At 43.7% G+C, this 115,343-nt stretch carries 95 protein-coding genes and 1 pseudogene (1 of these 96 running past the window's edge); 43 read left to right on the top strand and 53 right to left on the bottom strand.

The annotated features are described in order from the left end of the window. Positions 1 to 1,270: the 3' portion of a VWA domain-containing protein gene (locus tag AND4_RS00485; RefSeq protein WP_009840899.1), read on the top strand. It extends 647 nt beyond the left edge of the window; only the last 1,270 of its 1,917 coding nucleotides appear in the window; its start codon lies beyond the left edge, outside the window; the stop codon is at positions 1,268 to 1,270. A 4-nt stretch (positions 1,271 to 1,274) separates the two neighbouring features. Next, entirely contained in the window at positions 1,275 to 2,921 is a 1,647-nt protein-coding gene (locus tag AND4_RS00480; RefSeq protein WP_009840898.1) for a BatD family protein, read from the top strand. Between the two features lie 134 nt (positions 2,922 to 3,055). Here the strand turns inward: AND4_RS00480 and AND4_RS00475 are convergent, their stop codons facing one another. The 11 genes from AND4_RS00475 to AND4_RS00425 form a co-directional block, all read right to left on the bottom strand. Continuing rightward, the gene (locus AND4_RS00475; protein WP_009840897.1) at positions 3,056 to 5,122 is read right to left on the bottom strand and encodes a GGDEF domain-containing protein; all 2,067 of its coding nucleotides are present in this window, start codon (positions 5,120 to 5,122) and stop codon (positions 3,056 to 3,058) included. Between the two features lie 513 nt (positions 5,123 to 5,635). After that, a complete protein-coding gene (gene pstB / locus AND4_RS00470) occupies positions 5,636 to 6,385 on the bottom strand; it encodes a phosphate ABC transporter ATP-binding protein PstB (RefSeq protein WP_009840896.1) in 750 nt (249 codons plus the stop codon). A 60-nt stretch (positions 6,386 to 6,445) separates the two neighbouring features. Then, complete coding sequence (gene pstA, locus AND4_RS00465; protein WP_009840895.1) at positions 6,446 to 7,309, bottom strand: phosphate ABC transporter permease PstA; 864 nt, start codon at positions 7,307 to 7,309, stop codon at positions 6,446 to 6,448. 22 nt (positions 7,310 to 7,331) lie between these two features. Then, the gene (pstC, locus tag AND4_RS00460; protein ID WP_043991401.1) at positions 7,332 to 8,264 is read right to left on the bottom strand and encodes a phosphate ABC transporter permease subunit PstC; all 933 of its coding nucleotides are present in this window, start codon (positions 8,262 to 8,264) and stop codon (positions 7,332 to 7,334) included. Positions 8,265 to 8,362: 98 nt separating this feature from the next. Further along, complete coding sequence (locus AND4_RS00455; RefSeq protein WP_009840893.1) at positions 8,363 to 9,184, bottom strand: phosphate ABC transporter substrate-binding protein; 822 nt, start codon at positions 9,182 to 9,184, stop codon at positions 8,363 to 8,365. A gap of 439 nt (positions 9,185 to 9,623) precedes the next feature. Then, positions 9,624 to 10,196: a DUF1566 domain-containing protein gene (locus tag AND4_RS00450; RefSeq protein WP_009840892.1), complete on the bottom strand. Its 573-nt coding sequence runs from the start codon at positions 10,194 to 10,196 to the stop codon at positions 9,624 to 9,626. 1 nt (position 10,197) lies between these two features. Further along, positions 10,198 to 11,646, bottom strand: a complete 1,449-nt coding sequence (locus AND4_RS00445; RefSeq protein ID WP_009840891.1) for a DUF1566 domain-containing protein — start codon at positions 11,644 to 11,646, stop codon at positions 10,198 to 10,200. Between the two features lie 25 nt (positions 11,647 to 11,671). Next, entirely contained in the window at positions 11,672 to 13,924 is a 2,253-nt protein-coding gene (locus tag AND4_RS00440) for a proprotein convertase P-domain-containing protein (RefSeq protein ID WP_009840890.1), read from the bottom strand. A 9-nt stretch (positions 13,925 to 13,933) separates the two neighbouring features. Then, positions 13,934 to 16,075, bottom strand: a complete 2,142-nt coding sequence (locus AND4_RS00435) for a TonB-dependent hemoglobin/transferrin/lactoferrin family receptor (protein WP_009840889.1) — start codon at positions 16,073 to 16,075, stop codon at positions 13,934 to 13,936. After that, positions 16,076 to 18,088, bottom strand: a complete 2,013-nt coding sequence (locus tag AND4_RS00430) for a prolyl oligopeptidase family serine peptidase (protein WP_009840888.1) — start codon at positions 18,086 to 18,088, stop codon at positions 16,076 to 16,078. 241 nt (positions 18,089 to 18,329) lie between these two features. After that, complete coding sequence (locus AND4_RS00425) at positions 18,330 to 19,673, bottom strand: DEAD/DEAH box helicase (RefSeq protein ID WP_043991376.1); 1,344 nt, start codon at positions 19,671 to 19,673, stop codon at positions 18,330 to 18,332. 401 nt (positions 19,674 to 20,074) lie between these two features. Here AND4_RS00425 and AND4_RS00420 point away from each other — a divergent pair, with 401 nt between their 5' ends. Continuing rightward, complete coding sequence (locus AND4_RS00420; RefSeq protein WP_009840886.1) at positions 20,075 to 20,323, top strand: Lpp/OprI family alanine-zipper lipoprotein; 249 nt, start codon at positions 20,075 to 20,077, stop codon at positions 20,321 to 20,323. A gap of 303 nt (positions 20,324 to 20,626) precedes the next feature. Here AND4_RS00420 and AND4_RS00410 read toward each other — a convergent pair whose 3' ends face one another. From AND4_RS00410 to AND4_RS00390, 5 genes are all read right to left on the bottom strand, one after another. Then, on the bottom strand, positions 20,627 to 20,914 hold the full coding sequence (locus tag AND4_RS00410) for a hypothetical protein (RefSeq protein WP_009840885.1): 288 nt from the start codon (positions 20,912 to 20,914) through the stop codon (positions 20,627 to 20,629). 102 nt (positions 20,915 to 21,016) lie between these two features. Next, complete coding sequence (locus tag AND4_RS00405; RefSeq protein WP_009840884.1) at positions 21,017 to 21,943, bottom strand: L,D-transpeptidase family protein; 927 nt, start codon at positions 21,941 to 21,943, stop codon at positions 21,017 to 21,019. A 6-nt stretch (positions 21,944 to 21,949) separates the two neighbouring features. Next, positions 21,950 to 23,365 carry a deoxyribodipyrimidine photo-lyase gene (gene phrB / locus AND4_RS00400; protein WP_009840883.1) on the bottom strand — a complete coding sequence of 472 codons (1,416 nt, stop codon included), beginning with the start codon at positions 23,363 to 23,365 and terminating at the stop codon, positions 21,950 to 21,952. Between the two features lie 23 nt (positions 23,366 to 23,388). Continuing rightward, positions 23,389 to 24,192 (bottom strand): MerR family transcriptional regulator, encoded by an 804-nt coding sequence (locus AND4_RS00395; RefSeq protein WP_009840882.1) that lies wholly within the window; start codon positions 24,190 to 24,192, stop codon positions 23,389 to 23,391. Beyond that, positions 24,182 to 25,132 carry a DUF523 and DUF1722 domain-containing protein gene (locus tag AND4_RS00390; RefSeq protein ID WP_009840881.1) on the bottom strand — a complete coding sequence of 317 codons (951 nt, stop codon included), beginning with the start codon at positions 25,130 to 25,132 and terminating at the stop codon, positions 24,182 to 24,184. The genes AND4_RS00395 and AND4_RS00390 overlap by 11 nt, the downstream gene beginning before the upstream one ends. 399 nt (positions 25,133 to 25,531) lie before the next feature. Here AND4_RS00390 and deoD point away from each other — a divergent pair, with 399 nt between their 5' ends. From deoD to AND4_RS00370, 4 genes are all read left to right on the top strand, one after another. Then, a complete protein-coding gene (gene deoD / locus AND4_RS00385) occupies positions 25,532 to 26,242 on the top strand; it encodes a purine-nucleoside phosphorylase (protein ID WP_009840880.1) in 711 nt (236 codons plus the stop codon). A 68-nt stretch (positions 26,243 to 26,310) separates the two neighbouring features. Then, on the top strand, positions 26,311 to 27,780 hold the full coding sequence (locus AND4_RS00380) for a lactate dehydrogenase (protein WP_009840878.1): 1,470 nt from the start codon (positions 26,311 to 26,313) through the stop codon (positions 27,778 to 27,780). 287 nt (positions 27,781 to 28,067) lie between these two features. Further along, positions 28,068 to 28,445, top strand: a complete 378-nt coding sequence (locus tag AND4_RS00375) for a DUF3302 domain-containing protein (RefSeq protein ID WP_009840876.1) — start codon at positions 28,068 to 28,070, stop codon at positions 28,443 to 28,445. After that, positions 28,445 to 29,575: an HlyD family secretion protein gene (locus tag AND4_RS00370; protein ID WP_009840875.1), complete on the top strand. Its 1,131-nt coding sequence runs from the start codon at positions 28,445 to 28,447 to the stop codon at positions 29,573 to 29,575. The genes AND4_RS00375 and AND4_RS00370 overlap by 1 nt, the downstream gene beginning before the upstream one ends. A gap of 97 nt (positions 29,576 to 29,672) precedes the next feature. On the opposite strand, the gene AND4_RS00365 is transcribed toward AND4_RS00370, so the two are convergent. After that, a complete protein-coding gene (locus AND4_RS00365; RefSeq protein ID WP_009840874.1) occupies positions 29,673 to 30,854 on the bottom strand; it encodes an MFS transporter in 1,182 nt (393 codons plus the stop codon). 353 nt (positions 30,855 to 31,207) lie between these two features. Here AND4_RS00365 and AND4_RS00360 point away from each other — a divergent pair, with 353 nt between their 5' ends. Beyond that, positions 31,208 to 31,708, top strand: a complete 501-nt coding sequence (locus tag AND4_RS00360; protein WP_009840873.1) for a GNAT family N-acetyltransferase — start codon at positions 31,208 to 31,210, stop codon at positions 31,706 to 31,708. A gap of 93 nt (positions 31,709 to 31,801) precedes the next feature. Here the strand turns inward: AND4_RS00360 and AND4_RS00355 are convergent, their stop codons facing one another. Further along, the gene (locus AND4_RS00355; RefSeq protein WP_009840872.1) at positions 31,802 to 32,788 is read right to left on the bottom strand and encodes a phosphotransferase; all 987 of its coding nucleotides are present in this window, start codon (positions 32,786 to 32,788) and stop codon (positions 31,802 to 31,804) included. A gap of 215 nt (positions 32,789 to 33,003) precedes the next feature. Between AND4_RS00355 and AND4_RS00350 the strand changes: the two genes are divergently transcribed. After that, positions 33,004 to 33,750 carry a flagellar brake protein gene (locus AND4_RS00350; RefSeq protein ID WP_043991374.1) on the top strand — a complete coding sequence of 249 codons (747 nt, stop codon included), beginning with the start codon at positions 33,004 to 33,006 and terminating at the stop codon, positions 33,748 to 33,750. A gap of 128 nt (positions 33,751 to 33,878) precedes the next feature. On the opposite strand, the gene AND4_RS00345 is transcribed toward AND4_RS00350, so the two are convergent. The 3 genes from AND4_RS00345 to AND4_RS00335 form a co-directional block, all read right to left on the bottom strand. Then, positions 33,879 to 34,877: a porin gene (locus tag AND4_RS00345; RefSeq protein WP_009840870.1), complete on the bottom strand. Its 999-nt coding sequence runs from the start codon at positions 34,875 to 34,877 to the stop codon at positions 33,879 to 33,881. A gap of 437 nt (positions 34,878 to 35,314) precedes the next feature. Then, a complete protein-coding gene (locus AND4_RS00340) occupies positions 35,315 to 36,943 on the bottom strand; it encodes a methyl-accepting chemotaxis protein (protein ID WP_009840869.1) in 1,629 nt (542 codons plus the stop codon). A gap of 224 nt (positions 36,944 to 37,167) precedes the next feature. Beyond that, positions 37,168 to 39,525, bottom strand: coding sequence for an ATP-binding protein (locus AND4_RS00335; protein ID WP_009840868.1), 2,358 nt, complete (start codon positions 39,523 to 39,525; stop codon positions 37,168 to 37,170). A 198-nt stretch (positions 39,526 to 39,723) separates the two neighbouring features. On the opposite strand from AND4_RS00335, the gene AND4_RS00330 reads away from it, so the two are divergent. Together AND4_RS00330 and AND4_RS00325 are read left to right on the top strand one after the other, a co-directional pair. Then, complete coding sequence (locus AND4_RS00330; protein ID WP_009840867.1) at positions 39,724 to 40,221, top strand: hypothetical protein; 498 nt, start codon at positions 39,724 to 39,726, stop codon at positions 40,219 to 40,221. Between the two features lie 133 nt (positions 40,222 to 40,354). After that, positions 40,355 to 41,986, top strand: a complete 1,632-nt coding sequence (locus AND4_RS00325) for an ABC transporter ATP-binding protein (protein WP_009840866.1) — start codon at positions 40,355 to 40,357, stop codon at positions 41,984 to 41,986. A gap of 357 nt (positions 41,987 to 42,343) precedes the next feature. On the opposite strand, the gene AND4_RS00320 is transcribed toward AND4_RS00325, so the two are convergent. Continuing rightward, the gene (locus tag AND4_RS00320) at positions 42,344 to 43,243 is read right to left on the bottom strand and encodes a LysR family transcriptional regulator (RefSeq protein WP_009840865.1); all 900 of its coding nucleotides are present in this window, start codon (positions 43,241 to 43,243) and stop codon (positions 42,344 to 42,346) included. Between the two features lie 163 nt (positions 43,244 to 43,406). Here AND4_RS00320 and AND4_RS00315 point away from each other — a divergent pair, with 163 nt between their 5' ends. Beyond that, a complete protein-coding gene (locus AND4_RS00315; protein ID WP_009840864.1) occupies positions 43,407 to 45,098 on the top strand; it encodes an L-lactate permease in 1,692 nt (563 codons plus the stop codon). Between the two features lie 289 nt (positions 45,099 to 45,387). Further along, positions 45,388 to 46,527 carry an FMN-dependent L-lactate dehydrogenase LldD gene (gene lldD, locus AND4_RS00310; RefSeq protein ID WP_009840863.1) on the top strand — a complete coding sequence of 380 codons (1,140 nt, stop codon included), beginning with the start codon at positions 45,388 to 45,390 and terminating at the stop codon, positions 46,525 to 46,527. 76 nt (positions 46,528 to 46,603) lie between these two features. Here the strand turns inward: lldD and AND4_RS00305 are convergent, their stop codons facing one another. Continuing rightward, complete coding sequence (locus tag AND4_RS00305) at positions 46,604 to 46,951, bottom strand: helix-turn-helix transcriptional regulator (RefSeq protein ID WP_009840862.1); 348 nt, start codon at positions 46,949 to 46,951, stop codon at positions 46,604 to 46,606. A gap of 348 nt (positions 46,952 to 47,299) precedes the next feature. Here AND4_RS00305 and AND4_RS00300 point away from each other — a divergent pair, with 348 nt between their 5' ends. Beyond that, positions 47,300 to 48,397 carry a mechanosensitive ion channel family protein gene (locus tag AND4_RS00300; protein WP_009840861.1) on the top strand — a complete coding sequence of 366 codons (1,098 nt, stop codon included), beginning with the start codon at positions 47,300 to 47,302 and terminating at the stop codon, positions 48,395 to 48,397. Positions 48,398 to 48,496: 99 nt separating this feature from the next. On the opposite strand, the gene AND4_RS00295 is transcribed toward AND4_RS00300, so the two are convergent. Continuing rightward, positions 48,497 to 49,216, bottom strand: coding sequence for a carbonic anhydrase family protein (locus AND4_RS00295; RefSeq protein ID WP_009840860.1), 720 nt, complete (start codon positions 49,214 to 49,216; stop codon positions 48,497 to 48,499). 334 nt (positions 49,217 to 49,550) lie between these two features. Between AND4_RS00295 and AND4_RS00290 the strand changes: the two genes are divergently transcribed. Together AND4_RS00290 and AND4_RS00285 are read left to right on the top strand one after the other, a co-directional pair. Then, the gene (locus AND4_RS00290) at positions 49,551 to 50,597 is read left to right on the top strand and encodes an alcohol dehydrogenase catalytic domain-containing protein (RefSeq protein ID WP_009840859.1); all 1,047 of its coding nucleotides are present in this window, start codon (positions 49,551 to 49,553) and stop codon (positions 50,595 to 50,597) included. 21 nt (positions 50,598 to 50,618) lie between these two features. Further along, positions 50,619 to 51,833: an OFA family MFS transporter gene (locus AND4_RS00285; RefSeq protein ID WP_083796248.1), complete on the top strand. Its 1,215-nt coding sequence runs from the start codon at positions 50,619 to 50,621 to the stop codon at positions 51,831 to 51,833. A gap of 110 nt (positions 51,834 to 51,943) precedes the next feature. Here the strand turns inward: AND4_RS00285 and AND4_RS00280 are convergent, their stop codons facing one another. The 5 genes from AND4_RS00280 to AND4_RS00260 form a co-directional block, all read right to left on the bottom strand. After that, complete coding sequence (locus AND4_RS00280; RefSeq protein WP_009840857.1) at positions 51,944 to 54,061, bottom strand: hypothetical protein; 2,118 nt, start codon at positions 54,059 to 54,061, stop codon at positions 51,944 to 51,946. Then, positions 54,061 to 55,638 (bottom strand): hypothetical protein, encoded by a 1,578-nt coding sequence (locus tag AND4_RS00275; RefSeq protein WP_009840856.1) that lies wholly within the window; start codon positions 55,636 to 55,638, stop codon positions 54,061 to 54,063. Before AND4_RS00275 ends, AND4_RS00280 begins: the two co-directional genes overlap by 1 nt. Before the next feature lie 554 nt (positions 55,639 to 56,192). Then, entirely contained in the window at positions 56,193 to 57,941 is a 1,749-nt protein-coding gene (locus tag AND4_RS00270) for an EAL domain-containing protein (RefSeq protein WP_009840855.1), read from the bottom strand. A gap of 22 nt (positions 57,942 to 57,963) precedes the next feature. Beyond that, the gene (locus AND4_RS00265) at positions 57,964 to 61,479 is read right to left on the bottom strand and encodes an ATP-binding protein (RefSeq protein ID WP_009840854.1); all 3,516 of its coding nucleotides are present in this window, start codon (positions 61,477 to 61,479) and stop codon (positions 57,964 to 57,966) included. 666 nt (positions 61,480 to 62,145) lie between these two features. Further along, positions 62,146 to 62,628, bottom strand: coding sequence for a hypothetical protein (locus tag AND4_RS00260; protein ID WP_009840853.1), 483 nt, complete (start codon positions 62,626 to 62,628; stop codon positions 62,146 to 62,148). Positions 62,629 to 63,069: 441 nt separating this feature from the next. On the opposite strand from AND4_RS00260, the gene AND4_RS00255 reads away from it, so the two are divergent. The 6 genes from AND4_RS00255 to AND4_RS00230 all read left to right on the top strand — a co-directional run bounded on the left by AND4_RS00255 (position 63,070) and on the right by AND4_RS00230 (position 71,448). Further along, complete coding sequence (locus AND4_RS00255; protein WP_009840852.1) at positions 63,070 to 63,609, top strand: hypothetical protein; 540 nt, start codon at positions 63,070 to 63,072, stop codon at positions 63,607 to 63,609. A gap of 60 nt (positions 63,610 to 63,669) precedes the next feature. Then, positions 63,670 to 64,155, top strand: a complete 486-nt coding sequence (locus AND4_RS00250) for a hypothetical protein (protein ID WP_009840851.1) — start codon at positions 63,670 to 63,672, stop codon at positions 64,153 to 64,155. Continuing rightward, positions 64,152 to 66,785, top strand: a complete 2,634-nt coding sequence (locus AND4_RS00245) for a TcfC E-set like domain-containing protein (protein WP_009840850.1) — start codon at positions 64,152 to 64,154, stop codon at positions 66,783 to 66,785. Before AND4_RS00250 ends, AND4_RS00245 begins: the two co-directional genes overlap by 4 nt. Continuing rightward, positions 66,782 to 67,510, top strand: a complete 729-nt coding sequence (locus tag AND4_RS00240) for a hypothetical protein (protein WP_009840849.1) — start codon at positions 66,782 to 66,784, stop codon at positions 67,508 to 67,510. The genes AND4_RS00245 and AND4_RS00240 overlap by 4 nt, the downstream gene beginning before the upstream one ends. After that, positions 67,507 to 68,544, top strand: a complete 1,038-nt coding sequence (locus tag AND4_RS00235; RefSeq protein WP_009840848.1) for a hypothetical protein — start codon at positions 67,507 to 67,509, stop codon at positions 68,542 to 68,544. The genes AND4_RS00240 and AND4_RS00235 overlap by 4 nt, the downstream gene beginning before the upstream one ends. Positions 68,545 to 68,670: 126 nt before the next feature. After that, positions 68,671 to 71,448 carry a hypothetical protein gene (locus AND4_RS00230; RefSeq protein ID WP_009840847.1) on the top strand — a complete coding sequence of 926 codons (2,778 nt, stop codon included), beginning with the start codon at positions 68,671 to 68,673 and terminating at the stop codon, positions 71,446 to 71,448. 400 nt (positions 71,449 to 71,848) lie between these two features. Here AND4_RS00230 and AND4_RS00225 read toward each other — a convergent pair whose 3' ends face one another. The 7 genes from AND4_RS00225 to AND4_RS00195 all read right to left on the bottom strand — a co-directional run bounded on the left by AND4_RS00225 (position 71,849) and on the right by AND4_RS00195 (position 82,278). Beyond that, a complete protein-coding gene (locus AND4_RS00225) occupies positions 71,849 to 74,032 on the bottom strand; it encodes a hypothetical protein (protein ID WP_009840845.1) in 2,184 nt (727 codons plus the stop codon). Positions 74,033 to 74,039: 7 nt separating this feature from the next. Continuing rightward, a complete protein-coding gene (locus tag AND4_RS00220; RefSeq protein WP_009840844.1) occupies positions 74,040 to 74,477 on the bottom strand; it encodes a type III secretion system chaperone in 438 nt (145 codons plus the stop codon). Between the two features lie 444 nt (positions 74,478 to 74,921). Further along, the gene (tdh, locus tag AND4_RS00215) at positions 74,922 to 75,953 is read right to left on the bottom strand and encodes an L-threonine 3-dehydrogenase (protein ID WP_009840843.1); all 1,032 of its coding nucleotides are present in this window, start codon (positions 75,951 to 75,953) and stop codon (positions 74,922 to 74,924) included. Between the two features lie 207 nt (positions 75,954 to 76,160). Further along, positions 76,161 to 77,354 carry a glycine C-acetyltransferase gene (locus tag AND4_RS00210; RefSeq protein WP_009840842.1) on the bottom strand — a complete coding sequence of 398 codons (1,194 nt, stop codon included), beginning with the start codon at positions 77,352 to 77,354 and terminating at the stop codon, positions 76,161 to 76,163. Between the two features lie 210 nt (positions 77,355 to 77,564). Next, entirely contained in the window at positions 77,565 to 79,892 is a 2,328-nt protein-coding gene (locus tag AND4_RS00205) for an EAL domain-containing protein (protein WP_009840841.1), read from the bottom strand. Then, positions 79,889 to 80,818 (bottom strand): transporter substrate-binding domain-containing protein, encoded by a 930-nt coding sequence (locus AND4_RS00200; protein WP_009840840.1) that lies wholly within the window; start codon positions 80,816 to 80,818, stop codon positions 79,889 to 79,891. Before AND4_RS00200 ends, AND4_RS00205 begins: the two co-directional genes overlap by 4 nt. 59 nt (positions 80,819 to 80,877) lie before the next feature. Beyond that, positions 80,878 to 82,278, bottom strand: coding sequence for an aminotransferase class V-fold PLP-dependent enzyme (locus AND4_RS00195; protein ID WP_009840839.1), 1,401 nt, complete (start codon positions 82,276 to 82,278; stop codon positions 80,878 to 80,880). Between the two features lie 610 nt (positions 82,279 to 82,888). Here AND4_RS00195 and AND4_RS00190 point away from each other — a divergent pair. Next, positions 82,889 to 83,818, top strand: coding sequence for a LysR family transcriptional regulator (locus tag AND4_RS00190; RefSeq protein WP_009840838.1), 930 nt, complete (start codon positions 82,889 to 82,891; stop codon positions 83,816 to 83,818). Continuing rightward, positions 83,811 to 84,194 (top strand): VOC family protein, encoded by a 384-nt coding sequence (locus AND4_RS00185; protein ID WP_009840837.1) that lies wholly within the window; start codon positions 83,811 to 83,813, stop codon positions 84,192 to 84,194. The genes AND4_RS00190 and AND4_RS00185 overlap by 8 nt, the downstream gene beginning before the upstream one ends. A 147-nt stretch (positions 84,195 to 84,341) precedes the next feature. On the opposite strand, the gene AND4_RS00180 is transcribed toward AND4_RS00185, so the two are convergent. Both AND4_RS00180 and AND4_RS00175 read right to left on the bottom strand, forming a co-directional pair. Then, a complete protein-coding gene (locus AND4_RS00180) occupies positions 84,342 to 84,731 on the bottom strand; it encodes a cytochrome b562 (protein WP_009840836.1) in 390 nt (129 codons plus the stop codon). A 99-nt stretch (positions 84,732 to 84,830) separates the two neighbouring features. Continuing rightward, positions 84,831 to 85,583 (bottom strand): phosphatase, encoded by a 753-nt coding sequence (locus tag AND4_RS00175; RefSeq protein WP_009840835.1) that lies wholly within the window; start codon positions 85,581 to 85,583, stop codon positions 84,831 to 84,833. A gap of 318 nt (positions 85,584 to 85,901) precedes the next feature. Between AND4_RS00175 and AND4_RS00170 the strand changes: the two genes are divergently transcribed. Further along, on the top strand, positions 85,902 to 86,900 hold the full coding sequence (locus AND4_RS00170; RefSeq protein ID WP_043991399.1) for a serine protease: 999 nt from the start codon (positions 85,902 to 85,904) through the stop codon (positions 86,898 to 86,900). Between the two features lie 47 nt (positions 86,901 to 86,947). Here AND4_RS00170 and fliJ read toward each other — a convergent pair whose 3' ends face one another. Genes fliJ through AND4_RS00130 form a run of 8 tightly spaced genes read right to left on the bottom strand, consistent with a single transcriptional unit; the run spans position 86,948 to position 95,026 of the window. Continuing rightward, positions 86,948 to 87,388 carry a flagellar export protein FliJ gene (gene fliJ, locus AND4_RS00165; protein ID WP_009840833.1) on the bottom strand — a complete coding sequence of 147 codons (441 nt, stop codon included), beginning with the start codon at positions 87,386 to 87,388 and terminating at the stop codon, positions 86,948 to 86,950. Between the two features lie 23 nt (positions 87,389 to 87,411). Beyond that, positions 87,412 to 88,764: a flagellar protein export ATPase FliI gene (gene fliI, locus AND4_RS00160; protein ID WP_009840832.1), complete on the bottom strand. Its 1,353-nt coding sequence runs from the start codon at positions 88,762 to 88,764 to the stop codon at positions 87,412 to 87,414. Then, positions 88,757 to 89,512 (bottom strand): flagellar assembly protein FliH, encoded by a 756-nt coding sequence (fliH, locus tag AND4_RS00155; RefSeq protein WP_043991373.1) that lies wholly within the window; start codon positions 89,510 to 89,512, stop codon positions 88,757 to 88,759. The genes fliI and fliH overlap by 8 nt, the downstream gene beginning before the upstream one ends. Positions 89,513 to 89,516: 4 nt before the next feature. Continuing rightward, positions 89,517 to 90,536: a flagellar motor switch protein FliG gene (locus AND4_RS00150; RefSeq protein ID WP_009840830.1), complete on the bottom strand. Its 1,020-nt coding sequence runs from the start codon at positions 90,534 to 90,536 to the stop codon at positions 89,517 to 89,519. Next, the gene (gene fliF, locus AND4_RS00145; RefSeq protein ID WP_009840829.1) at positions 90,499 to 92,250 is read right to left on the bottom strand and encodes a flagellar basal-body MS-ring/collar protein FliF; all 1,752 of its coding nucleotides are present in this window, start codon (positions 92,248 to 92,250) and stop codon (positions 90,499 to 90,501) included. Before fliF ends, AND4_RS00150 begins: the two co-directional genes overlap by 38 nt. A gap of 3 nt (positions 92,251 to 92,253) precedes the next feature. After that, a complete protein-coding gene (gene fliE / locus AND4_RS00140; RefSeq protein ID WP_009840828.1) occupies positions 92,254 to 92,610 on the bottom strand; it encodes a flagellar hook-basal body complex protein FliE in 357 nt (118 codons plus the stop codon). Between the two features lie 14 nt (positions 92,611 to 92,624). After that, on the bottom strand, positions 92,625 to 93,956 hold the full coding sequence (locus AND4_RS00135) for a sigma-54 dependent transcriptional regulator (protein ID WP_043991398.1): 1,332 nt from the start codon (positions 93,954 to 93,956) through the stop codon (positions 92,625 to 92,627). After that, on the bottom strand, positions 93,956 to 95,026 hold the full coding sequence (locus tag AND4_RS00130; RefSeq protein WP_009840826.1) for an OmpA family protein: 1,071 nt from the start codon (positions 95,024 to 95,026) through the stop codon (positions 93,956 to 93,958). The genes AND4_RS00135 and AND4_RS00130 overlap by 1 nt, the downstream gene beginning before the upstream one ends. Before the next feature lie 387 nt (positions 95,027 to 95,413). Between AND4_RS00130 and AND4_RS00125 the strand changes: the two genes are divergently transcribed. From AND4_RS00125 to AND4_RS20370, 18 genes are all read left to right on the top strand, one after another. After that, entirely contained in the window at positions 95,414 to 96,232 is an 819-nt protein-coding gene (locus AND4_RS00125) for a flagellar motor switch protein FliM (RefSeq protein ID WP_009840825.1), read from the top strand. Beyond that, positions 96,229 to 96,597 (top strand): flagellar motor switch protein FliN, encoded by a 369-nt coding sequence (gene fliN / locus AND4_RS00120; RefSeq protein ID WP_009840824.1) that lies wholly within the window; start codon positions 96,229 to 96,231, stop codon positions 96,595 to 96,597. Before AND4_RS00125 ends, fliN begins: the two co-directional genes overlap by 4 nt. Before the next feature lie 18 nt (positions 96,598 to 96,615). Further along, positions 96,616 to 97,383, top strand: a complete 768-nt coding sequence (gene fliP, locus AND4_RS00115) for a flagellar type III secretion system pore protein FliP (RefSeq protein WP_009840823.1) — start codon at positions 96,616 to 96,618, stop codon at positions 97,381 to 97,383. An 11-nt stretch (positions 97,384 to 97,394) separates the two neighbouring features. Beyond that, a complete protein-coding gene (gene fliQ / locus AND4_RS00110; RefSeq protein ID WP_009840822.1) occupies positions 97,395 to 97,664 on the top strand; it encodes a flagellar biosynthesis protein FliQ in 270 nt (89 codons plus the stop codon). After that, positions 97,664 to 98,440, top strand: a complete 777-nt coding sequence (fliR, locus tag AND4_RS00105) for a flagellar biosynthetic protein FliR (RefSeq protein WP_009840821.1) — start codon at positions 97,664 to 97,666, stop codon at positions 98,438 to 98,440. The genes fliQ and fliR overlap by 1 nt, the downstream gene beginning before the upstream one ends. Then, positions 98,437 to 99,564, top strand: a complete 1,128-nt coding sequence (flhB, locus tag AND4_RS00100; RefSeq protein WP_009840820.1) for a flagellar biosynthesis protein FlhB — start codon at positions 98,437 to 98,439, stop codon at positions 99,562 to 99,564. Before fliR ends, flhB begins: the two co-directional genes overlap by 4 nt. A 31-nt stretch (positions 99,565 to 99,595) precedes the next feature. Then, entirely contained in the window at positions 99,596 to 101,686 is a 2,091-nt protein-coding gene (gene flhA, locus AND4_RS00095) for a flagellar biosynthesis protein FlhA (protein WP_009840819.1), read from the top strand. A gap of 19 nt (positions 101,687 to 101,705) precedes the next feature. Then, positions 101,706 to 102,476, top strand: a complete 771-nt coding sequence (locus tag AND4_RS00090; RefSeq protein ID WP_043991372.1) for an EAL domain-containing protein — start codon at positions 101,706 to 101,708, stop codon at positions 102,474 to 102,476. A 235-nt stretch (positions 102,477 to 102,711) separates the two neighbouring features. Then, positions 102,712 to 103,581 (top strand): lateral flagellin LafA, encoded by an 870-nt coding sequence (gene lafA, locus AND4_RS00085; RefSeq protein ID WP_009840816.1) that lies wholly within the window; start codon positions 102,712 to 102,714, stop codon positions 103,579 to 103,581. Between the two features lie 376 nt (positions 103,582 to 103,957). Next, a complete protein-coding gene (gene fliD / locus AND4_RS00080) occupies positions 103,958 to 105,295 on the top strand; it encodes a flagellar filament capping protein FliD (RefSeq protein ID WP_009840815.1) in 1,338 nt (445 codons plus the stop codon). 19 nt (positions 105,296 to 105,314) lie between these two features. Further along, positions 105,315 to 105,701 (top strand): flagellar export chaperone FliS, encoded by a 387-nt coding sequence (gene fliS, locus AND4_RS00075; RefSeq protein ID WP_009840814.1) that lies wholly within the window; start codon positions 105,315 to 105,317, stop codon positions 105,699 to 105,701. Further along, a complete protein-coding gene (locus AND4_RS00070) occupies positions 105,685 to 106,005 on the top strand; it encodes a hypothetical protein (protein ID WP_009840813.1) in 321 nt (106 codons plus the stop codon). Before fliS ends, AND4_RS00070 begins: the two co-directional genes overlap by 17 nt. Next, complete coding sequence (locus tag AND4_RS00065) at positions 106,002 to 107,081, top strand: flagellar hook-length control protein FliK (RefSeq protein WP_009840812.1); 1,080 nt, start codon at positions 106,002 to 106,004, stop codon at positions 107,079 to 107,081. Before AND4_RS00070 ends, AND4_RS00065 begins: the two co-directional genes overlap by 4 nt. A 22-nt stretch (positions 107,082 to 107,103) precedes the next feature. Beyond that, entirely contained in the window at positions 107,104 to 107,613 is a 510-nt protein-coding gene (locus AND4_RS00060; protein WP_009840811.1) for a flagellar basal body-associated FliL family protein, read from the top strand. Positions 107,614 to 107,625: 12 nt separating this feature from the next. Next, entirely contained in the window at positions 107,626 to 108,354 is a 729-nt protein-coding gene (locus AND4_RS00055) for a FliA/WhiG family RNA polymerase sigma factor (protein WP_009840810.1), read from the top strand. A 10-nt stretch (positions 108,355 to 108,364) separates the two neighbouring features. Further along, positions 108,365 to 109,222 (top strand): flagellar motor stator protein MotA, encoded by an 858-nt coding sequence (motA, locus tag AND4_RS00050; protein WP_009840809.1) that lies wholly within the window; start codon positions 108,365 to 108,367, stop codon positions 109,220 to 109,222. Next, positions 109,222 to 110,214, top strand: a complete 993-nt coding sequence (locus AND4_RS00045) for a flagellar motor protein MotB (protein ID WP_009840808.1) — start codon at positions 109,222 to 109,224, stop codon at positions 110,212 to 110,214. The genes motA and AND4_RS00045 overlap by 1 nt, the downstream gene beginning before the upstream one ends. Before the next feature lie 83 nt (positions 110,215 to 110,297). Further along, entirely contained in the window at positions 110,298 to 110,588 is a 291-nt protein-coding gene (locus tag AND4_RS20370) for a hypothetical protein (RefSeq protein ID WP_009840807.1), read from the top strand. A gap of 36 nt (positions 110,589 to 110,624) precedes the next feature. Here the strand turns inward: AND4_RS20370 and AND4_RS00035 are convergent, their stop codons facing one another. From AND4_RS00035 to AND4_RS00005, 7 genes and pseudogenes are all read right to left on the bottom strand, one after another. Beyond that, positions 110,625 to 111,002: a PH domain-containing protein gene (locus AND4_RS00035; RefSeq protein ID WP_009840806.1), complete on the bottom strand. Its 378-nt coding sequence runs from the start codon at positions 111,000 to 111,002 to the stop codon at positions 110,625 to 110,627. Between the two features lie 118 nt (positions 111,003 to 111,120). Continuing rightward, positions 111,121 to 111,336, bottom strand: a complete 216-nt coding sequence (locus tag AND4_RS00030; RefSeq protein ID WP_009840805.1) for a TIGR02450 family Trp-rich protein — start codon at positions 111,334 to 111,336, stop codon at positions 111,121 to 111,123. A gap of 41 nt (positions 111,337 to 111,377) precedes the next feature. After that, a complete protein-coding gene (locus AND4_RS00025; protein ID WP_009840804.1) occupies positions 111,378 to 111,821 on the bottom strand; it encodes a hypothetical protein in 444 nt (147 codons plus the stop codon). Positions 111,822 to 111,971: 150 nt separating this feature from the next. Continuing rightward, complete coding sequence (locus AND4_RS00020) at positions 111,972 to 112,424, bottom strand: hypothetical protein (RefSeq protein ID WP_009840803.1); 453 nt, start codon at positions 112,422 to 112,424, stop codon at positions 111,972 to 111,974. Positions 112,425 to 112,953: 529 nt separating this feature from the next. Next, positions 112,954 to 113,217, bottom strand: a complete 264-nt coding sequence (locus AND4_RS00015) for a DUF3012 domain-containing protein (RefSeq protein ID WP_009840802.1) — start codon at positions 113,215 to 113,217, stop codon at positions 112,954 to 112,956. Between the two features lie 162 nt (positions 113,218 to 113,379). Next, on the bottom strand, positions 113,380 to 114,399 hold the full coding sequence (gene fni / locus AND4_RS00010; protein ID WP_009840801.1) for a type 2 isopentenyl-diphosphate Delta-isomerase: 1,020 nt from the start codon (positions 114,397 to 114,399) through the stop codon (positions 113,380 to 113,382). 254 nt (positions 114,400 to 114,653) lie between these two features. Continuing rightward, positions 114,654 to 115,343: pseudogene (locus AND4_RS00005) on the bottom strand (NAD-binding protein); the annotation flags it as partial.

Here is a 115,343-nt window from a genome sequence, read left to right as displayed (position 1 = left end):
GCTTGCTATCGGCACATCGACAGGTGCGCCTATTGCCCTTCCTGATGGTTCTTTAATGAAGAGCCGACAAGGAAACACTGTGGTCGCGAAGACAAACCTAAACAACTTGCAGAGATTAGCCAAAGAGACCGGTGGCCTGTTTCTACCAATTCAGCATAATAGCCGTGATGTAGAGAGTATTGCCGCGTTTACTAATAATGCGGACAACAGCGCAACCACAAAGCAAAGTGAGGACGTCAAGACTGACTCTCGCTTGAACAATGGCTTCTGGTTGCTACCTTTACTCTTATTTCCCGCAGCTCTGCTCTTTCGTAGAGGGATGATTTGGCTGCTGGTGGCGACTGTATTACCAATGAGTTGGGCACCAAAGGCAGAAGCAAATGCATTTTTAAATCAGAACCAACGAGGCGAACAGCTTTATCAGCAAGGCGAATACGAAAAAGCACAAAATACCTTCAGCGACCAAAATTGGAAAGGGGCGGCCAGCTACCAAGCTGGGGATTATGAAAGCGCGATCGAAGCCTTTTCGAATAATCAAAGTCTTGATGGGCGTTACAACTTAGCCAATGCCCTCGCTCAAAATGGACAGCTTGAGGACGCAGCCAAGCTCTACAAAAAGCTTATAGATGAGAAGCCGGATTTTGAAGCTGCGAAAAAGAACCTGTCGGTTGTAGAGGAGAAACTGAAGCAACAGCAGCAACAGCAGCAACAGCAGCAACAGCAGCAACAGCAGCAACAGCAGCAACAGCAGCAACAGCAGCAACAGCAGCAACAGCAGCAACAGCAGCAACAGCAGCAACAGCAGCAACAGCAGCAACAGCAGCAACAGCAGCAACAGCAGCAACAGCAGCAACAGCAGCAACAGCAGCAACAGCAGCAACAGCAGCAACAGCAGCAACAGCAGCAACAGCAGCAACAGCAGCAACAGCAGCAACAGCAGCAACAAAAGTCTCAGGATGATGCTAAACAAGAGCAAGGACAGCAGTCACAAAACCAACAAGACGCTGAAAATAAAAAAGAAAGCCAGAAAGCTAAACAAAAAGGTAAGCAGCAAAGAACCGAAAAAGAAGCAGAAAACCAGAACAAGCACCAAGAAGCTAAGTCCGTGGAAGCACAGGCTCAAGCAGAGAAATCACCTAAAGATGATCCTGAATTCCGCCGCTTAGAAGCCGTGGAAAGTGCTCGTGACCCTAGTTTCTTAATTCGAGCTCAAATGCAGCTTCAAGCTCAACAAAAACAACGCCCACAACAATCTAATAAGGAGTGGTAAGTCCATGATGAAAAAAGGCGAAACACTGGTCTTTGTTCTGATGGCCAGCCTGCTCACTAGCTTTTCGGCTTTTGCACAAAGCCTTCAAGCCAGTGTAAACAAAACTCAGGTAGCGAAGAACGAAGTGATCACTTTGAGAATCATGGCAGATACCCAGCTAGACTCGGATGCGATTGATTTCGATGTATTACAGCAAGACTTCTTTTTAAGCCAGCCTCGTTACGGTCGTTCAAGCAATAATATTAATGGTCGCAAAAGCGTTCGAACTGAATGGAGTATCTCAATTGCCCCAATGGTGGAGGGCATCGTTACGATTCCAAGCTTTTCTGCCGATGGTATGAAAACCGAGCCAATCAAACTTCGTGTGACCAAAAACCAAGCGGAACCGAACTTAGACGATTTATTCGGCTTTGATATGAGTGTTAACGCTCATACCTTGTATCCCCAGCAGTCAACGACACTGCGCATGCAATTGGCGATCAAGTTCGATCCTCGCCGTTTGGACAATCCGCAAATCGTACCGCCACGGATTGAGGGAATGAAAATTGAACCCACAAGTAACATGAATCGGGTTCAGCGCGTCATTGATGGGCTTGAAGTCACAGTTGTGGAGCAAACTTTCAGCATCACAGCAGAAAAACCAGGTACTTTCACGTTAGTGGGCCCTCGATTAACAGGCTCATATATCTACGGTGATGGCCGAAACGGTGCCACCAAAGTCATGCCGATCAATACCAAGGCAAAGCAAATGCCTATCACCGTGAAAGAAATACCGGAAAACTTCAAAGGTAACTGGCTACCAGCATCTGAACTGGAAATGATACAAAGCTGGCAAGATGAGCAGGGTAATCCATTATCAGAGAATGCGGTCAACACAGTAAAGCAAGGGTCCTCAATTACACGTACGATCCGTATCCGAGCTCGCGGCACTCAGGCAGAATATTTACCCCGCATCGGTATCATTTACCCTAGCACGCTTCGCGTTTACCCAGAACAGCCGCAGTTTGAAAGCCCTCGTGATGACACCGTTATTATGACCGTTAAACAGGTATTAATACCGACGGAGGAAGGTGAGCTTACGCTTCCTGGTTATGACTTAAACTGGTGGGACAGTGAGCGTGACCAATCCAGAGAAGCGGCTATTAAGCCACTGAAACTGAATGTAGAAAAGAGCGATAGTGGCCTAATCACGCTACCAGAAAGCTCACTTCCAGCGCAACCAACGGCCACTTCATCGCCTGTCATTCAAAGTGGCGTGGATTCGATTTGGCAAACACTGACCATAGTGTTTGCCGCTCTGTGGCTTGCTTCTTCGGCGATAGCATTTGGGCTTTGGAAAAAACGCAGAAAACCAAAGACGCAAAACATCTTATCTTCGACGTATGGTGCATCATTACAAGATCTGGAAAACACCATCAAACAGGGTGATAACGCAAAGATTGAAAGAGCCGTTAACGACTACCTAAACACTCAACACTCTGGTCATGAGTCTGAAGCAGTAAGAGCAGTAAAAAAAGAACTGAATCTGATGAACCAATCTCGCTTTAGTGCAACCCAGCAAGAGTGGCAGGCAGATAATCTGATCGCAAAGATCAGAGCATTGAACAAAGAGAAAAAAAGTAAACCTATACACCAACTGGAAAATCTCTAAGTTCCCACTGAAATGCAAAAAGAATGATAGCAGCTCATAGCGAGCTGCTATTTTTATACTCACATAACCTTAAATGCGCGATTCTTCAAACCTAAAGGTCACTTGGGGGTACTTTTATAGTTCAGTGCAATGACTTAAGTTTCGATTTGGTCTGTCGCCGCTAATATTCGTACACAGTTACGCCCACTGTTTTTGGCTTGATAAAGTCCTTTATCCGCAAACTGATAAAGGTAATCAAAGTTGAAATCTTTCCCTCGAGCTTGGTAGTGAGAGTAGCCCACAGAAACCGTCAACAAGTCCCCTTCAGGATTGTGGCAATGCTTGATTCCCTCTTCTTCAATATCACGACGAATACACTCCGCTCTGTTTCCAGCCTCTTCTTGGTTTAAGCCTATCATCAGTAGAACAAACTCTTCCCCGCCGATGCGACAGAAAACTTCATCCTCCCCCTTGCTGTGGCGCTCAAGAATATTACCAATGCGTATCAACGCAATATCACCTTCCAAATGCCCATAATGATTGTTAAACAGGCCAAAATGATCAATATCGATAAGAATCAACCCGAAAGACATCCATGCATCATTTTCAAGATAACAGTACTTCTGCATGACATGCTCCAGCATACGTCGATTGCCCAAGCGCGTTAATGGGTCGAGCTTAGACAAAACCTCCAATTGTCGATTGGCTTCTTCCAGCTCCTTAGTTCGATTACTCACTTCAAACTCTAGATTTTCATTCAGCTTGCGGATAGCCTCTTCTGCTTGCGTCCGCTGTAATACTTCAGCAAGACTGGAAGCAAAGATTCGTATAACTTCACGCAGTTGAGACGTTAGAGGGGCACGCGTCAAAAGGTTATCGACAGAGATAAAGGCAATCGGGCCACTGCTGTTAGACGTCAGCACCGTCATTGCTGCCCAACCAAAGCCGGCAATTTTGCAGTCATGGTAGATAGGAACAGATTCCTCAAATGCCACTTCATTGGGCATCGAGCGGGCTAAATTAATGAGAGAGAAGTCCTGAGTTTTGCCAAAAAAGTACGATTCGTCAACAACGTTACCTTGAATGTCGGTTCCCCAAGTACCTTGCATGTAGGAACAATTCTCGTCGGTTAAGAACACCGCCATTCGGTCGATACCTAAGTTCTTAATCGCAAACGTGACAGCAGATTTGCACACATCACTCACAGTGGTACAACGCGATAGTTCTACTATGGTGGAGTGAAGCATACGCACATTTTGCTCTTGCCGTTTTCGGATAAAGATCTGTGAGAACAAGGAACCAAAGTATTCCAACATCTGTTTTTGGTAAGCAGTGATCGGCTTACGGTGAAGAAAGTTATCCAATGAGAACCAGCCAAAAGGTTCATTGCCATCACGCAAGATCAACATCGCATTCCACCCCTGGCCAACGACTTTCCCCGCAGTATAGATGGGGGCATCATCGATAATAACTAGGTTACGCTCCTGGCTCGAAAGCGCCGCGATATACTCTTCACTAAGTTGATGTAAATCGTACTGAGTATGAAACTCGTCAATCGTACTGCCCGACTCGCTGGTGCCATAGGTACCGCTGAAGCTACGCTTCTTCATATCAAGTAGCATCAAGATCGAACGATCAAACCCTAATCGTTCGCGTAATGCTTCCACTGCTTTTAAGTAAAGGCTCTTTAACGAATCAGGATTGGAAATCTCCAGTGCAACTTGCTGTACCAACTTCATGTTTTCGATAAATCGTTCACGCTGGTTTAGTTCATCAATATATTGAGCTTCACGTACATCACGATGCTTCATTTCGAGGGCGGCGTTTTTTTCTGCACGAATACACTGCCAACGAGCCGCCAACAGTTGCATCGCATCGTAGCTTTCTTCGTAAATGTTATGCGCAGAGCAAGCTTGAACGTTTTGGATAAGCAGGTAAACACGTTTAGTTGGTGTGTTGTCGAGCATCATGATGTAACTCTCACCTCCCAAATCTTGGGCATAATTCCAGTTACAAGTATTTATCACCAGAGGGATCAAGCCCTCCGAGGTATCAAACTGACTCGCCCACTTCCAAAACCTTTGAGGGTAATCATGAATAGGAAATAAATCACCGCGTGAAAATCTTACCGAGCTTGACGAGCGCGTTAGTGGATCATCAAAGATGGCCGCTGCATCTGGGGCAAATTTTTGGTCTAAGTGTGTGAATATAGCTTTCGCCAATAATCTATGGTCTCTCGCAGAAGAGACCGCCCTCGTAAAACTTTTTAAACTCACCAGCGCAACCTAATTGATTTTTTATTTTGCACAAAAACTACCCAAGCCAGCATATGCAATCAATGGAATCAAAGTTGAGCTGTTAAGTCTTTCGCAAAAAATATGCACTTAATTATATATTCGAGAGCCTTTAAACACTTTTAGACGGGGACTTTCATTAGAGTTACACATGGAAAAGTCGGTATAAAAAGGATTTATGATGAACATTAATAATGTCACGCCCAAGTAACAAAGAGGTCATTATTTCAGCAAGGATGACGTAATTTGGAAGACTAGGTGGCAATTTGAGGGTCGAGTTGGAGGCCAAATGGTTCCATATCAAAAATGGTTAGCGAAACATACAAACCAATCTCCAAACGAAAAAAGCCCCTCATCAAGAGGGGCAAGAGTACCATCGCTTATAGTTATTTGTTTACAGGCTAACCAACCCGTGAATAAAGTGGTAAATAAGCTGATTGATCAACCGAAGTCTCCGTTTACATAACCTTGTGTACGGTCGTCTTTAGGCGTATTAAAAATCACTTGTGTGTCATTGTGCTCAACCAGTTCCCCCATCAGGAAGAATGCCGTTCGGTCAGAGATACGACGTGCTTGCTGCATTGAGTGCGTTACAATCACGATAGTGTAATTCTTCTTCAGCTCTTCCATCAGTTCTTCAATTTTGTGCGTCGCAATTGGGTCGAGTGCAGAGGTTGGTTCATCCATCAAAATCACATCGGGTTCCATTGCAATTGTGCGTGCGATACAAAGGCGCTGCTGTTGACCACCCGAAAGACCAAATGCATGTGATTTAAGGCGATCTTTTACTTCATCCCAAAGTGCAGCACCACGAAGGGAACTCTCAACGACTTCATCAATGTGTTTCTTATCTTTGATGCCTTGAGCGCGCAGACCGTAAGCCACGTTCTCGTAAATGCTCATTGGGAATGGGTTTGGCTTCTGGAATACCATGCCCACTTTGATGCGAAGATCTGCAACGTCGATATTGCCGTAGATGTCTTCACCATCCATAGACAATTGACCGGTAATCTTAACGCCTTCGATAAGATCGTTCATGCGGTTCAAACAGCGTAGGAGCGTTGATTTACCGCAACCAGAAGGACCGATCAGTGCCGTCACTTGGCGAACAGGAATTGGCAGGTTGATCGATTTCAGTGCTTGGTTTTCACCGTAGAATAGGTCTAGGTTTTCAATATCAAACTTGTTCATTTTCTTAATCTCTTAAATCTTGAATTCGTGTCTTTTAACGTGCGTTCTTAATTCGTTTCGTTAGTAAGTTGCGGTGTTAAAACGTCGTGCAATCAGTTTTGTGAACATGTTGATCAATAGAACAACAACAATCAGAACTGTCGCGGTACCGTAAGCCTGATTCCATTCTTCAATGGTAAACAGTTCGGTAGTCAGTTTGTATAGGTGAACGGTTAATGTACGACCAGAATCCAATAGAGAATCTGGAATACGCGCAACCATACCTGCTGTCAGAAAAACGGGTGCTGACTCACCAATGACACGACCAATACTTAGGATGATCGAGGTTAAGATGCCTGGCATTGCACTCGGAAGTATCAAGCGCCAAATTGTGTAAATCTTAGATGCTCCTAGCCCATAGGAACCTTCACGGTAGGTTTGTGGTACTGCCATCAATGCTTCTTCAGTAGTGCGGATGATAACAGGCAGAATAAGAATACTAAGCGTCAGAGCACCCGATAGTATCGAGAAGCCAAGGCCAAGTATCGCCACAAAAAAAGTCATACCGAACAGACCGAAGATGATCGACGGAATGCCCGCCAAGGACTCTGTACAGAATCGGATGATTTTCACCAAACGACTGCCCACTTTCGCATATTCGGTCAAGTAGATCGCCGTCATGATACCGAGTGGTGCTGCCACTGCGATAGATGCGATAACCATGTAAACTGTCGCCACAATCATCGGGAAAATACCGTGCTCTTCGCCTGTGCGCGTGTAGTTATCAGTAATGAAGTTCCAATCTACGTGCTGTAGACCGTTTGATAGGATGTACCAGATAATCCAGAACAAGAAACCTACCGTTAATGCCGCCGAGAACCAGACTAATGCGTTAAAGACATTATCTTTAAATTGGCGTGCTTTTTTCAGTTTTGCGCGATCCATAATAGTCACCTTTAACGAGCGATTACTTCGCTTTTTCTCGGTTTAGATAAAGTAGCACAGCGTTCAACGACATGATGAAGACCAGAAGCACCACTCCAGTAGCGTAAAGTGCGCTAGCGTGAACACCACTTGCGTAAGACATTTCAATCGCGATGTTTGCGGTTAGCGTACGTGCTGAATCAAGGATGCCCTCTGGCATTGCCGGCGCATTACCCATTACCATGATGATCGCCATAGTCTCACCTAGCGCACGACCGATACCCAGAATCACACCAGTCATGATGCCTGAACGAGCGGCTGGAACGAGCAGTTTAAAGATGGTGTAGATTTTTGAAGCACCCAGTGCCAGAGAGCCCTCTTTGTAGGCACGAGGTACCGCACGGATAGACGTTTCAGACACCGTAATGACCGTTGGTAGAATCATTACACCAAGCACAATAATACCCGCCAAAATGGTATTACCCGCAGGAACGTCGAATACGTTCTGAATTAATGGAACGATAATTACCAGCCCAAAGAAACCGTAAACCACTGAAGGAATCCCCGCTAACAACTCAACCGCTGGACGAATGACGTCTGCTAAACGTTTCGGTGCGATTTCAGCGATGAAAATAGCGGTCAAAATACCAACAGGAACACCGACTAAAACAGCGCCTGCTGTTGATACGATAGATGCAACAATCATGGTTGCCACACCGTACAGTGCTGGTGGTAACCAATTTTGCCCCAGAACAATGCCCGAGAGCCCAGCCTCTTGGAATGCTGGGATACTCTCGCGGACGATGAAGTATGCGATAACTGCTAATGATACGATGCCGATAACGGCACTCGTTAGGAACAAGCCGTGGAAGATACGCTCTCTCCAGTCAACGCGACGTTTTTCGCGCAGTCCGGGCTTGCTGATCGCTTTAGCGTCAGTATTCATAAGCTTTTCACTATTTATTGCGATGGTCATAAAAATCTCACGGTTCTTAGCAATGGCGTCGAACACAATGGATAGAAAAGGCTCAGCCCAAAATGGTGGGCTGAGCAAACTTTAGAGTCCCGATGGGATTAATGAACTGAGATGTAACCTTTTTGGTCAACAAGCGCTTGCGCTTCTTTAGTTAGCATCCAGTCTAGGAATTTTTGAGTTTCTGCTGATGGCTTGCCTTCTTTGTAAAGAACTAGGAAAGGACGAGCCACTTTGTAAGAACCGTTTTTCACGTTGTCTACAGAAGCTTGAATACCATCAATTGGCATCGCGTTTACAGAAGAGTCAACGGTACCCAAAGAAATGTAGCCGATAGCGTACGGGTTAGAAGCAACCATTGTCTTCAGTGCGCCGTTGCCGTTCGCAACCTGAGCACGCTGAGAGATTGCTGATACTTTCTTGCCCGAAATTTTCATTTTTAGTTTCATGATGTCTTCGAATGCACCACGAGTACCCGATGCCGTATCACGAGTGATTGCAACGATTGGCTTGTCTGCACCGCCAACGTCTTTCCAGTTTGTTACTTCACCTTTGTAGATTGCAGTAACTTGTTCAGCTGTTAGGCCAGAAAGCTTATTTTGTGGGTTTACAACAACAGCGATTCCGTCCAAAGCAACGGCTTCTTCTTTTAGCGTTGGTTCTTTTTCAGAATCTTTTAGGTTACGCGAAGACATACCTAGGTCAGCAGAGCCATTCTTCGCTGCTTTAACACCTGCAGATGAACCAGGGCCTTGAACTTCGATAAATACGTTCGGGTTTGTCTTCATGTATGTTTCAGAGAAAACTTCCATCAGTGGAGTTACGCTGCTAGAACCCACCGCAGAGATGGTTTCTTTAGCAGAAACAGGTGTCACTGCCATTGCGCCTAGAAGTGCGATTGCACCGATTACTGTCTTTTTCATCACAATTTCCTTTAAGTGGCCTTATTGCCGTTGTGTTTCACTTGAACGGTGCCCACTTTAGAATTCAAATATGACAGTTGTGTTTCACTTAGTTGAAGCCTCTATGACACCTTGTCATTTCCACGCATAAAACTAGCCATCAAGATTCTCTTTATAGGCACAAAAAACTTCGCGATATGTTAGTGGGAACATTGGTTGATAAATTTCGTAGCAAGTATATCGTTCAACTTCTCTAGTGATTCATAATCTGGATCGACGTCATCGGCGAGTGATAGCGTTTAGTCAGTTGCATAAAAAATCCGATAGACATCGGTATATCGGATTTTCACACACTCGTGGATTTATTCAATTGGTCCGTCTATGACTTTCTTAACTGATCGGCATTACCGCTCTGGCGAAGTTTGTTAATATCTGGATTAGAGAAAATCCAACGGTGTGATTATTCTTCATCTGTTACCAGTAGAGCAGAGAAAATGTAAGTTGGCTCTAGTGGGTTCCAGTTGTAAACCTCGCCATTAAATGAATCAAATACCATGACATTTGAACCATCGCCATTCGGTGTACTACTCCAGATATAGCCCGCAAAGTCTCCCACCTCAAGCGTGTAACCACTTGCGAATGCAGTACCGTTCATGGCAGGACTATGGCAAGCACGTTCCGTTAACGCGACCAACTCTTTAACGTTTGGTAAGCGCCAGTTCTTTTTGCCTGCGAAGTCATGCAAGGTATGGTTGCCTGATTCATTACGGATTTGCTCAGCGGTTGATAGCGCCAACTGCCATGACATCTTCGTCGCTGCGCCGTCACAAGCTTCATTTGCCGCATTCCACGTTGAGCCAACAGGACAACGCATCCAAGTAAGACCTGTTTTTAAATCAGTCACCGTCCCTGCATCAGAGTAGGTGTAACGAGAGTTGGGGGCTGTTTTTTCAAAATCAGTTGAGCATTCTTGTGCCGCCATTGCAACTTGAGAGGCCAACACAAACGATAGCGCGGTGATTACTTTATACATCTTATTGGTCCTTAACTGCTACTAAACGAATTGGGAATTGGTATGAATCGTCAGAATCTGCGGCAACATTATTTGAAAAGATTTCAATAAAGGTCACGTAACCACGTTCCAGTCCACGAGCTGTAATGACTGGGAACTGCAAAGCACCAGGAATATTATCTTTAGAGTAATTATTAAACGTAAAATGTTGCAGCCAAACAGCACCACTTTCTAGATAGGGGCTGCCAAGACCTTGTTGTGGGAAGAAAGAAAAGTTAAGCCCGTAGACGTTATTCTGACCTTCCTCATTTTCAGCAAACTGTTCGGTTTCACCCAAGTCCAATATATCGTAGAACTCTTGGTAAGTTGGTAAACGCCAATCCGCTAAACCACACAGAGATTTCATATTGATATGCTCTACATACTGGCTAGTGGTACAAATATCATCACCCGCGTCTTTACAACCAGCAAGATCTACATCTTTACCGAATGGCTTAAATGTCTCAGACTCAAACGCAAATAGGCGGTCTTTAAATTGAATAGAGTTAGAATCCGCGCTCTTGTTTTCCCACACCAGCCCAGTACGCTCATCCATTGTACAAGCCCAGTCAGTCGCATCTGCTGCCAAAGCAACACCTTGCTGATCTAGCTTAACGAACTTGAATCCAGAGCCTGTCGACGTTTGCCTGTCATCTTTGTCAAAACCGTATTCCGCATCTTGACCTGGGTAAGAAGCTTGAACTTCTGCTACGTCTGTCATGCTATCAGCGAAATGAAGAACGGCCCCCGTATCGTTGCTTCCGACAGTTTGTTCCGCAACCGCCACAATTTCTTCAGCAAATGCACTCACTTCCTCTTCAGGCAGAAGATTAAAGGCCAATGATTTACCTTGGAAGCGAAGACTTTCAGCAAGCAGCGCTACGCCCTCGGTCATTTGTTCTGGTTGCATCTCTGCTAATAACGCAGCCGTATTTTGCTCTAGCTTGTCTAACTCTGTAATTTGTGTGTTAGACATTACAGAACCAGACAGTGAAACGCCGGCATCGGTGAGTTGCGCTTTTACGATCTCTTCAGCTTGAGAGATGGTTTTACCATCTACCACAAGACCGGCAAGTAACGTTGTTACGCCATTGACTGTATTGCCCATTGCTAAGTTTTGCCCCGGAGCTGCAATGCGTAACATTTGGTTTGAACCTTGGTCAACTTGAGCAAGAATATTGTTGGTTAGTATGTTTTTGTTGCTTGAAGTCAGGCTAAATTTACCAGCATTATCCGTTTTAACGCTCGGTTCAGTAGTATCACAAATAAAGTTCTGGTTTAAATCGATACATACTTGTGTATCAAGGAGTGTACCTGCAGAATCGACGGTGCCAGCTAAACTATAGGTCGGTGCCGACGTGTCACCGCCCGAATCACCGCCGCAGCCAGCTAGGGCTAGTGACATAGCAACGAAAGAATATTGAAACTTCATAGATTTGATCTTCTGTTGATTTTAATTAACGAGAGCGAATCACTCTCACCAGTGAAAGCAGGAAAAGTCCAAACACGGTCCATGGCGAACCACTGCCTCCAGAACCGCCACCACTGCTTTCTTTCGTTGTATCAGCACGACACTGATACTGAGCAAAGTGACTCACACCCCACTCTTTCAACACCCCAGAGTTCCCTGACACGGGATCAGACACCTCGAGACGCCAAGTTCCCCAACTCGTTTGATCGACAAGCGCTTGTAACTCCTCGTCATACTGAGCGGTAAAGTAACCTTTAAATCCATTGGTATTGCTTGATTGATTGCTGAGTAGCACGACCGATTTACCTTGTGGAGAGATAAGTGTTACTTGCAGCTCATGAATTGAGTCATGTTCGATATTCAGGTAAACCGCAAACGAATCATCAATCTTGCGTGACTTATCCGATAGCGTCTGAGAAAACAGTCTATCGCCCTGTTCCGGCAAAATGGCATTCACTGATTGAGGCTTAATGTCGAGCTCTGGCGTGCCATTAACCAGCATCACCTTTTCACGCCACTGGTGAGTCTTTAACCCTTCAGCAAATTGGTAATCCAATGAAATCGAGGAATCGAATTGCGCGCCACATGTCAGACCGCTTGGTAACGCCACCTTCATTGAGGTCGAGTCAAAAAGGGTTTCATCCAAGTCGAAAACGGATGCGTTATCTAGCTGCCATTGCCCTTTGATGCTCGCTTCGCGGCCTGTTTGGCTCAGATTCACACCAACGTCTTGACCTTGTGCGATGTATCGAGCGTCATAGCGAACGCGAAGAGGCGCTTTGAGTAAGTTGTGTTTGTTGAAGCTGTCCGTCAAAAATTGGGCATAGTCTTTACTTGGGAACAAAGTGCTTGCGGCAAACACGGTCGATTCCGCAAGATCATGCATTTTCACGCCACGACCAATACCGTACATGCCTTCAAGAACAATGGTATCAAACTCGCGGAATGCGCTATCGGTATCATCACCGTATCGTTCAACCGATGCTTTAAGCGCTTGGAACAGTGCCGTAGACCATAGCTCGTCACCGAGCTCACCGCCCACACTGACGTGCGCTGGATATTCTGAGCCCTCAAAATAGCGAGCTTTTTGGTTCCATAAACTACGAGTCGTTTTGCGTGTTCCGAACACACCGTCCCAGTTGAACACCGTATCTAACTCGAATTCTTGACCACGACGCGAAGCATCCAAATATTGAGTGCGGTAGCTCGCGCTGCCCGCCCAGTAATCAGCAAAACCTTCTGCGATAGCACCAGTGTGACCGTACGCCCAATCCGGTACGATTTGGTAATGAATGCCATGCCCAAGCTCATGTATCACGACATCAGCATCGATTGCATCCGGAGAAACACCACCGACACCCAGCATGAGAGCTTTCGGACCGTAATAGTAAGTAGAGTTATCTTTTGATAAACCGCGAGCATCAAAACGAAGCGGTTCGTCAAACAAGTCGTAAGTCAGGCTTGTCAGATATTGGATCGAGCTATCAAGATGATAAAAAGCCATCAACTGTGGGAACGCATTGTCACCAAACTCAGTGCTTTGCATCTCATCAACACTGTCAAATGCTTGAACCCCTTCTGCGCTGAGGAAGTCCAACGTATCAATTACAGGCGCTTCACCAGGTGCTGGGGCTGCAAATAAGCCCGTCACATCCACTTGCTTTAATCTTGGGTTAGAGAGATAGAACTTACCGCCGGATTTTAAAACCTCAATCGACTTGGTTACGTATTCGATCGGCTGAGGGTAATCGGACAGTGCTGACCACGTTGACTCTGGCGCCGCTTGCTGTTGCATGGTGCGAAGATCTGGGTTGAATAAAGAAGCCTCAACATCAACCAAACTTCCAGAGCTCAAAGCCGGCGGCTCTTGTGCTTGCAGTTGGCGAGGCGATTCCAGTTCCATTGCAACCGTTGGTTTACCGTTACGAATGATCGTATCGTCAAGGCTCTTAAACACTCGCACAACGTGATGATTTTTATCAGTTGCTACTACGAGCGCACGCTGTGCTTGATATTCACCGTTAACCCAAACATCAAAATTGTAATGCTCACCGAGCTGAGACTGGGTTTTGTAACGGAACTTAAACTCGCCCGCTTCTGAGTAGTGGCTGTCTAGATAAGTTTTCGCTTGCGCTTCATTGGTTACCACAGAATCCGTTGCGGGATAATCCCACTCAGCAGACTGCACCGCTGAGGTACAAGCAATAAACAGTGAAAACGCCAATGGCTTTAGCTTCATGATTTCGTCCTAGAATTCGTATTTTGCATTCAGCGTGAAGTAGCGCCCAGGCTCAGTTGAGTAACGCTTACTTTTCTCAGCGATACCCGCTACGTCTTGGTATCGGATGTACTCTTTGTCGAACAGATTGACGATATTTGCACTCACACGAAGGTCTTTGGAGACGTGGTAAGTTGCGCCAATATCAAACGTATTCCACGCACTTGTCTGTGCGCACTCTGTCGCTTGACCAAGCGTGGTCTGACATTTAGGGACGCGATCCATGGCCGCAGCCCAGTTCCAAGCCACGTAAGCGTTGAAGTCTTGGTGGGCGTATTTCAGTTGAACGTTACCTTCGAATGGCGTAATGCTACGAACGTATTCGCCTTTCGTGTCTTTACCATCGACATAACCAAACTTAGTGCTAATATCCCATTGCTTAGTAAGCCCATAACCTGCAGAAAGTTCTGCGCCGTAAGTCTCTACATCATTAAGGTTTTGGTACTGTTTAATGTAATTACCAGTACTTGAATCCAAGTCAGTGGTCACGATATCAATGAAATTTTCAAACTTATTGTAGAACACGGAGACATAGACATGCGCACGGCCGTTATCGAACTTGTTACCGATTTCAAATGAGTCGGAAGTCTCTGCCTCTAAGTCTAAGTTTGGTGCGATAACAAAAGGTGTCAACGGCACGAAATCATGATTGACAAAACCATAAGCTTTGTCATATTCCGGAGCCCTGTAACCATGGTCGTATGAAAGGTAAACAATGTTGTTTGCAAACACTTCTCGAGAAATCGACAAGCTAGGCGAAATTTCAGAACTATCCATGTCTTTTACAGCAAAACCTTGGATCTCATTCTGACTGTCTGGCGTTAGACTATGGGCATCGAAACGAAGGCCTCCAGTAATTGTCCACTTACCGAGTTCCACCATATCTCGAACATACAGACCAATGTTGTAAGCACGTGCAGGAGCGAAAGGTTTCTTAGTCGAAGGCCTCACACCATTCCAATCAATCTTAGAATCGCTATCTGTACGTTCATAATAGTCAGTAGAAAGCTCGACACCGTAAGCCAATTGGTGCACAGCATTTGCTGCATAAATCTTATTGGTGAAATCGCCACGGAAACCAATTGTTTCGTCGATGAAAGTTTTGTGTTCTAACTCACGGCGTTTGGTGATCAAACCATTGTGATCCACTTGGTGCATTAAACGGTTGGTGTCTTCCACGACTTCGGTGTGACGCCAGTAAACTTTGGTATCCAACTCTTCGAACCAAGTTGGATTAATCGGTGTTACCTCAGCGCCAATGTAAGCGCTGTACTCTTCAGTGGTTTCATCTTCAGCAAAGTCTTCAATAGGCCAAACTCCATCAGCTTGGATGGATGCTACCCCCTCTAAACGTTCTTGATTCTGAGTGTAGAGTTCCGCTTTGGCTTTCAACATCACCTCTTCATTGAAAAAGTGGTTGAACGTGTACGCGCCGCTGTAACCATCTAGGTCGCGGTTATACAAATCCTCATCAAAGTTACGTGCCTCTTGCCCTTGCCAGTATGAAACGTTGAGTAAACTCTCTGTATCACCGGATCGGAAAGCTAGGTTACTCGTGCCTTTGTATTTGTGACTGATGTCTGTGTAAGTAACAGAAACGTCAGTGTAAAAGTCTTTGTCTTTTAAAAAATCACCCGGTTGACTGGATTCTAAAATCACCACACCGCCAATAGCGCCAGAGCCATGCACCGAAGAGCTTGCTCCTTTAATAATTTGCAGCGATTGAAAATTAGATAAATCAAAAGTATCTCGTCCAACTGCGTCATTGATGTCATTCGCACCAAAGCCATCCGCAGAACGAATGCCATCACGAACGATCATGATTCGGTTACCTGTCATTCCTCGAATAGTAATGTTTTGAGGACGGCCGGCTCCTCCAGTCACACTTACTCCAGGTTCGTTTCGTAGTGCGTCATAAAGTTCAGTTTCTCCTCGTGACTCAATTTCATCGCTAGTAACGACCACAATACTGCCCGAGACTTTCGACAGTGGTTGCTCAATTTTATTAGCCGTTACAACCACCTCTTCCATAGAGAAAACCTTTGATTCGGCGTGCACTTGACTGGCAGCAAGTACCGAAAGTACTGCCGCTGACACAGGGGTAAGCTTCATTTAATGCTCCGCTTTAGATGTTTTAATGAGTGATAGTAGAAATGCATATTCCTTCGCTTGTTGTTCTCTTGCCTGCCTTGGATCCATGCGGTGGCCAGAGTGAAAATCCGTTTGCAACAAATAAGGACCTGTCGATTCGCTGGTCGACGAAATTTGAGCGAGATACTTCGCACCTTCCCAATAGGGCACACGTTGGTCGTTTAATCCGACTTGAACCAACATGGGTGGGTAAGCGTCTTTGTGGATATTGAGAATAGGATCATAAGCTTGCATCGCTTTGAGCTGCGCTGGGAGTGTCGGATTTCCCCACTCTCCATATTGTTGTGCGGTAAGTGGTAACGTCGTATCTGACATGCTGGCAACAACATCGACAAACGGAACCTTCATCACCGCGCCCGCAAACAAGCCCGGAGCTTGGTTGATCGAGCCGGCAACCAAAGTACCACCAGCGCTCGATCCAATCGCGTAAACATCACGTTCACCACCATCAAAGTGTTTAAGTGCTTGTGCAGCCGCCGTGAAATCATTGATAGAGTTAGCTTTGAGAACACCTCTGCCTTGCTCGTGCCAGTCAGCACCAAAATATCCACCACCACGAACATGCGCTATCGCATAAATAACCCCCTGACCCAGTAAGCTCACGGTTTGAGGCATAAAGTAAGGTTTCATGGTAAACCCGTAAGCGCCATAGCCGTAAAGTACAACAGGGGCATTGTCGCTGAGCTTATCTTTGCGGTAAGCAAGAGAAACTGGCACTTCCACACCATGACTTTCAACCATAATGCGTTGAGAAACATAATCTTGACTAGAGAAGCCGTGATAAACATCTTGAGAGAGATTTGTCTTTGTCAGTGCTTTAACATCAAACTCTTCCCACAACGGCGGTGTCGTCATCGACATACTACGAATGCGGATTTTGTTGGAGTGGTAATCACCAAGTGTGCTCAACCAAGCAACGCGACCTCCGGATTCTAAAAGGAGAGATTTTTTCGCCTTGCCATCATAAGAGTAAACCGAGATTGTGGTTTGATTGTCTCGCTTGGTTAATGCCACAAGTCCCGCATCATATAAGTAAAATTGCTCAACACCGTTTTCTGATTTTAAGAAAAGCTTCCAATCAGACACATCAGTACTCGTACCTGTTTCGGGCATCATGGTTTCAAACAGGTCAAACTGACCATCAAGATTGCTGTTGATGAAGACTCTACCTTGAGCGATATCCGCATAGTACTCCGTACCGGATTCTGGTTTACGTAGCGAAGCGGTTAGCTCCCCGGAATTAAGATCTAAGATCCTCTGCTCATTAGTCGACTCATTATTGCTTTGCACAAGTGCGAAACGCGCATCCGCCGCGGGATAGAAGGACATGAGCCAATCAGCTTTGTCCTCTTGCCAAAGTACTTCCTGTACATTGGTTTGAGTGTTAATTCGCACGATTTGGTAAGGACGATGTGTTTTAACGTCCTTTGATACAACGAAAGCAAACTTACCATTTGGTGAGAGCAGAACCTCATTGGCTACGTTATTGATCAGCTCGCGCGTTATGCCATACCTAAGGTCTGCTAACACTGCAGTGTATTGCTCACTGCCCTCGATATCTTGAGTAAACAGCAATGAATTACCCTGGACACGCCATTGACCAATTTTGAAATACTGATGTTTTGCCTGGCGAGAAGAAAAATCGTAGACCACATTCTCTGGTGCATTTTTATCTGCTCGTGACAGCAAAACTAAATCGCCTTTTCTACGAACCAAATTCCATTCTTGACCGTTTTTAATCGACCAAGGTTCATCACCTTTCTCACCCGACATGGTTTCCCATTGAACAAGCAAGCTTTGAGTGACAGTCTCATAACCCTGCTGAAACTCTTCTGTCTTTCGGTTTTGTTGCTTAAGGTAAGTAAGGACTCGCTCATCTTGTCTGGAATCATCTCTCAGCCAATCAAAGCTAGCCGCGGCCACACTGGGCAAAAATGTCGCTAAAAGCCCCAAAAGTACATAACTAAACTTCATGCAAATAACATAATTATTGATAAGATTAATACTATTGGCTTATCTTGCCCTTAAATGAGAATGAGATCAATTATCATTTGAATTTTTATACATTGATCTTACGGGCTTTTATTGCGCAAACGTTTAGTTATAGAGAAAGGCAGCTTACGTTTGAAAGATTTGAAGGAATATTTCAGGCATAAAAAATCCGAGCCAGTAAGCTCGGATTTAAATTCGTTGGTATTAGACGCTAATTAAACGATTAATCTTCAGACGTTGGCGCTGCTGGCTTTTTCTTGGGGATGAAAACATTATCCCCCACTGCCACATTTTGGTAGAAGCCTTTATCTCGCTGAGCAGGTTTTTTCGGCGTTTTCTTCGCTTGAGGACGTGCTTTCTTGGTTTCAGCCTTCTTATTACCGACATCAGGTTTACGCGGTTTCAAGCCTTTGAATTTACCTTTCAAACCTTCAAGTACGGAGAAGCTCAGATCTTGTTGTAGGTAAGTTTCCACACGCTTAAAACTGTCCCAATCTTTAGGGCCAACAAGAGACACTGCGTCACCTTTGTTGCCTGCACGACCAGTACGGCCAACACGGTGTACATACTCTTCTGTATGCTTTGGCATATCGAAGTTGATAACGTGTGTGACGGTCGCAATATCAATACCACGGGAAGCAACGTCTGTTGTTACTAAGATCTTAAATACTGCACGCTCGAACTGACTCATAATGGTGTTACGTTGTGTCTGATTCAAGTTCCCACTCAGCGCAACCGCTTTAAGCTTCTTCTCGTTCAGCTTGTTCGTAAGGCGTTCAGTATCATCACGTGTTGCTGTAAAGATGATCACCTGACGGTATTCCGCTTCTTCAAGCACACGCTCGAGAATCGCTTCTTTATGGTCTAAATGATCACATAAGTAGAATTTCTGAGTGATGTCTTTGTGTTCTTCATTCGACACGCCGATAGCAATGCGCTTAGGTGCGTTCAGCATCTCTGACGCAATACCGTTCACTTCTGCGTGGTCAAGCGTTGCCGAAAACATTAACGTTTGACGGCGACGGTGTTTCGCAGCTTTGTGAATACGACGCAGTTCTGGCGCAAACCCCAAATCCAACATACGGTCTGCTTCATCAAGAACCAGCGTTTCCAAACCATCTAAGAATAGAGAACGATGGTCTAGGTGGTCAGCCAGACGTCCTGGCGTTGCCACGATGAATTTCGGGTAACGACGTAACGCCTTCACCTGATCGTTAAAGTTCTCACCACCGAGAACTAATGCTGCGTCGTAACTCAAGCCACCAAGCATGGAGCGAAGCTCACCATAGACTTGCTTTGCGAGCTCACGCGTCGGCGCAAGGATAACGGCTCTTGGATCTCTGGCGGAAAACGACTTGTTTTTGAGTGACTTGTGCAGCATTGGCAATACAAACGCCAGAGTCTTGCCCGAACCCGTTTTCGAAGATGCCAACAGATCCTTGCCTGCAATCGCAACAGGAATAGCCTGCTGCTGAATGTCAGTTGCTTTCTTGAAATCGTAATGTTTTAGGTTCTTCAACAATCGGTTGTCTAGGCCTAGATCTTTAAATTGCAAAGTATTCTCCAATAAATAATCAGCGCCTGAGCGCTTTTTCAGTGTCGTTTCCGCTCTAACGCAGCAAAAAATAAAAGCCCCGTATAATACCGCAAATCATGTGAGTATAGATAGAGATCACATAAACTAATTCCACTAAGAAACTTTCATTTGCGTCAATTTCGTCTAAATTATTGATATCAGGTGGTGGTAAAAGGGCTGCTGTATTACCTGATACAGGCGTTTTCAAGTGAGTAGCTGCTCACTTTTGTAAGCTAAAGGTTAGCGTCCGTATCAGGTACTCTATGAAATCCTTGGATTTTTTTGACTTTTGCTACATCATTTACTGATAGAATGTGTTCACATCTAACACTACGGCTATATAAAACAAAATTTATAGCTTTGTAATTTTACAATAGGCAAGGAGTTCTAAAATGAACAAAACGTTGATAGCAGCTGCAGCAACTTCAGTACTTCTACTAGCTGGTTGTGCTTCTTCTGACGAAGCAACAACAGCGACTAAACTAGACGAGCTAAGCAACCAAGTTAGCCAACTAAGCTCAGACGTTCAATCACTACAATCTGACGTACAGATGTCAAAAGACGCGGCTATGTCAGCTCAAGAAGAAGCTTCACGTGCTAACGAGCGTATCGACAACATTGCTCAGTCTTACACTAAGTAAGACAAAGTGAGCAAAAAAGCCCTTGATAGTCAGTATTTTAATTAAATCCTAGATAATTAATGGCGATAGAATGGCGACATATTTTATGTCGTCATTTTTGTATCCGGGCAGTCAACGGTCGTATAAGTTGCAACAAGTGCAACCCCAGTATTACCCCTCAAGGGAATATAGCGGCGATAAGATGTTTCGCACCTGCGTTTTGCTGACACTAATCTGGAAAGCGCGAGAGGTTGATAAGGAGGAGAGAAAATCAAAACTCAAACAACAAGACCGCGGTAGCACTTTGGTTTGTTGTGCGCGCAACTAAGTGAGTTCATTCAATACTTTATAAGGTTCATCACGCACTTTAAGATATGTCCCTTCGTCTAGAGCTATGGTATGAAACTCTGACTCACCTTGTTCATTAACTAGATTAACCTCCAGCCAAACTCTCGCATATTCATCAATGTACCAAACTTTCCATAATAAACGCGACTTAACAAGTAACTGATATATCTCATAAGTCCTATACAAGTCCGAGTTCGTGTTTTTTGACGCTTCCATTAAATCAGCAGGAATATTTACTACATGAACCAGGTAATCTATTTCCATAGTCAAAGTTCCAGAATGAATAGCTTATCGTGATAAACATTGCCATTGAATGGCGAGCGGCGTAAAAACTAACCTATTGTTCCGTAAAACCTATAGCACTCGCTAAGGCGCAGATATCTCAACCGGAACACCATTTTGTGCAGCAATCACAGCTTTCGCTTTCGCGTTCTTAATCTCATATTCATCAAGCCACCAATCCAATTCTTGCGGTACTTTTAGGCGATCTTTCTCACCATTACTGCGAGTCAAAGGTTCATGCGCTTCAACAAACACACTGCGATCCGGTTCTAGCGTCACCTTCACTGGCTGGTTAATGATCTTCACTTTTTCGCCACGACGTACTTTGTCGAACAGCCACTCAATATCACTAGGGTCCATACGGATACAGCCCGAGCTTACTCGCATACCAATGCCAAAGTCCTTGTTGGTTCCGTGGATCAGATACTCTCCATGACCATACGCCAGGCGCAGTGCAAACATGCCCAAAGGATTGTCAGGTCCTGCAGGTACCACCGCAGGTAAATCGATGCCCTTGGCTTTGTACTCTGCTCGAATCGATGACGGTGGTGTCCATGTTGGATTTGGACGTTTCTGGCTGATGCTGGTTGTCATTTCAGGTGTATCACGCCCAATGCGACCAATCCCAACAGGAAAGATATGAACCACGTTTTGTTTTGGAGGAAAGTAGTACAAACGCAGTTCCGCCAAATTGATCACGATGCCTTTGTGTGGAACATCGGGAAGAATGAGTTGAGTCGGGATCGTCAACACGTGACCTTCTCTGGGGAGAAAAGGATCTACCCCTTTGTTCGCGGCCATTAATGCAAGCATACCAACGTCGTACTGCTTAGCAATGTTCGCCATGGTTTCGCCTTGTTCGACCACATGGTTTTCCATACGACCGATAACTCGAGCGCCATCATCCGGTAGTTCATACATCTTTGCGAATGACAAACTACTCACTAAAGACAGCGATACAGACAACAGGGTTCGTTTAGCGATACTCATTGGACGCTTCTTGCTAGGCATCTCTCTCTATTCCTTGGCGTTTTTAAAGAGGCGTAAGGTTATCTCTCTTTCCACCTTATGATCAACCATCGGCTTGTGATAATCCAGTAAATTAAAGCCGCTCCATAGCCACGGATTGTGGATAAACTTATTTGGTACTTGTTTAATTTCCGGCACCCAATGACGGACAAAGGTGCCATCATGATCAAATTTCTCACCCTGACTGATTGGATTAAAAATTCGGAAATAAGGTTGCCCATCACACCCTGTCGATGCAGACCACTGCCAACCACCATTATTCGCGGCAAAGTCTCCATCCACCAGTTTGCTCATAAAATATGCTTCCCCCCAGCGCCAATCGATATGAAGGTCTTTGGTTAAGAAGCTTGCGACGATCATGCGTAAGCGGTTGTGCATCCAGCCAGTTTGATTGAGTTGGCGCATGGCTGCATCGACAATGGGATATCCCGTTGTCCCATTACTCCAACGCTCAAATGCCACCTCATCATAAGACCATTCAATTTTATCTTCCCACTGAATAAAGCCCTGCCCCTTTACTAGCTTTGGTTCAAACACCAATAAGTGTTGGTAAAACTCACGCCAAATAATTTCACTCAACCACGTCGCTTTGCCCTCGGTAAGGTCGGTGTGGGGATTTTCAGCATGCAGTCGAGCGATACATTGTCGTGGCGACAACGCTCCAATTGCCAAATAAGGAGATAACTGACTTGTGCCATCAACAGCAGGAAAATCTCTCTCCGCTTGATAAGCATCGCTGCGTTCTCGGGTGAACCCTCTCAGCTGTTGCAAAATAGCGGAGGTCGAGACATGCCAGCGCTCACTGGACTCACGTGGATAAGAGAAAGACACGTCGACATGATAGCGGTCAGCTTTAACGGCTTGGAGTACTTCCTTAGAGAGTGCTGCCTGCGGCTCTGGTTTCCACACTTTCGGCATTTGAAATTGCGATAACCAAGCGCGTTTAAATGGGGTAAATACTTTAAAGTACTCACCCTGCTTGTTTAAAACTGTCGTTGGCGCATGGACACACTTATCATGAAAAGCATCAAACGTAATCGAGCTTTCATTTAGAAGGTTCACCACTTCCCGATCCAATGCTTGCTCGTTTACCTCGTAATGGATATTCGCCATGACACTTTTCACGTTCAAGGACACCGCCCATTGATGGATCACTTTGCCTACGTCGGCAAATTTGGGTACTTCCTTGTAGATGAGCGGGATATTAAGACCAGTGAGTTCCTCTTCGAGAAGTACCAAACGTCGCGCGATAAGATCTGCCTGCATTGGCGACATATTATGTTCTCGCCACTGCTCAGGGGTAGAAACAAAACCTGCAACCACAGGTTGGCCAGTCTCAAGGGCCGCTTTGAGCGCAGTGTGATCTAACGTTCTTAGGTCACGTCGAAACCAAACCAGAATCATGTCGTCTCCTTACGAGGGGTAAGTTAGGTAGCAAAGTGTAACTTTTCAATCACTTCAGATAACTGAACTTTTTCAGGAAGCTGCGTTTGAATTTCGATTAACACTTCAACCTGTTTGATAGGCAATGCTTTGTTAGAAAAGAAGTGAACGAACTGATAGCGAGAAAGAACCTCGTGGTCAATCAAGCTTGTTACGTCTTCTACTTTGTCAATCAAAGTAATGTGATAGCCCTGTTCACACAGTTTCGCTGCTTGAATCCAACTTTCTGATTCACGAGCCTGCTCAAAGCTGAGCAGAAGACATCTACCTTTGGACGATGCTTTATTTTCGGAATCGACGACTAATGACAAACGAGTAATCAAACAGGTTTGAAACAACCCTAGTTGAAGAGAGCGCTGAGATACCTTTACAAGATCTAACGCTTCAAAGACTGGGTTTATCAGCTGTTCAATAACAATGTTAAGTGGGTATTCTTTTAAAACATCCGATAACAAGGTTTCTGTTTTGCCACGGTTGAGTTCAGACAGGGCTTTCAGCATGGCTTCGACTTCTTCCGAACGCTGTATGTCAGAAGTAGCATCAACGTCAGAAGCTTGACCTAATAATCCTTTTACTTTGCCAATCGCAACGCCTTTTGCAAGCCACCCCTGAATTTCCCGGATCGTTTCTAGGTCTTGCTGGCAGTATAGGCGATGGCCTTTTTCTGTTCTCTGAGGTTGAATCAAGTTGTAGCGTCTTTGCCAAGCTCTTAGGGTGACGGGTTTAACCCCCGTCAACTCTGATATATCTCTAATTGCGTATAATTTTTCTTCTTGGCTATAATCCATAGCGTAGTCTCATCTCCTGTGGATAGGGTTCTAAATACTTCTGTTTTTTTAGGTACTCATCTGGGTACGCGTTGAGATAGTGCTTGATTAAAGTTAACGGGGCAAGTAATGGTAATAAACCTGTACGGTAGTCATTGATCACATCCGCCAGTTCTGTTTTTTCATTAGCGTTTAGCGAACGCTTAAAGTAGCCTTGTAGGTGCATCAATACATTGGTGTTATTTTTACGGCTCGCGCGGTTTTGTAATGCCTTCATCAAGCCAAGGCGATATTCCTTGTAGAAGTCCTCGATTTCGTAGCTTGCCACATCTGCGACCAAGCGCCCCAAAGAACGGTATGATTCTGGGTGGTGTGCCATCAACGTTAGCTTATAGCGCGAGTGGAATTCAATGATTTTGCCGCGAGTTGGCTGCTCACCCATCGACTCGTAGAAATCATTCAAACAATATACACGAGTGATGAAGTTCTCTTTTAATACCGGATCGTTGAGACGGCCGTCTTCCTCTACTGGCAACCACGGCATTTTTTCTAACAAGGTTCTGGTGTACAAGCCGATGCCCTCTTTCGCTGCACTGTTCTTGCTGTAAACCTTTACGCGCTCCATGCCACAAGTAGGAGACTTGGCGCACACTATATATCCGCACAGTTTTTCACTTTGCAGTTCATCGACTTTATTTTCTGAATACGCCAGCATTTTATCGGTGTGATCATTTTCAGGATTTTTCGTTTCGACCAAAGCAATCCGCTCTTCGTTTGTCACTAAGCGGATAGTTGGACGAGGAACTGTCATACCGACACCGACCTCAGGACATACAGGCACAAAGCTGAAGTACCCATCTAATTCTTTAGTAACAAAATTGCTGATTTTGTGCCCCGAATCGAAACGTACACGTTCGCCCAACACACAAGAACTAATACCGACTTTGATTGAAGTTTCCATGATGGCCCATCCCTATACAAAATTTTTTTCTGTATAACTTATAGCAAGTAAAAATAGATTGTACAAGATAATAACTTGTACAACTCATCACATTTTTACTCATAAATATCGGGCTTAGATCAACGCGGTTTTAGAAAAATTGGCGGTGACAGAACAAGGTTTTGCCGCAAGCATTCGACAAACGATGCAAAGGCAAATCGATTGCCCTTTTAGTTTCAACAGTTTTAGTTATCAAGCGACCATTTGAACGCCAAAACCGACCATTTTGTGACTTAACTCTCAAGTATATCGCCTGAGTAAAGGTATCATCGCCCCGACGAAAACGGACAAGTTCAACATAATTGGTAATAGTATCTATAAGGGATGCATTTTACTTAAACAAAACTTTGGAGAGCACTTATGGCAACCCCACACATTAACGCACAACCAGGTGATTTCGCTGAAACCGTTCTAATGCCGGGCGATCCGTTGCGCGCTAAATACATTGCAGAAACATTTCTGGAAGATGTGAGACAAGTTTGTGATGTTCGCAACATGTTCGGCTTTACTGGTACCTACAGAGGCAAGAAAGTTTCTGTCATGGGTCACGGTATGGGTATCCCATCCTGCTGTATCTACGTGCACGAGTTAATCGCTGAGTACGGTGTGAAAAATATTATTCGTGTTGGTAGCTGTGGCGCAGTGCGTGACGACGTTAAATTGATGGACGTTGTTATCGGCATGGGTGCTTCTACAGACTCAAAAGTTAACCGCATCCGTTTCAACAACCATGATTTTGCAGCAATCGCTGACTACGGACTGCTAGAAGAAGCAGTGAATCAAGCACGTGCTCAAGAGGTACCTGTAAAAGTGGGTAATGTATTCTCTGCCGACCTGTTCTATACACCAGAAGCGGATATTTTTGAGAAGATGGAAAAACTGGGTATCTTGGGTGTAGATATGGAAGCGGCTGGTATCTACGGTGTTGCCGCAGACCTAGGTGCGAAAGCGCTAACCATCCTAACGGTGTCTGATCACATCATTCGTGGTGAGAAACTCAGCGCAGAGGAGCGTCAAAAGTCATTCAATGACATGATGAGAGTGGCTCTAGAAACCGCAATCAACATCTGAGAAACACCTATGTCGTCAATCGCAGCCGGAGTCTGACCGGCTGCACGAATTATACCGAGGGGGCGATTGTGTCTAACGGCGAACTACCAATGGACGCAGATGGGTTACAACTCAATTTTTGTAAAACATTGGCGTGTGACAACTTTGGATTGAGTGATGCGAAGCGTTACATTTTGCAACATGCGAACCCTAAACGTCCGGCGATGGTATGCCGTGAATGCGGAGCTTTCCCCCCCTTGCTTAACAACCGCGATGTCGTCAACGAGCTTCATCGTTTACGCTGCGTCCATAGTGACGGCTTGCCAGCTTGTCGTAATGATAACTGCGACAACTTCGGACTCTCGGTCCACACTCACAAGCACCTCTATCACGCCTTCGGTTACAGTGGCGATCGCCAGCGTTACCGTTGTAAGGAGTGTCAAAGTACATTTGTTGATAAGTGGTCTGGTGCTAACAAAAAGCTCCAGTTCCAAGAAAATCTTATGGGTCTACTGTTTACCGGATATTCCGTTCGAGAAATCTGTCGTAAACTCAGCATCAACCCTAAAACCTTTTACGACCATGTTGACCATATCGCCAGCCGTTGTCGCCGAAAATTAGCAACAATTGACGCGCGTTGGGTAAATCATGCTAAGCATTATGAACTTGCATCAAATTATGTCGCTCTGCAACCAAACAGCAATAACGGGGTGTACTGGATTGCTTCGGGCGAGGCACATTCAGGTTATATATTGTGTCAACACGTAAATTACTCTTCCGATGATGAGCCCATTGCGACTCTAGATCATAACCCATACGATGAGGTGTCTAATTTCGTCTCGCAAAAATACATTGCAGAGGCAACAAAGCCACCACCGACTCCATCAAAGAAGCTGCTTGAGCGCATCGACCAGAAATACCAAACTATCCTGGCACGTGGCAATGTTGAGGACCCATTGAGCAACCTTTCTGTGTTCAACTACCCTTCAAAAGGGGCCTTGATTCGTCCGCCTTACACCTCTTACGCACACTATCTTCACGTGCTAGGTATGTGCAGTCCAAAGAAGCGTATTTCTATCTACATGCCACAAGATCCCCTTCTGCGCTCTGCCGCGTTGAGTGTTTGTTTATCGCGCATAAAAGAAAAGAGCGTCGATCTGATGTACGTCGAGGAAGATGGAAACTGGGACATGAATGCACCATTTGGCAAAGTGGATATTGCCTACATGAGTTGGTGGCGAGACCGTTGGGCAATCTCCAGTCAATACGATTGTAATAAGGGCATCTGTTATCTCGCAGGGGACAGAAACGAGCCAGAGTGTTGGCTTAACTTGGCAACAACTCGTCATGTTCAGTTCTATCAAAAGCGATTTCAATTACTTTTTGAAAGCTTTATTAACGAGCCTCGTCGCAAATTACGTCCAGCAGGCATACTGCCTCTCTTAGATATATTCAGGGCTTGGCATAATTTGTGCTATCAGGATAAGCACGGGCTGACCGCCGCTCAAAGACTGAAAGTCACCGACTCACCGCTTACGATCAAACAGTTGTTATCGTGATTATTTGTGGGCACTATGCTTAATGGTCACCCAAGTTAATCCATCATGATTTAAACGTCGCACAAAAGCTAAATTCAGGCACATAGTCTAGCTTAACGCCTTTGAAGGCCACTCCTTCGGAGGCCAAACCGTCTGCATATCGCTCCAACTCATCCCCTGTCATTCACGCCGCCCCTCTCAATCCCTGAGAATTGAGCTATAACTTACTTGATTCACTTATTTTTCCATCAAACCTTAAACCGCTAATTTTCGGTATTTTTATTTAGCAACAACCACAGGGAAGTAAAATGTTCTTAGACTATTTTGCACTTGGATTACTCATATTTGTTGCTTTGGTTATCTTCTACGGGATCATCGTGATTCACGACATCCCTTACGGCATAGCTAAGGAACGTGAGCACCCTCACCAAGACGCCATTCACTATGCGGGCTGGGTTAGCCTTTTTACTCTTCACGCACTTTGGCCATTTCTATGGATATGGGCAACCCTGTGGCGCAAAGAGCGAGGTTGGGGCTTCGAACAACTTGAGCAAGAAACCCACGATATCCATCATCGCCTCGAAGCGCTGATCGACGAAGTTAGTGCATTGAAAAAAGAGGTCTCAATGTTAAAAGGGGAAACGTCTGTATCAAGCGCGGTAGAACAAGATGGGGAGGAACAATAATGGATTTACTACTGGTTCTGACTTACGCCGCGTTATGTATCGCAATTTTTAAAACCTTCAAAATCCCTCTGAACAAGTGGACTGTACCAACGGCCGTACTCGGTGGTGTGGTGTTGGTTGGCACGCTCATCTTATTAATGAACTATAACCACCCATTTACCCAGATCGGTAACCAAGTGTTTTCAACCTCTCCTATCGTCTCTGGTGTCCGAGGTCGAGTGATTGAAGTGCCAGTTCAAGCAAACCAACCTCTGCAAAAAGGCGATGTACTTTTCCGCATCGATCCAATTCCGTACCAAGCGGAAGTGGACAAACTAAGAGCAAGAGTGAAAGAGGCAAGCCAAGGCGCACTTGGCCTTGAGTCTAGTGTTCAAGAAGCTGAAGCCTCAGTGCTCAAAGCGCTTGCTGAACGTGATAAGGCACGACGCGAGTTCGACCGATATCAGCGAGGGTTTAATCGCGGTGCATTTACAGAACAACAACTGGACACTCGTCGCCAAGCATTTAAAGCCGCTCAAGCCACGCTAGAGGTCGCACAGTCGAAAAAAGCGCAAGCGCAAATCGCATTAGACTCAGAAGTCGGTGGAGAGAACACTCAAGTCGCTTCATTATTGGCTGAACTAAGAAAGGCTGAATTCAATTTAGAACAAACCGTTGTCACCGCGCCAACCGCTGGCTATGTTACTCAACTTGCGCTGCGGCCGGGTGTGATGGCCGTTCCACTGCCACTGGCGCCGGTAATGACGTTCGTGCATACAGAAGATAAGTTCTACACTGCAGCCTTCCGTCAGAACTCACTACAACGCCTTGAGACTGGGTTTGAAGCGGAATTTATGTTTCGAGCGCTACCAGGCCATGTATTTAAGGGAGAGGTGATTGAAGTACTACCTGCGATTGGGGAGAGTCAGGTACAAGCCAGTGGCGTACTACTCGGCACGGATGCACTAAGAACCAATGGTCGAGTACTCGTCACGTTAAAAGTCACTGATGATTTAGACGCGTATCACCTACCGATGGGAACAGCCGTTGAAGTTGCGGTGTACTCAGACAGCTTTACTCACGTTGCCATCATGCGCAAAGTACTTATCCGCATGAAGAGCTGGCAAAACTACCTGTACTTAGACCATTAATTTTTCGGTGCAAATATCGTCAGCATGGGGCCAAGCGCCCCTCACAACAGGGGGCGGTAGTGACTACTGCCTTTAGAGGCACGCTGCTAGAGCTCACTTAACTCCATTTCAGCACGCGCGTCTCGTTGCCTTGCTTTGGCTTGGCTGGGATGTTTAGAGAGAGCAGCAAGCTCACTGCGGCCATCACGGCACCAATGTAGAACACGCTAGCTGGTGACACGAGCCAAATCATACCAAAGGTCACAGGAATCACTACAGCGGCAATGTGATTGATGGTAAACGCAACACCAGCGGTTGATGCCATATCTGCTGGGTCTGCAATCTTTTGGAAGTATGTTTTTATTGCAAGTGCCAAAGCAAAGAACAAGTGATCAACCACATACAATGCAGCCGCCCACTCTGCGGTTTGCACTAAACCGTAACCAACGAAGACGAAAATCAGTCCCACGTATTCGAACATGAGTGCTTTACGCTCACCGACGACACCAATAATACGCCCTATACGTCTAGCAAAAAGAAAATTGAACAAGTAGTTAATTAAGAAAAGAAGCGTAATGTCCGCAGCCGAGTAACCAAACTTCTCAACCATCAAAAATCCAGCAAAAACTGTGAAGATCTGACGTCGTGCACCGCTCATGAAAGTCAATGCGTAGTAAAGCCAATAACGCTTACGTAAGAGCAATTTTTTATTCTGCGGCACTTCCGCTTTGAATTCTGGAAACACAAACGCCATGATCACAATCAGCATAAAACCAATTCCACCAGCCAATAAGTAAACCGTTTTAAAGTCCAACGTCAGTTGCTCTAACAGCACCCAAATAGCACCGTAGGTAAACAGCGAGGATAAAGCGCCAACCGAAATGAGCTTGCCTAGCATTTCTGGTGCTTCTTCCTTAGTCAGCCATTGCAAAGACAAGGATTGCTTTAAAGTTTCAAAGTAGTGGAAACCCGTCGACATCAACAAGGTAGTAAAAAGAAGCCCAAACAAGGATGGGAAGTAACCGGTAATTGCCGTACCCAGCGTCAACATGGCAAGCGAAACCAACATAAAACGTTGCTCGCGGATAAACAGCAAAACAAAAACAACGGTAAAGGCAAGGAAACCGGGGATCTCACGCACACTTTGCAGCAGACCAATATCGGCACCGTCAAAATTGGCTTTTTCGATAACGAAGTTGTTTAGCAAAGCCATCCAAGTAGAGAAAGCAATGGGAACAATAATGGAAATCAGCAGAAGAAAGTTTTGCGGTGTTTTCCAGCTCTTCGGTGGCGTTGTCATGATCAATCCTTGGAATAATAAGTTGCCATCATACCGACAAATACAACAAACTTGCAACATCAATATAATTCAAAAGCCTTTATTACTTTGTTTATTTTCATAAGGTTAGAAATAAAATAGCGCAAGCTTCACTCCCTGTAAGTCACTTTTATCAGCGATTATTTAAGCATGGCGAACAACGACCACCCTTATGGCTAGCTTCAATGATCGTTCACTACGAAAAATTCAAGTTACTAACTCGTAAAGTATTAATATTAAAGCTATAAATATAGAAAAGATAAAAAAATGCTTTTCAAAGTGGCCTTCTCTGGTTAGATTGAATTTAGTTAACAAAAACGACAAAGGAGAGAAGCATGGAAATAATCGTTCGTCCGACCACTGTAGAAGACGCGGCTGCGCTAGTCGACATTTATTCGCAACCAAAAGCACAACGTGAAACCCTGCAACTCCCTAAGCCGTCTCTCAGCATGTGGGTAGACAGATTGTCTAACATGCCAACAGGCGTGTACAGCTATGTCGCAGAAGTCGATGGTAAGATAGTAGGAAACATTGGGTTCCATCACTCACAACGTCCAAGAACCTCGCACACCGCTTCATTTGGTATTGGTGTTCATGATAAGTACCACGGTTTAGGGGTTGGCAGTGCGCTGATAAGCACAGTGACTCAACTTGCGGACAACTGGCTGAACGTAAGGCGTATTCAAATTGAAGTGAATGCTGATAACGAGACCGCGATCGGCTTATACAAAAAACATGGTTTTGAAATCGAAGGCGAGTTAATCGATGCCTGTTTTCGAGACGGTGAGTATATTAATACCTACTGTATGGCTCGCATCCGAAAACCGAAAAACTAACTGCTATCAACAAGACACCTCCCAAGTCTATTTTCTACTGAGCAAAGGGAGGTAATTTTCTATTGGCTGGAATATTATCAAGGTTGTTGTTTTCTATTCAAACATTGCTTCCAAGTGATCTTGTGCTCGCTGAGTTAACCCTTCTGTGTAGGGGTTAATCTTCCAGTGGCTTGGGCTCCACCCTTTCACAAAACGCTGAAAATCTGACCATGCGATAGCGAATAAAGGTCGCCATTCTTGCTCAACCAAGTATGGGTTTAGTTCAGGTTGATAATGTTTCAACGCCTCATATAACGCAACAAAGTAAGTATCCAGTACCCAGGGCTCCATTTCTGCACACTGGCTAGGCTTGACCGCACTGCTCATAAACAACACAACATCTCTCATCGCACAGCCATGGCCGACATATTGAAAGTCAACGGCTGCCGCGACTGAGCCATCTTGGTTAAAACAAAAGTTGGCGAGTTTTGCATCACCATGAACCAAGGTTTGAAACTGAGCTTGATGTAAAACATGGTCAATCAACTCAGCATTTTTCTTAAGTCGGTGATCTTGTAGCTCAGCTAACTCATCGGGTCTGGTATCCAAATGCCAATAGGTGCCAGTTTGCCACAGTGCGTCATGAGTAACGCCTATATAGCGAGCATGGAAGTTGGCCAACCAGGTTAAACAAGCTCTCAATTGCACTTTATTGGCATCGCGAACTACGTCTGGATAACCCGCTTGGGCAAGATCTTCCATCACAATCAGCCATTCACTTTCATTGTGAAAGCATTTCAGACCTTGGGGAATCCTGCACCGTTCATCGACTTGTTGGCTAAAGTACTGATACCAAATCACCTCAACTTGGTAAGAATAGAGCTTGCGTTGGTGTGAGCGATCGGTGTTCCAGCCTCGCGGATGTTCAGAAGGTTTGGGCAGTTGAACATGTTTGACGATAATTGAATGATCTGGGAACGTCAGTCTGACTAACTCACCATAACCTCCCCACAGTGTTTGAATGACATCAGTGTATGCAAGCGAACCAAGTTCGAGTTGATCGCCGATGCTTTGATAATGTGGATTAATCATTGGCTCCATTCTTATATATAGCCCTCTTATTATACACTTATTACGACTCGCCAAATCAATGTAGAAAATTTAGTTTTTACCACTTACTGCACTCTCCAGTCCCTACTTTTCACTTTAGCTTTGTTGAAAATATAGATACGACTGCCTAGAATGCCCCACAAATCGAGAGTCACCTCGTACAGATAATAACGTGAACACCTTCTAAAAAAGGCATGACAATAATAATGATAAATTTAATGGCGACCGCAGGAGACAAGAGAACATCTTCGCAAAAAAGAAACACGCCAAAACGTCAGCAAAACACACTCAACAGCACAGATGCAATGGCAATGGTGGAACATGGCAGTGAAGTGACCCTAAATGTCACCACGCCTGTAGGCATAAAGTTCTCCACTAAAAGTACATTTGTTGGCTGCCATTCCGACAGTACCGCGCTGATTGAGCTGCCAAAGATCTCCGATGAAGATTTGAAGTTTTACTTTCAAGAGGGCTTCTGGATCAACGTAAAAACCTACTCCCACCGTGGTGAAGGTGCCGTTATTCCTTTTCGTGCACAGCTCAAACATCGTTTGGGCGCCCCCTACCCGTTGTTAGTGCTGAGCCTTCCCAATACCATGCAGGTATATCAACTCAGAAAAGAAGTGCGATATGAGGTAAATCTTCGCTCACGTCTTCAGTTCGAGCAATACAGAGCAGAATGCGAAATTCGAGATCTCTCCAAAAGTGGGTGTCGATTTGTGACTTCACCGATGAGCAGAACGCTGCAGGTTGGCGACCTAGTAACACTCGATATTACCATACCAGGTAATAATCTTACCATCGCGCCATTAAAGGGGAAGATTTGTAATCTGCAAAAATCGGTGCATTACGCGCGTTATGGCGTGAAGTTTGATGACTTTGGTGAAGCCAATGCAAAGAACCTATTAGGTCACCTAAAATTTGATGGCACGAAACTTAAGTTAATAGGATAGTTACGACACATCGACGCTCACGCACCGCCATATATCAACGGCATCCCAGAATAAAGAAAACCCCTTACCAGAAAGTAAGGGGTTTGGTTTTACTAAGAATAAGGCAGTATCTTAGAAAAATCTTTGACTTAGAAGTCGTAGCGTAGGCCTAGTGCTAGCTCGTCTTGGTCTACAGTACCTTGAGTGTCCAGTAGATCAAAGTTGTATGACGCGTAGCCGCGGAAGTTAGGCTTGAAGTAGTAAGTGACGTCAATCGCTAGGTTTTCAACAATATCGTCACTAGTTTTATAAGCCTTTTCTTCAGCTTTATTATAAGTAGAAGTGAATACTGTCTTATCCATTGTGTATGCCACTGCTAGTTCATAGCCTTTGTAGTCCACATCAACAGAGACAGGAAGTTGACCTAGGTTGTCACCGCCTGTGTAAAGACCAGAAACATAGAAGTTACCAACTGTATAAGCAGCCGCTAGCATGAACTCATCGCTCTTGTTTTGATCTGCGTAACCAGCACCAACTTCGAAACCAGTGTCAGCAAATGCGTAGATTGCTGATAGAGAGAAGCCATCTTCTTTGTTGTCTTCGTAGCCGTTCACACCTGGCGTACGATCAGCAAAACGGTAGCTTGCACTTACTGCTAGTTGATCGAACTGACCAGAGTAAGAAACTAGGTTATCAGTGCGATCAGCGACAGCCAGTTTGTATGCTGCGCTGTTGCCGTGGTAAGCCATGATATCAGTGAAGTCAGTGATAACGCCTAGTGCACCGTCGTTTTTACCGTAAGTGATTTCACCGTACTTGCCACCAAGACCTGCGTAAGCGTAACGAGTATCAAGTACGCTATTGCTTTGTCCATAAATATCTTCATCAACCGCACCATTTTCGTTTGTGCGGAATTCACCTTCCCAGAAACCAACGCCGTATAGGCTGTCGCTGATTTCCTGCTTGCCTAGGAAGTTAAGGCGCACACGAGATGCGTCTTCTGCTTTGCCATCCATCATAGATAGACGAGCTTCAGCGCGACCACCCATTTCTAGTGAAGTGCCGTCTTGGTTGTACAGTTCAGAAGCGACAACCTGAGATCCAGACGCTAATAGTGCCACTGCTGCAGCTAAAGTTTTCATTTTCATTTATAGTTTTCCATATCTTTGTTTTGTCATTATTTTCTCATTAGAAAACAGAAACTTCTGTCCCAACAAGAAACTGGCGGGATGATATCAGCTGCGGCCTCCAGCGCAACAAGTTGAATAGACAGCCTTAACTGAACAAAACACCATAGAAATTGACGATATGAACACACCAAAACCATCAAATTGCCGAATAGATGCAAAATTGTGTGTGTGTCAAAAAATTATTGACGTTAAAAAATGAAACAAAATGTGCATAAACGTGACACTAGTCACGTATAACTTCGATTAAATCACTGTTTTAATTACTGTTAATTAGCTCAACACTCGCTTTCCCATATAAAAAATCCCCAAGCCAGAAGCTCAGGGATAGTTGTTATATCAGTTTACGCACATTGCTTGAGCGTTAGGCTCAGTGCTTGTCACTTTTTAAATAGCGCTTAAAGCTTAAAGAAGCTCAACTGCTCTTTTTGTTTCTCAGCGAGATGAGAAAGCTCAGTACTTGCGCTCGCACTTTGGCTAATACCCGCCACATTTTTGTTCACAAGCTCAGACATGTTAACGACATTGCGATTAATATCCTGTGTTACTTGAGACTGCTCTTCCGCCGCTGCCGCGACTTGCGTATTTGAATCGTTGATATTCACCACAGATTCAGTGATACCAACCAACGCATCATTGGCTTGTTTGGTCAGCTCATTGTTGCGGTTAAGCATCTCTAAGCTAACTTGCATGCTGTCGTTCGCTAAGCCTGACTGCTCTTGAAGCTCTTCGATGATGGACGAGATTTCTTGCGTTGAGTCTTGTGCGCGCGCTGCCAGCATACGAACTTCATCCGCAACAACCGCGAAACCACGACCAGATTCACCTGCACGCGCAGCTTCAATTGCTGCATTTAGCGCAAGCAGGTTCGTTTGCTCAGATACGCCACGAATCACTTCGATAACATCATTGATTTGCACAGACTGATCTCTCAGGCGCAGGACAACTTTTGCAGCATCATTAAGCGCTTGAGACATTTGCTCGCTCGCTTGTGCACTCTCTTCAAAGATGGCAAGACCCGATTGCGCGAGGCCATCAGCTTCGCGCGCTGTTGCGTCTGCTGATGTCGCGTTGTCACTCACGTTGTTTGCTGTACTGGCTAACTCATTAACTGCCGACGCGACTTGTTCGATTTCCGCCAACTCTTGTTGCGCGTTTGCTTCTGCCTGTGCCATTACCGTAGCAAGCTCTGCTGAGGCTGATGCCACTTCTTCATTGATACGCATAAGTTGATCAACCGTATCACGCAATTGTGTTGCTGTTACGTTAACATCTTTGCTTAACTGAGAAATTTCGTTGTCACCGTCAACATCCGCACGCACGCACAGATCACCACCCGCCAGTTTACGCATCACTTCTTGCAGCTTTTGAATTGGTGTCACGATCTTGCCAGACAAGAACCAAGCTCCCAGCAGAGAGAAAGCAAATACTGCAATCACTGAAATCATGGCATTGTTTTGCACGCGAGCCTGCTGACGCGCACTGGTTGCCGATGCTTGTGTCGCAACCTCATTTACACGCTGTGATAAAGAATTGATCGTCGCAACCATTTCGTTACCCACACGACGGTAACCTGAAATAAAGTTTGTGTATTCATTATCTGACACTAAACCACGATCATGGCGGTTTAAGAATTCAACAGCACGTTTAGAGTAGTCAATGTAAGCATCGATACTCTGACGTACCTTATCCGCCTCTGTACCAAACTCGCCGCGGGCATCGATTCGATCAAGATCAGAATCAATCGTTTTTGCACCAGATTTAAGTTCCGTAAGGAAAGTATTACGACGAGTACTATCATAGATAGCGTAAACCGCGCTTATGCGTAACGGGTAAACTTGGTCGTCGATTTGAGCCAGCGTGTCTTTGTAAAACACGAGAGAATCGGAGTTAGAAGCAACCAACTCTTGCTCTGCCTCTAGGTTATTTTGAGTGATCCACAATGTGATAAACAGAGTGACCGCGGTAAATAGAACTGGAACCAATACTTGCGTTCGTACCGACAAGTTTTTCAGTGATAGCTGCATGGGTAACCTCGGGTATTTGAATGTCGCTTCCTGGCGTTGGGAGAATTCCCAGATGAATAGACAGGAAGGCAAATACTAGGGTTAGATGACATTTTTGTCCAGAATGAAAAGCTAACTATTTCATTAATTTATCGGCAATATCCTGGCATTGCGCCAGGGTACTGCCTAGATGAAAAGTTATGAAGACTTGTGCGTCTTTTTATTAATATTTAAATCAATAGGCACTATTTTCTCAACGCGTTTAACTTGGCCTGTGCCAAACCAAAAATGGTGTCAATTGGATAGGTCCCTTCATCTGTTGCTTCACCTGCCGCCTTGCCTGTGAATAGCTCGACAGCCTCAGTAACGTGGTCGATCGCCCAGATTTGGAAGTCCCCCTTCTCCACCGCTTTTACAATATCAGGACGAAGCATGAGGTTGTGCACGTTTGAACGCGGAATTATCACTCCTTGTCCAGCATGACGCCCCTTGATTTCACACACATCGTAGAAGCCTTCGATCTTCTCGTTCACGCCACCGATAGGTTGCGACTCCCCAAATTGGTTCATTGAACCTGTGATTGCAATATCCTGACGGTTTGGCTGTTTCGAAAATGCCGACACCACAGCACAGAACTCAGCCATACTGGCGCTATCACCATCTACTCCACCGTAAGACTGCTCAAAAGTAATTGTGGTTGTAAGTGGCACACGTGCGGTCTTACCAAACACTGACGACAAGTAAGCGGACAAAATCATGACGCCTTTTGAGTGAATGCTGCCGCCAAGATCAACACTTCGTTCAATATCAATCACCTCACCATCACCGTAACACGTGGTCGCAGTAATTCGGTTCGGCGCACCAAACATATGATCACTGGTACTCAGCACCGATAGCGCATTGACCTGACCGACAGCCGAGCCATCGGTATGAATGAGGGTTGTTCCATTAGTGAAAGTCTCCATCACACTGTCTTGCAAACGACTTACACGCATTTCCTGATTGCTCAACGCTTCCTCTACATGCCCGACACGGATCATGTTGGAGTTAGCTTGACGAGCCACATAGTTGGACTCTCGCAACAGATTTGCGATGTTCGCAGAGTGTAACGAAAGCTTAGTTTGGTCACCTGACAAGCGAGAGCTGTACTCTATGATGCGCGCGATGGCTTTCTTATCGCAGTGCAGCATGTTGTTGTCGTTCACGACACTGGAGATGAAACGTGCATATTGCAGTTCCGAATCTGGCGTACGCTTCATTTCATCTTCGAAATCTGCCGTCACTCGGAACAGCTCACCGAACTCCGGATCATAATGCTGCAGCAGTTGGTAAGTGCGGTAATCACCAAATAGGATGATCTTGATATCCAGTGGGATCGGCTCAGGATCGAGTGAAACTGCGCCTGTCAGCGTGACTTCTTTCTCTAGCGAGGTGAAACTCAATTGACGAGAACGTAAAGCCCGTTTAAGTCCATCCCACACATATGGCTGCTCCAATACCTTTTGGGCGTCCATCAAAAGCACACCACCATTTGCCTTATGTAAACTGCCCGCACGAATCAGGGAGAAATCAGTAAACACCGTGCCTTTGAAGGTTGCAGTTTCAATCGAACCAAACAGTGAATGATAGTTGGGGTTCTCTTCTACTACGATTGGGAACTCGCAGTCTTTACGGTTTACCAGCACATTAACTTTGTAGCGACGTGGCAGTTTCTTATCGAGAGAAGCAGTAGCAATCTCACCTTGCTCACCACTCTGCTCCAAGAAGATCTCTGCATTTTCGACAATGTCTTTTTGTAAGTCGGTTAAGTAGGTTTTGATTTCTGAATACTCAGCGTAATCCACTTTCAATTGCTTGATGAAATGAGTGATCACATCCAGCGTAACATCATCATTGAGTTTTTTGATTTTCTCGCTAAATGAATCTTCCCACTCGGTTAACTCACGAACCATATTACGCAAGCTCACTTCCAGCTCATCAATACTACTGCCGAAATATTCTTGTTCTTTCTTGCTTAACTCATCAAAAGACTCTTCGGTATGCAACTCCTCACCATTCATAGCAACAAATTGGTAATCACCTTGAGCGGTGATCGTTAGGCTAATGCCCTTATCTTTGGCTTCTTTACTGATGATATCCAATTCTGACTGTTGCTTGTTAGCCAATTGATTTTTAAGGCGATCAGCACGGCTATAGTACATTTCGTTGTCAAAAGCGAGAGGTAACGCATTAAGTAACTTACCCATCAGCTTTTCGATATCAACTCTAAGTTTGTTACCGATGCCACAAGGCAGTTTAAGTACCTTTGGTGTGCGCGTATCTTCGAAGTTCGCTACGTAACACCAATCGAACAGTTCAACATCATGTTGGTGACGATTCAAGTAGCGCAAAATCATAGTGCGCTTACCCAGACCATTCTGCCCGATGGCATAAATGTTATACCCTTTCTCCTTGATTGACATTGCGAACTCAACCGCTTTTTGCGCGCGTTCTTGCCCTACAATCTCGTCAATCGGAGGTAATTCCTTGGTCGACTTACATGGCATATTCTCTAGCTCAGCTACAGAATACAGTTGTTTAGCTTCCAATCTTTGTACTGCCATACTCGCCTCCTTTTAATTTTTTTCCTGACCTCAGTGTAGAGATTATTTATTTAAATTTAAGTGATTTACCTTCCACACTGGTTCGTTTGGACATTTTACGAACAGCTGCATACCATTAATAATGAAAACAAACCGCACTTGCAATTGATAATCAATTTCATTTAAACTCGAGAGAAATCGAATTTTGTGGGGTTAACAATGAACGTTGAGCAATGCTGGATGCGTTATCTAAAAGCAGAACAGTTGATGGAACAAGGCCATTGGCCAGAAGCTCACCGCTTGTATGAAGATGTCCTTAGTCATTTGCCTGGTCACATTCACTCTGCACTCGAAAACAACCACACAAAGCCGTGCCAGTTTGTGTGTCTTATTAGCGGTCTGCGCGATGCTAGCGTTGCGCAATCTGAAATTCTTAATAAACTCGGAATGCAACAAGAGGCGTTCTCTGCACTCAACCAATCGTATGCACTGCTGCAATTTTTACAGCTAGAAAGTCATGATTTGGTCGGTAAAGTGAGCCAATTACTAAGTAAACAAAGTGAAGATTTACTTGCGCACATGGCCGCTTTTTGCTCTGCGCAGCGCAATGCTCAATGGATGATTGAACTCAACCATGTGACTCATGCTCATGAACAATTCTTGTATTTGCAGGCAATGACTGCCGCAGATACAGGGACGCGTCATTTATATAACTAGGTAACAATTATATAGCTAGACGACTGTAATTTAATTAAACAGCAATGATTTAACTAAATAGCATTCTGCAAAGGTTTCTGCCAGCACATAAAGGCAGGTAAAGTAATAACAATACGATACACAAGGAAACGTGATGTCTTCAAAAACCATTCTTGCGGTGAAAAATCTGTCTGTCAGCTTTACGACAAATGATGGCATCGTCGACGCAGTGAAGAATGTTAGCTTTGAGCTCAAAGCTGGTGAAACTCTGTCTATTGTTGGCGAGTCAGGCTCTGGAAAATCAGTATCAACCAATGCCCTGATGAAACTGCTACCAAACAATGCGATTTTGCATACCGATTCTTCTATCGTTTTTGAAGGCGAGTCCATCATAGAAAAAACCGAGCGCCAAATGCAAAGCATCCGTGGTGACCGTATTGGTATGATTTTCCAAGAACCAATGACCTCCCTTAACCCATACATGCGCGTTGGTATTCAAGTGGCAGAAGCCATCATGTGCCATCGCCCTGTAAGTAAGAGGCAAGCCAGAGAAAAGGTGCTTGAGCTTTTTGATTTAGTGCACTTGCCAAACCTTCAACAAGCGTACGATAAGTACCCACATGAATTCTCTGGGGGCCAGTTACAACGTATCATGATTGCCATGGCGTTGATAAACGAGCCAGACATTCTGATTGCGGACGAGCCAACAACAGCGCTCGACGTCACTGTTCAAGCAGAAGTGCTTTACCTAATCAAAGAGATCCAAGCTAAGATGGGCATGGCGATTCTGTTTATCACTCACGATTTAGGTGTAGTGAAACACTTTGCCGACCGAGTGTTGGTGATGTGTAAAGGTAAAATAGTAGAAGAAGGCATCACTGAATCACTCTTCTCGGACCCACAACATAGCTACACTAAGATGCTGATAAATTCGATACCAAAGGGCAGTAAAGAGCCGATTCAACAAGGAGCAACCGAGCTGCTTAAAGCCGATGACATTCGTGTTAAATTCCTCACTAAGTCACACTTTATTGCCGGTAAAAACCAGTATTTCGAAGCAGTAAAAGGCATCTCCTTAGCATTGAAACAAGGCGAGACCCTAGGTATCGTTGGAGAGTCGGGTTCGGGTAAATCAACGCTCGGTCGCGCCTTGATTGGATTATTGCCTTCAACCGGAAACATTCAGTTTAAAGGGCAAGATCTTGCGCAACTTACTGACAAACAAAGATTCGAGCTGAAAAAAGATGTACAAATGGTTTTCCAAGACCCATATGGCTCGCTTTCACCACGGATGACTATTGGAGAGATTATTACTGAGGGACTGACTGTTCATCAACCTCAAATGAGCAAAGCAGAACGAATGCAAAAAGCACGTGATGTTTTGCAAGAAGTTCGTCTTGATCCTGCTTCTATCAACCGTTATCCACACGAGTTTTCTGGTGGTCAACGCCAACGTATCGCCATTGCGCGGGCATTAATACTTGAGCCTTCTTTTATCTTGCTTGATGAGCCGACTTCGGCACTGGATCGCTCTGTTCAGCTAACCGTGATTGATCTGCTTAAAGATCTGCAGAAGAAACACAACATCGGCTACTTGTTTATCAGTCATGATCTCTCTGTCGTCAAAGCGCTGTCCGACCGTGTGTTGGTGATGCAAAAAGGTGAGGTAATGGAACAAGGTACTGCGCAAGAGATCTTCCATCATCCAAAAAGCGAATACACAAGAAAACTGATTGAGGCATCATTTGATCTTGAAAATAATGAAAACCAACATGATGCTGCCTAGATTCATAACAATTTCATATTCATAAACTAGAGTTAGGGTATGGTGTATTACCACCATATCTACGAAAATGGTATAGCTGCCATTCGGTTTGGCCGCCGATATTGGTTGGTTCAATGTTAGGCTTAGTCACCTTAACAATTAAATTGAGTTCCCCCCAACCATAAAAATGCCGCGATGAATTTCGCGGCATTTTTTTATTACAAATTTTTGGGTAATGCATACCGTCCGTGTAGCTCCATTTGAGGTGAATGCTTTGCTCTCTTCTAAGATCAATACTAATTCAGGGCTTAGGTTTAAGATTTCAGCCAACAGAGTGATGTATCTTTCTCATTTAGCAATCGCTTATTTAGTGACTCACTAGAAGTAATGCGAAATGGCGAGATACTGCTCTCTGATATGCTCTATCAAAAGCTTTACTTTGTTTGGTGGTTGGCGAGTAAATGGATAAACGGCATAGACACCAAGTTTTTTACCAACCAACTCAGGGAAAATATCCACCAATTCACCGCTGCGAATATCATGGTAAACCAAACAACGTGGTACATAGGCGATACCATGTCCACCAAGCGCCGCTTTTCTTAATGCGGTGGCGTTGTCTGTAGAGAAACTGCCCGATACTTTGACAATATAGTCTCCGTCTTTTCCTTTAAACTGCCAGTCGGTTGCTCCTGTGGTTTGATAGGCATATTGCAGACAATTGTGACTGATTAAATCAGTGGGCTCCGTCAACTTACCGTTTTTAACGATATAGGAAGGAGAAGCACACACCACCCATTGGGAATCCAAAATATGTCTCGCAATCAAGCTCGAATCTTCCAGATAACCAGTGCGAATGACCAAGTCAAAACCACCAGCGACCAAATCAACAAAGCGATTATCTAATGACATATCAACGGTCAAGCCAGGGTGCATATTGCAAAACTCGGCAACCGCGTTGGCCAAAATCAAATCACCAGAGATAGTGGGTACCGACATTTTGATATGACCGCTGACATTCTCACCAAAACCAGAGACGGCACTCATCGCTTCTTGAGTGGCTTGCTTCACATTTTTAGCACTATGTAAAAGCGCTTTACCCGCTTCAGTTAGGGTCAATCTACGTGTTGTTCGATACAACAGCTGAGCATCAATCTCTTCTTCTAGTCGCGCAATTCTTTTACTAACTACCGAATTTGTAAGGTTATTTTCTTCCGCCACCCTACTAAAGCTGCCCAATTCTACGACCTGTGAGAACAGGATAAGATCATCTGCGCGCATTCAATTTTGTCATTTTTAGAATAAATCAATTTCATTATTTCCCTATATCTACAAAAAAGAAAGGGGTAGATTCACGCTCAATTAACAAAAACATCAAAAACATTACAAAAAATCATTTGCGCAGTAAAAAACTGCCGAGAATTCAGCGTTCGAGGATGTACCAATGAGTGAAACCCTACTTGCCCTTGTGGCATTTTCGCCAATTGTTGTCGCCGCCATATTATTGGTTGGTCTCAACTGGCCAGCTAAAAAAGCCATGCCCGTTGCGTTCGGTCTTACCGTCGCTATTGCTCTAACTTTTTGGGATATGTCAGCTAATCGTATCCTGGCGTCTGTATTCCAAGGGTTAGGGATTACGGTCTCTGTCCTTTGGATCGTGTTTGGTGCCATCTTCTTGCTCAACTCACTAAAACACACTGGCGCGATCACCACGATCCGCAACGGATTTACCGATATTTCTGCCGACCGTCGTGTGCAAGCCATCATCATCGCTTGGTGTTTTGGCTCCTTTATTGAGGGGGCATCTGGCTTTGGTACCCCTGCTGCCATCGCTGCACCGCTGTTAGTTGCGATTGGCTTTCCTGCTCTTGCCGCTGTGCTGATGGGGATGATGATTCAATCTACCCCGGTTTCGTTCGGAGCAGTAGGTACTCCCATTATTGTCGGAGTTAACAAAGGCTTGGATACGCACAACATCAGTGAAGCTCTTATCGCACAGGGCTCTACATGGGACGCGTACCTGCAGCAAATCACTTCAAGCGTTGCGATGATTCACGCAACAGTTGGCGTCATGATTCCAGTATTAATGGCGATGATGCTGACTCGATTCTTTGGTAAGAATAAAAGCTGGAGTGAAGGGCTGGACATTTTGCCATTCGCCCTATTTGCAGGCGTTGCTTTCACCGTTCCGTATGCACTAACAGGCGTGTTCTTGGGTCCTGAGTTCCCCTCCTTGATTGGTGGCCTCGTTGGTTTGGCAATTGTTGTGACAGCGGCGAAAAAAGGCTTCCTAGTACCAAAAACAAAATGGGACTTCGAAAGCGAAGATAAGTGGCCTACGGAATGGCTAGGGTCTCTTAAGATCAACCTTGATGACAATCCGGGCAAGCCAATGAGTCTAACTAAGGCTTGGGCACCATACGTGATGTTAGCAGTAATTCTCGTTGCCAGCCGTGTAAGCCCAGAATTCAAAAGCCTACTTAAGAGTCTAAGTCTGTCGTTTAGCAACATTCTCGGCGAAACGGGGATCAGCTCTGCTATCCAACCCTTATACCTCCCGGGTGGCATCCTAGTCTTTGTTGCATTGCTTGCGGTACTTCTTCAAGGTGGTGGCACAAAATCACTGAGCAAAGCGTTTGGCGACTCGAGCAAAACGTTAATTGGGGCGGGTTTCGTTCTTGTGTTCACCATCCCTATGGTTCGGATCTTCATAAACTCTGGAGTCAATGGCGCTGAGCTAGCAAGTATGCCCGTCACCACAGCCAACTTCGCCGCTGACCTGGTAGGCTCAGCATTCCCAGCGTTGAGCGCAACCGTTGGTGCGCTTGGTGCATTCATCGCTGGTTCTAATACCGTGTCAAATATGATGTTTAGCCAGTTTCAGTTTGAAGTGGCTCAGACACTCGGTATTTCAAGTGCCATTGTGATTGCTTTGCAAGCAGTCGGCGCAGCGGCTGGTAACATGATTGCTATCCACAATGTGGTCGCTGCATCCGCAACCGTGGGGCTATTAGGACGCGAAGGCGCAACCTTACGCAAGACGATTATCCCAACCTTCTACTACCTAGTCGTCACAGGCATCATCGGTTTGGTCCTGATTTACGGACTCCAAATGACCGACGCTTTAATGAAATAAACCTGAATGCGGGGGCTCACGTCCCTGCTCTTTCTCTGGTACATCGGTCGGTATAGATCCCCCGATGGTTGGTGTGGCTTGCTGCATCAATCCACCAACTGATGGACCAGCCTTTTTGAAAACAAAAATGGATTGTTCTGGTGAGAATAACCGCCGGTTCAATCACTGAATCATGCTCCAATTCTGATGTCGACTGCCCGAAAGGATGGCGGTCAGTGAAATACTGACAGAGCAGGTGCTCATTGACTCAGGGCGCAATCTTAGAATAACAAGCTAGGACAAGACTATTATGATTATATCTGCTTCTACAGATTATCGCGCTGCTGCGAAAGCCAAGCTACCTCCATTTCTTTTCCATTATATTGATGGCGGCTCATACGACGAGCGAACACTAAAACGCAACACTGAAGACCTAGGTGACGTCGCACTCCGTCAACGTGTTCTGCGCGACATGAGTGAACTTAGCCTAGAAACTGAAATCTTCGGCGAAAAGCTCGCAATGCCAATCGCCTTAGCACCCGTAGGCCTAACAGGAATGTATGCGCGCCGTGGTGAGGTACAAGCCGCCAAAGCCGCAGAAAAGAAAGGTATTCCTTTCACCATGTCAACCGTATCTGTCTGTCCTATTGAAGAAGTAGCTCCCGCAATCGAGCGACCAATGTGGTTCCAGCTCTACGTTCTCAAAGATCGTGGTTTTATGAGAAATGTGCTTGAGCGTGCAAAGGCGGCAGGCGTAACCACGCTGGTATTCACTGTCGATATGCCAGTTCCTGGCGCTCGTTACCGCGACATGCACTCAGGAATGAGCGGTCCAAATGCAGCAATGCGCCGTGTGTTCCAATCTATGCTTCATCCGAGCTGGGCGCTCGATGTTGGTGTATTAGGCAAGCCACACGACTTAGGCAATATCTCCACTTACCGTGGCGAACCAACCAAGTTGGAAGACTACATTGGCTGGTTAGGCGCAAACTTCGATCCATCAATTTCTTGGAAAGATCTTGAGTGGATTCGAGACTTTTGGGATGGCCCAATGGTCATTAAAGGTATTCTTGATGAAGAAGACGCAAAAGACGCGGTTCGCTTTGGCGCAGATGGCATCGTTGTGTCGAACCACGGTGGTCGTCAACTTGATGGGGCGCTTTCAACAGCGAAGGCATTACCGAGTATTGCCGATGCAGTAAAAGGCGATCTTAAGATATTCGCCGATTCAGGCATTCGAACAGGCTTGGATGTGGTGCGTATGTTGGCGCTTGGTGCCGACTGTACGCTACTTGGTCGCTCTTTTGTTTATGCCCTCGCAGCGAAAGGCGGTGAAGGCGTCGAGAACTTACTCGATCTCTATGACAAAGAAATGCGCGTAGCAATGACCCTTACCGGAGCAAAAACCATCGCAGATTTATCACAAGGTTCATTGGTTAAAATGCCATAAGCTTGCCGGACTTCTACCTGCCGCATAAAAACGAGAAAGCGAGCCTTCAAGCTCGCTTTTTACCTGTCTATTCTAATCAGATCAAGTGGTGCTCGTATTCAACTACCACCTGATTACCCTCAATAAATACGTTGCGAATCTCACCATCTACGGTGATGCGGTTTTGCAAGTACACAGAACCAGAACCAGAAATATCTCGTTCCGTCAATGAGGGGATAACTTGCCTAGGGCGAACATGTAATTGCTCACATAACTGCTTTACAAAGCCTAATGTCAATGGGGCATTACCACGTAGCAAAGCAGAAAACTCATGCAGACTAATACCTAGACGTTTCGCCATTTCCATTTGAGTAAGGTGCATTTTTGCTTTTTGCGACATCCAAATGTCATAGAGCGCATTCCTATCTAGCTCTGTAAATTCCATCATTCATCTCCGCATTTAAAATTAACCTAACAGTCTCACAATTAAGTCCAATAAATGTTAGTAATAAGTCAGAGAACCAACAATTGACCACTCGAATAGTAACAACTAAATTTCAAGCTTCAACTTGCAACAAACGGAGCAACCGACAGACAATACATTTGCCCTGCCCTGCTCATTCTTTGCACCTGCATTAAAACCACCAATGCTAATTAACGCTAAGTTCCCCCCTCTTACCTCTCTCACACTCAGAACATGTGCGTTGATTTATAGAATCACATCATTTTGCTAGGGTGAAAACACAAACTCTGCTACCTTTGATTCATTGTTCTAAAAAATGAAACTTTACTTATGCCACAGTGGTTTACAGAGCTTCAAACTTACGTCATGGCAAACCATCAAGATTGGAGTAGCAGCGTACTGTTTATAACAATTGCTAGCTTTTTTGCTTGGGTTGCTTGGCGCGTCCTATATTCTCGTCTCGTGATTTTATTTGAGAAAACACCATTCCATTGGGATGATTTATTTCTCGAGGCGCTTAAAGCCCCCGTTAGTACCTTAATCTGGTGTTGGCCAGCAACGGTTTCGTTGGGTATTGTGCTGCAAAGTGAGTTGGGAGATGAATTTAACTGGTTAAGCACCCTCAAGCTTATCCTAGTGATCAGCATTCTCGTTTGGATTGTGATGCGCCTTATTACCAACGTCGAAGATTACGTTCTCGAACAGAAAACTCGCGACGAGACCACAGTACAAGCAGTAGCGAAAGTCGCTCGCCTGTTATTCATCGTTATTGGCATTCTCACGGTAATGCAGGCATTTGGTCTGAGCCTTTCTGGTCTGCTGACCTTTGGTGGTGTCGGTGGCCTAATTGTTGGTTTAGCCGCAAAGGACCTACTTTCGAACTTCTTTGGTGGTCTAATGATTTACTTTGACCGTCCGTTTAAAGTCGGTGATTGGATCCGCTCGCCGGATCGCCAGATTGAAGGTACCGTAGAACGCATCGGCTGGCGCATGACCAGTATTCGAACCTTCGATAAGCGCCCCATATACGTTCCGAACTCCGTCTTCAGCAACATAGTGGTAGAAAACCCATCGCGCATGTTGAACCGCCGAATCTTTGAAACGATTGGCTTGCGTTACGACGATGCGGGAAAAGTGCCCGTAATCATTAATGAAGTCCGTGAAATGCTGAAAAATCACCAAGACATCGATGCGCGCCAGACACTCATCGTCAACTTTGATGCGTTTGGTCCATCGTCCCTCAACTTCTTTATCTATACCTTCACCAAAACCGTGAACTGGGTTCGCTACCATGAGGTGAAGCAAGATGTACTGCTCGAAGTTATGGCGATCATTAAGAAGCATGAAGCAGACATCGCTTTCCCAACACAGACGCTTAAGCTCGATCCAATTCAACTGGCAAAAGCACAAGAAGGCAGTGCTCTTTAACCCTCTGCCTGACAAATAACAAAGCCCGCTCCTGTGAAGTGACCTCGTAAAGTCGGACATTTCTGTTGCGCGGGCTTTTTTGTTACTCGTTTTTCAAACTTACTGTAGCGTTCGGATCATACGCGAATTCAATGGCTGAATTGGTCGATTGTTGTGACCCATCGCTTTCGTAAACGCTGTTACTTGCTCCGGAGAGATAGTTTGTGTCTCTTTGATCACCAACCAACGTACACCTTCAGAACATGGTGGTGTCGTTAAGGAACCATCAAAGCGGTAGTAATCTTTATTGTTAGGAAGTAGAGAATCTGCATCAAATGGGACTTTAATGGCTACAACCTGATCTTTTTTCGGAATATTAGCCAGCAGCTTGGCTAGTTCTGGGTTCTCACCACCTAATTTAAAGAACACAGCGACAACCGCTAAGTGACCCGCTTTATCCGCATGCACAAAGTGCGCTTCCAGGGGATACTCTTTACCATTAACGTGGTTTTCAGAAGGAGTGTGGAAGTGGAACTGCTTCAATGTGAATTCGGTGCCATCAACCATCAGCGTATTTTTACCCTCTAACTTGGTTTGCAGCGTGTGGCCATTATTAAGCAGCGATATTACCTTGCCTTCGTAATCGAAGTTCAACTTATCTAGCTTCGCTTCGGTCACGGATTGAATATCAATTGGGCTTTGATTCTGACCTTTAGCACATTCAGAGGCAAACTCTCCCCAATTTTCTGGGCCATGATCTCCCTTATATCCCCAGTTCGCTGCGTTTACCGAACTTGCAAATACCAACGTTAAACCAAGTGCTACCAGTGACTTACTCATTTCATTTCCTTTTTCTTTATTGTTAGTTAGATCAAAATTTTAATTGCGCACATTATTAACAAAAGAGCGACACAATTGAATTAACTCGCTCTGTGCAATCTATGTTTACCTGCCAACTTTGGAAATAAACCGACATTTTATGTAATCAATGGGCAAAGAGCCCAAAGCGGCTGTGAACGACAACTCAAAGACCACTGTTACCTCGACTTTATATTCCCCCTACAATACGGATAAACAGGTGTTAATTAATTGTTAATATGCCGTATCGATCACGTTAATTTATAAATCACATCTGTATGGTTCTGTCGTGTTTCTATAAAAGTCAAGGACCCCAATGAAAGCGTACGTATTTGATGGAAAAAGCACGGCTAAATTAGTCGAAAGAGAGAAGCCTGAAATTATTAAACAAAGTGATGTCGTGGTTAGAATTGAGAAAACAACCATCTGTGGGACCGACTTACATATTTTAAGAAATAATGTGGCGACGTTTAAGCCTGGCACCACAATGGGCCATGAGGGCGTGGGAATTGTGGAATCATGTGGTGATCGCGTAACTAAATTTAAGCCCGGAGATCGTGTTATCGTTTCATGCATTACCTCATGTGGTAGTTGCAAAATGTGCCAAGTGTCTAAGTTTGGTCAATGCTTAGATGGCGGCTGGTTATTAGGTAATGAGATCAACGGATGCCAAGCGGAATATGTTCGTGTCCCATATGGTGACACTAGCTTGCATCTAGTTCCAGATGACATCGATACTGATTGTTTAGTCCTACTTAGCGATATCTTCCCAACAGGATACGAAGTGGGCGTTCTCGACGGTCAAGTCCAACCCGGCTGTTCTGTTGCAGTCATTGGCTGTGGACCTGTCGGCCTCGCAGCATTGATGACCTCTAAGTTTTTCTCTCCAAGCGAAATCTACGCAATCGACAATAATCCACATCGTCTAGAGGTAGCTAAAGAATTAGGTGCAACACACGCCATTAACAATTCAGAAGGCACTGCCGTACAGCAAATCTTGGACATGACTAATGATGTTGGTGTTGACGTCGTGATCGAGGCGATCGGCATACCTGCTGGCTGGGACATGTCTCAAAAACTTGTGTGTCCCGGAGGCAATATTGCCGTGCTTGGTGTGCACGGAAAACCAGCAACCATTAACCTTGAAGACATGTGGAAACGAAATTTCACCATGACAGCGGGAATGGTTCATACCCACACCATTCCTATGTTAATCAAGCAAATTAGGGCAGGTTACTTGAAGCCTAAAGACCTCATTAGCCATCAATTTAAATTATCGGAAGCTAAAGAAGCTTATTCAACATTTACCCATGCCTCCGATCACAAATCGTTAAAGGTCATTATTTCTAACGATTGTTCATAACAAATATATGTTGAGGTTAAATTGATGAACAAACCAATTAAAATCCTACTGATAGGTTTATTTGTGAACCTATCGATCGGTATCTTATATGTATGGGGAGTTTTCAGTGAGCCTTTAGCTGAAGCGCTAGGTGTAAATGCAAAGCAGGTAGATGGTCCATATCAGACGTCTGTATTTGCCTTCTCAGTCAGTCTATTTTTGGCCGGTGTATGGCAAGACAAAATCGGACCAAGAAAAGTCACAATCCTTGGTGTTTTCCTTGTTGGAACGGGGCTTTTGGCTTCTGGTTATGCCTCAACATTGATTGAGCTTCAGGTCACATTTGGAGGCTTGGTTGGTGCCGGTATGGGTTTTGCCTATGCTTGCATTGGCCCCTGCACTATGAAATGGTGGCCGGAAAATAAAAAAGGACTCGTCAGTGGCCTCACCGCTGGAGGGTTTGCGATGGCGGCGCTGTATTTGGCGCCGCTATCAACCATGTTTATCGAACTGTTTGGCATCTTAGACACTTTTAAGATACTTGGCGTCGGCTTACTTCTCATGATTCCAATTGCATCTCTACTCGTTGATCCCCCAAAGGGTTATGTAGCCGAGGAACCAAAGGACGAAAATACGAAATCTTGCGTCGATGTGAATATGCAGTGGCTAGATATGCTGAAAACACCACAGTTTTATCAGATATGGTTCATGTTCATGGTATCTTCTGCTGCGGGTATTATGTTGATAGGCTCTATCGGTAGCATCAGCAAATCGATTGGATTAACACCGGAAGAGGTCGCGCTAAGTATCATTTTGTTGGCCATCTTCAACACCGCTGGCCGAGTCATAGGTGGTCTTCTATTTGATGAAATAGGACGTGTTCACACCCTAGGATTAATCTTTTTATCGCAAGCCCTGAATATGATATTTTTCACAACAATAGAAACCACGATCCCTCTAATGATTGGAATTTCTGTTGGTGCAATGTCTTACGGCGCTTTATTTGGTGTTTTCCCTCCAGTCACTGCGATCGACTATGGTTTAAAATCGTACGGCACTAACTTTGGCATTCTCTACTCTGCATGGGGAGTCTCAGGTTTTTTTGGCGGGATACTCGCTTCAATATCAGGTTCAGCAGAAATGATGTATTTGGCGTTTGCGCTACTCTTGTTTTCTATTACTGCGATGAACTACTTAATGAAACCTGTTGATAAATCAGAAATATTAACGAGAAATGCGGCAAAGCTTGAGTACTAAACTAGCATGTTCGCAATCGAATAGGATTATAGACACCTCACTAATAAGCCATTGTTATTAATGTATACCCAAGTAACCTCAAGATGCTTGGGTATACCATCAACATAGCCTCAAGGTTGAGAAATCTCGAACAGAGATTCTATCTCTATAACCTGAGACCATATATCCATGAGAATCATCTGCTCAAACGGACGCCAACGCACTTCCGGTGATGACAAAACATGACTGAGTTGTTCACTTATCTCTATCCAATATTGGTCACTAAGATAAATGTCCTCTGACACTAACTGCGTTAGATAGTAATGATGGTTTTCTTCCTGGTATAATATCCATGTAAACACACCATTTCTTTTATCCCAGAATGGCAAGTTTTTGACCCACGATTGATGAGAGTAATACAAGTACGATTTGTCTAGAAATGCGCTAAACAAAACACCTTGAGGTTGAGAAGGCCAAATCACTTGCTGCCACTCTAAGGGTAAGGAGTTGAGCGATTGATACTGGCGTTGTTCGTACTGAAATCGAAATATAAAATCGCCAAGTTTTGTCCAAGTACTCTGTATGTCTCCTTTAAACATCCGATCTCTAATTAATTGAAACAAATATGGCTTTGCTTGTGTAGCTGATAAGTGATTTGGAATCTGCTCTAAAAGCTCAAACAACTCTGGCATGTCTTTTTGTATTACATCCAACGAGGGGTTACCTTTGTAAGGCAAAGCTGCAAGAAGGACATCGTCTTTATTTTGCCACTGTTTCCAGAGGTTTATATAAGGCTCATCGAGCTCAAGGTTTGTCCATCCGCGCCTAACTCGCTGATTGATGTATTTGCTCAGTTCAATGCTTTCCCATGGCTCCGATAGCTTTTGTAAAAGTGGATCAGAGGCTTCATCAAAAAATACCTCTTTGCCCTCATAATTCTGGCAAGAGAAAGGCCCACAGACTAATTCGCCAGCTCCGACAAGAAAGCGACCTGTTTGCTGCTCCTCTTCCGAGGCCAATCTTTGCATTATAGACAAGGAAAAATTGTCGATCGCGATTCGGCGCGCACGCTGATATAAATACCATCGATAGCTGCGAAGACTTCCGCTGTTTAACGTATCATCAACAAGGTTATTGATGCTATTACGTTGAATCTCTATGAGTTTACCCCGCCAATCAATAATATGGTTAAGTGCACTTTCAACAATATTTTGTTTATAAGCAAAGACATCCGCACGAACTTTCTCGATGTGAGGATATTTTCCAATGCCATAAAGTTTACCGACGTTTGCAATTAACATTCGATAACTGCACGATCTTAGCTCGTTGCGAGCCCCATTAGACGCAAAACCTAAACGATTTATTTCCTCTTTTACCGCCTCCTTTTGGTTAATACAAGCTTGTTCCCCAAACTTATGTATCACATGAGAGGGACGATTATAAAGATCTAACATTGAGCTAGCATATTGGGTATCAATTTCAGAAAAAATACCATTCATCACTTCCTGCAACTCCAATACTTTAGCATTGTAGGTAGCGTCATAATGAAGCAGTTGAATAGAAACGAGCCTTTCGGTCAACTCAATAATATGTTGCTTTAATTGTTCATGTTGCTTTTCTATCGCTCTTGCTGACGCGGTATTTATACTCGAAAGAACTGTTTCTTGGTCATAACTGTAATGCCCACTTTGTCGCCATTGGTTAAGACGCTTTTCAGGGCTATCTAATGTGGAGAGGTAATCGTAATACCCAATAGCAAAACCGATAAAAGGGATGGGCTCAGCAGTGACACTCAGTCGATGCAAATCACTGGCAGAGTCGTCCCACATGGCTCTAGTTAAATCATCAACCCAAGGCATAAAAAAGGCGATATCCAAAGCGGTTGAAAATGACCTTGCTCCGCTTTTCGCAATCTGCCATAAGGCTTGACGTTCAGAAATATGTTCGAGTTGAGCGATTCTTTCCAAGCTGTTAGGTTGACTCTTTTTACTGTCAACGACTACTGACACTCCAGTCCAATGCTCTGGAAACATGGTCTCTTGGCCTGTGGGCAGTATTAAACTGGGAATTTTCTCTAATGCCGCAACCTCTTTAACGTCATTAAGCTCGCTTTCGAACTCGTAGTCTAATCTCGCTAACCATTCATGCTCTTCTTCAAGCGTTTCCGCTCCAAGGCTGCACATTTCTAATGCATCAACGTTAACGACAAAACACAGGCCAACAAACAGGATTAGATTTTTAATCTTCATTACAAGCTCCAGCATTTCTTTGATTTAGGTAATGTGGAGTTGGCCACTAGGGTTACATTGGCTTGCTCTGCGAGCTTGGACCAACGCAAGCGGTTCGCGTAGAACACACTTTGAGAGGGCTGGACTGGCCTAATAATCCGATTAACTAGCAATTTTTTAGCGCTAGCAGCAATATATTCAGACGTTGCTAACGCAGATAAGTCATGATGAGTCGAAATTAAAATAACGTGATCCGCTTGAGTTAATAGTGCGGCACCCTCACCACCAATCCCCTCCGTATTGAACTGAATAATTGCGGATGGCGAATGGTCTTTTGTTATGCTGCCCACCGCCTTATCTATGGTTGCGACTGTCAATCGTCTCTCTGTCTCAGATAAAGAGGCAAACTCATCACCTTCAAGCAGCGCTATTTTCCGATTGGCTTTAGCAGCCAATTCAAGGGCAGTACGCAACACTTTGTCTAGTTTTGGAAAACCGTTTTTTCTTTCAATCAAACTGGTACTAATGAGCAAAAGGGAACGAGGACTGCTGTGTAATGCCTCACTCACTCTTGTCGTGCTTAACATCGTCGACGCCAACACTCCGGAAGTTGTCTGGACTACATGTTTAAGTGTTATATCGGTAGGAACGGATGAATACTCAATCATAGAACCAGGCCAGTACATATCGCGAGCCTGATGACCAAACTCTTTAGATAAGTGGTATTCGGATACAGGTACTTCAGATTTCAAACGTTGAATATTGGTTTTAACCCGAGCATAGTCTCCCTTAGAGACAGACTTATTTTTTAATGCCTCTTCCCAGGCAATCATCACGCTTTCCCGGCGCTCAATAGATGCTTGTCGTGAAGTAGTCAGTGTTTTGGGTTTGGTATTCCCCTTTTGATATGAGATTCCTGTAGCCTCTATCTCACGTTTCATCAGGTTGAATTCAACCACTTCTCCCTGTGAAAATTCTTGTCCCTGATGTGTTGTACCGGCAACTGGAGCAACATGACGAATTCGTTGTGTGCCTGTTGGTAAGCCTCCACTTAAATAGTCACGCGCGTGTATAAGTTCATGTCCGAGAGCAATTGAGGGTTCAATAATGGTCGAATGACCCGGGATCAAGACCGCATTATCAATATCAAAATAAATAACCGCAGGCACGCCCAACCCATTTGATTGGTGACTCACAAAGTCGGGTGACACTAATAGGGGCTCTGTAACAAACTGCTTGCCATTTTGAGGTGGTCTAATAACGACGTGAATCTTTTCTGTAATCGTGTGGCTTAGTTCCTCACTATGGAATGCTAAAGCACGTGCCTCATTAGGCAAAGCAATAGGAGCATAATGAGAGACTTGATTGATAATGGCCCTCCCTGTGCGAGTCTGTTTCAAGTTTTCAGTTAAAGCTGCAATTCCAAGGACAAAATCTTCAGAATGAGTTTGGACATAAATTCCATCTTCCACCTTAAACAAGAAGCCATCTGAACTGTTAATATCGATGATATTTTCTCCATCAGGAGGTCCAAAATATAGCGATGCATGAACAAAGGCAGAGAAGAATAATGAGATCATTGCGAGTAGTATTTTCATAGAGATTTTATAAGAAGATAAGTTTATGTGCGGTCTCCTGAGCGCTTTAGGGCTCTTTGGCTTTTACCTGACGCAAAAACAATATGGTTGCCTAACAACTAGTAAGAACACATAAGTTCGCTATAAGGAGAACCTCGAAGGGTGAGAAGCAGCGGTTAGACCATGAATAAATGGGTAAATAATCATCCCACTTACCGAAAAGCTCGTATGTTCACGCGCGAGGAACCTAAAGTGCCAACGACAATACTTGCCTACAAATGGATTTAGAGGTTTCATTGCACCGAAAAACTTTGGTGGAAAAACACCAAAACATGCTCAACGTTCAGACAATACCAAGTAAACAACATGTTGTCATTATGTAAATAGAAACAACATTGTAGCGCCTGCTTAAGATGAACTACCGTATCAATGTCACCCAGTCAAAGATCGCCGCTTGTAGAGAAAGTACCACTTAGCCATCAAAGCTATTGGGATGACCACATGATTGACATAAGGAATCTCAGCTACCCTTTTTTGGAAGGGATGATTTAGAAGAATAAGCTTAAGCACAAAATTTAAATGTTAAGTGCTTTTGAAAGCTCTAGAGTCGTCTTTACTCCCATCTTACTAAGTATTCTACTTTTAAAGGTACTCACCGTTTTTTGACTCACCCCAATTTCGTAAGCAATATATTTGTTGGTAAAACCGGCCAATAAAAGTTGGGCAACATGCTGTTCTCTTTTAGATAACTTTGGTGTGATTTTTCTATAGCTATTATTATATTTTTCGTCTAAATAATCAGAGAGACTACTAATTGTTTCCTGCATGTTGTCGAGTTTCTTAATAGTAGGAGCAATGATGTCTAACCCAGAGGTTGTTATTGAATAATCGTGTGAGATAAATACGGCTTCTACTTTTTCAACTTCACTATTTAATAGATTGATATCATCAGATTCTAAAAATTGCAAAGAATCGGTATCAAATACTAAAACATGATCATTATTCTCACTTAATAAATTAAGTAAAATTTCTATATTTGATATTAGCTGGATCTCGTTTTGAGGCAAAAATTTTGATAGAATCTTCACCATAGCCTGCCCCCTAATATTTATAAAGTCGAAATATAAAATAGACCTGAAATGACTTTTTTCATCTTTCTTAGGCTGAGTTTTTACGACGCTGTGTAACGAAGTTAGAGCCTCTAATTCCATTGGCTTTCCGGTATAAAATCCTTGGCATATATCCACACTCAACTCTTTCAAGTATTCCCATGTTTCTTTATCCTCAACACCCTCGGCTACGCACTGAAGGCCTAAGGATTGAGCAAGACGTACTGCTGCGATCGTGAGCTGTTGGTGCTTATAATCACCAGCCACATTCGAAATAAACCGTTTATCAATTTTTACTTCAGAGATCGGAAGATCAATCAATTGCTCTAAAGAAGCATATCCAGTACCAAAATCATCAACAGAAAATCGAACACCTTTAAGGCTTAATCGAGCAATGTTCTCTAGCGTTTTGGTGGTAAAGTTTAGGGCTTGTTCCTCTGTAATTTCCAAGATCAAACGCTCAAGAGGGAATTCATTTTCTTCGCAGACTTTTGTTGTGATTTCATAAAGATCCTGCTCTAAGATGTCCTGATTAATATTCATTGACAAATTAACAAGACTGTCCAATGTATTTAAAGAGGACGTAGCTTCTCTCAGGCTATGAACGTACATTTCGTTTGATAATCCTAACGATAAAATCTGAGGCAAAAAAGTACTTGGTGATAAAACTCCATGTTCTGGGTGACGCATTCTCATTAATAACTCAACACCAACAAGTTCGCCAGTTTCAAAACTAAATTGAGGTTGATACATATTAAAACCGTAACCTAATTGGAAAAACTCTTGAATTTCTTGTTCAGTGAAAACAATAGAAACTTCAATTTTAATATCATTATCTATATCTTCAAAAATCATCATCAATTCATTTTCTAACTGATGTCTCTTATAGTACTTTGGTAAGGAACGTATATATTTATAACCAATTTGATTGCACATACCTGATATCAGATTCTGGACTGAAATATCAACTAAGCTAAAAATTATTATTCTATTCACGAAATCAGGTGTTAAATATTTTGCCAATAATAAAACACCATCACAATCTGGCATTTTTATATCACAAAATGCAAGATCAAAATAACTGTTTTTTGAAATAATTAATTCTAAGTCAGACAAACTGCTCGCAATATCAATTTCATTATAACCAAGGTCATTTAAGTTTATTCTCAAGTTTAACGATTGAAGAGGGTCATCCTCTATAATTAAAATCTTCATAAGCACTATATTCCTTTATATCTTAAAAATATCGTTTAGCTTCATCTATGATGAAATTTAACTCTTTAATAAGGTCATTAATTGCATTTGTATTACTGGGTGTTTTTTCTAATCTCTCACATAGATTCATAATTCCATTGAGTTCGAGAATGCCTATAGTGCCTTTGAGTCTATGTACGGTATCCCTAACAATTGTGTTATTATTTGTATGATTTATCAGATCATTAATTGACAGGTTAAGAGAAGATACGATTGCTTGTGCCATCGTCACTTTATCCTTTTCATTAATATTTTCGAACCAAGAACCCAGTCCTAATTTAAAGTCGTATGTTTCATTTGTGCTCGAGGTTGCAGTTGGTAAAAACTTACTCAATATTTTGCTTAAATCTATAAGTGAATATGGTTTATATAGAATTGAGTCAACAATTTTACTATCAAGATTATCTGAAACTGTTTCTGAATTATCAGCAGTACAAATTATAATTGGAATTTTATTGTATTCATTACTTGAAGACCTTATTTCTTTAATTAACTCTAAACCATTCATTTTCGGCATGTGGTAGTCTGTCAGAATTAAATCAAAACTACTATTCAACACTTTTAGTGCCTCTATACCATTTTCAACAATTTCATAATTGACGTTTAAACTATCTAATTGTTTCATAATAACGAACTGATTTAGGGGATCATCATCGACAACTAACGCTCTTCCACTTAATAAAACAGATGAAGACAAGACAGCACGATTATCTGTCCGACACTCTGATAAAGTATGAAAGATAGTATCCGGATAGAAATTATGATGATTGTCAATATCTCTAAAATCTGAGCAAGATTCATAAGAGAGGCGTAATGCATTTAGCCAATCGGCTAATTTCTTATCTCGCACTGTGTGATAATAATTTTCGTTTCCAAAGTCTAACTTTTGACTTTCTGCTTCAATTTCAAGTGTTACAGTCGTTCCTATACCTACTGAGCTATCTAGAGTGATACTTCCAGACATCATATTAATTAAGTTCTTAACAATTGACATCCCTAATCCGGTACCACCGTATTTTCTTGTTATATTGTCTTGTGCTTGTACGAATGGATCAAAAACTTTTATTTGCTCCTCCCTTGTCATACCAATTCCGCTATCCTTTATTATTACTTTTATTTTATTAGTGGTTAAGATTACTCTTATCTCAACTTCTCCTTCGTTAGTAAATTTAATTGCATTTGAAAGAACATTAGAAATAATTTGAGTAAACCTTAGTATGTCAATTTCAAAATATATAACGTTGCTAGGGACCCAGTCTACTATAAAATCCAAACCTTTATTTTGTGCAGATACTTCGAAACCTTTAATTATAGGACAAATATCAGTAACTATATTTACAGATTCGAGGTTAAGACTTAACTGATCAGCATCAAGCTTTGAGAAATCAAGAATATCATCAACAAGTAATTTCAGCTTATTTGAAGATGCAATAGCATTAAATAGCATTTCACTCATAACTTCATCTTGAGAGCTTTTCTGTAAAAGTTCTAAGATGCCAGCGATCCCTGAAATCGGTGTTCTCAATTCATGACTTATGATTGCCAAAAAATTTTTCTTTTGAATTAGGGATTTTTCTGCATCGAGACTCATTTGAGTCAGCATCTTCTCTCTTTCTTTCTGTAGAGTTACATTAGAAACAACTAACATATGTAATTCTACCTTTTCAAGGTAATGTGATATTGAGCTGTTTACGATATTATAAAATTTTTCAGTCTCGTCACAATTCGGCATGAACATTGAAAAGTCTAAAGTAAAGTCGTCAAAAATTTGGGTGTTAGTTATATCTAACAGGTGCTTTACAAAGCTATAATCTTCTTTAAAAGAGTAGTTTTCTTTTAACTTTACAAATTCTTTATTAGTCAGTAAAACATTTCCCTTACTATCTGTTATACAAACTGCACTACTCAGATTATTGATAATTTTTAATAGCCATCTGCTTTGTACTTCTGATAATTTTACTTCTTTTTGTGCACCTTCTACTTTTTTCTTGAGACTGAATGCATATAGATAATAAAGAAAGGTAATTATACCAAATATCATGATTACGAAAAAAAGAAGTGTTTTAATATATACTTTATTATACCCAATGTTATATTTAACTTTGCTATATTGATCGATATTCTTCTTCAAATTCCTCTTCGAGAGCATATTGAATGACTCTTCTATTAGACGCCTTGTTACCACATCTCCTTTTCTTATAATCATGGGTATAAACACTTCTAAATCTTTATTTTCATCGTCATAAGAAATATTAAGATCGAACTCTTTATCGTAATATACAAGGCTTTCTAAAAGTTGCTTGTTTATGTATGCACCAGCTAGCAACCCTTGCTTTAAATCAAGTATTAATTGTCTTATGTCGTTATAGTTTACAAGGTTCTCATTATTACTTTTATAGTAATAATAGCCAAACCTATCATATATTCCGACTTTACTATTCCTATTGTTTTTTTTCGCCTCTACATAAGAAAATTGAACTTCTATCATGGTTTTTGTATCTTCAAGGCTTTTATTCACATGAGAGCGTTCTGTTCCAATTGGAATCAAATCTACTATTCCATTTTCCAACATCTCTTCAGAGTTCCGACCATTCAGTGGAATATAGACAAAACTCAGAGGCGTAATTGACTGAATATCGTTCAACATGTCATACACATATCCTGCATACTCATTTTTTTCTTTATCGAAGTAAAAATAGGGAAATATATCATCCCTCATAGTATATTTTATTACTTTACCCGAGTAATCAGACAACTTCTTATCATCCAGGTTAACATTATATTCTTTATTTACTCCTTCATAATAAAAGACATCTCTTTGGTTTCTAAACTTTGATATAAAAATCTGTAAGTCATTATAGAAACTATTAGATTCTGGGAATGAAAAGAAAAAACCAACCTCTCCAAAATTATCATTGAAAACAATTTCTTCTTCATCTAAAAAATAGTATCTAATTACATTATATAAACCTATAACCGAATCTATTTCTTTTTTTTCTATACTCTCATGAAAATTTTCACTGTCTTTTAAGGCTTTTATTTTATAACCTGAATCCTTAGCTAACTTACAAAAAATTGAATTTTCCCAACATCCCCAAATAAGAGTATCAAATGATTTATTTTTAGCATTTGGAGAAATCCATCCAACAACAGTATCGAAGAAAAGGAAATCTGAATTTATGAAGTCAGATGTTTTCTCATCATCTCTTTGAAAACTAATTGCTAGGTCGATTGTCCTATCCCTTAGAGCCTGTTCTATATCAACAATAGAATCAAGAGGGACGTAGTTAAACTCAACATTCAATTGCACTTCTATAATGTTAAGTATATCTTCAATGATTCCTGTCGGTAAGATTACACTTCCGCCCCAGTAGGGCATTATCGGCGTTGAAGGTACGCCTATTTTTACTCTTGTCGGTAAATGAGTTTCCTCAATTTTTGCGACAGTATCAAAAGAAAGAACGCACAACATTAATAACAAATATTTTTTTATTGTCATAGTACCTTCACATACTTTATTTTAGTATTATCAATAAAGAGTCTACGAGAAATAACCTCAGACTGAAGTCGGGTTGGTGCCATCAGAATAATTTACTAACACAATACTCTTCAAATTCGATGATGGCGATTTTAATATCTGAACGTTACCTGTAATTCAGGACAAAGTGAATCTGAAGCTTTTCGGGCAACATGCAGAACAACAAGTAGGGACTAAAATCTGTCCATTTACCCGTAGGAACAACAGTTATCATCGACAGTGGCACACAAGAACCATGCTGCTGATGAGTACCATTACCCCCAAGTCTAACCTAAGTCATTACCCATGAACCAAGTCAAATCAAAGCATCAAAATTACAAGCCTTTTCTGTTTCTCTCTCCGTGCCTTCCTTTTTGATATCAGTTACTTTGATATATACACGGATAAATATAGACTCAAATCTTGATTTTCAAAAGAGATAGGTAAAATTATTTAACATCGTCTACGAATGCATATCACGCGACTGTTTTGTTGTTATGATCACATAAAAAATGCGTTGGTGTTAAAGTTGGCTAACTATCGGAAGAAGGTAGCCAGACTGCGAACAAGAATGCTTGAAGTGAGGCTATCTACCGCATTAAAGCATGCTAAAACCATTGAATTTTTTCATAGACTTATTTATTATATTTATAGTGCGCTAGATGCAGAATAATATTTTTTTGAATTAACCATTAGAGAGGAAGCTTTTATAGCATTTCTTAAAGGAATGTTAACATTAAGAAAATTTTCAAAACTTTTGCCATTAAAAGGTTTGTTCAAGATTTGATTTTTTACGATATTGTTGTTTGTCACAAAGCTTTTGTTTTCTTCCAATGACTCATTATTACCAACGATAAGTATTTTAATGTTGATATCTTTATCTAGGTTATATACCACATCAACTATGTTATAAGGCAATGTCACTTTCTTATCGACTAGTTTTACTTTCTGATCTAAATCTAGAATGATAATGACACCAGCATGTTCATTTATAAGGCTTTCAATTTTAGATGGCGTTATATCTTTCATATTACTTAACTGGATAACCTTAGAGACTTTTTCATGGTTTCTAATGGAGTTTCTTATATAGCTTTTTATTGGTTCGAAATTGCTGATGACGATTGCAAGCATTTCCTTTCTCTTTTGTATCAAACTCGTCGGCTGCCGACATTCTTGAATATTTGCTGATAATTTAGTTTGATTCAACACCAAAAAATCATTCTTTTCAATGTCAGAAAATACCTACAAATATTATATTGAAACGAAGTTTATATTCTGATGGCAGATTTATTCAGTCAAAGTGTAAATCATCAATCTACCTTTCTTCAGTCATCATCTGCCACCTAATACTTAAAAATACACAATCTCTCTTTAAAAAAATTCATGCAATACAGATTGTTATAACAAGAGCCAATTATTGTAGGTATTTTCCGACAATTTTTTTATTTAGTTTTTTTTTTAACTTAGGTTAAATCGCCCCACAGCGCGTCAAAGCGCTAGGTTCAAACACCGTGACAGTTTATCACTCATCAATTCACTATTACCCTAAAAGGGGAAAGGTAAGATTTAAAAATGAAAAAATCAATCTTAACAACTGCTCTTATTGCTTCTTTTTCTGGATCAGTATTTGCGAAAAGTAGCTCAGAACCACTGACAGATACAATTACCTGGACAGGTACGATCCCATCAATTGTTGTGTCGAACAATTCAATGTCAATTTCATCACTAACAGGTAGTTTGGACGATGCGGTTTTAACCTTTACTCGTAAGGACGACGGCACCCTAACCTATGAGCCTACAGTTGCTGAGTCATTTGAAGTACTTAATGCAGCGGGTAAACCAGTTGATTATAACGTGACATTAAATAATGTAAGCGCAACATACAGCAATAGTACTTCTGGAGAGGCCAACAAACTAGCTGAAGGCTCAGTCACGGTTAAGCGAAATAGTAATGCTATGACAGTAGGTACCGCAATAGCGTCTGTCACAGGAGAATCCAATTTCACACTAGACTTCACAAACGATGCATTAACAGTATTGAGTAAGCAAGAAGATGCAAAAGTAATAGTAGCTGCAACCTTAATGGTTAGCCCAGCTACTTCCAACTTGTAAATTGAGACCTCTTTGCACAAAGAGATCCGTTTGTAAAAACGGATCTTTTGAGGCTTTCGTATGAATTATATTCTCTTATTAATATTGCTGCCTTTGTTATCTTTAGAGACTCAGGGTGCAACTCGATTCGACACATTGGATTTTACACCTAGAGTAAATATTCATAAGAAAATAGATTCTGAACAAGTAGATATCATATCAGATAATTACTACACCGCAGAATACAGTGAGAAAGATATTAGTTTTAAACCTCTGAAAATGCGATTTTTAATTCTAAAGAATCAGACTGGCACGACAAATAACCGATTAGACTTGGTGTTTCAAGACAGCTATTGTAAAGATAAAGGTAGTGACAAAGAAACTCGCATAGAAAATATTGGTATTCAAATAGATGGCCGTGATTTTTCAAAAGGCTTTGAATACATCATGACTTCTAATCGTATTGAGCATACGTTAACTCTGAACTTTCCATTGATAAGACAAAAATATATTGAACAAACATGTTACGGTTTAATTGGTTTTACGCTTAAATTGGATTCTTTATGAAAATCGAATTTATTACTGTATTTTTTTCAATATTGATTGCTTTGAGCGTCAGTCATGCTTCCGTTGCAAGGGTGACTCCAGTAGGTTTTGAAGCATTCTTCGAAGAGAGAGTTGAACTCGTTGAGATAAGTATCGCAGGTATTGATTTTAGCCAGAGCGTTGATGCATTAATCAGTTACGAATATTTTAAATTGACTGGTGGTAAAAATAATCTTATAAAATTCCTGAAAAAAAACAAGCTAAACAATATCGAAATAGAAAATATTATCAATAAGTTAGAGGCCGGTATTAATGCAAGCGAACAATGTTTATCCGATTGTATTTCTATTGCAGGTGAAGGAACAGTTGGCTATTTATTCGATTATGACAACAGGACTTTAACCATATTTGTGTCGAATAAAATGTTCGACTTTAAAGTTAAAGAAGAATATTACTCATCAGTACGCGCTTCAAATGCCCTAATTAATGAAACCAACTTATATGTATTTAGTGGCAACGATAACAGTAATTTTACATGGTCTAATGACACCATTTTAGGCTTCACATATGGTCATTTAAACTTTGATACACAATACGCGTCACAATCGGCTACGCTCGACGTTCACACTGGTGTATACGACCTAGACTTAGAGGGGCATCGAATTGTCGCTGGCTATCAGCAACCAGGCAGCACATATGACACGATTAACACCACGGACTTTCTTCATTATGGTGCCGATTATCGCGGCTTAGCTGTCAATATCGGATCCAGTGACAATCTGCTTATTGGGGCTGGTACCGAGCGTCAATCTCTGGATTTTTATTCCCCTCAATCGGGGCAATTAGAAGTTCACTTAGACAATATCATTGTTTTTGCACAAGCAGTAAGACAAGGGCAAAATTCCGTCAGTTATCGCGAGCTACCAAATGGCGTCTACACCGTACAGCTTATAGTGAAACAAGGCGAAAGAGAATTGTTGAATGAACAGCGGTCTATTGTAAACAACGGCGATACTTACTTACAGGTTGGTGATTATGATTACCGGCTTAAACTCGGCCAATTACAAGATAGCAATCAGTATGCCGAGGGTTCTTTGAGTTATCGACTCACCGAGAGAGCGCTGATTGGGGGGACGATAGCTAAAGATATCGATTCTTCTCTGATTCGTATCGGTGGTAAGTACTATTTTAATGACTCGATCACCACACAATATACTGGTGCATTTTTCGATTCTGGTGCGACATATCATCAAGGCCAATTGTCATTCGGTTCGTTTGGTATTAGTGCACGCAGTGTCGATGTTCGAGGTACAAGTTCTGACTTTAGCCAGGCTTTATATGGCGAGAATAATACAAGGGAATTCGGCGTCAATTATTCCAAGTCACTATTGGGTGGGAATACGTTCGCAAGTTTCTTCCATTTATCTTTGGATAACGACGATTTCTCCACGCAGAGTAATAACATGTCGTTGTCATGGAGTCGAAATTTTCTCGGTGGGCAGCTCAGTTTGAGTACTAACTACAGCTTCTCTGAGGGGGGAAATGACACGCTTAACCTTGGAATGAATTGGTCTTATAACGTCAGCGATGCGTTGCGCTACACATCATCACTGTTGACTGACGACGAAGGGTTAGATTATGTCGCGCAAGAATTTTCACTGGAACATTCAGAAGAGAATTATGATGCGTCAGTCTCGGTTACTGCAAAAGTACAAGACGACAAGTTAATCAATGAGTTATCGACTTATACAAGTGGTGCGAATAATACCTTTAGCTTTAATGGCTACGGGTTTTACAGTTCAGATTATTATTACTCTGCATCCGGGACATTGAAGAGTACCCAACTCGTGACATTCGATGATGTCATTATCACGAGTAAAACCGGGCTATCGTTTGTGAACGTCGAGCCAGAATGGACTTCTCCGCCAAGTGAAGAAAGCGAGATCAGTTATACCATATATAAAGATGGCGAGTATGACTATAGTGGCACAATTTCGCCAAACCAATCGTTTGTTGCATCGTTACCAATTTATTCACAAGTTCGTTTCGAATTGGATGCCGACTACAGCAACGTTGAAGTAAGTGTGAAATCCAAAGAGGGTTTCACAGCGCCAGGCACACTTTACCAAGTAAACAACCATGTAACTCCATTACATAGCCAAGTGTTTTTACTCAATGACATTGATGGCAACGCTATACAAAAAGTCGGTTGCGCGGGGGAAGGCTGTAAGAGTATAGATGCCGTCACGGAGGGAGTATCGAGAGTGACCTTTCGTGAAGAACAAAGTTTTCATTTGGTTTCAGAAAACCGAATTTGTGTTTTCAATCCAGAACATTTAGGAGAGCCCTTCGTCAGTTCATATTGCTTGGAAGGGCTAAATGACTTAGATGAAAACAGTGATCTTGTATACAACGATATGAAATACATTGGCGTATACGAATCAACTGAAAAGACGTTAAAGATTATCGAGCGCCTTGAGGAATTAGGGCTGGCGTCTAAATACGTAGCAGTCGGCGATCAACTATACGTATACGTTCGTCATGAAAGTGAATTCACGACAGCTCAAGTGCAAGTGCTTGAGCAACTTGAGACATATATAGTGTCTACGAAGTTTAAACCTGACAACATATTTAGTGTGACAAAACGATGAAAATTAAAAATCTAGCAATATTTGCACTCACTGCGAGTATTTCTTTTAATTCTGATGCATTAGGTGTGGATTCGTTAATAAAATTAATGGACAACACCCAAGATACTTTTACAGTTTCAAACAATGATGGATATCGCCAGTTTGTAAATTTAATGATATCAGACGTAAAAATCATTGACGGTGAGTTAAGTCAAATACCATATAATAAAGATAACATTGCAGACTGGACACTAGAAGCACGTCCTAACAAATTGATTTTAGATAACGGTCAAAGTAAAAAATTTTCGGTTCGTTATATTGGGGAGGTGCAGCGTAAACAAGATAAAGTCTATGCAATCAACGTGATACCTACGCCCTATTACGCCGAGAATGAAGCACCAAACAATACTGTCCAAATGGTTATTGGCGTTGCGCCTTATGTCATTATTCCTGCAAGTATAGACGCGCCACTTCGATATAGTGTTAAGTACAGCAAAGAGTATATAGAAGTGACTAACCTTGGTGGCACATATTTCAACGCTAACGTAAAAGCATGCGACAGCGTTGAACTAAAAGTGCCAGTAAAGGAATGTATTAGCACCTCTTACGTTTTATCTGGGCGGGAAATCAAGATCCCACTTCCTGAGAGAACAAATAAAGGTAATGTTGAAGTTTCATTTAGAACCAATAACAACACTTATAAAGAAACGTTTGAGTTAACGCTCGGTCAACTGAAAAAACAATGAATATAAATCTCCTTCTTGCACTCACTCTTGCTTTTTCGTCTGGGGCTTCTAACGGGGCCGAGATTTCTGCGAAGATAAGTGCTGTTGATAATTTGTGGACCTCAGCCCAAACTGAACAAGGAGGGTTAGCACCAACTAAATGGAGCTTACCTAGCGCCCTACCGACAGGAGATCGCTTGATCCCAGGAGGTCTATTGTCTGAGGGCAAGCAAAACCTCGTGCTGTCCAACGGCACGGATCGTATTGAGATTTCACTTGGTATCCAAGGAATCCAATACATGCTATTTGATACCATTGGTTTAGATTCGGATCCAGCCGGTAACGCTACAACCGAAACAAGGGGAGAGACTGCTACGGTCAAGGGGGTTGGAGTTGGTGATAAAATACTTAAATTCAGTTCGAACAGTTCAATGATCCGTATGTATCGACCAATTTTAGAACTCATTGATATCAAACTATTGAAGGAAGTATTAAAGGGAAAATCGAAAGGTATCTATCACGGGCTTATGCCTATTAATTTTCAATATGATTATTACCGAAATAACATTCGAGTTAAAAACATTGTCAGTACTAACTTGCAATTAACAATAGACTACAACCCAGCCATTATTTTCGATGCTGTTATCGTTAAAGGTAAGGACGGACAACTGACTCCTCAATACCATGGTCATCCAGAAAAGGTGGTGAGTGCGAAAGGAATTTATGGAGTTAAGATTACAGGAGATTTTACATCAGGCCTTAGAGCTAAAATCTTAGATACTACGCAATTCTATACTCTTAAAAATCCTTTGGTAATAAGTAGTGATATTTCAAAACAGATAGCTTATAGCGTAACATGTATAGGAGGGTGTTTAACCAACAATTCTCTTGTAAGTAACGGGAGCGCATCAAGTAGTTTCACACAGCTTGATGTTTCTAATACCAGTGAATCTCATATAGATTTTATGGTTCATTTTGAAAACAAGCCCTATGAGGAACTCGAGAATGGAGATTATCAAGGTCACTTTCAAGTCCTCTTCGAAGCTCAGCTATAAATGGTAAAAACTGGTCGTTTGTATGAAATAACATCGGAATGTAATTAATATTGATAATTACTCAGAGTTAATTAAATTCCAATCGGCCACTAGAAATCTAACTCTTTATTTAAATTGGAAAAAACAATGATAAAGATTCAAGTATTTACAAGGGCAATTGTCGCAATAACGTGTATGTCAATCCTTGGTTGTGGCGGTGGAGATGGGGGAAATACGAACCCACCGAATGCATCGCCGTCGTTAGAACTAAAGGCTCTGGACGGTTTCTATCTCCTAAATCCTAATGAGACGAACGCTAGTATTGATATAGCGCGATTTGTCTTTGGCAGTAATATAGAACTAATTGATGTACAAAGTTCTTCTTCAGATTGTGGGTATGATATTAATCCAGATAATAATGTTTCTTTTTTTGCGAATTCTAAACCTGGTATGTATTGCAGTTATCAATATGAAGTTAGAGATAATCGCGACAACCAAGCAAGCGGTAAAATAAACACCTTATCTTCCATTATGAAAGATCCGCTGCTAACACCGGTTTCGGCAACGATGTCAGTACAAGAAGAAATAAAAGTATTCGATTTGTCCAAACTCATATTAGATATACCAAAAGGATATGTATTAAATCAGGATACGATTCAAGTCCTTGGTCAACACGGTGAAACTGAGCTCGGTATGGTCAGTGTTACTGGTGAAAATCAGATCACTTACACATCACCTCAGCACGCGGGTTGGTATCGAATTGTACTTGGGTTTCAAAACCCAGAAGACGTACAGCAATCTGTGTTGGGGGTTATTTTCGTCACAGTATCAGACTATTCGAATCAGTCACCGACGATTAGCAATTTGAAGTATACCTATACTGATAATAAGGTCATTGTTAATAAAACTTTGGAAGTTGATTTATCAAAACTTACAGGTTTGGTGATTGAAGATCTTGATGGTGATGATTGGCAGCTGGTTCATGCTCAAAGTATGACGGCAACCGTAACGCTAAAAAACCCAGACTTAACCTCGAACAAAGCCATGAATTTTACCCCTAGCCAGATTGGTCCTTCAATCGTCAGTTATATTATCACTGACCATAAAGGAGGATATAATTCTGGGTTGATTTTATTTGAAGTCGGAGTCGAAGAAAGCCCCAAAACATGGAAGGATGTAAAGGTAGTAAAGTCAGACTTTTCGCGCAACTATCTCGCTCCACCAACGTACAATGAGGTAGCAGAAGATTTCCGCGTAGAGCCATTGTTCGATCAAACTGTTAACAATACAATTGCAGGCTTTACCCCATCACAAGCGGATACATATTGTGCTTTTAAAGGACATTTACCATCGCCATCAAATATAAGGGAAATGCGGACACACCACGTTTGGGACCAACTGGTTGGTGATCTAGATAGCTGGCCGAAAGGAAAGCTACTTATCGTTAAGCTCGACGGAAATTATCAGTTATTCAACATAGATACAGGGAGTTTCGAACCTTACAAAACAGGCCATCATTATGTGACCTGTATACATGATGATCGATTCGAAATTATAACGCCGGTGCGCCGTGTTATGGCAAATGGTATGCGACAAGAAGTGTTAAGAGTAAAAAATCCGCGACCGGCTAGTATATCGGTCGAGGTAGAACTCGAACAAAACAATGTCGAGGTGATAAATGGGACATTGACTCTTAGTCATACGCTCCTGGATGAGAACGGTCAAATCACGACTGATAAGAAAAACGCTGTAGAGAGTATTTATTACCTTGCTGGTGTTGCTAAAGGTTATTTCTCGTTTAAAGTTTATGATATAGCTAAACCGACAAGACCACTTTATTCCGCTCCAATCAGTTTTATAGGAGACTATAGAACCATGGATATAAGGGAGGCTATAAAATACACTCCGCAATATCAGGACGCAGGTATTGTTATTGCCAATGACCAAGATATTGTGCACGCCAACATGTCTCTTACGGATGCGAATGGCATTCCAGTTCCTGACCGAATGGTTGCCATATACCCAACCTTCGATGAAGATACAGGAGGCGAAATTTCCAGTCATTATTTTAAACGCTTGTTCACTTGGGCTGACTTAGTTTCCAATGAAGAGGGCACGATACATACGGCTTTTAAGGCTCTACCATACGGGTTGGTGAGTGAAGAACATCCAGTAAGAAACCTTAGTATCGCAATAGCAAATGAACAAACCGGTCCGTTTATCAGAGTGAAAGTGATTCACCCTTATCTTGCCACTGATATTGAAGTTACCGATATTGACACTTCTCCTGTGAGAAGAAAAAACTACAAGAAATTTCGTGTAAAAGTAATTGACAAAGTGACAGGAGAGCCCGTTGCTGCTCCAATACGTGTTGTCTCCATCGAAGGTGATGCCAGTCTTGTTGCGCTGGGCTCTGAGTATACTGGAGTATTAACAGAACGTAATTTTTCGGTGCCTATTGAAGGGTTAGATTTTATGCTTGTCCAGACTTCTCGCACCGCGGGGGATGTCATTGGTAACATTAATTTTGATATATTAGGTTCGACCGATTTGGACCCAACGAATAGAGTCGTGTTACCAGGGAGTTGGTATCAATATCATGAATTAAACTCGAATTGGCTGCCCCCTGAGTTACCTAATGCAGAAACATTTCTTAAAAGGTATTTACTCGATGGTTCAGAGACTGATTGGTTACAATATATAATGCGCGTCACGGATGAACGTACAGCCGAGTTACCGACCAAAGCAACATTAACCGCCGACCAGATTGAAAGAATGCTAGGGCGTATATTTGAAATGGATAATCAAGGTCCATATACTGGGTTTCTTATATGGGGTGAAGACCCAGCTTCTAGGGAGATCCTATATGCTGGAGATAAGATGCGCTTTGTTTTTAATGGTGACATTTGGCAAAGAATTTATTAGTTTGAACAGAATTCGTACTAAACGTGCAATTAAGCCGCTTGTAAATGACTCAAAAGCTTGGCTATTCTCAACCACCATAAAGGTGCGATCGCGATACCTTACCGTATCGTCGAGTCAGTGATAGCAAACGATCTTGTATTCTACTACTACATAGTCAAGTGCACCAAAAACTGTGCAAGCTGAGTCTGGTATCTCCGGGTTCCTCCCTCAGAGCGTCAAGCACTATAGCCCTATAGTTTATAGGGCGTTTACGCCTTGACAAAGGAGATTGGAGAGAAATACTAATGGAAACAACGGGTTAATGGTTGATTTAGCTGGTATTTTGGTCGCCTACAATGGCAAACAAGTAGCCATTGTAGGCAATTAAGCTCGTTTAAAAGCCTTCACTTTGATATTGTATTTAGATCCATTCAAACTCTAATCGACTCAATCGCTCTGCGACAGTCGCAGCCTCTCGAAGCTTCTCTCGCTGAAAAGTGAGGCTGTCGTCCACAAGTGGACGATCGCCCAAAGCCGTCAGCAAGGGTCTTGCATCGTGAGCAAACTGTTTAATTTTATCGATAGACTCAGAAACGTCTTGTAACGCCATCGCTGCATGAGCAGAAATCATTTGCTCATGAGCTTTCACACTTTCATGAGATCCAAACTTTACACGAGGTGTTACTTTATCGAAAGTCTGTAATGCTTGCTTTGCTTGCGTTAACCATTCCTGTGAACTGTCCAGCAAGGAAACAACACCACGTGCTGCATTAGCTTGACCTAATTTCAAAGTATTAACTCGTGATGAAAGTGCCTTTTTCACTTCAGCAAGCTGATTAAGTAAAGAGTAAACTTCTGCTCTGGTTGGTGTTTTCTCTGTCGATGTCAACAAAACACTAAACATAGTTTCGGTCGCCTGCAGATCTCTTTCTAATGTGCGAATATCAGCAAAGTCACTTGGTATTTCAAGGCTTTTTGCAATGTAAGCTAAAAATGATTGCGTATTTTGGCTTACAATGCTGTCCTGAAACTTGATTGATAGCTCACCAGATTTAGAGCCAGCATCCGCCAAGTTTCGTTTTACATAATCAACCATGACTTTATTAGTTTTTGTGAGCAGGCTATCTAGTGAAAGAAACTTATCAGACCTAGAAAGACCTTGAGATTCCGCTTTATTAAGTCGGGTCGAAATTGTGACTAAGTCAGAAAAAACAGTATATTGTCGTACTCGATTTGTACTACTGTAGGTCAGATGTTCCCTTAGTGTGTTGTAGGCATCTTGAAGATGGCTTCCCCTTACTGGGGATTCTCTGTTCGAGGCGAGTACTATTTGGTCAGCCAAGGAATCCGTTAAAACTTGTTTGGCAACGTTCTCGTCAATTATGCCATCCGTCAAAAACTCATGCTGCTTGGCTGAAGTTGCATCCGCTCTAAGCTGAGGATCTAGATTTAGGGCGGTGTTGAAAAATCGAGTGTAGGCAGTTTCGACACCAGCAAAACCCGCTTTGTGAGTAACATTCCCTTCTTTATCCACTTGGCGAGGAACCGAAGACATCAAACTTAGCCCCTGGTTAGGCTTACGTTCAGAGCCAAACTTAAACCCTTCTATACCGTGTAGCAAAGTTGATGCAACCAAAAACACATCGCTTTTTTCTGACGCTGAAGTACTAAAAGCCTGAAGCTCTGGCGCTTTGAATTGATCGGTAAAACCTTTAACGTTCTCACCAAGACGAGAATGCAATCCTAAGTCGATAACGATTGGTTCTCCAGTTTTGTTGTCAAACACAATGTTGTCGGGCTTTATGTCGTTGTGGCTAATACCTGCCTTACTAAGGTGAGCAGTCACATCTAGAAGTCTGTGTGCGATGAACTTTATGGTTCCCCAATATTCTTTACTAGAAATTTTTCCTTCATTTAGATTATTAGTCAGAATTCTGAATGTCTCAGAGCCTCTTCGTCCGACAACCTCATCCATCAGAAGTGCTTCTTCTTTCCTACTGCCGTAAGGCACAATAGCCATACCATGAACATTACCAAGATTAGGGTGCTTTCCAACAGTGTCATAAATATGCTGGTAGGCTTCAAGTTCTTGCAGCAAATGTCCTTCGGCAACAGAACGTTCAATTTTGGCAACCAATCTTTGACCATCTTGGGTTTGCATGATGCTGATATGGCTTTCACCTTCAGCAAATTTATCGGTTTCTACCGCCTTCATCCCCTCTAAATTTGGCGCACCAAGAGGGGCCTCGCCTTTCCAACCGATTGGCAAGGAAGTCTCCGGCTTTAAACCAAAAACATTAGACAAAGGCGTGGTCATATTTTGTGAAGCTTGCTGTGGGCTTAGCTGTTTGACCGTTTTTAATGTTGCTGTTAAAGCCAGAGCAGTAGAACGCACTGGTGACTGTCTTTGGAAAATTTTCGCGATCCCTTCGCTAACACGAGCTAATCCTTGACTCGGATTCTTGCGAAGTACCTCGTTATCAGTAACCTGATAGGTTTTGCCATTAACAGTAAGCTCTCCAGCCGACTTATTCGGATTTTTGCTCAGAAACTCGTGCGCCTGAATTTCAGTCATTCCTGTATGTTGCGCTGCTGATATCTTCATGTACCTCTTATACCCAACGTTGAGAATTATCAGAACTTGCCTGCGTTTGTTTGATGTCAGTGTCTGATAGCATCGAGATCCATTCGATAATTAGGCCAATTTGCTCGCAGACTTTCTGTGCATCAGCACTACTCAAGCAGAGGGATTTATAAGCAATTAGGCCAATATCATCATGCCAAGCAAGCTCAGGGCCATTCCCCAATAATGCATCGCTACTATGCTCAAAGAAGATCTTGCTCGCTATATTTTTGTCTTCTGCCCCTGCCGTTGCTGTTACTTGGGAGAGTAACAACAAGCTATTATTGGCTTCATTCTTTCTCAAGATAATGAGAGACTCTTCATTTATTAGAAGCTCACATATACCTGAATCATCCATTTTTAATGAATCTAAGCCGAGACATTGGGCAACATTTGAGAGTAACTCATTAAAGGTTGTTTTAGTCATTTCAGTCACTTATGAGATTGAATTTAAGATGGCCAGATGATCTATCAACTCAACACAGCAGACTACTAGTAAAAGTCGTGAAACTTTCTGTTTTAGACATAATGATGACAATTGAGAGTAAGTATGGAGAACTATCCTATTAAGGCTGACTATTGACCCCAACTCAATTACACGAATAAGCAATTAAAAAGGCATTATCGTTGATGACTTGGTAAGAAGGCTGGATTTTTAATCCAACGTAGCGTTTACGTCTGCTCTTGAGAAAGCAGAGTGGTAAATGCTCAGAGAAAAATTACCTGCTTATGTCCTGACATTTATGTGTTGCCAATCAGACCGTGTTTTTTTGATTTAATACCGTCGAATTAAACAGCAAAGTCCAGTGCTAGAGATAAAAAAGGCGACAGTCTTCACTGTCGCCTTTTGCTAATTAGCGCCTAATTTAGACTATTCCCAATCAAGGATAACCTTACCAGAAAGCCCACTGCGCATAGCGTCAAAGCCTTTTTGGAAATCTTCTACCTTGAAATGATGAGTAATGATTGGTGTGAGATCCAGACCTGACTGAATCAAGCTCGCCATCTTGTACCAAGTTTCGAACATTTCGCGGCCGTAGATGCCTTTAATCACCAAACCTTTGAAGATAACTTGGTTCCAATCAATGCCCATGTCTGATGGTGGAATACCGAGTAACGCAATACAGCCACCATGGTTCATTGTGGTGAGCATTGTGTTGAATGCTGATGGGTTACCAGACATTTCTAGACCTACGTCGAAGCCTTCTGTCATGCCTAGCTCAGCCATAACGTCCTCTAACTTCTCTTCAGCAACGTTTACAGCGCGCGTTACGCCCATCTCACGAGCAAGCCCTAGACGATATTCGTTCACATCGGTGATAACGACGTGGCGTGCACCAACGTGTTTCGCTACTGCTGCTGCCATGATGCCGATTGGACCTGCACCGGTGATAAGCACATCTTCGCCCACTAGATCGAAAGAAAGTGCAGTGTGTACCGCGTTACCAAACGGGTCAAAGATAGAGGCAAGATCGTCAGAGATACCTTCAGGGATCTTGAACGCGTTGAACGCTGGGATCACTAGGTACTCTGCGAATGCTCCTTCACGGTTTACACCCACGCCTATGGTGTTACGACATAGGTGAGTGCGGCCACCACGACAGTTACGACAGTGACCACAGGTAATATGACCTTCGCCAGATACGCGATCACCGATCTCAAAACCACGAACTTCCTGACCAATCGCAACCACTTCACCCACGTATTCGTGACCGACAACCATAGGCACTGGAATGGTCTTTTGTGACCATTCGTCCCAGTTGTAGATGTGTACGTCTGTACCACAGATAGCGGTTTTCTTAATTTTGATCAGGATGTCGTTATGACCAACTTCCGGTTTATCAACCTCCGTCATCCAGATGCCTTCTTCAGGCTTTAGTTTTGATAATGCTTTGATTTTCATAGTATTCACCAAACATTGCCCCGCTCTGTGCGTGACAAAAAATTCTTTCATTGAATTCGTTTCAAGAAATAGCAAGGGCTCCCCCCCCTGCGACTCGGAAGAGTTGGGAAAGCCTTCTTGTCCTAAAACTTGCCATCTTCTGTCTCTGTGCCCCTCCGTTTTAAGCCCTCATTTTCTTTAGTGAAAGCTAACAAAGGGGGATAAAACTTAGATGATGCTCATGTCCTTACCAACTTGGATAAATGCATCGATTGCACGATCTAGCTGCTCACGAGAGTGCGCCGCAGACATTTGAGTACGGATCCGCGCTTGGCCTTTTGGTACCACAGGGAATGAGAAGCCGATGACATAGATACCCTTTTCTAACGCGCGCTCTGCAAATTCTGCTGCTACTTTTGCATCGCCTAGCATGATTGGGATGATCGCATGATCCGCTCCACCCATAGTGAAACCGGCGTCTTCCATACGAGCGCGGAAGTGTGCCGCGTTTTCCCATAGGCGATCGCGTAGGTCGCCACTTTCTTCTAGTAGGTCGAGCACACGAATAGAAGCGCTTACGATTGCAGGTGCAACAGAGTTAGAGAATAGGTATGGGCGAGAACGCTGACGTAGCCAGTCAATCACTTCCGCTTTGCCAGACGTGTAACCGCCTGAAGCGCCGCCCATTGCTTTACCTAGCGTACCTGTAATGATATCGATACGGTCAACCACATTGTGGTGCTCATGTGTACCTGCACCTGTTTTACCCATAAAGCCAACAGCGTGTGAATCATCAACCATAGTCAATGCGCCGTACTTTTCTGCTAGGTCACAGATAGCTGGCAGGTTGGCAACCACGCCATCCATCGAGAACACGCCATCAGTAACGATAAGAATATGGCGAGCGCCCGCTTCTTTCGCAGCAATCAGTTGTTGCTCTAGCTCTTCCATGTTGTTGTTTGAGTAGCGGAAACGCATCGCTTTACACAAACGAACACCGTCGATAATTGACGCATGGTTTAATGCGTCAGAAATGATGGCGTCTTCTTTACCTAAGATGGTTTCAAATAGACCCGCGTTCGCATCGAAACATGATGTGTAAAGAATCGTATCTTCTTTACCTAGAAACTTAGAAAGTTTCAGCTCAAGCTCTTTATGGATGTTTTGAGTACCACAGATAAAACGTACTGAAGCCATACCAAAGCCATGCTCATCCATACCTGCTTTACCCGCTTCGATAAGTGCTGGATGGTTCGCAAGGCCAAGATAGTTGTTGGCACAGAAGTTGAGAACTTCTTCACCTGTAGAGATTTTCACCGCGGCTTGCTGTTGAGACGTGATGATACGTTCCGCTTTGTAAAGACCCTCCGCCTTCACTTCTTCAATTTGCTGTTCAATCTGTTGGTAAAATGCAGAAGACATTTGCCATTCCTTCCTGTTACTTTGTCGAATTTTCACTCGATTATAATGAGGTGCGCCTTTGCGTGACGGGTATCACAGGCACTTATTTATCAGTTGACTGTAGTGTAATTCAAGGGGGAAAAAACGATTATCCCTCAAGATGGAAAAGCATTAATGAATCTAAATCATGAATTCAATTAATGCTTTTCTATGAGGTTGTAATGAAAAGAGTTATTGCCAACTAGGCTTGGTCAAAAGTACTTCAAACTCCTTAGCTGGCAATGGACGACTATAGTAGAAACCTTGCCCAAACTCACAGTTTAGGTTTGTCAGGTAATCCACATGGCGCTGTTCTTCGATACCTTCTGCAACGATCTTTAGGTTGAGCGCTTTCGCCATCGCAATAATCACGTTCACAAGCTCGCGATCCGATTCATTCTCAAACATATTCCGTAAAAAACTCCGATCGATCTTGAGGCGGTCAAACGGAAATTTCTGCAAATAGCTTAATGCGGAGTAACCGATACCAAAATCATCAATCGTCAGCTTTGCACCCAAGGCTCGTAATTTATCAAGCATCTCCATCAGGTCACTATCTTGGTTGAACAACAAACTCTCTGTCACCTCTACATCAAACAATTCCGGTGACAAGCCCGATTCTTCTAAATGCTGTTCGATCTGTGCAAAGAGCCGCTCACAATATCTAAATTGCACGCTGGAGAAGTTTACCGACACCAACAGAGGAACAATAGCTTGCCACTGCGCGGCTTGATGGCACGCTTGGCGAATAGCAAAGTCTCCTAATTGATGAATCAAACCATTCTTCTCTGCAATGGAGATAAACTCCTCTGGGTTCACGAAACCAAATTTTTCATCATTCCAGCGCATCAAAGCTTCTGCGCCAACAATCGCACCAGTGTTGAGCTCAATAATAGGTTGGTAGTGCAGTTCCAGAAGATCGTGAGATATTGCATGACGAAGACGACTCTCTAACTCTAGGAAGCGCTGCAAGTTCTGGTTCATGTTGTGATCATAAAAGCAGAATGCATTACGACCGTCTTGTTTAACACGGTACATCGCCATATCCGCGCAAGCTAATAACTGCTCTGCGTTGTCGCCGTCCTTTGGGAATACCGACATGCCAACACTGGCAGAAAGGAAGAATTCGTGGTTCCGCCAAACGAACGGTTCGGTAAATACAGACAGCACCTTGGCTGCAAAACGTTTCGCACTATCGATATCATGAAACTCAGGCATGACCAAAAGGAATTCATCTCCACCAATACGCGCTAACAAGTCAGTATGGCGCACTGTGCTATTCAATCGCTCTGCCGCGATTTTCAGTATTTCGTCACCAACTAAGTGGCCCATGGAGTCATTAATTTGTTTGAAATAATCGAGGTCTATGAACATCACCAATACGTTTGAGTTCATTCGATGTGCGCGAGACAATTCCAAATCCAAGCGCTCAGAGCCGTACACCCGATTAGGCAAACCAGTAAGAACATCGTGTTTTGCTTGGTAGGCCAATTCCATTTCCGACGATTTACGGCGCTCGATTTCGCTCGTCAAAAGCTTGTTTTGTTGAGCCAAGAAGTCTTTACGCTTTTGTTCTTCTTTTAATTTGGTTTTCAACTCAACACGAGTGCTATTTAGATTAAACGCATACAGCAGTCCCAAAACAATCATGATAGCAAGAATACTTAGGCCAATAATGAACATTCGAGAGGTATAAATATCTCGCTCACTCAACGATTCAAACCACGCCATCAACTTGATGTGATTATGTTCAATCGGTACTTCAAAGTAGATTTTTTGCTTTAACTCTCGTGTTAGCATTTCTGGTGTCATGATGTATTCTTGTTCCAACTTGTGACTGATAGAGTCCCAGACTTCCATCTCAACATCATTGATCTTCAACACCATACGGCTATGGCTTTGTTCATGTTCCTGATTAGTCAGCTGAGAAATCACCACTTGTTTGTTAACATCTGCGATGACGTAGCCAACAGGCTTACCAGAGAAGATGACTGGCTTGAACACTTGGATTAACATTTTGCCGTTATCACGAACGGCTGTTATTTCTTGGGTGCTGTTGTGGGTTTTCAGTAATTCGAAAATATCGATACGTTGTTCTGCTTTCCCCCCCGTAGTCACGACAGTCGAACCATCAAGGCCAATCAGCGTCAGTTTTTCGAAAAGAATCAGGCCGTTGACTGTCTTCGATTCCACATTCTTCTCAAGCTTATGCTTCAAGTTAATCAAGCTAGCACCTAAGCCGTATTCCATCGACATACCCGAAGCCAAGTTGGCAAAAAACGTCTGCACTGTTTGGTCGGATGATAAGTGGTCGATGTCTTCGCTGGCAATCGTAAATAAATTATCAAGTGTGCCTGCGTAACTTTTCACCTTTAAGTCGAGTTCTCGGTGTTGTGAATCTTTTAATTTATTTTGACCTAAACTCGTCACAGTAATAATCATAACCAAATAGAGCGACACTAGAATCGCACTTATGGTTATAATCTTCTGACTTGATATTTTTTTTACCGACTTGCTCATATATCTTTCTTGCTATCTTCTAAGAAGTAGTCGTTATAGAAATAATAAATAGACGGGTAGTATTTCTCGACCAGAAGCTGGTACGTCCCATCTTGCTTAATTGAATTCAAATATTGGTCAAATGCAGCTTTTAACTCAGGAGAATCTTTACGGAAGGCAACCGCCATTTTTTGAGTTTCTGAAATAGGACCAATAACCTTTATCTTGCCTGGCCACTTCTCTAACGCAATCAAGGTATCAGCCACATCTAACAATGTGCTCTCAGCGTCGCTTTTCATAATGGCAGGTACCATCTCATTCAAGCGACGTTTTCCAACTGGCAAAATCACCTTCGCACCCGTGTCATATAAATCGTAAAGATTCGGATCTAAGCAAGAATGCTCCATCGCCAAAACTTCACGTCCGTTAATCAAGGTTTTAACTTTGCTGATATCCTGTTCCACTGAGCCTGTCGGCGTTATTGGCTCAAGCGTTGAGTCTGTTCTTGCGATCAACCACACCGAAGATGGAAAATAATCGTCTGAAAAGTCGAACACCTTTTTACGCCAGTCGAGAATGGTCATGCCATTAGCAATCAGATCGCCTTCTACAACCCGCTTCCCCCCAAAGACGAGCTGTGCATCTTTATATTCCACTTGCTGGCCTGTCAATTTACCGACTAAATTGTTCCACTGCGCTGGCACGTATTGATAGCGAACCCCTAGAGATTGAGCGAACCCCTTAATAATATCCACATCAAGACCAGTCAGAGTTTGCATTTCGCCTTGGTCAATATAGGAAACGAAGTTCGCGTATGGCACACCGATATGACGCAGTACGCCCCGATCCTTGACGTCTTGCAGGCCACCAGCAGAAACAGAAATAGACACGACTGCTAACCCGAGACATAGAACCTTAATGATTCGTTTGATTGTTTTTACTGACATAGTGAATATCTCTTTTACCCAAAGCGCCCTATAAAGGGCGCCTTGAAAGTTCAACAAGGTTAGAACGCGTAGTAAAGATCTGTGATAGCTTCGACAAGACCTTTTACATCTCCCTCATCATGGAATAAATGAGTCGAGATACGCAGCGCCTGCGTTTCATAAGCATCATCTTTTGACAACTTAAAGTTTGTGGTTCGAATAATGTAGCCGTACTCTTCACGAAGACGGTCACGGAACAAAGTGAGTCGCTCTTTATCCGTCACATCATGTAATGGGTTAAATGTTGTCAGACCACTAGTCAGACCTTTGACATTTGGTGAGTACATTTGAGCATGTGGCAGTGCCTCACGAAGAAGAACCTTACAAAGATCGCTTAGCTTCAAAACACGCTCTTCAATGCGAGCGCGACCAATGTCATCCCACATTTTACAGCTATCAGCCAATGCTTGTTTTGCAGGGTAATTGTCGTTTCCAACGTATTGCATTTGCAATTGCTTGCCTAAATGATCGGCGTGAGAAAGAGAAGAGTTGATCAACCACAGTGGATTCTTACGATCACTCCAGTACTCGTTCAAACGGTTTCCGTTGTCACGTACATACAAGATCCCCGTCGCACCGGGGCCACATTGCCACTTATGACCAGAACCAGCATAGAAATCACAATCCATATCGTGAAAATCTAAGTCGAACATACCTACAGTGTGCGCACCATCAACTAATGTTGGAATGCCATGTTGTTTTGCTAAAGAACAGATCGCTTTGGCTGGGAGCCTTGTTCCCGTTTTATAGCTGATGTGGGAGAACACGATGAGACGAACATTTTGATGAGCTTCAATCGCTTCGCGGAAGACTTGGAGGTAGTCTTGCTCTGAGACGTTTTCTGTTCCGGTGAAAACAGGAAGTTGAATTTCAACGACATCGACACCGAAACGATGTTTGGCAACACTCATTGGAGATGTTGCGGCAATATGTTCGTGGTGAGTGGTTAAAATTACATCACCAGGCTCGAAATGCAGACCATTGATAATAGAACATAAGCCATCTGTGGTATTGCGACTTAGAATGATTTCATCTGGGTTAGCACCAAAGCCTGGTGCAACTTCCGTCACCATTTCAGATACATGAGGCCAAGAACCAAACTTCCCTTTCATATCCCAAGGATACTTAGCAACGAGTTTATTGTTATGCTCGTATCCTTCAAGGACATGTTTTGGCATAGAACCCGTTGTTCCAATATTCATGTAAGTCGTTCGTTTATCTAATACAAACTGCTTTTGAACTTTACGCCAAAACCGCTTTTCATTCTCTTTATCCAAACGGCTCCAATCGATATTCGATTCCTTTGATTGAGCTGCCCCAGAAAGCACTGAAGCACTCAAGCCCGCAACCACAGCACCAGTTGCACCTTTTAAAAAGTTGCGACGGCCGCAATTAGCCTGTATTGATTCCTTGTTGTTCATTATTTCGATCCTTGTCGAAGTCTAACCATATTAAAAATCAGTAACTATCTGTAACTAAAGTATTATTACCTAATAGACTTATCAATTATGAGGCTTAACCACAATTAAGTGACTTTGGTTCCACTATTTCACCCTGAGAGTCGAGATAGGTAAGATTTAACACAATGAAATATAAGCAATCTTATTAGTAATACAATATTAATATGCACACCTAATGGTAATATAAATATCACTATGATTTATAATTCCCTAACGGAGCGGAAAGGTTAATCATTTATCTTATTTAAACTGAAAATATGATCACCGTCGTTACACCTATCCGGTATGTTAGATACGTTATAGAATGCTATTCTCATTATATTGATAATTGCATATGGGATCAAAAGTTATTTCTTTAATCATACAAGCTAAAAATACAAATTTTACTATCTTGGGAGTGGTGTCCCACCACTAAGAATAAGTCTGGGGTTATCTATATACCCAAGTGACTTCAAGATGCAGGATTTAGTGCGTTTTTGAAAAAATATCGTCAAAGCGAGAGAAGGACACTTGAACACGATGAATTCGTGCAAGACAATGCCTCTATTGATGTGTGCACCGCTGACTATTTATGGTTAATCCAAAACTTATCGCCCTACTTCCCGATCTTGCTTCGTTTATCTTGGTGGTAAACGAAGGTAGCTTCACCGCAGCAGCAAAACAGCTGGGCGTAACGCCATCAGCACTCAGTAAACTTATTACACGTTTAGAGCAAGCACTTTCAGTCAAACTGTTTGAGCGTACTACTCGCAAATTGGTCATCACTCAAGCTGGACAGAAAGTTTACGACCAAAGTATCGCCATGGTGAACGCAGCACAGCAAGCGGTCGAGCTATCAGCAGAAGATCATACTGAACCAACCGGGGCGCTAACCGTTGCTGCACCTGAGGCTTTTCTTAACTCAGTACTGCAACCGTTCGTACTGCCATTCCTAGAACGCTACCCCAATATTCAGCTCAAACTTCGTGCTGCCGATGGCGAGATTGATCTTTTCCGCCAAGGCATCGATGTAGCATTCAAACTCACTGACAAACCTGATGAGAATCTGGTACTAAAAGAAATCAGCAAAACCAATCTCGTTTTGTGTGCCTCTCCAAGTTACCTCACCAAACACGGTATGCCGAAGCACCCAACCGAGCTTGAACATCACGACTGTATTTACCTTGCTGAAAACGACAAAGATAACATTTGGTCGTTCTTCAAAGAGGAAGCCTTCCACTCAATTGCCGTCAGTGGCCGTTATGCCGTGAATCATTCACAGATGCGCTTAAATGGCGTGAAAGCAGGTTTAGGCATTGGGATCTTTCACGATTTTGTGATCAAGGATGCGTTAGAGCAGGAGGAAGTTGTGGAGGTTCTGCCGGATTGGATGATTAAGAGTAATTACCACGGCGCTATCGCGATGCAGTACCCACAAACCAAATACATGCCAGCCCGCCTGCGCGTGTTTATTGACTTCGTTAAAGAGCACCTAGTCTCTGAGGACAGCCTTGATGTTTAATGCCATTCATCACGTCGCAATCATTTGCAGTGATTACCCAACATCGAAACACTTTTATACCCAAATATTAGGACTAAAAGTCATTGCTGAAAATTATCGTGAGGCCAGAGACTCTTTTAAACTCGATCTTGCTTTGCCTGACGGTAGCCAAATTGAACTATTTAGCTTTCCAGACGCTCCTGAGAGAGCAAGCTTTCCCGAAGCACAAGGGTTGCGACATATGGCATTTTCAGTTGATGATATTATTCAAGTGAAGGCCTTCCTTGAATCAAACGACATTGAAGTAGAACCCATTCGCATTGATGAATTTACTGGCAAAGCCTTTACCTTCTTCCAAGATCCAGACCGCTTACCGCTAGAGATTTATCAGCAATAAAAATGGCGAACGGTTTGTCGCCATTTTCTACTAAGACCGAGCATTTTTGGGTTACTTGAATGTATAACTCGTTTGCTTCCAACCACCATAAGTCAGCGGTTGAGTAAAGCAGTGGCGGAGTGTTCAAGCCGTTAGCTCATTAGCCAGTTAGCCAAACAGCTTGCTCCAAATACTTGGATTACGCTTGTCGTGATATTCCTCACGCAAGCTATCGATTGCGCGCAGTTGATCTTTCGCTTCTTGCAGCTTGCCTGCATTAAGGTCTGCTTCAATCTTGTCTAACGTGACTGTCAGCTTGTTAAAGCCCTCTAGGTAAGTATCAAACTTCTCTGGTGGGTAATTACCCCGTTTAGATTGCTCGACGATCGCTTGCAAGCTGTCAATGGCAGATTTCATGGTCTCCACGTCAGACGCTTCTGCCGCTTGTTTGAACTCCAACTTCATTTGCTTCATGTTTTGTTTTAAATCGACAGCTTCTGCCATCGCGCATGTTGAGCCTAACGCAATAACATACCCTAAAACTAAAGGTCGTAACATTTTCACTTCTCCATTGAATGCTGATTTTCCAATCAACTTTTTAATCCGAGCAGTGTAAAACAATCCATTTGCCGCGCATAACCAAAAATGTAATCAAGTTTATGCGTTGCGGAGTTCGTCATACTCTGCAATTGGCTTACGGCCACGAAGTTCTAAAAAAGCCAAGAATTGCTGCGCCGAATGAGTGATCACTTTGCTGCTGTCAATGCCGATTCTATCGATTAAGTCCCCCACCAAGCTTAAGTTACCCACGTCATGACAGAAGTGTGCGTCGCTGCCTGTGGTGAACAACACACCGAGCTCTTTACCGATTTGTGCAATCTCGTGGCAACGGTCTACGCTACCGACACGACTATTGCCTTTTAATGTGGTGTTGTTGATTTCAATCGCCACATTATGCTCTTGAGCGCATTTGAGGACCGCTTCGAAATCAAAGTCGTAATTAGGGTTCCCCAAGTGACCTAATGCATCAACCCGCCCATTTTTAATGATGTTCAACAGTGCCTGAGTGTGAGTGGCTTTGTCCGCAAAGCGGAAGACGGGTTCATGAAAGCTGGCAATCACCCAATCCAAATTTCGGTCAACACGCTCGGGAATATCGATATCACCCTGAGTATTCATAATGTTGGACTCAATGCCACGGATAATTGCAACACCGTCAAGAAAGCGAGGCAGAATTTTCTGGTTAGAGAAAAACCAATAATGAGGCGCACCCGGCATTGATTCAGCATGATCGGTTGTACAGAACATATCAAGTCCATTCTCTTTTGCCGATTTCGCATTTTCGATCAACGTACTATAGGCATGGCCACTGGCATAAGTGTGGGTGTGAGTATCAACCTTAAGTTTCATCATCAACTCTCTCGGTAAATCATTTGACGACTATTGTATACCCGCAAGCATCCTCTCGTCAGCTCAACTGTTCTACTTGAACTGTCTACCACATCAATTCGAGCATAAACGTCTGACTTGTTACACCTTTGGTTACACCCAAAACTTAACCAAATGCAACCCATTGAATAATATAGGGGTATGTGTGACTTGTTTGATTACCAAGTGAATAGATTAATATTGGAATTCATATATAGTAAGGAGAGTATTTTCAAACTCGAGGACAGCTTTATGAGGTTGCATCATGTTTTCTTGGGTAGCGTTTTACTCTTGGGATCAATGCCTTTTGTCGCTGCAGCAAAAAACAACATTAATGATTCTGACTTCAACACCTTTATTATTGGCGGCCAGCAAGCCTCTGCGAATCAGCTCCCTTTTTTTGCACGTTTAGTGTTGCACCGCACTGGCTCACTACAGTTTGCCAACATCTGCGGCGGAACGATCGTTAATGACCGTTACATCTTGACCGCTGCTCACTGTGTGGAATCGAAAGTGTTTACCGATGGTTGGACAATCAATGATCTCCGTGTCTTGGTGAAAAACCCCACTATGAATGATGTGTTTGTTGAGGAATTTAAAGATGTACGCTCCATTAAGATTCACCCCTACTACAACGCGGACGATCAATGGATCAACGACATCGCCATCTTAGAGCTCACTCACCCAATCACAGACAATGTTAAATCTATCACTTTGCCACAAGACTTTGGCGACTACAGTAATCGGTCGGTTTATCAAACCTTCGGACTTGGACTCACATCAACTAACAACGATTCAGAACCGAATTACCTCCGATGGGCAGAAATTCAACCTCTCAGTGACAGTGAGTGTATGTCAATGATCCCAACATTTAAGCCGCAAGAGAGTTTGTGTGCGAATGGCTTTCCTGGCCGAGTTTACACTGGGATTTGCAGCGGCGATTCGGGCGGGCCATTAACCTATCAAGATGGCAACGGTGATTACCAACAAATCGGCGTTGTCAGTTATGGGTCTTCAAAGTGTGAATCTCCAGTTATTCCAAGTGTCTTTACTGAAGTGTTGAATTACGTCCCGTGGATAGAAGCGCAAACCAGCGCGGGAACAAAAACAACCTACGATGAATCACTTGCGGCAATTGAAGGTTATCACAGTCAAGGAGACTCAGGGCTTGCTCCTGAAGACGTGGATATTAACGACTCTGGCGATCAAGGGAGCAACGGGGGCTCTATCGGGTTCGGCTGGCTCGCACTGGTCAATTTATTCGCCTGGGTAAGACATCAAAAAGCCCGTCAAAGATAAAACATTACCATTTGAGGTAACGCCTTCATATACACCCTAAAGCAAGACTACAATGCTTTACGTTTTAAGCGAGAGTTGATGATGTCTTCCATCAACTTTTGCTCTTTCTTGGCTTTTTCGTAGTTTTGCTTGCGGCTCCAACGTTCGAGTACTTTTTCCAACCCTTTCACACGGGCATGCTTGTGCTCAAGGTGTTTTTGAACTGAAGTGCATTCAGCTTGCATGAGAGCTTGTTCATGCTCATGGTGACGGAGCATCTTTTGTAGCATTTGGTCGACTCGATTGAGGTTCATTAGCGCAGCGCTGTTAAGTACAACCGTGTTTAATGCTGACTGTCCTGCATGGCTTTTCAAGGCGGAGAGTTGCGCTAGCTGCATCGAAAGATGAGAGTATCGCTGACGCATAACATCAAGTTGTTGCCCCATTTTATCCCGCTGCTTTTCTTCCATCAGTTGCAGTTTACCCACTGCCTTAAGCTTCGATTCCATTTCGTTCCTTACTCCCCACTCGACTATTGTGCTTCACTTTGAAACATCTGCGCTAATGCCGTCAAACTGGTTGGGTAGTCCACCGCTTCACTGGCTGACTGCTGTAAGTAAGCACGCAAATGTGGGTACATAGAAACCGATTGATCCAACTCAGGATCCTGCCCTGGCTGGTAACCACCAAGTGGCAATAACTCTTTAACTTGCAGATAGTTGGAGTAAAGTTGGCGAAAATTATTCGCGATCGTACTGTGCGCTTCATGTGTACAAGCGCTCATACAGCGACTGATAGATGCATTAATATCAATCGCAGGATAATGCCCTTGCTCTGCTAACTGACGAGACAACACAACATGCCCATCAAGGATCGCTCGGGCTGAATCCACCACAGGATCTTGCTGATCATCCCCTTCGGCAAGAACGGTATAGATCGCCGTTAAACTTCCGTCAGGGTTCTCACTGTTCCCAGCTCGTTCGAGTAGCTGAGGTAACACACTAAATACCGAAGGCGGGTAGCCACGTGAAGCTGGTGGCTCTCCCAAGGAAAGGGCAATCTCACGCTGTGCCATAGCATAACGAGTCAATGAATCCATCAGTAACAATACGTCTTTGCCTTGGTCGCGAAAATACTCTGCTACGCGGTGACAAAGTAAAGTGGCACGCAGTCTCATCAGAGGCGATTCATCGGCTGGTGCCGCTATGATAATGGCTTTGCGACGAGCTTCTGGTGTAAAGTTTCGCTCAACAAACTCACGAACCTCTCGTCCACGCTCACCAATCAAACCAACGACTATCACGTCCGCTTCCGTGTTCTGCGTTATCATACCCATCAGAACACTTTTTCCCACACCGCTGCCCGCCATCAGACCAATGCGCTGACCTTTGCCCACGGTGAGTAAACCATTTATAGCTCGGACACCCACATCTAAAGGCGTATCGACAGGGCGGCGCTTAAGTGGATTAATCGGTTTAGGTTCAAGTGAAACACGATCTCCTCCCTTCAACGGCGCGCCATCATCAAAGGGCTCACCGAGTCCATTCACCACTCGTCCCAGCCACTGCGAGCTAAGTCGAACCGTGCTGTCACTATCAAGAGGGATGACTTTAGCGCCTGCGAATAAGCCCCCCAAACGGCGAATCGGCATTAAGTAGGCCACGGTATGATCAAAGCCAACCACTTGCGCTTCAATCATATCGCCTTCTGCGGTTTCCACTAGGCAGCGTTGCTCGAGTTTAAATCGACACCCCACGGCTTGAAGCATTAAGCCGTTCACTTTGATTAAACGTCCCGTTACTCTTGCTACAGGGATAGAATCGAGTGACGCTAAGGCATCACTCAATCGTTCATTTAACAGTTCGTGGCTCAAGCTGCTACTCATGTTCTGTGTCTACTTGCGGCATCGAAACTTCATCAAGCAAATGCTGCTTTACGTTATCCATACAGGCTTGCAAGCGTGAATCGCAACTCGCATCTGCCTCTGCATCTTCTGTCACAAGTTGGCATCCACCAACCGGCAGCTCTGCGTTAGCAACGAGTTTCCAAGCCACTGGCAAATCCGCGTTGATTTGCGTAATGCGCTCTAAATCTTGTGGATTAAGATGAACAATTACGCTGTCTGCTTTACCCGGCATTGCAGAAAGCGTCTCATCGACCAACGCCAGAATCTGTTGTGGCATCAAGGTCAATTCTGCACGAATCACTTGTTGTGCGACTTTTTGTACTAGCTCGCAAATCATATGACGCTGCTGTTGCTCTTTTTCTTTCTGCCATCGAGACAAGGTTTGAAACAGTTCGTTGATCGGTTTTGCGGCTTCTGCGAACCCTTCTTTGCCGGATTGCTCACCAGAGATAAACCCCTTCTGGAAGCCTTCTTTTTGCCCTTCAAGCAATCCTTGTTGTTTACCCTGTTCAATCCCTTGGCGTATCCCTTCTTCATGGCCTTGCTGAAGACCTTGCTGGAAACCCGCATCAAGCTGTTGTTGGATATCCGCTTGGGTATCTTGCCAACCCTGCTCGTCCAGTGAAAAATCACCTTCAGTATTAACAGGCTGAGCCAACGGTGGAAAACGATATAAGCGGTAGCCGCTTGGTGGTAAACGCATAGCATTCGATCTTCTCTCACTCATCGTCTTACTCCACCGTTGGTTCTTCGTAGAGTACCAGTTGGATTTCGCCCGCTTCATTGAGTTCACGAATCAACTGCATGATGTCTTGACGAGCTCGTAGTACTCGACTCAACACCACTGCACCTTGCTGCTCCATATCGTCTTCTAACGCTTTGGCCATACGTTGAGGCATAGAGCGTTTGATGGCTTGCTGCAAATTAGTCTCAGCACCTTTCAAGGCGACAGCCCATAGCTCCATTGGCACCAGCTGAACCAGTGCATCTATGGTTTCTTCACGCTGACGACCGAGCACCATAAAGTCGAACATGTTCTCTTCGATTTCGTTGACCACATCTTCATCATGCAGCTTAAGCATCTCCATCAGAGAAGCACGATCACCTTCAAATCGGTTGATAATGTCGGCGGCTTGCTTCACGCCCGATAACGGCGTGCTTTGGCTTGCCGACACTTTATCGATACAGCGCTCAACCAACTCATGCAAATCATTCGCGACTTGATGGTCAATATCCTGTAGTTGTGCGATGCGGAACAAAACCTCGTCATGGTAATCCTGCGGTAAGTGTTTCAGGACTAAAGAAGAGCTGTCTGCTGGCAAATACGCCAAGAAGATGGCTTGCATCTGAGGATGCTCATTGACAATAAAGCGTGCCAGATTTTCAGCTTCAACCCATTGTAAGCGCTGCATGTTATTGCGAATTTCATCACCATACAGATTGTTAAGTAAGCCCTTTGCAAGATCATTGCCCAATGCCTTGCGTAACGTATTTGACAGATATTCTTTTGATGCACCACGAATACCACTGTGCTCTTGAAAATCTTCAAAGAAATGTTGAATCACGTTACGTGCAGAGTCACTTTTAATACCGTTCAGCTTCGCCATTGCACGTGTCACTCGCTGAGTTTCATCGCGGCTAAAATTTTGCAAAACTTTAGCCGCAGCATCCTCACCCATGCCCAGCAGCACAAGCGCGGTTTGTTCTACATAACTAAGCGTCTGCTTTGACGTCGACTGTGCTGTGTTCATTGATGTTTACCCATTGTTTCAAAATTTCGGCTACGCGCTCTGGCTCTTCATTAGCGATAAGCTGTAGGTGTTTCAATTGGATCTCAAGTGGAGAGCCTGCTGGTGGCAGCATCTCGTTGCTCACATCTAAGCCAGACGACACCGCAATACCTCTCTCGGACAGTTTGCGGTTGAGCAACTCCTCACGTTCAAGCTCTTCACGAGTCTGAATATTGTCGTATTGCGGTTCTTCTTGTGGCTCGGCAAACTCTAACTCTTGAACTGGCTTATCCGCTCCGGTCAAATGCATGATCAACGGGCGAAGTACAAAGAAAATCATGGCTAAACCTAAGACGCCACCAATCACATAGCGCAATGGCTGCTGTACTGTAGGGTCTTGCCACCAAGGCATTGCTGATGGCGCATCAAACTCAATCGGCGTGAAGTTAAAGCTCATTAAACTTAGACTATCACCACGAGCGTCCGAGATACCTGCGGCGTCCATAATCATGGTTGAGATTTGTGACTTCTCTGCTTCACTCCAAGCCACACCATCTGGTGCAACTTTTGAGTTGAGCAAAACAGATACACTGAGTTTCTCTACCTGACCTTGCTGGTATTGAGTCCGACGCACACTACTGCCTACGGCATATTGGCGATTAACCTCTGAACGAGCATTGCTGTTCTGGCTATCATTAGTTGGCGCTTCACCCGTTACTGGTGGTTGATTGCTTAAAGAGCCTGGAATGCCTAACGCGATTTGGTCAATAGAGTTGTTCTGGATAGTGTGTTCATTACGAACTACTGGTGCGTTATCGAGGATTTCTTGTGTCTCTTCGATTTGGCTAAAGTTCATATCCGCCGCAACTTGCACACGGAAGTTACTTGGACCAACAATTGGCGTTAGCATATCTGCTGCACGCTGGATGATTTGTTTCTCAACGCTCTTTTGATATTCAAGATACTTCGCGTTCACCTTGCCTGCTTCAGCAGAGGCTATATCTGCGCTCAGTAGCCGACCATATTGGTCAATCACGGAGACAAATTCAGGCTTCATTGCAGTTACACTGCCAACCACGAGATTGATGATGGCCTCTACCTGCTCAGACTTGAGGTCTTCACCTGGCTTAAGCTCTAACATTACAGAAGCTGAAGGATTTTCCGTGTTTTGGCGCACAAACAAGGTTTGACGGGGAATGGCAAGGTGCACACGTGCGTTTGCTATTGAATTGAGCGACATGATAGTGCGCACTAACTCACCTTCCAATCCGTGTCGGTATCTTGCCGTCTCCATAAATTGGCTGGTACCTAACGAGCTGTCCTCTTTCAAGGAATCGAGCCCCGTTGGCAGCTTTGCTTTTACTCCTTTAGAAGCAAGCAGCATACGGATGCGCGCAACTTCACCTTCCGGCACTAATACTTGGCCATTTTGCTCTTGCATGCGGTAGCTTATACCTTCACTTTCTAATACCGACACAATTTCACCGATATCAAAACGTTCTTGCTGGCTATAAAGTGGACGAAAACTTTGTGAGGAGCTCCAAAGCGCGACCACGATGATGGCGGCAACGATCGCCGCTAAAACCGCAGACAATACTAGGTTACGTTGGCTGCTTGACCACAATTGCTTAATTTTTTTGCTTACGTCATCCATCCCGAGGTTTGAGGAAGGCGTATGCGTAGTGCCGGCATGGATTACAGGATTTCCGGCCACTTGAGTGGATAGTTCTGACATGGATTACACCGGCATCTTCATGATATCTTCAAAGGACATGACCACTTTGTTGCGCACTTGCATCAAAGCATTGAACGAGAGGCTCGCTTTTTGGCTGGCGACCATGGCGCCAACGAGATCATCACTTGCTCCCGTTTCAACAGCGGTCATTTTTTGACTCGCTACCGATTGATGCTGATTGACCGTATCAAGCACATTGGTCATCGCTTGCGAGAAAGACAATGGAGCATTCAAAGATTGCTGGTCTAAAGGGTTAGCACTCACGACAAATTCTGGTGACTGAACTTGCGTTTGCAGTGCTTCCATTTTAGACAGCATGAGTTGCTCTGCTGAGACTGCATTAGTTGGTTGACTTGCCATCTACTTTTCTCCTCTTAGGCAGCCGAGCCAAGCGCCGACTGCAAATCAATACCGTATTCACGCATTGCTGCGAGCTTGTAACGTAACGCTCGAGTTGACACTCCTAAAGCGTTGGCCGTTTTGGTTCTGTTCCCACCAAACTGTCTTAATTTTTCAAGAATAAACTGAAACTCAGCTTGCTTCTTCGCCTCTACATGGCCAAAGCTCGAAGTGGGTTCAGCGCAAGGAACTGGCGCGATCAATTCGATTGGCAACATCAGATCGTGCGCGGTGATGTAATCCCCATGACGCATGACGAGTGCACGTTGAATAACATTTTCAAGTTCGCGAATATTACCTGGCCAGTGATATTGACTCAGAGCAGAAATGGCATCTTGAGACAAATAGCAGCGGCTGCCGTCTTGGTATTTTCCAATGAAGAATTGGCTGATAGGTAGGATGTCTTCTTTGCGCTCTCGCAGTGGTGGCCAGTGCAGTGGCAATACATCCAAGCGATAGTAAAGATCCTCACGAAACGTACCTTTTTGCACCTCTTCACGCAGGTCTTTGTTTGTCGCGGCGATCACTCGAATGTCCAACTTAATCGCTTTATGACTACCAACACGCTCTACCTCGCGCTCTTGTAGCACGCGTAATAACTTAGCCTGAACCGCTGGCGACATTTCACCAATTTCATCCATTAGAATCGTGCCGCCGTTGGCCTCTTCAAACTTACCACTTTGTGAATTAGTGGCACCTGTAAATGCGCCTTTTACGTGTCCAAACAACACCGCTTCCAGCATAGATTCAGGTATGGCCGCACAATTTACTGCGACAAACGGACCACCATCACGCGATGATTGCTCATGAACATAACGAGCTAACACCTCTTTACCTGTGCCAGATTCGCCAGTAATAAGCACACTCGCATTGGTGCAGGCAGCCCGATGTGCGAGTTGAAGAACTTGTTTACTGCGCCATGACTCAGCGACGATGTTCGCCAGTGGTTTGCCCAAAGCTTCCACTCGCTTGAGTAAATTCAACAGTTGGTTGGTTTCAAATGGACGGAGTAAATAATCCGTCGCACCTGACTTCATGATTTCCGCAGCCAAGATACTCTGCTCTTGCTCAACAATCGCAATCACCACACCAGCGCTACGCTGCTTTTGATGGCACGCGACAAACTCACTTACACACATGTCCGGCAAATTTGAGCTGACCAGCGTAATGCATGCTCGCTTTTCCAATAGCGCGCTACGACCAGTGCGACCGTGTCTTGCTACATAACCAGCACTCTCTAGTACATCCAGCACTGGCTGCGCAAGGTGCTCATTGGGCTCAACCAACAAAATATCCATTTTCGTCATCATTGAACCTTTACCTTCTTTTGTTGGGTTTGCAGTTTTACCGAAGAGTTGGTTTTGTCGGTTTTGATTTTAGTCAGATCGTTTTTGGTCATCACTCGCTCGTTGTCTCGAACAAGCCGCAGTGTCACTCGACGGTTTTTGGCTTGTCCTAATTGAGTTTTATTGCTTGCAATTGGGTAACGCGAGCCATGCGCTCGAACCTCAATCAATGAGCGATCCATGCCCTTCTGAATCAGTGCCTGCGCCACTTGCTCTGCTCGCTGACGAGACACAGTTAAATTCGTCAATTGAGACCCGACATTATCGGTATGACCATCAACAAGAATTTTGGTCACGCGCTCATCAACGGAAATGTAGCTGTAAAGTGCAGCTAAGGTAATTTGCTGGCTGGCGTTTAATTTTTTTTGACCGAACTGAAACGGCAAATTCACATTACGGGCTTGAGAGTAAGATAGCTCCGGCAATTGCTCTCGGCATTGATTGAATGAGGCCAGGGCATTTTGCATTTGAATGGTTGGAAGTGTGATGCTGCTGATAGCGGAATCGTTACTTCCACGTGAGCCCTCGCTACCACTAAGTAACAATGTAATCCAGCTCCCAGAAGTGATGGCGTTAAGCAGAGATTCTACACCATGCTTAAAAACGAAATGGTTGGTTACCGAGCTCAACGAAAGTGAAGCCTCTTCTTTTCTTAAAAGCTCCATTTTCCACGGAGCACTCTCACTTAACAATAAAGCGTTATCCCATTTATTGTTTTTATTATGAACGTAAGTAATAAAAGAAATATTATTTTTTTGTTCCGACCGGAAATAAAACTTCCCCTGCGGAACATCTGAGTGCATTAGGTTGCACTCAAATTTATTTCCTTTATATGACCAAATCGAGAGATCCATTGGAATCTTGATTTCTTCATCTGCTAATGACAAATTATGAAAAGTTAATCCAGCTAAAATCAGTAATTTATAAAATACTTTATGAACACTTATTTCTAGGTATTTATTACACAGACCTGACATGATAACTTTAGTAAAATATGCCTTTAGATTATAAATCCTTGCATAGATAATCATATTAAGTCCCTATTATTAAATTTTAAATCTGGTCATTATTGCGTCATAAGCCTTGCGCAAAAATTCATAAAAAGACCATTTAAACCAATAAAATAGCGTTTCATAGGACTATAACTGCAAAGATTGTCATTACTTTTACCATCACATAACGGTCAAATAAACTACATCTTAGATAACTATTTAATTGATATTTGGCTATTAACTATTTTATAAGCCAAAGCTACCTCTTTTTAATTTTTATTAAAAGGACATACCGTTAAATTCAACCCAACATGTGAACTAAAGTCACAATCTTTAAAGTAGAAACTAAGGGATATTAAAAAAGTCCGTGTAGACTGTTTATTATTAAGTAAACAATCAAGTTTGTTAAGGCACGGTAAAATACAAATGGAAAGCAGAGTCAATGAACATATTTCCGACATCAAAGTTCTTGATGCAGAGTTGCTGGGCAAACCTATTCATATCATTCGTGAAAAGCTCGAAAAATTGATTTCAGAGTCTTGTTCTAGCCTCACTAATGAATTACAAAATTGGCTCAATACAAGTAAAATAGAGGCGGATTTATTTGCTGTAGAGCTACACAGGTTCTCACCAACTTTATTAGTTAAAGATCAAACCTCCGCTTATCAACATCAAGATGGCGGTATGGTCTACATACACACGGACACACAAGCATTAACCAAACTGGCTGACCGCTTTTACAGCGCCGCCAACGAGCGTGTGTCCACTTCTTTAACGGCGAGTGATTTGCGCCTTCAAGAGCGTATTAGCCGAATTATCACCAACTGGCTAGCACCTCAAGACATGTGGCAAACCTGCGAGTACGAGGCGCCACGAGGTATCGGTCTGCATACCGAAATTTCAATCGCATTTGAAGGCCTACAGGGATCAATTCATCTCAAGCTTGATAGCACTATGATTCAGACTTTGATCGAGCAGTTAGCCCTTCATAACGAGACCAACTTGTATCAACCTTTTTGCCGCTCGCTAGAGTCAACCCCTGTGCGCCTTAACGTCGTATTGAGCAAGAAAACCATGGCATTAAGTGATGTGGTCGAGTTGCAGCCAGACGATATTTTGCCCATCGAACTTCTCAATACTGTGCCAGTGAGCATAGGTAACCAAACTCTTTTCTCTGGTCGTGTTGCCGAACAAGACGGCCAGCTTGTACTGATTTTTAACCCAGATAAGGAATCGCAGCGATGAGCGACGCGCAACACAACCCAGCATTCGACGCCGATGATTTAAACTTTGACGATTTGCACTTAGAGGATTTCGAAACCGACAAGGCTTTCACTCCAGAGCCAGTAGCTGAGCGCGATTTAAGTTTCTTCAAAAGCATCCCGGTTACCGTAACGCTTGAAGTAGCGAGTAAAGAAATTCCTTTGGGTGATCTGATGAAAGCCGGTGAAGGCACAGTGATTGAGTTGGACAAGCTCAATGGCGAACCGCTTGATGTAAAAGTAAATGGCTCTCTGATGGGGCAAGCTGAGGTCGTAGTCATTAACGATAAATATGGTCTGCGCTTGATCGAAGTCCATGATTCCGCGCTTAGCGGCATGGGTCGATAAGTTCAAATGGGGTTTGTGATGAATGTTCTGAGTAACTGTCAGCGTCGGGGGCCTTCGTTGGTGCTGGCATTGCTTGGTTTGATACTTTTTTCGCTGCCAACCATGGCAGCGGACAACGGTTTAACCATTTTGTCTGTTTCCGACGGCGATACTCAGCAAGAGTACAGTGTTAAGCTACAAATACTGTTACTCATGACGGCACTTAGCTTCTTACCAGCCTTCATCTTGATGGCCACCAGCTTTACACGCATTATCGTGGTGTTGGCTATTTTGCGTCAGGCGCTGGGCTTACAACAAAGTCCGCCAAATCGCGTTTTGGTCGGTATTGCACTTGCGTTAACGTTACTCATTATGCGCCCGGTCTGGACCGATATTCACGACAACGCTTTCAAGCCATATGACAATGGCGAAATTACCTTGATGCAGGCGTTTTCGGTGGCCGAAAAACCTGTTCGAAACTTTATGTTGGCGCAAACTCACCAAAGCTCATTAGAACAAATGTTGCGCATTGCCAATGAGCCAATCGACCAAAATATTGAGGATATTTCATTTGCTGTTGTGTTGCCCGCTTTCGTCATTAGTGAGCTAAAAACTGCGTTTCAAATTGGCTTTATGTTATTTATTCCGTTTTTGATCATTGACCTTGTGGTTGCCAGTGTCTTGATGGCCATGGGCATGATGATGCTTTCGCCTCTTATTATTTCATTGCCATTTAAGTTGGTCATATTTGTTCTCGTTGATGGCTGGGCAATGACAGTCGGCACGCTTTCCGCCAGTTTCGGTTAGCAGGAGATAGTATGACACCCGAGCTAACCGTTACGCTATTCTCTGATGCGGTATGGCTGATCATTTCAATGGTGGCCGTCTTAGTTGTCCCTGGTCTAATTGTTGGTCTATGCATCGCGGTATTTCAGGCTGCCACGCAAATTAACGAGCAAACCTTAAGCTTTCTGCCACGTTTGTTAGTCACACTGCTAATGGTCATTTTTGCAGGACACTGGATGCTACGAAAAATTATGGAACTGTTTGATTTCTTGTTCCACAACATTCCAGGGATGATCGGCTAATGGCGATCACGTTTGCGGAACTGTCCGTAATTCTAGGTCAGCTTTGGTGGCCTTTTTTTCGCGTCGGCGCCGTGTTCATTTCCATGCCATTCTTCGGTGATGCTTTGATCCCAGTCTGGGTGCGTAGCTTGCTTGCCCTCTCGATCGTGGTGATCACCGCCCCGCTGATGCCAACCATGCCGGAAGTAGAGCTGTTCTCGATGACCTCAATTTTCCTTGCGTTGGAGCAAGCAATGTGGGGGCTCATGTTCGGTTTAATCCTGCACATGTTGTTCAATGTCTTCACCATGCTCGGCCAAACAATCTCATTACAAATGGGCTTGGGTATGGCAGTGATGAACGATCCGGTTAATGGCTTGTCTGTCGCGATTCTAGGTCGCATGTTTCTGATCTTCTCGACCTTGCTGTTTCTTGCGCTTGAAGGGCATTTATTGATTATTGACATCGTGATTCAAAGTTTTGTTGTCTGGCCTGTCGGATCCGGTATCACCGCTCTCTCTTTGCAAGGTGTCGTGAACATATTTGGGTGGATGTTTGCCTCTGCACTTGCGTTAGCGTTACCTGCTATCGCCTCCATGTTGCTTGCCAACATCAGTTTCGGTGTGATGAATCGAGCAGCACCCTCTCTGAACGTTTATGCGTTGGGCTTTCCGATGACCATGCTATTGGGTTTGTTCAGCGTGTTGATTTCAGTCTCTGGGGTACCCAGTCGATATACCACATTAGTTCACGACACCATCCGTTTCCTAAATAACTTTATGCTGGGGGGCGCATGAGCGAACAATCGTCTCAAGACAAAAGCGAAAAAGCTTCCCAGCAAAAAGTAAAAAAGGCCCGGCAGGAAGGGCAAATCCCTCGAGCAAAAGAGTTCACCACGGCGCTTATCTTTTTAGCCGTGACGATGTTTTTCTATTCTCAGCTCAACAGTACTTGGGAGAGCATGTCGGGCGTATTCCGCTACAACATGACCCTAACGAAAGCAGACTTAGAAAATCCAAAGCAATTGGTGGAGCACTTTGGTCAGAGCTTAGCGGTGCTCATTGAAATGCTGTTACCCCTCTTTACGGTGATTATAATCGTGACCTGTGGTAGCAGTATGGTGTTGGGAGGTTGGATGTTCCGTCTTGCGAGCGTAATGCCAAAGCTGAGCAAACTGAATCCAATTTCTGGCATTAAACGTATTTTCTCTACTCGTTCCTTGGTAGAGCTGGTTAAGTCCACCGTTAAGGTGTTAGTCATCTTCGGCATTCTTTATGGCTACCTCAATAGCCACCTTCAGCCATTACTTGGCATGCAAAACTTGCCACTTAGCCAAGGCTTCTCACTGATCATGTCGATTTTATTTGAGGGTCTACTGTTAATGGGCTTTGCTCTATTACTGTTTGGGGTAATAGACATCCCTTACCAACGCTGGGAACACCTCAAAGAGCTGAGAATGACCAAGCAAGAGCTTAAAGAAGAGTTTAAAAATAATGAAGGTCGACCTGAGGTCAAACAGCGTATTCGTCAGATTCAGCAGCAATTTGCACGCCGTAAAATCGACAAAATGGTGCCTACCGCTGACGTAGTAATTACCAACCCAACCCATTTCGCGGTGGCATTGAAATACGAACCCTCACTGTCCGATGCACCATTTGTAGTCGCGAAAGGTGTCGATGAAACCGCGATGCACATCCAACGCATCGCTCGTGAAAACAAAGTCGAGATCATCAACTCACCACCACTTACTCGTTCGATTTATCACACCACTGCGATTGAGCAAGCCATACCAAGCCAACTCTATATCGCAATTGCCCATATTTTAACTTACGTTTTGCAGTTGAAAGCCTTTCGTCAAGGGGATGGAAAGAAACCAACACCTTTGCCTCATTTTTCAATTCCAAAACATTTGCAACACTGATTAACCCGCGTTTACCCAAGGACACCAGAGTATGTTTAACCGGTTAAAACACCTTCAAGCTTCCACCAAAGGCCTCATTGGCATTCCAATCGTCTTGTTGGTCGTACTGGCGATGGTCATCTTGCCGTTACCCCCTTTACTATTAGATGCCTTGTTCACCTTCAATATCGTGTTAGCGATCCTAGTATTACTGGTCAGCACCACGGCGAAACGGCCACTCGACTTTTCAATCTTCCCAACCATTTTATTGGTTGCGACCTTACTTCGCCTCACTTTAAACGTCGCTTCAACACGTATTGTGTTACTTGAGGGTCACAACGGCAGCGATGCGGCTGGTAGAGTCATTCAAGCCTTCGGTGAAGTCGTGATCGGCGGAAACTACGTGGTCGGTTTGGTGGTGTTTGTCATTTTAATGATCATTAACTTTGTTGTGATCACTAAAGGTGGCGAGCGTATTTCCGAAGTCTCAGCACGCTTTACTTTGGACGCATTGCCGGGCAAACAAATGGCCATCGATGCCGATTTAAACGCCGGCCTAATTGACCAAGAAAACGCACGTCAACGCCGAAAAGAAGTCGCCAACGAAGCCGACTTTCACGGTTCCATGGATGGCGCATCTAAATTTGTTCGTGGTGATGCGGTTGCGGGCCTGTTAATCCTCTTTATCAACATCATCGGTGGCATCAGTATTGGTGTCTTCGAGCACGGATTACCTGCGTCGGAAGCCTTCAAGACTTATGCTCTATTGACTATCGGTGATGGTTTAGTTGCTCAAATACCATCACTGTTACTGGCAACTGCTGCTGCGATTATCGTAACGCGGATTAACGACAGCGATAACAGCATGTCGGAAACCATGCACAAACAGCTGCTCGCCACACCAGCGACCTTATACAGCGTGGCGGCCATCATGGCCATCATTGGCATGGTCCCGGGTATGCCTCATCTTGCGTTCTTCACCTTTGCAGGAGTATTGGCATTTGCGGGCTGGCAACAAAGCAAAAAGCCGGTGCAAGATGCGCAAATTGACCAAGTGGAAGCGCTCTCTCATGCTATGCAGGAAGAAGAAACCACTCTCACTTGGGACGATATTCCTCATGTCCATACCCTGTCTCTTGCATTAGGCTACCGATTGGTGCACTTGGTCAACAAGGAACAAGGCGCACCTTTAGCACAGCGTATTCGTGGCGTACGTCGTAACCTCTCTGAGCAAGTCGGTTTCTTGCTACCTGAGGTGCGTATTCGCGATAACCTCAGTTTGAAGCCAAACCAATATACCATCGCCCTGAATGGTGAGGTGATTGAACAAGGCTTTATCGAGCCAGAGCGTTTAATGGCGATTGCCGTTGGTGAAACCTATGGCGAAGTTGATGGGATTCTCGGCAGTGATCCTGCGTACCAGTTACCTGCTGTTTGGATTGAACATCATGACAAAGCCAAAGCGCTCAACATGGGTTACCAAGTGGTTGATGACGGCACGGTAATCGCAACGCACATTAGCAAAATCATGAAAACCAATTTGGCTGACTTGTTTACCCATGATGACGTAGAAGCCATGACTCAACGTCTCACCGCACAGGCGCCAAAGTTAGCAGAGGCTTTAGCTGCTGCGCTAACACCCGCACAGCAACTTAAGGTTTATCGCCAACTTTTGCTCGATCAAGTTCCGCTTAAAGACATCCGCACCATCGCTAACACCATGTTGGATTCTTCGGAAAACACTAAAGACCCCATTTTGCTCGCGGCAGACGTGCGCTGCGCGCTAAAGCGAACTCTGGTTAACTTGGTCGCAGGTCAAAAAAACGAACTCAACGTCTACGCTTTATCGGATGAACTTGAGCAAATGCTGATGACATCACTACAACAAGCACAAACGGCAGGTGCCGTCATGTTAGACAGTTTTCCAATTGAGCCAAACATTCTGAGTCAGTTCCAACAGAACTTACCCTTAATTAGGCAGCAACTTAAACAACAAGGTTTACCGCCAATCTTATTGGTAATGCCACAACTACGCCCATTGCTGGCACGCTATGCGCGTACCTTTACCCAAGGATTAGCAGTGCTGTCGTACAATGAAATCCCAGAAAACAAACAGATCAACGTGGTAGGAAACCTTGGCTAATCTCAGCTCAAATAAAGCGATGTATGACTACTTGTGCGATCTTGCACTGCAGCATATTGTCACGACCGACGACCAACTGGTATTCGATGCGCTCAGGCACAATGACATACAGCACGCCTGTCAGGCCATCCGGAAAACAAAAAATGGTGAGGTGGAATACCAGCACCTTACTCTGCGCTTTGGTGTTCGTGGCGAGCAAAGTGTGTATCAATTTGAGTTATCTGAGCAAATGCAATATTGCTTAGATTTATACAGCCTGTATCTCGCTTTGCGCCAAACACAGTTCCAATTCGAAACCCTTCATCCGGATCTTATCAGTAATGTGGTCGTACCTATCCGAATTGACACATTATTATGGCAATCTGGTCGTCATTTTTTGAATCAGATGATTCAGTTCCATCATGTCGCCTTTCAGCACATCATCCCTTCTCTTCAAGCCGATGAGACCTTATGTCTCTTTGATAGAGTGAGCCCTTTGGTAGAACAGCTCAAAGCAAACGTATTTGCCTTATGGTTTGAAGTCTCGACGAATCAAACCCACTTTGAACGCATTGCCGACTTTGAACCCGATCGAATCAAGCTATCGGTTACCATAGAAAACAAACAAGACCAGCACGCGTTCCTTCCTATTGCTCGCTTTCTTCGTCGCAATCAATTTCCTTGGGTAGCAGGAAAAGTCGCAAGCCAAAATGAACTCAATCGCTACCGCTTACTTGGTGCGAGTTATTACTTTGGTTATTTCAGTGATATTCCTACCCCATTGTCGTTTAAATCATTCGACGCTGGATAAATCGGATTAAATAAAAGGGTGAGGTAAATCACAAAAAATCACCCTCTTTTATATCAAAGGGCCTTTACAGTACAAACTTTCTGGGACACAAGTCACTAAAATCAATCAAATTAGCACTTTTCGATAAAAGTTTTAAATTTCTAATTAATCATTAAAACCAATCAACCGCCTCTAGTTAGTGAGCAAGGGAGAATCCCGAAGCCTGAAAGAATAGTGAAAAACTAAGGAGACCAAGATGGCTTTATCTATGCATACTAACTACGCGTCGCTTGTAACTCAGAATACTCTGAACAATACAAGTAACCTTCTGAATACGTCAATGGAGCGTTTGAGCACGGGTTACCGTATTAACTCAGCAGCAGACGATGCGGCAGGTCTACAAATTGCTACCCGTCTTGAGTCTCAAACTCGCGGCATGAGCGTTGCAATGCGCAACTCGCAAGACGGCATCTCAATGATGCAAACTGCGGAAGGCGCGATGGATGAAATGACAAATATCGTATACCGCATGAACGACCTAGCAACGCAGGCTTCGAACGGTTCTGTATCGGTGAACGACCGCACGGCACTAAACGAGGAATACCAGCAGCTAGGTGAAGAGCTTGCGAACATCATGGACTCAACGAGTTTTGGTGGTAACAAACTTCTGCAAGATGCAGGTACATTTGGTGCAGCAGCCGTTAACTTCCAAATTGGTACTCAAGCAGGCGAACAACTTAAAGTAGACGTTTCAACGCAAGTACAAGCGATCAACGCATCAATTGGTGTATCTGGCACACTATTGCTTGGCGACCTAACATCTGAGGCAAACGCTCAGGCTGCAATGACAGATCTAACAGGAACAACAGGTGACGCAGGTCTTTTGGGTGAAATCGGTACTGCACGTTCAGCACTGGGTGCGAACATCAACCGTCTAGAACACACGATGACTAACCTAGGCAACATGATTGAGAATACATCTGCTGCGAAAGGCCGTATCACAGACGCAGACTTCGCGGTAGAATCTTCAAGCATGACAAAGAACCAAATGCTGATGCAAGCAGGTACAACGGTTCTTTCTCAAACTAACCAGCTGCCAGGTATGGCAATGTCACTGCTGCGTTAATAGAAATTCTCTACTTACGCGGAAAGCGTCAAATTTAATTCGTCCAAACTCAAAGCCTCCCTCGTATCTGGGAGGCTTTTTCGTTGTTAGCAGTCAACGCCAACATTGGTACCTCATGCTGACAATCATACACCTCCCTTTTCTCCCTATGTTGAATTAAACCTTTGTCCACTTTTGGTCGCCCTCTTTACATGGGAACCCTTTAGCTACTAGGGGGAAAGAGGAACCTGAAAGGTGGAAAGCTCACTTCCTCCCAACACATAAAATATAAAGCAAGTTACTGTTTTATATAAACATTAATATCAGGCACGCATCTTGCGATTCATTATTTATCACTGGCACCAAAAGCCAAACACAGATGAGAGGGAACGACTTCATGAGTTCGTTAGATCCAATTACTATGGCAACCCAATTTGCAACGTTAGACGTTCAGCCGTTTCAACAACGTTACCAATTGCAAACCGATCGATATCAGGCGCAGCTTAGCGCGCTTGGTAAAGTCGAAAGTGCATTACGTGACTTCCGAACTGCGGTAAACGAGATGAACAGCAGTACAAGTGGCATCATCAAAAACACCGCAACGACCTCTCAGGAAGGCTTTTTCACTGCAAATGCTGATGCCAACGCATTAGTAGGTAACTACCAGATCTTTGTCGAGAAAGTGGCAACTTCACATCAGATTTCTGCCGGTATGCCTGCAAGCCTAGAGGCTACGACGGAAGTTCCAACCTCGGGAACGTTAGAGTTTACCATCAATGGTGAATCCATGACCTTAGACATGTCAACGGTGGATGCCGATGGTGATGGCAAAGCAACCGTCACAGATCTGGTCAGCACAATCAATAACAATCCAGATAACCCTGGTGTGAATGCCACTCTTGTACGTTCAAACGGCCAAACGCACTTCATGCTTTCTAGCACTGAAACCGGCGTTGCCAACAGCATCAATGTCAGTGCCACTGGCACAGGACAAACATGGTTTGAAGATGCATTCACGAATACGAAAGAAATCAGTAAACCTCAAGATGCTGTTATCTGGCTCGGCGCAGAAGGGACTGGACTTAAGCTGACTAACTCCAGCAATACCTTCGAAGGCGTGATTGATGGTGTCGACATCACGGTCACCAAAGCACAAACATCAGGTGATGCCGCTATCTCGATGGATGTCGGTGCGGACAGCGAGGGGACTAAAGAGCAACTTAATAAGTTTGTTGAGTCCTATAACGCTTTGGTTTCTACCATTGATGAATACACCAAAATTGGTGAAGAAGGTAAGGCTCGTGGCGTATTAGCCAGTGATCCTACCTTACGGTCGATTGAGAGCCAGTTAACAAGCTTAGTCCGTGGCGAACATAGCGGCATGCGCTTGAGCGAAGTCGGCATCACTCTTGATCGCAAAGGCAAAATGAACGTCGACCAAGACAAATTTACACAAGCACAAAAAAGTAACAGCGCGGCGCTTGAAGCGATGTTTAACGACGACGGTGCCCTTCTCGACTCAATCGATGATATGGCAGAACCGTTTTTGAAGTTCTCGTCTGGTACGTTCAATTCTCGTAAAGACGCCCTGCAAGCTAACTTAGATCGCATAGAAGACAAGCAGACCACGTTAGAACGCAAATACGAAATGTCGTACAACCGCTACCTCACTCAATTTACTCAAATGAACACCTTAATGACGCAAATGAACCAAACCATGTCGATGTTTGGCTAACGCTTTAGGAGAAATACTTATGCTAATGGATTCCGGCTACGACTCATACCAACAGGTTGATCTTGATGCTCAAGCAGCATCCGCCAACCCACACCAACTCGTCGTCATGCTGATCGATGGACTGCTCGATGAAATTGAGCGTATTCGCGGCCACCTTGCAGCGAATCGCCTCGAAGAAAAAGGACTAGGCATCAACAAGTGTATGAACATTCTTATCGGTTTAAGCAGCGCACTGGATGAGGAGAATGGTGGCGAAATCGCAGAAAATCTACATCAACTCTACGATTTCTGCCAAGTCGAACTGTACTACGCTAGCACTCAAAATGACGCAACGCGTTTAGACAATGTGGAAAGTGTGATGGGTAACATTCGAGAAGGGTGGATGAACTTTGGACAGCAAGCATAAAGTGTCACCAGAGCGATTTCGCCACTTATCAAAGCTGATCCAAATCGCCACGAAAACCGCGGATTGGCAAGCACTAAAACGCTACGACTTACAGTTGCGCGAATTGCTTATTAGCCATAAGCCTTTCTTAAAAGATCCGAAACTCGCACCGGAGATCCAGCGGGCAAAATCGGTGCATGTCACTGCGTTTGCCGCGCTCGAGAAGGCCACCAGTGAACTGGAGAAAGAGATGAACATGGTTAACGACCAACAGGAACGAGCCATGGCTTACCAACTTGCAATGACGATGGAGTTAACGCAATGATGGTCACCAATTCAATGCCTGCAAGCGCACCTAGTCAATTGACGGCACCTGGGAAAATATCTCACGCTCGAACAGAACAAGGCTTTTCGCAAGTGGATTTAACCTCGGCTACTCAGCAGGGGCCAATCACTGTGCCTGTTACCGTGACTCAGCATATCGCTGGCTTTCACTTACATTCACACATTACATCAACAGAAGCTGACACAGTGACAGTGGCCGATGACCTCGTCCCTTCAGAGCTCATCAAAGAAGAGCGCTTTGAGGAAACTGTACTCGGTACTTCAACACCTGCGAATCTAGCCACACAAGCACAAACGCTAATACAAGGGATTAGCAAGGCTGCGAGTAAACAAGCTGAAACTAACCAGATAACACACGCATCGTTAAGCAGCCCCTTGCAGGGGACAAATTCAAGCACAAGTGTTCACGCAAATCCAATACTGACTTCTCATACGCAAGAAAATCAAAATGGGGTTCAAGCAAGCGCATTAAGTTCACTTAAAGTTCCCTCGGCAGATTTGCAAATGTTGTTAAATCAACCCGTTCAGGGGCAAGCATTGGCAGCCAACGCGCAATCACAGACACCAATAACCCAACATTCGAACCCAACCTCACCGCTTGCAGTTACTCACACTCAAGGCGCGGAATGGGCGGCAGTTCGAGTGGATACCAGTTCCGGTAAATGGGGCGAACAGATGATGCAAGTGTTACAAGACCGAGTGACCTTGCAAGCACAACAGAATCTTCAAGAAGCTAAGATTCGCCTCGACCCGCCGGAGCTGGGAAAGCTGGACTTGTTAGTACGTGTAGAGGGTGACCGTTTAAGCGTGCAAATCAACGCCAACGCCGCCGCAACACGTGAAGCACTGATGCAAGTGTCTGAGCGCCTTCGAACTGAACTTCAAGAACAAAACTTCGTCCATGTGGATGTCAATGTTGGCTCGGATCAAGGCCAAGAGCGACACTCTCATGACGGCACTCAAGAAGAAACAACCATCTTCGCGGCGCATGAAACCAACGCCTTCAAATCTAGTACAACAAACTATTCAGAGCATTGGCTAAATACTCAAGCCTAATGAATCATCGAGGAAAAAGGTTATGACCAAACAACAAATGATCGCACTGTTTATTACTATGATCATCACCAGTACCCTCATTTCCGCTGCCACTGTGGTTGGCGGTATTTGGTATCTCAACAAAAGTTCAGCGGCTTCCGAATCCGATTCCAGTGCAAGTGGCTTCTTGGAGGGCTCACCGCTGGCTTTTTTAACTGCTGAGCAACCAACAACGAAAGGCCCAAGCTTTCACCCATTAGATAAGCTGGTATTGACTGTAAAAGGCAAGAAACAAACCCACTTTGTGATGCTAGAACTGGCGGTGGAGACACGCCGTCCTGAGCGTATTAAGGACATTGATGCCTACATGCCGATGATCCAAAATTCGCTGCTCAAGCTGTTTAGCGACAAAACCTATGATGAACTTCAACAGGCGGGCGCTATTGATGCCCTACAAAGCGAAGTCAAAGAGACCTTATTGGTCGCGTTCGCAAAGACCGATATCGTACGTGATATCGATGATGTTCTAGTGACCAAGTACGTTGTGCAATAGCGGAGCACAGCTATGTTGGAAATGAACCTACAAGAAAGTTATACCCAAGAGGAGGAAGTGAATACTCCTTCTCGCGCTATTGATGAAAATGCGCTGCTGCAACGCCATCAAATTATGGTTAAGCGCGTGGTAAACCAGTTGCGCGCTCATGCGACCTCACATTGCAGCATTGAAGACATGCAGCAAATAGGTTTGATTGCACTCGTCGAAGCAGGACGTCGTTATGGAGAAGTGGACGATCCACACTTTCCTGCTTTTGCGGTCTGTCGTGTGCGTGGTGCGATTTTGGACGAACTTCGCCGCTTGGATTGGCGCTCACGTAAAACCCGACAAAAAGCACATGAACTCAATGACGTGACGCGAGATCTCACCCGTGCACTGGGTAGGATGCCCACCGATGCGGAAATCATCAAAGCATTGGGAACAGATGAACAAGATTATTACAACCGTCAAAATGCAGCGCTTGCGGGCGAAATGCAAAGCCTTGACCAATTGATGGAAGCAGGTGGAGAAAGCCACTTTGGCGGCCAATACGACGGTATGGAGCATGAACATATCCGACGCAGCTTAGACGCAGCACTGGGAAAAATGCCCAAACGCGATCAACTGTTGCTGACTTTGTTCTATCAACATGAGCTTAACCTTCATGAAATCGCACTCGTGCTTGATCTGACGCCACCTCGCATTTGTCAGTTGCACAAACAAGCGCTTAAACAACTCAATCAATTAATGTCCTCATAGGAGTCAAAAGATGCAAAAGTTTTTTGGAGCCATTACCATCCTGGTGTGTGTCTTCGGCGGATACATGTGGGCAGGTGGTAAACTCGGCGCTATCTGGCAACCAGCTGAATTTTTAATCATCATTGGTGCAGCCGTTGGCTCACTCATCATTGGTAACCCACCACACGTCTTAAAAGAAATGCGTCAGCAATTACGTGCGACCATCTCTAGCCCACGTGAAGAATACGAGTATTACATGGAGCTCATGGCGCTGCTTAACAATCTACTCGAAACCGCACGTAGCCGCGGCTTTAAGCACTTGGATTCACACATTGAATCACCAGAGCAAAGCTCCATTTTCACCGCTCACCCTAAAGTCAGTAATGATCATCGCTTAATTTCTTTCATTACCGATAATTTACGTTTAATGGCAATGGGACAAATGTCGCCTCATGAATTAGAGGGACTGTTAGAACAAGAGATCGAATCGATTCAAACCGAGATGCTTTTACCTTCACGCTCAATGCAGCGTACCGGAGAAGCTCTTCCTGGGTTCGGTATTCTTGCAGCAGTCGGTGGCATTATCATCACTATGCAGGCCATCGATGGATCCATTGCGTTGATTGGTTATCATGTTGCCGCTGCCCTCGTCGGTACATTCATTGGAATTTTTGGTTGTTACTGTTGTTTAGATCCACTCAGTAACGCCATGGCTCAACGAGTTAGACGAAACATGACGGCTTTCGAATGTGTACGCGCCACTTTGGTTGCTTACGTTGCGAAGAAGCCAACATTGCTCGCTATTGACGCTGGCCGTAAACACATTCAGTTAGACATTAAACCAACTTTCAATCAAATGGAGAAGTGGCTAACTGAACAGGAGGGATAATGCAAAAACAAGAGCATGTGGTGTTCAAACGTGCAAAAGCACACGACCATGATGAATCACATGGTGGCGCGTGGAAGGTCGCGTTTGCCGACTTCATGATCGCTTTGATGGCACTTTTTCTTGTACTTTGGGTCATGCAAGTGGTCGACAAGGAAGATCGCAAGGCTATCGTGGCTCACCTTCATAGCTCGAGTGTTTTTGATAAAAGCTACGGCAACCCTTTCGATACCTCACAAAGTATCTCTCCTATCGACTTGGCGCAGGACTCTTCTGTGCCAAGTCAACACAACTCTAACCACGTCGTCAGTTCCTTTTTTCAAGGTGATGGCGACGGACCAGAGATGGACTCGCTCATCCCAGGCAATTTCGATACTCAAGAACAGCTTGCTCTGCTTGCGAAAGTGATCGATAAAGTCGTAGGGCAAATCAGCGCCCAAGATAACGTTAATGTCACTATCACACCGCAAGGCCTGCGCATTGTTTTGCAAGATGACTACATGCAGCACATGTTCAACCGTGGTGGTGCAGAGTTAACCCCCTTCTTTGAGGATTTACTACTTGCGCTTGCTCCTGTGTTCGAACGCATTAACAACCCACTTATCATCAGTGGTCATACGGACTCGACACCGTTCAAGCAGCGTGTTGGTCGAAAATCGAACTGGGCGCTATCAGCTTCCCGTGCCGATGTGGCAAGAAACACCTTAGTGGAAGGTGGCATGCCAGATGATCGCGTCATGCAAGTAACAGGGATGTCGGATCGCGCCCTGCTTAACCGCGAAGAACCCGACTCCAGCGAGAACCGCCGAATCGAGTTATTTATTCTGACCACACCAGCAGCACAAGTTTTGGAGACCTTTTTCGGCGGTCAAGAAGGCAGCGAACTACAAAAAGCGAAACAGCAAGCGCAGTTTAACCAACCCGTGATTAGGCAAGAAGTGATTCGTTATTCGACCGACCCTAATGACACCAAAACTCAGATTCAAGATCTATAGCCTGTAAAGGTCGCCAGTTTCTATCTTCTGAGTGACCTTTCCCCCACGATAATATTGCTGATATTTGTTTAGTTGAGTTCGATATGTCTGTATCCACCGCGCCCAATAAATCAAAAAATGATTCGCTCAAAAAAGCGTTTCTCTGGCTAATCATTTTCGACTACCTGTTGCTGGCGTTTTTTCTCACACAACTATCAAACCTCAATCTCAACAGCGGTACCATGATCAGTCTGCTGCTCGTGGTTTACAATGTCTTGCTGGTTTCATTTTGCTACCAACGGACCAGTAACCATGATTCTTACATCATTTACCCGGTACTTTCGGCAACCTTACTGGCCTTCGTTTTTTTTCTGTATTTTTTCTTTTTGGTGTAACTTGAAGTCGCATGGATACAACAGTTTAAAAAATATCTAGGCGAGGACATGCTCACTGATCATTTTGTTGAAAGAAACGAGATCGAATGATCCTCTGATCTCAAATCGAACTCGCCCTACTTCGCTCAGGAACAATTCAATTTCACAATCCAGATCCAGCGAGCCTGACGTTTCAACCGAGAAAGCATTAATCTTGCTGTATGGTAAAGAGGTATAATCCACTTTTGAACCTGTAATCCCTTGCACATTCGCTGAGATCACACGTTTGTTGGTGAACACGACTTGGTCGCGAACCGATTTGAAGCCCGCGAAAATACGTTCTCCATCAATTAAGAATTTATGGAAGTCGTCGCGCACTTTTGATGCTTCAATCGGCTTAAGTTTGAATATTGATGAGTTTTCAAAATCGATCATGGAGCTACCTCAGAAAATAAGTAAATCAAACGTCAATTAATAGCAAAGTCTGCAAGACAAGCCTATTGATTTTGAATACTTTTCTAACTCCATCTCGTTTTGGTTATGCGCAACAAGTTTATTTCCACCCCTGCTGCCATTTTTGTGAGTCTTTTAAATCATGCCAGTCTAATACTCGCTCTCGCTTCGTCATGACTGCCTCGATGACACACTTTACGACATTGCCTTCTTCATCAAACTCCATTTCTGAAATGATAAAGTGCTTTTCTTTGTTCACAGGCTCTGCTGCTGTCCATTTGCTCTGGAGTAGCTTTTTGGGGTGAACTCGATTCATAACACTCCGCCATTGATAAGAAAAGTAACTAGGAGTACCAGTTACATTACACACTCTTTTACTGATTGCGCTTTCTCAATCCCCTCTTGGATTAAGGATTTGACATCTGCGCTATCGATAGAGGACATCACTTTCTCCATTACCTTATCAACCGTCATTTCAGGGGATGATTCCACCAGACAAGCGTACGCATTGGCAATGCGATCCTTTACTGCAATCAATGCTTCTGGATCACTAAAATCTACATTCATTGCTTCTTCAACCGATGTCGCCAACGCTTTTGCAGATTCTGAAGCATCACCAAATTGATCTAGGTTGAATATTTCTTCTACTGAATCCATCTTTTCTTCAAGTGTCCCGACCTGCTCTTGAACCGTATCAACCGCTTTGTTAGCGGATTCTTGTGCTTGATCAATGGTTTTGCTCGCGTCATCGCAGCCAGCTAGTGCCATCGCTAACACCGTGATTGAAATTGTCTTTTTCATCATTCGTCCTTCTACAAGTAAATGGCTAATAATCACAACATATTTAACCATATGGTTTTAATTACAGAGTTGTGAGAACAGGAAACCAGAACTCTGAACAACTAGCTCATACAATGAGCAGCATCTATGTTTAATTAAACGTTATGAGAATCAGGCAATTCGACGTTGACTGATTGCCATCATATCATCGTAAGTACGCTGTAATGATTCAAACGTCCATTCGAAGTAAATACGACGCCCCATCAGCGGTGCTATTTGCTCAGCATCAAAAGATTCAACGGTTCGATCGGAATACTTCACTTGAAGACGCTGACCATCCGTCCCCCAATCCTCATAGTCTCGATTGCCAATGAGATCATAAAGGTTATTGCTTAAGAAGCTATTAACCACCAGGAATGATTGTATGTTATCTTTGGAAAAGTTGAGCATGGTTGCAACCTGTTCCGCGTCATACGATTGTTCCTTGCCACCTTGATTGATATCAAGCCTTACTAGCCTTGTTTCCCATGTTGCCATTTCACCAAAAGAATCGAACACATATTGGTTCAGCGCTTCGAAAACTTGAAAAAACTCTTTGATCATTGAGGTGTATCTGTCAGACATAATGTCCCTTTTTGTGCTTGATTAACGGCCTTTTGTTTACATAATGACCAATTTTCACTGCTATGCTGGTACTTACGCAGTCAGTGACAATTAAAAGTTAGACTAAAATTTGCAATATTACATACTGCCTATGTCATTTTGTTGTGATCTTGAGGTAATTGCTCAAACAGAAGCCTCGATTCATCAATCCTTATATGCTGAAGAATCTCTCGCTTAAAACGATGAAACGCTTTGGATGAGGCACATAACTCAATTCCTTTGAGAGTAATTAGAAAAAAGTGAAGAAGTCGTGAAGTGTATTTTGGAACTGATTCCGCTTATAGCTTGTCATATTTTTCATTGTCACGTAGACGATTAACAGTCAAACACTCCCATTTTGGCTCTTACCTTATTGAATATAAATACAATCGCGCCAGCCCATTAAGACCAAGTGAAATAATAATATCAGGCTTACAATACATTGTGAGCAATAAGCAGATACAAGAAAGCCGAGCAAAATGCTCGGCTTTCCTTTTGTTGATGTTTTCGCTTAGAACACGCAGTGCTTGGCAAAACCTGTGGCCTCATTTGCCGTCCAGTCACCTTTCGGTTTTTCTTTTAGATCTTCACACCACTGCTCGCTACCCACGCCATCTTGCAAAACACAATGCTTCGCGAAATCAACCGCACTGTCCGTTGTCCATTCTGTTTTTGGCTTTTCACGCATGTCCTTACACCAAGCTTCTGTGCCGACCTCGTCAGAACATGCAGTTAGCGCTGTTGCCGCTAGCAGTAGCATTACCAATTTTTTCATAAATTTAAGTTCCACTTTCAATTGATGAATGAACTATACCCAAAATATCACTGCTCGTGTTAAGCCAACGACAATTTATCGATTATCGCTCCGTAAAAGAGCCGAAATCCAATAAATTGAACCTAACTGCATCGAAAAATAGGTCATTGTAAAGAGTCGACTTTAAAGGCGACGAGCCTGAGTCAACATTTGAAGATTCACAGATCCAGTACCAAAACACGCTAACCGCAACTCTAACGCCATCTGTTCAAAATGTTCGATGACAGATTCTGTGCTAATCGTTGCCGCTTTAAGCACCGCACCAGCTTGCCCAACAAGGTGAGCGCCAAGGTGTATCGCTTTAGCAGCTTCTAGTCCGTTATATACACCGCCAGATGCAAGCAAAGGTAAGTCAGGGTATTGGCTACGTATTTGCTCTAAACACGTAGCCGTTGGAATACCCCAGTCACGAAATAACTCTGCAGCGCGTTGCATTTTACTGTCGGTCTGGCAGTAACCTTCAACTGCAGACCAACTTGTGCCACCAGCGCCAGCAACATCAATCGCATCCACGCCAACTTCGACAAGTTGTCGGGCAACCACACAACTGATACCAAAACCCACTTCTTTGATGATCATTGGCATATCGAGACGCAGTTTGAGCTGTTCAATTGATTTAAGTACACCAATCCAATCGTGGTCACCATTTTTCTGAAAAGCTTCTTGCATCGGATTTAGATGGACAAATAGGGCGTCCGCTTGGATAAAATCAACAGCACGATGAGCATTATCAAAACCTTGCCTGTCTCTCAATTGCGCGGCGCCCAGATTGGAATACAAAGGAATGCCTTTAGCGAGATCACGAATGGTTTTACCCAAGCCCGAATGTAATCTGTCTTCCAAGCTCACTCGCTGTGAGCCAACTCCCATCGCAATACCCATTTCACTCGCCGCTTCAGCTAAACGGCAATTGATGGTTTCTGCCTCTTTTGCACCACCTGTCATAGAGCTAATCAAAAATGGTAGCGCCAATTGATGGCCAAGAAATGTACGAGAGAGATCAATGGCGCTAAAGTCACATTCTGGCAAAGCACAATGCTCGAATTCAACTGACTCAAAGCCCGCCGTTTTGCTTTTCATGCTCATGTCATGATGCAAAACAGCGTCAAGATGTAAGTCTTTGCGATTAAATTGCGGAGTCATGTCGTCACCCTAGAATAAAACAGTCGCGCAGTATTGCGATCCTCGCCGTTAACGTCAATGCGAAAATTCGGAAATTAAACCTCTCATTTACCGAATCGAACCAAATGGAGTCTCGCTTTGTGGCAAGAACTTCATGTTGATAACCCGTGTTTATAACCCTGCCCTCTCACTACACTTTTAAACTTGGGTAACGAGTGTCCATCTTTACCTTGTAGCTAAGCTCAGTTTGGTCAATTGATATTGGCTACGGCCTATTACGCATCAACCGGATAAATTAGTGCGACCACAGTGCTATTCATAGTTGGCGCGAACTGGTCTGGATCATCACAGAATTGAATCCTACCTTTGCTCTCAACATTGAAAAGCGGGATCACTAGCTTGTCTTTATGGTGCTCAAGGTAATCTTGATAGGTAAAACTTTCACTTAGCTTGGTATGTCTGATCTCTGCACCTTGGCTCAACAAGCTCGCCATTTGGTTGTAGCTGACGTGACCACCCATCAACAATTTACCGTGATATTCTGCCGCTACAGAATGTTTTTCACTACCGTTAGCTTTGGTTTTCTGTAAACAATGGACTTTATCTTCACCAAACTCGCCGACAAATTGCATACAAGCCATGATGTTAAAGTGTTGATCTGGCGTTAACGCCACCACCTGCCCAATACCAATAAGATTCAGGTTATCATCGGCATGGCTAGAGATCGGATTACCGTAGTAATGTTCTAAACCAAGCATGCGTACTTGACTAATGTAATCCCAGTTCGAGTCGGTAAGCAGAACTTTGCGATCGTATCTCGCCAACGCTTTACCTATTTCTTGCGCCACTCGATTCGCTCCAATCAGTAGAAACCTCTCGGCGATGGCTCTGCCACACCCAAAGCTTTCGCCACAGGACGAGCCGTCGCACTTTGCAGTACCACAGTACCGATAATCACCATAAAG

Source organism: Vibrio sp. AND4, from assembly GCF_000171815.1.
Lineage (GTDB): Bacteria > Pseudomonadota > Gammaproteobacteria > Enterobacterales > Vibrionaceae > Vibrio.
This window is presented reverse-complemented; position numbering and strand designations above follow the sequence as displayed.

Excerpts from the sequence above, each read along its gene's own strand:
- AND4_RS00480 (WP_009840898.1), top strand. The coding sequence starts at position 1,275 with ATGATGAAAAAAGGCGAAACACTGGTCTTTGTTCTGATGGCCAGCCTG.
- pstB (WP_009840896.1), bottom strand. The coding sequence starts at position 6,385 with ATGAACAAGTTTGATATTGAAAACCTAGACCTATTCTACGGTGAAAAC.
- pstA (WP_009840895.1), bottom strand. The coding sequence starts at position 7,309 with ATGGATCGCGCAAAACTGAAAAAAGCACGCCAATTTAAAGATAATGTC.
- pstC (WP_043991401.1), bottom strand. The coding sequence starts at position 8,264 with ATGACCATCGCAATAAATAGTGAAAAGCTTATGAATACTGACGCTAAA.
- AND4_RS00455 (WP_009840893.1), bottom strand. The coding sequence starts at position 9,184 with ATGAAAAAGACAGTAATCGGTGCAATCGCACTTCTAGGCGCAATGGCA.
- AND4_RS00450 (WP_009840892.1), bottom strand. The coding sequence starts at position 10,196 with ATGTATAAAGTAATCACCGCGCTATCGTTTGTGTTGGCCTCTCAAGTT.
- AND4_RS00445 (WP_009840891.1), bottom strand. The coding sequence starts at position 11,646 with ATGAAGTTTCAATATTCTTTCGTTGCTATGTCACTAGCCCTAGCTGGC.
- AND4_RS00440 (WP_009840890.1), bottom strand. The coding sequence starts at position 13,924 with ATGAAGCTAAAGCCATTGGCGTTTTCACTGTTTATTGCTTGTACCTCA.
- AND4_RS00435 (WP_009840889.1), bottom strand. The coding sequence starts at position 16,075 with ATGAAGCTTACCCCTGTGTCAGCGGCAGTACTTTCGGTACTTGCTGCC.
- AND4_RS00430 (WP_009840888.1), bottom strand. The coding sequence starts at position 18,088 with ATGAAGTTTAGTTATGTACTTTTGGGGCTTTTAGCGACATTTTTGCCC.
- AND4_RS00420 (WP_009840886.1), top strand. The coding sequence starts at position 20,075 with ATGAACAAAACGTTGATAGCAGCTGCAGCAACTTCAGTACTTCTACTA.
- AND4_RS00410 (WP_009840885.1), bottom strand. The coding sequence starts at position 20,914 with ATGGAAATAGATTACCTGGTTCATGTAGTAAATATTCCTGCTGATTTA.
- AND4_RS00405 (WP_009840884.1), bottom strand. The coding sequence starts at position 21,943 with ATGCCTAGCAAGAAGCGTCCAATGAGTATCGCTAAACGAACCCTGTTG.
- phrB (WP_009840883.1), bottom strand. The coding sequence starts at position 23,365 with ATGATTCTGGTTTGGTTTCGACGTGACCTAAGAACGTTAGATCACACT.
- AND4_RS00395 (WP_009840882.1), bottom strand. The coding sequence starts at position 24,192 with ATGGATTATAGCCAAGAAGAAAAATTATACGCAATTAGAGATATATCA.
- AND4_RS00390 (WP_009840881.1), bottom strand. The coding sequence starts at position 25,132 with ATGGAAACTTCAATCAAAGTCGGTATTAGTTCTTGTGTGTTGGGCGAA.
- deoD (WP_009840880.1), top strand. The coding sequence starts at position 25,532 with ATGGCAACCCCACACATTAACGCACAACCAGGTGATTTCGCTGAAACC.
- AND4_RS00375 (WP_009840876.1), top strand. The coding sequence starts at position 28,068 with ATGTTCTTAGACTATTTTGCACTTGGATTACTCATATTTGTTGCTTTG.
- AND4_RS00370 (WP_009840875.1), top strand. The coding sequence starts at position 28,445 with ATGGATTTACTACTGGTTCTGACTTACGCCGCGTTATGTATCGCAATT.
- AND4_RS00365 (WP_009840874.1), bottom strand. The coding sequence starts at position 30,854 with ATGACAACGCCACCGAAGAGCTGGAAAACACCGCAAAACTTTCTTCTG.
- AND4_RS00360 (WP_009840873.1), top strand. The coding sequence starts at position 31,208 with ATGGAAATAATCGTTCGTCCGACCACTGTAGAAGACGCGGCTGCGCTA.
- AND4_RS00355 (WP_009840872.1), bottom strand. The coding sequence starts at position 32,788 with ATGGAGCCAATGATTAATCCACATTATCAAAGCATCGGCGATCAACTC.
- AND4_RS00350 (WP_043991374.1), top strand. The coding sequence starts at position 33,004 with ATGATAAATTTAATGGCGACCGCAGGAGACAAGAGAACATCTTCGCAA.
- AND4_RS00345 (WP_009840870.1), bottom strand. The coding sequence starts at position 34,877 with ATGAAAATGAAAACTTTAGCTGCAGCAGTGGCACTATTAGCGTCTGGA.
- AND4_RS00340 (WP_009840869.1), bottom strand. The coding sequence starts at position 36,943 with ATGCAGCTATCACTGAAAAACTTGTCGGTACGAACGCAAGTATTGGTT.
- AND4_RS00335 (WP_009840868.1), bottom strand. The coding sequence starts at position 39,525 with ATGGCAGTACAAAGATTGGAAGCTAAACAACTGTATTCTGTAGCTGAG.
- AND4_RS00330 (WP_009840867.1), top strand. The coding sequence starts at position 39,724 with ATGAACGTTGAGCAATGCTGGATGCGTTATCTAAAAGCAGAACAGTTG.
- AND4_RS00325 (WP_009840866.1), top strand. The coding sequence starts at position 40,355 with ATGTCTTCAAAAACCATTCTTGCGGTGAAAAATCTGTCTGTCAGCTTT.
- AND4_RS00320 (WP_009840865.1), bottom strand. The coding sequence starts at position 43,243 with ATGCGCGCAGATGATCTTATCCTGTTCTCACAGGTCGTAGAATTGGGC.
- AND4_RS00315 (WP_009840864.1), top strand. The coding sequence starts at position 43,407 with ATGAGTGAAACCCTACTTGCCCTTGTGGCATTTTCGCCAATTGTTGTC.
- lldD (WP_009840863.1), top strand. The coding sequence starts at position 45,388 with ATGATTATATCTGCTTCTACAGATTATCGCGCTGCTGCGAAAGCCAAG.
- AND4_RS00305 (WP_009840862.1), bottom strand. The coding sequence starts at position 46,951 with ATGGAATTTACAGAGCTAGATAGGAATGCGCTCTATGACATTTGGATG.
- AND4_RS00300 (WP_009840861.1), top strand. The coding sequence starts at position 47,300 with ATGCCACAGTGGTTTACAGAGCTTCAAACTTACGTCATGGCAAACCAT.
- AND4_RS00295 (WP_009840860.1), bottom strand. The coding sequence starts at position 49,216 with ATGAGTAAGTCACTGGTAGCACTTGGTTTAACGTTGGTATTTGCAAGT.
- AND4_RS00290 (WP_009840859.1), top strand. The coding sequence starts at position 49,551 with ATGAAAGCGTACGTATTTGATGGAAAAAGCACGGCTAAATTAGTCGAA.
- AND4_RS00280 (WP_009840857.1), bottom strand. The coding sequence starts at position 54,061 with ATGAAGATTAAAAATCTAATCCTGTTTGTTGGCCTGTGTTTTGTCGTT.
- AND4_RS00275 (WP_009840856.1), bottom strand. The coding sequence starts at position 55,638 with ATGAAAATACTACTCGCAATGATCTCATTATTCTTCTCTGCCTTTGTT.
- AND4_RS00270 (WP_009840855.1), bottom strand. The coding sequence starts at position 57,941 with ATGAAGATTTTAATTATAGAGGATGACCCTCTTCAATCGTTAAACTTG.
- AND4_RS00265 (WP_009840854.1), bottom strand. The coding sequence starts at position 61,479 with ATGACAATAAAAAAATATTTGTTATTAATGTTGTGCGTTCTTTCTTTT.
- AND4_RS00260 (WP_009840853.1), bottom strand. The coding sequence starts at position 62,628 with ATGCTTGCAATCGTCATCAGCAATTTCGAACCAATAAAAAGCTATATA.
- AND4_RS00255 (WP_009840852.1), top strand. The coding sequence starts at position 63,070 with ATGAAAAAATCAATCTTAACAACTGCTCTTATTGCTTCTTTTTCTGGA.
- AND4_RS00250 (WP_009840851.1), top strand. The coding sequence starts at position 63,670 with ATGAATTATATTCTCTTATTAATATTGCTGCCTTTGTTATCTTTAGAG.
- AND4_RS00245 (WP_009840850.1), top strand. The coding sequence starts at position 64,152 with ATGAAAATCGAATTTATTACTGTATTTTTTTCAATATTGATTGCTTTG.
- AND4_RS00240 (WP_009840849.1), top strand. The coding sequence starts at position 66,782 with ATGAAAATTAAAAATCTAGCAATATTTGCACTCACTGCGAGTATTTCT.
- AND4_RS00235 (WP_009840848.1), top strand. The coding sequence starts at position 67,507 with ATGAATATAAATCTCCTTCTTGCACTCACTCTTGCTTTTTCGTCTGGG.
- AND4_RS00230 (WP_009840847.1), top strand. The coding sequence starts at position 68,671 with ATGATAAAGATTCAAGTATTTACAAGGGCAATTGTCGCAATAACGTGT.
- AND4_RS00225 (WP_009840845.1), bottom strand. The coding sequence starts at position 74,032 with ATGAAGATATCAGCAGCGCAACATACAGGAATGACTGAAATTCAGGCG.
- AND4_RS00220 (WP_009840844.1), bottom strand. The coding sequence starts at position 74,477 with ATGACTAAAACAACCTTTAATGAGTTACTCTCAAATGTTGCCCAATGT.
- tdh (WP_009840843.1), bottom strand. The coding sequence starts at position 75,953 with ATGAAAATCAAAGCATTATCAAAACTAAAGCCTGAAGAAGGCATCTGG.
- AND4_RS00210 (WP_009840842.1), bottom strand. The coding sequence starts at position 77,354 with ATGTCTTCTGCATTTTACCAACAGATTGAACAGCAAATTGAAGAAGTG.
- AND4_RS00205 (WP_009840841.1), bottom strand. The coding sequence starts at position 79,892 with ATGAGCAAGTCGGTAAAAAAAATATCAAGTCAGAAGATTATAACCATA.
- AND4_RS00200 (WP_009840840.1), bottom strand. The coding sequence starts at position 80,818 with ATGTCAGTAAAAACAATCAAACGAATCATTAAGGTTCTATGTCTCGGG.
- AND4_RS00195 (WP_009840839.1), bottom strand. The coding sequence starts at position 82,278 with ATGAACAACAAGGAATCAATACAGGCTAATTGCGGCCGTCGCAACTTT.
- AND4_RS00190 (WP_009840838.1), top strand. The coding sequence starts at position 82,889 with ATGGTTAATCCAAAACTTATCGCCCTACTTCCCGATCTTGCTTCGTTT.
- AND4_RS00185 (WP_009840837.1), top strand. The coding sequence starts at position 83,811 with ATGTTTAATGCCATTCATCACGTCGCAATCATTTGCAGTGATTACCCA.
- AND4_RS00180 (WP_009840836.1), bottom strand. The coding sequence starts at position 84,731 with ATGTTACGACCTTTAGTTTTAGGGTATGTTATTGCGTTAGGCTCAACA.
- AND4_RS00175 (WP_009840835.1), bottom strand. The coding sequence starts at position 85,583 with ATGAAACTTAAGGTTGATACTCACACCCACACTTATGCCAGTGGCCAT.
- AND4_RS00170 (WP_043991399.1), top strand. The coding sequence starts at position 85,902 with ATGCCTTTTGTCGCTGCAGCAAAAAACAACATTAATGATTCTGACTTC.
- fliJ (WP_009840833.1), bottom strand. The coding sequence starts at position 87,388 with ATGGAATCGAAGCTTAAGGCAGTGGGTAAACTGCAACTGATGGAAGAA.
- fliI (WP_009840832.1), bottom strand. The coding sequence starts at position 88,764 with ATGAGTAGCAGCTTGAGCCACGAACTGTTAAATGAACGATTGAGTGAT.
- fliH (WP_043991373.1), bottom strand. The coding sequence starts at position 89,512 with ATGAGTGAGAGAAGATCGAATGCTATGCGTTTACCACCAAGCGGCTAC.
- AND4_RS00150 (WP_009840830.1), bottom strand. The coding sequence starts at position 90,536 with ATGAACACAGCACAGTCGACGTCAAAGCAGACGCTTAGTTATGTAGAA.
- fliF (WP_009840829.1), bottom strand. The coding sequence starts at position 92,250 with ATGTCAGAACTATCCACTCAAGTGGCCGGAAATCCTGTAATCCATGCC.
- fliE (WP_009840828.1), bottom strand. The coding sequence starts at position 92,610 with ATGGCAAGTCAACCAACTAATGCAGTCTCAGCAGAGCAACTCATGCTG.
- AND4_RS00135 (WP_043991398.1), bottom strand. The coding sequence starts at position 93,956 with ATGACGAAAATGGATATTTTGTTGGTTGAGCCCAATGAGCACCTTGCG.
- AND4_RS00130 (WP_009840826.1), bottom strand. The coding sequence starts at position 95,026 with ATGATTATCTATGCAAGGATTTATAATCTAAAGGCATATTTTACTAAA.
- AND4_RS00125 (WP_009840825.1), top strand. The coding sequence starts at position 95,414 with ATGGAAAGCAGAGTCAATGAACATATTTCCGACATCAAAGTTCTTGAT.
- fliN (WP_009840824.1), top strand. The coding sequence starts at position 96,229 with ATGAGCGACGCGCAACACAACCCAGCATTCGACGCCGATGATTTAAAC.
- fliP (WP_009840823.1), top strand. The coding sequence starts at position 96,616 with ATGAATGTTCTGAGTAACTGTCAGCGTCGGGGGCCTTCGTTGGTGCTG.
- fliQ (WP_009840822.1), top strand. The coding sequence starts at position 97,395 with ATGACACCCGAGCTAACCGTTACGCTATTCTCTGATGCGGTATGGCTG.
- fliR (WP_009840821.1), top strand. The coding sequence starts at position 97,664 with ATGGCGATCACGTTTGCGGAACTGTCCGTAATTCTAGGTCAGCTTTGG.
- flhB (WP_009840820.1), top strand. The coding sequence starts at position 98,437 with ATGAGCGAACAATCGTCTCAAGACAAAAGCGAAAAAGCTTCCCAGCAA.
- flhA (WP_009840819.1), top strand. The coding sequence starts at position 99,596 with ATGTTTAACCGGTTAAAACACCTTCAAGCTTCCACCAAAGGCCTCATT.
- AND4_RS00090 (WP_043991372.1), top strand. The coding sequence starts at position 101,706 with ATGTATGACTACTTGTGCGATCTTGCACTGCAGCATATTGTCACGACC.
- lafA (WP_009840816.1), top strand. The coding sequence starts at position 102,712 with ATGGCTTTATCTATGCATACTAACTACGCGTCGCTTGTAACTCAGAAT.
- fliD (WP_009840815.1), top strand. The coding sequence starts at position 103,958 with ATGAGTTCGTTAGATCCAATTACTATGGCAACCCAATTTGCAACGTTA.
- fliS (WP_009840814.1), top strand. The coding sequence starts at position 105,315 with ATGCTAATGGATTCCGGCTACGACTCATACCAACAGGTTGATCTTGAT.
- AND4_RS00065 (WP_009840812.1), top strand. The coding sequence starts at position 106,002 with ATGATGGTCACCAATTCAATGCCTGCAAGCGCACCTAGTCAATTGACG.
- AND4_RS00060 (WP_009840811.1), top strand. The coding sequence starts at position 107,104 with ATGACCAAACAACAAATGATCGCACTGTTTATTACTATGATCATCACC.
- AND4_RS00055 (WP_009840810.1), top strand. The coding sequence starts at position 107,626 with ATGTTGGAAATGAACCTACAAGAAAGTTATACCCAAGAGGAGGAAGTG.
- motA (WP_009840809.1), top strand. The coding sequence starts at position 108,365 with ATGCAAAAGTTTTTTGGAGCCATTACCATCCTGGTGTGTGTCTTCGGC.
- AND4_RS00045 (WP_009840808.1), top strand. The coding sequence starts at position 109,222 with ATGCAAAAACAAGAGCATGTGGTGTTCAAACGTGCAAAAGCACACGAC.
- AND4_RS20370 (WP_009840807.1), top strand. The coding sequence starts at position 110,298 with ATGTCTGTATCCACCGCGCCCAATAAATCAAAAAATGATTCGCTCAAA.
- AND4_RS00035 (WP_009840806.1), bottom strand. The coding sequence starts at position 111,002 with ATGATCGATTTTGAAAACTCATCAATATTCAAACTTAAGCCGATTGAA.
- AND4_RS00030 (WP_009840805.1), bottom strand. The coding sequence starts at position 111,336 with ATGAATCGAGTTCACCCCAAAAAGCTACTCCAGAGCAAATGGACAGCA.
- AND4_RS00025 (WP_009840804.1), bottom strand. The coding sequence starts at position 111,821 with ATGAAAAAGACAATTTCAATCACGGTGTTAGCGATGGCACTAGCTGGC.
- AND4_RS00020 (WP_009840803.1), bottom strand. The coding sequence starts at position 112,424 with ATGTCTGACAGATACACCTCAATGATCAAAGAGTTTTTTCAAGTTTTC.
- AND4_RS00015 (WP_009840802.1), bottom strand. The coding sequence starts at position 113,217 with ATGAAAAAATTGGTAATGCTACTGCTAGCGGCAACAGCGCTAACTGCA.
- fni (WP_009840801.1), bottom strand. The coding sequence starts at position 114,399 with ATGACTCCGCAATTTAATCGCAAAGACTTACATCTTGACGCTGTTTTG.